Annotated in this window: 100 protein-coding genes and 5 pseudogenes (1 of these 105 cut by a window edge); 41 read left to right on the top strand and 64 right to left on the bottom strand. The window is 63.2% G+C overall.

From position 1 onward, the window contains the following. Positions 1-122 precede the first annotated feature (122 nt). A pseudogene (locus DLM46_RS20455) lies at positions 123-1252 on the bottom strand (IS3 family transposase); the annotation flags it as partial. On the opposite strand from DLM46_RS20455, the gene DLM46_RS20450 reads away from it, so the two are divergent. After that, the gene (locus DLM46_RS20450) at positions 1234-1518 is read left to right on the top strand and encodes a recombinase family protein (RefSeq protein ID WP_244306304.1); all 285 of its coding nucleotides are present in this window, start codon (positions 1234-1236) and stop codon (positions 1516-1518) included. The pseudogene DLM46_RS20455 and the gene DLM46_RS20450 sit on opposite strands and share 19 nt — an antisense overlap. A gap of 88 nt (positions 1519-1606) precedes the next feature. Here the strand turns inward: DLM46_RS20450 and DLM46_RS20445 are convergent. Further along, positions 1607-2167 (bottom strand): annotated as a pseudogene (locus DLM46_RS20445) (tyrosine-type recombinase/integrase); the annotation flags it as partial. A 391-nt stretch (positions 2168-2558) separates the two neighbouring features. Between DLM46_RS20445 and DLM46_RS20440 the strand changes: the two are divergent. After that, a complete protein-coding gene (locus DLM46_RS20440; protein WP_115103137.1) occupies positions 2559-2987 on the top strand; it encodes a hypothetical protein in 429 nt (142 codons plus the stop codon). Between the two features lie 96 nt (positions 2988-3083). On the opposite strand, the pseudogene DLM46_RS20435 reads toward DLM46_RS20440, so the two are convergent. The 22 genes and pseudogenes from DLM46_RS20435 to DLM46_RS20330 form a co-directional block, all read right to left on the bottom strand. Continuing rightward, positions 3084-3874: pseudogene (locus DLM46_RS20435) on the bottom strand (DNA adenine methylase). A 15-nt stretch (positions 3875-3889) separates the two neighbouring features. Continuing rightward, positions 3890-4939, bottom strand: coding sequence for a relaxase/mobilization nuclease domain-containing protein (locus DLM46_RS20430; RefSeq protein ID WP_115103135.1), 1050 nt, complete (start codon positions 4937-4939; stop codon positions 3890-3892). Between the two features lie 18 nt (positions 4940-4957). Next, positions 4958-5709, bottom strand: a protein-coding gene (locus DLM46_RS20425) for an IS5 family transposase (RefSeq protein ID WP_115103133.1) whose coding sequence is annotated in 2 segments (ribosomal slippage) — positions 4958-5388 and positions 5388-5709 — 753 coding nt in all. Because the reading frame shifts where the segments join, the coding sequence is not laid out codon by codon here. Positions 5710-5765: 56 nt separating this feature from the next. Next, positions 5766-6287 carry a plasmid stabilization protein gene (locus tag DLM46_RS20420; RefSeq protein ID WP_115103131.1) on the bottom strand — a complete coding sequence of 174 codons (522 nt, stop codon included), beginning with the start codon at positions 6285-6287 and terminating at the stop codon, positions 5766-5768. 10 nt (positions 6288-6297) lie between these two features. After that, positions 6298-7857 carry an LPD7 domain-containing protein gene (locus tag DLM46_RS20415; protein WP_115103129.1) on the bottom strand — a complete coding sequence of 520 codons (1560 nt, stop codon included), beginning with the start codon at positions 7855-7857 and terminating at the stop codon, positions 6298-6300. A gap of 45 nt (positions 7858-7902) precedes the next feature. Continuing rightward, positions 7903-9840, bottom strand: coding sequence for a PriCT-2 domain-containing protein (locus DLM46_RS20410; RefSeq protein ID WP_115103126.1), 1938 nt, complete (start codon positions 9838-9840; stop codon positions 7903-7905). Then, on the bottom strand, positions 9837-11618 hold the full coding sequence (locus DLM46_RS20405; protein ID WP_115103123.1) for a type IV secretory system conjugative DNA transfer family protein: 1782 nt from the start codon (positions 11616-11618) through the stop codon (positions 9837-9839). Before DLM46_RS20405 ends, DLM46_RS20410 begins: the two co-directional genes overlap by 4 nt. Then, on the bottom strand, positions 11615-12016 hold the full coding sequence (locus DLM46_RS20400; protein ID WP_115103121.1) for a hypothetical protein: 402 nt from the start codon (positions 12014-12016) through the stop codon (positions 11615-11617). Before DLM46_RS20400 ends, DLM46_RS20405 begins: the two co-directional genes overlap by 4 nt. A gap of 13 nt (positions 12017-12029) precedes the next feature. After that, the gene (gene virB11 / locus DLM46_RS20395; RefSeq protein ID WP_115103119.1) at positions 12030-13157 is read right to left on the bottom strand and encodes a P-type DNA transfer ATPase VirB11; all 1128 of its coding nucleotides are present in this window, start codon (positions 13155-13157) and stop codon (positions 12030-12032) included. Continuing rightward, complete coding sequence (gene virB10, locus DLM46_RS20390; protein WP_115103117.1) at positions 13154-14368, bottom strand: type IV secretion system protein VirB10; 1215 nt, start codon at positions 14366-14368, stop codon at positions 13154-13156. The genes virB11 and virB10 overlap by 4 nt, the downstream gene beginning before the upstream one ends. After that, on the bottom strand, positions 14361-15179 hold the full coding sequence (locus tag DLM46_RS20385) for a TrbG/VirB9 family P-type conjugative transfer protein (RefSeq protein ID WP_115103181.1): 819 nt from the start codon (positions 15177-15179) through the stop codon (positions 14361-14363). Before DLM46_RS20385 ends, virB10 begins: the two co-directional genes overlap by 8 nt. A 14-nt stretch (positions 15180-15193) precedes the next feature. Beyond that, entirely contained in the window at positions 15194-15931 is a 738-nt protein-coding gene (locus DLM46_RS20380) for a VirB8 family type IV secretion system protein (protein WP_115103115.1), read from the bottom strand. A 177-nt stretch (positions 15932-16108) separates the two neighbouring features. Beyond that, positions 16109-16816: a P-type DNA transfer protein VirB5 gene (gene virB5, locus DLM46_RS20375; protein WP_115103113.1), complete on the bottom strand. Its 708-nt coding sequence runs from the start codon at positions 16814-16816 to the stop codon at positions 16109-16111. After that, positions 16813-17997, bottom strand: a complete 1185-nt coding sequence (locus tag DLM46_RS20370; protein ID WP_115103111.1) for a TrbL/VirB6 family protein — start codon at positions 17995-17997, stop codon at positions 16813-16815. Before DLM46_RS20370 ends, virB5 begins: the two co-directional genes overlap by 4 nt. After that, positions 17994-20465 carry a VirB4 family type IV secretion/conjugal transfer ATPase gene (locus DLM46_RS20365; RefSeq protein WP_115103109.1) on the bottom strand — a complete coding sequence of 824 codons (2472 nt, stop codon included), beginning with the start codon at positions 20463-20465 and terminating at the stop codon, positions 17994-17996. Before DLM46_RS20365 ends, DLM46_RS20370 begins: the two co-directional genes overlap by 4 nt. Position 20466: 1 nt before the next feature. Beyond that, complete coding sequence (locus DLM46_RS20360; protein WP_115103105.1) at positions 20467-20787, bottom strand: VirB3 family type IV secretion system protein; 321 nt, start codon at positions 20785-20787, stop codon at positions 20467-20469. A 13-nt stretch (positions 20788-20800) separates the two neighbouring features. Continuing rightward, positions 20801-21142, bottom strand: coding sequence for a TrbC/VirB2 family protein (locus DLM46_RS20355; protein WP_115103103.1), 342 nt, complete (start codon positions 21140-21142; stop codon positions 20801-20803). Positions 21143-21177: 35 nt separating this feature from the next. After that, positions 21178-21837, bottom strand: coding sequence for a lytic transglycosylase domain-containing protein (locus tag DLM46_RS20350; protein ID WP_115103101.1), 660 nt, complete (start codon positions 21835-21837; stop codon positions 21178-21180). Next, the gene (locus tag DLM46_RS20345) at positions 21834-22421 is read right to left on the bottom strand and encodes a hypothetical protein (RefSeq protein WP_115103099.1); all 588 of its coding nucleotides are present in this window, start codon (positions 22419-22421) and stop codon (positions 21834-21836) included. The genes DLM46_RS20350 and DLM46_RS20345 overlap by 4 nt, the downstream gene beginning before the upstream one ends. Next, positions 22414-23262: a ParA family protein gene (locus DLM46_RS20340; protein WP_115103097.1), complete on the bottom strand. Its 849-nt coding sequence runs from the start codon at positions 23260-23262 to the stop codon at positions 22414-22416. The genes DLM46_RS20345 and DLM46_RS20340 overlap by 8 nt, the downstream gene beginning before the upstream one ends. Positions 23263-23745: 483 nt before the next feature. Continuing rightward, positions 23746-24048, bottom strand: coding sequence for a hypothetical protein (locus DLM46_RS20335; protein ID WP_115103095.1), 303 nt, complete (start codon positions 24046-24048; stop codon positions 23746-23748). Next, positions 24045-24287: a helix-turn-helix transcriptional regulator gene (locus tag DLM46_RS20330; protein WP_115103092.1), complete on the bottom strand. Its 243-nt coding sequence runs from the start codon at positions 24285-24287 to the stop codon at positions 24045-24047. The genes DLM46_RS20335 and DLM46_RS20330 overlap by 4 nt, the downstream gene beginning before the upstream one ends. Positions 24288-24560: 273 nt before the next feature. Here DLM46_RS20330 and DLM46_RS39100 point away from each other — a divergent pair, with 273 nt between their 5' ends. Beyond that, complete coding sequence (locus tag DLM46_RS39100; RefSeq protein ID WP_133300361.1) at positions 24561-24779, top strand: hypothetical protein; 219 nt, start codon at positions 24561-24563, stop codon at positions 24777-24779. Between the two features lie 289 nt (positions 24780-25068). On the opposite strand, the gene DLM46_RS20325 is transcribed toward DLM46_RS39100, so the two are convergent. The 8 genes from DLM46_RS20325 to urtB all read right to left on the bottom strand — a co-directional run bounded on the left by DLM46_RS20325 (position 25069) and on the right by urtB (position 32812). After that, positions 25069-26103 (bottom strand): porin, encoded by a 1035-nt coding sequence (locus DLM46_RS20325; protein WP_115103180.1) that lies wholly within the window; start codon positions 26101-26103, stop codon positions 25069-25071. 81 nt (positions 26104-26184) lie between these two features. After that, positions 26185-26730 (bottom strand): amino acid synthesis family protein, encoded by a 546-nt coding sequence (locus tag DLM46_RS20320; protein WP_115103090.1) that lies wholly within the window; start codon positions 26728-26730, stop codon positions 26185-26187. Further along, a complete protein-coding gene (locus DLM46_RS20315) occupies positions 26727-28142 on the bottom strand; it encodes an amidase family protein (RefSeq protein WP_115103087.1) in 1416 nt (471 codons plus the stop codon). The genes DLM46_RS20320 and DLM46_RS20315 overlap by 4 nt, the downstream gene beginning before the upstream one ends. 54 nt (positions 28143-28196) lie before the next feature. After that, on the bottom strand, positions 28197-29375 hold the full coding sequence (locus DLM46_RS20310) for an ABC transporter substrate-binding protein (RefSeq protein ID WP_115103084.1): 1179 nt from the start codon (positions 29373-29375) through the stop codon (positions 28197-28199). An 18-nt stretch (positions 29376-29393) separates the two neighbouring features. Then, the gene (locus tag DLM46_RS20305) at positions 29394-30137 is read right to left on the bottom strand and encodes an ABC transporter ATP-binding protein (protein WP_115103082.1); all 744 of its coding nucleotides are present in this window, start codon (positions 30135-30137) and stop codon (positions 29394-29396) included. Next, positions 30124-30858, bottom strand: a complete 735-nt coding sequence (locus tag DLM46_RS20300; RefSeq protein WP_115103080.1) for an ABC transporter ATP-binding protein — start codon at positions 30856-30858, stop codon at positions 30124-30126. Before DLM46_RS20300 ends, DLM46_RS20305 begins: the two co-directional genes overlap by 14 nt. Further along, on the bottom strand, positions 30858-31931 hold the full coding sequence (locus tag DLM46_RS20295) for a branched-chain amino acid ABC transporter permease (protein ID WP_115103078.1): 1074 nt from the start codon (positions 31929-31931) through the stop codon (positions 30858-30860). Before DLM46_RS20295 ends, DLM46_RS20300 begins: the two co-directional genes overlap by 1 nt. A gap of 5 nt (positions 31932-31936) precedes the next feature. Next, positions 31937-32812 (bottom strand): urea ABC transporter permease subunit UrtB, encoded by an 876-nt coding sequence (urtB, locus tag DLM46_RS20290; RefSeq protein ID WP_115103075.1) that lies wholly within the window; start codon positions 32810-32812, stop codon positions 31937-31939. 165 nt (positions 32813-32977) lie between these two features. On the opposite strand from urtB, the gene DLM46_RS20285 reads away from it, so the two are divergent. From DLM46_RS20285 to DLM46_RS20275, 3 genes are all read left to right on the top strand, one after another. After that, complete coding sequence (locus DLM46_RS20285; RefSeq protein WP_115103073.1) at positions 32978-33337, top strand: helix-turn-helix transcriptional regulator; 360 nt, start codon at positions 32978-32980, stop codon at positions 33335-33337. A gap of 57 nt (positions 33338-33394) precedes the next feature. Continuing rightward, positions 33395-33724 (top strand): helix-turn-helix domain-containing protein, encoded by a 330-nt coding sequence (locus DLM46_RS20280; RefSeq protein ID WP_115103071.1) that lies wholly within the window; start codon positions 33395-33397, stop codon positions 33722-33724. A 342-nt stretch (positions 33725-34066) separates the two neighbouring features. Then, entirely contained in the window at positions 34067-35491 is a 1425-nt protein-coding gene (locus DLM46_RS20275) for an amidase family protein (RefSeq protein WP_115103068.1), read from the top strand. Positions 35492-35548: 57 nt separating this feature from the next. On the opposite strand, the gene DLM46_RS20270 is transcribed toward DLM46_RS20275, so the two are convergent. Then, entirely contained in the window at positions 35549-36385 is an 837-nt protein-coding gene (locus DLM46_RS20270; protein WP_115103066.1) for a FadR/GntR family transcriptional regulator, read from the bottom strand. A 240-nt stretch (positions 36386-36625) separates the two neighbouring features. Here DLM46_RS20270 and DLM46_RS20265 point away from each other — a divergent pair, with 240 nt between their 5' ends. From DLM46_RS20265 to DLM46_RS20215, 11 genes are all read left to right on the top strand, one after another. Beyond that, the gene (locus DLM46_RS20265; RefSeq protein ID WP_115103179.1) at positions 36626-37936 is read left to right on the top strand and encodes an acyl-CoA dehydrogenase family protein; all 1311 of its coding nucleotides are present in this window, start codon (positions 36626-36628) and stop codon (positions 37934-37936) included. Then, on the top strand, positions 37926-38204 hold the full coding sequence (locus DLM46_RS20260) for an acyl carrier protein (RefSeq protein WP_115103064.1): 279 nt from the start codon (positions 37926-37928) through the stop codon (positions 38202-38204). The genes DLM46_RS20265 and DLM46_RS20260 overlap by 11 nt, the downstream gene beginning before the upstream one ends. Further along, positions 38188-39222, top strand: a complete 1035-nt coding sequence (locus tag DLM46_RS20255) for a 3-oxoacyl-[acyl-carrier-protein] synthase III C-terminal domain-containing protein (protein ID WP_115103061.1) — start codon at positions 38188-38190, stop codon at positions 39220-39222. Before DLM46_RS20260 ends, DLM46_RS20255 begins: the two co-directional genes overlap by 17 nt. A 2-nt stretch (positions 39223-39224) precedes the next feature. Beyond that, complete coding sequence (locus tag DLM46_RS20250) at positions 39225-40172, top strand: 3-oxoacyl-[acyl-carrier-protein] synthase III C-terminal domain-containing protein (RefSeq protein WP_115103059.1); 948 nt, start codon at positions 39225-39227, stop codon at positions 40170-40172. Positions 40173-40197: 25 nt separating this feature from the next. Next, on the top strand, positions 40198-41814 hold the full coding sequence (locus DLM46_RS20245; protein WP_115103058.1) for an acyl-CoA ligase (AMP-forming), exosortase A system-associated: 1617 nt from the start codon (positions 40198-40200) through the stop codon (positions 41812-41814). After that, on the top strand, positions 41811-43019 hold the full coding sequence (locus tag DLM46_RS20240; RefSeq protein ID WP_115103057.1) for a pyridoxal-dependent decarboxylase, exosortase A system-associated: 1209 nt from the start codon (positions 41811-41813) through the stop codon (positions 43017-43019). The genes DLM46_RS20245 and DLM46_RS20240 overlap by 4 nt, the downstream gene beginning before the upstream one ends. Before the next feature lie 24 nt (positions 43020-43043). After that, positions 43044-44144, top strand: coding sequence for an acyl-CoA dehydrogenase family protein (locus tag DLM46_RS20235; protein WP_115103056.1), 1101 nt, complete (start codon positions 43044-43046; stop codon positions 44142-44144). A 1-nt stretch (position 44145) separates the two neighbouring features. Then, positions 44146-44754 carry a GNAT family N-acetyltransferase gene (locus DLM46_RS20230; protein WP_115103004.1) on the top strand — a complete coding sequence of 203 codons (609 nt, stop codon included), beginning with the start codon at positions 44146-44148 and terminating at the stop codon, positions 44752-44754. Further along, on the top strand, positions 44751-45812 hold the full coding sequence (locus tag DLM46_RS20225; RefSeq protein WP_115103002.1) for a beta-ketoacyl-[acyl-carrier-protein] synthase family protein: 1062 nt from the start codon (positions 44751-44753) through the stop codon (positions 45810-45812). Before DLM46_RS20230 ends, DLM46_RS20225 begins: the two co-directional genes overlap by 4 nt. After that, positions 45809-46735, top strand: a complete 927-nt coding sequence (locus tag DLM46_RS20220) for a 3-oxoacyl-[acyl-carrier-protein] synthase III C-terminal domain-containing protein (protein WP_115102999.1) — start codon at positions 45809-45811, stop codon at positions 46733-46735. Before DLM46_RS20225 ends, DLM46_RS20220 begins: the two co-directional genes overlap by 4 nt. A gap of 314 nt (positions 46736-47049) precedes the next feature. Beyond that, the gene (locus tag DLM46_RS20215) at positions 47050-47838 is read left to right on the top strand and encodes an autoinducer binding domain-containing protein (RefSeq protein ID WP_115103178.1); all 789 of its coding nucleotides are present in this window, start codon (positions 47050-47052) and stop codon (positions 47836-47838) included. Between the two features lie 169 nt (positions 47839-48007). On the opposite strand, the gene DLM46_RS40405 is transcribed toward DLM46_RS20215, so the two are convergent. Continuing rightward, a complete protein-coding gene (locus DLM46_RS40405) occupies positions 48008-48175 on the bottom strand; it encodes a hypothetical protein (protein WP_244306310.1) in 168 nt (55 codons plus the stop codon). Between DLM46_RS40405 and DLM46_RS20210 the strand changes: the two genes are divergently transcribed. Further along, positions 48119-48754, top strand: a complete 636-nt coding sequence (locus DLM46_RS20210; protein WP_244306308.1) for an acyl-homoserine-lactone synthase — start codon at positions 48119-48121, stop codon at positions 48752-48754. The two genes, DLM46_RS40405 and DLM46_RS20210, sit on opposite strands and share 57 nt — an antisense overlap. Positions 48755-48771: 17 nt before the next feature. On the opposite strand, the gene DLM46_RS20205 is transcribed toward DLM46_RS20210, so the two are convergent. Continuing rightward, positions 48772-49338 (bottom strand): hypothetical protein, encoded by a 567-nt coding sequence (locus DLM46_RS20205; protein ID WP_115103177.1) that lies wholly within the window; start codon positions 49336-49338, stop codon positions 48772-48774. Between the two features lie 617 nt (positions 49339-49955). Between DLM46_RS20205 and DLM46_RS39510 the strand changes: the two genes are divergently transcribed. The 3 genes from DLM46_RS39510 to DLM46_RS20190 all read left to right on the top strand — a co-directional run bounded on the left by DLM46_RS39510 (position 49956) and on the right by DLM46_RS20190 (position 53187). Further along, the gene (locus DLM46_RS39510; RefSeq protein WP_165848021.1) at positions 49956-50408 is read left to right on the top strand and encodes a hypothetical protein; all 453 of its coding nucleotides are present in this window, start codon (positions 49956-49958) and stop codon (positions 50406-50408) included. 228 nt (positions 50409-50636) lie between these two features. Then, positions 50637-52196 (top strand): ABC1 kinase family protein, encoded by a 1560-nt coding sequence (locus DLM46_RS20195; RefSeq protein WP_115102994.1) that lies wholly within the window; start codon positions 50637-50639, stop codon positions 52194-52196. Between the two features lie 112 nt (positions 52197-52308). After that, positions 52309-53187 (top strand): DMT family transporter, encoded by an 879-nt coding sequence (locus tag DLM46_RS20190; RefSeq protein WP_115102992.1) that lies wholly within the window; start codon positions 52309-52311, stop codon positions 53185-53187. Positions 53188-53373: 186 nt separating this feature from the next. Here the strand turns inward: DLM46_RS20190 and DLM46_RS20180 are convergent, their stop codons facing one another. Then, on the bottom strand, positions 53374-54336 hold the full coding sequence (locus DLM46_RS20180) for a L,D-transpeptidase (RefSeq protein ID WP_425274005.1): 963 nt from the start codon (positions 54334-54336) through the stop codon (positions 53374-53376). Positions 54337-54782: 446 nt separating this feature from the next. Here DLM46_RS20180 and nadE point away from each other — a divergent pair, with 446 nt between their 5' ends. Next, positions 54783-55643: an ammonia-dependent NAD(+) synthetase gene (nadE, locus tag DLM46_RS20175; RefSeq protein WP_115103176.1), complete on the top strand. Its 861-nt coding sequence runs from the start codon at positions 54783-54785 to the stop codon at positions 55641-55643. Positions 55644-55711: 68 nt separating this feature from the next. Here the strand turns inward: nadE and DLM46_RS20170 are convergent, their stop codons facing one another. From DLM46_RS20170 to DLM46_RS20160, 4 genes are all read right to left on the bottom strand, one after another. After that, entirely contained in the window at positions 55712-55978 is a 267-nt protein-coding gene (locus DLM46_RS20170) for an RNA-binding protein (protein WP_115102987.1), read from the bottom strand. 5 nt (positions 55979-55983) lie between these two features. Continuing rightward, complete coding sequence (locus DLM46_RS39505; protein WP_165848020.1) at positions 55984-56151, bottom strand: hypothetical protein; 168 nt, start codon at positions 56149-56151, stop codon at positions 55984-55986. 316 nt (positions 56152-56467) lie between these two features. Next, positions 56468-58138, bottom strand: coding sequence for a S10 family peptidase (locus tag DLM46_RS20165; protein ID WP_115102985.1), 1671 nt, complete (start codon positions 58136-58138; stop codon positions 56468-56470). Between the two features lie 85 nt (positions 58139-58223). Beyond that, entirely contained in the window at positions 58224-59780 is a 1557-nt protein-coding gene (locus DLM46_RS20160) for a S53 family peptidase (protein WP_115102983.1), read from the bottom strand. 308 nt (positions 59781-60088) lie between these two features. On the opposite strand from DLM46_RS20160, the gene DLM46_RS20155 reads away from it, so the two are divergent. After that, positions 60089-60598 (top strand): DUF1993 domain-containing protein, encoded by a 510-nt coding sequence (locus tag DLM46_RS20155; RefSeq protein ID WP_115102980.1) that lies wholly within the window; start codon positions 60089-60091, stop codon positions 60596-60598. A 71-nt stretch (positions 60599-60669) separates the two neighbouring features. Here the strand turns inward: DLM46_RS20155 and DLM46_RS20150 are convergent, their stop codons facing one another. Then, entirely contained in the window at positions 60670-60990 is a 321-nt protein-coding gene (locus DLM46_RS20150; RefSeq protein WP_115102978.1) for a YnfA family protein, read from the bottom strand. Between the two features lie 156 nt (positions 60991-61146). Between DLM46_RS20150 and DLM46_RS20145 the strand changes: the two genes are divergently transcribed. Continuing rightward, positions 61147-61320 carry a DUF1289 domain-containing protein gene (locus tag DLM46_RS20145; protein ID WP_115102975.1) on the top strand — a complete coding sequence of 58 codons (174 nt, stop codon included), beginning with the start codon at positions 61147-61149 and terminating at the stop codon, positions 61318-61320. A gap of 13 nt (positions 61321-61333) precedes the next feature. Here DLM46_RS20145 and DLM46_RS20140 read toward each other — a convergent pair whose 3' ends face one another. Then, the gene (locus tag DLM46_RS20140) at positions 61334-61963 is read right to left on the bottom strand and encodes a LysE family translocator (RefSeq protein WP_115102973.1); all 630 of its coding nucleotides are present in this window, start codon (positions 61961-61963) and stop codon (positions 61334-61336) included. A 155-nt stretch (positions 61964-62118) separates the two neighbouring features. Between DLM46_RS20140 and DLM46_RS20135 the strand changes: the two genes are divergently transcribed. Together DLM46_RS20135 and DLM46_RS20130 are read left to right on the top strand one after the other, a co-directional pair. Further along, positions 62119-62586 carry an Lrp/AsnC family transcriptional regulator gene (locus DLM46_RS20135; protein ID WP_115102970.1) on the top strand — a complete coding sequence of 156 codons (468 nt, stop codon included), beginning with the start codon at positions 62119-62121 and terminating at the stop codon, positions 62584-62586. 95 nt (positions 62587-62681) lie between these two features. Next, entirely contained in the window at positions 62682-62915 is a 234-nt protein-coding gene (locus tag DLM46_RS20130; RefSeq protein ID WP_115102967.1) for a hypothetical protein, read from the top strand. A gap of 276 nt (positions 62916-63191) precedes the next feature. On the opposite strand, the gene dhaK is transcribed toward DLM46_RS20130, so the two are convergent. The 10 genes from dhaK to DLM46_RS39095 all read right to left on the bottom strand — a co-directional run bounded on the left by dhaK (position 63192) and on the right by DLM46_RS39095 (position 71959). Beyond that, positions 63192-64181: a dihydroxyacetone kinase subunit DhaK gene (gene dhaK, locus DLM46_RS20125; RefSeq protein ID WP_115103175.1), complete on the bottom strand. Its 990-nt coding sequence runs from the start codon at positions 64179-64181 to the stop codon at positions 63192-63194. 14 nt (positions 64182-64195) lie between these two features. Further along, a complete protein-coding gene (gene dhaL / locus DLM46_RS20120; protein WP_115102965.1) occupies positions 64196-64828 on the bottom strand; it encodes a dihydroxyacetone kinase subunit DhaL in 633 nt (210 codons plus the stop codon). Further along, complete coding sequence (locus tag DLM46_RS20115) at positions 64825-65871, bottom strand: ABC transporter ATP-binding protein (protein WP_115102963.1); 1047 nt, start codon at positions 65869-65871, stop codon at positions 64825-64827. Before DLM46_RS20115 ends, dhaL begins: the two co-directional genes overlap by 4 nt. Then, a complete protein-coding gene (locus DLM46_RS20110; RefSeq protein WP_115102961.1) occupies positions 65864-66967 on the bottom strand; it encodes an ABC transporter ATP-binding protein in 1104 nt (367 codons plus the stop codon). The genes DLM46_RS20115 and DLM46_RS20110 overlap by 8 nt, the downstream gene beginning before the upstream one ends. Before the next feature lie 4 nt (positions 66968-66971). After that, a complete protein-coding gene (locus tag DLM46_RS20105; protein WP_115102958.1) occupies positions 66972-67166 on the bottom strand; it encodes a hypothetical protein in 195 nt (64 codons plus the stop codon). Further along, the gene (locus tag DLM46_RS20100; protein ID WP_115102956.1) at positions 67163-68116 is read right to left on the bottom strand and encodes a carbohydrate ABC transporter permease; all 954 of its coding nucleotides are present in this window, start codon (positions 68114-68116) and stop codon (positions 67163-67165) included. The genes DLM46_RS20105 and DLM46_RS20100 overlap by 4 nt, the downstream gene beginning before the upstream one ends. After that, positions 68113-69069 carry a carbohydrate ABC transporter permease gene (locus tag DLM46_RS20095; RefSeq protein ID WP_115102954.1) on the bottom strand — a complete coding sequence of 319 codons (957 nt, stop codon included), beginning with the start codon at positions 69067-69069 and terminating at the stop codon, positions 68113-68115. Before DLM46_RS20095 ends, DLM46_RS20100 begins: the two co-directional genes overlap by 4 nt. A 76-nt stretch (positions 69070-69145) precedes the next feature. Continuing rightward, the gene (locus tag DLM46_RS20090) at positions 69146-70477 is read right to left on the bottom strand and encodes an ABC transporter substrate-binding protein (RefSeq protein WP_115102952.1); all 1332 of its coding nucleotides are present in this window, start codon (positions 70475-70477) and stop codon (positions 69146-69148) included. A gap of 114 nt (positions 70478-70591) precedes the next feature. Further along, on the bottom strand, positions 70592-71611 hold the full coding sequence (locus DLM46_RS20085; RefSeq protein ID WP_208866306.1) for a LacI family DNA-binding transcriptional regulator: 1020 nt from the start codon (positions 71609-71611) through the stop codon (positions 70592-70594). Between the two features lie 168 nt (positions 71612-71779). Then, positions 71780-71959, bottom strand: a complete 180-nt coding sequence (locus tag DLM46_RS39095) for a hypothetical protein (RefSeq protein WP_133300360.1) — start codon at positions 71957-71959, stop codon at positions 71780-71782. Between the two features lie 722 nt (positions 71960-72681). On the opposite strand from DLM46_RS39095, the gene DLM46_RS20075 reads away from it, so the two are divergent. Continuing rightward, entirely contained in the window at positions 72682-73377 is a 696-nt protein-coding gene (locus DLM46_RS20075; RefSeq protein WP_115102945.1) for a glycine zipper 2TM domain-containing protein, read from the top strand. A 326-nt stretch (positions 73378-73703) separates the two neighbouring features. Then, positions 73704-73979, top strand: coding sequence for a hypothetical protein (locus tag DLM46_RS20065; protein ID WP_115102940.1), 276 nt, complete (start codon positions 73704-73706; stop codon positions 73977-73979). Positions 73980-74135: 156 nt separating this feature from the next. Here the strand turns inward: DLM46_RS20065 and DLM46_RS20060 are convergent, their stop codons facing one another. Further along, positions 74136-75347, bottom strand: a complete 1212-nt coding sequence (locus DLM46_RS20060) for an MFS transporter (RefSeq protein WP_115102937.1) — start codon at positions 75345-75347, stop codon at positions 74136-74138. A 200-nt stretch (positions 75348-75547) separates the two neighbouring features. Here DLM46_RS20060 and DLM46_RS20055 point away from each other — a divergent pair, with 200 nt between their 5' ends. The 3 genes and pseudogenes from DLM46_RS20055 to DLM46_RS20045 all read left to right on the top strand — a co-directional run bounded on the left by DLM46_RS20055 (position 75548) and on the right by DLM46_RS20045 (position 78591). Then, a complete protein-coding gene (locus tag DLM46_RS20055; RefSeq protein WP_115102935.1) occupies positions 75548-77554 on the top strand; it encodes a bifunctional DedA family/phosphatase PAP2 family protein in 2007 nt (668 codons plus the stop codon). Between the two features lie 9 nt (positions 77555-77563). Beyond that, positions 77564-77797 (top strand): annotated as a pseudogene (locus DLM46_RS20050) (TIGR03118 family protein); the annotation flags it as partial. Between the two features lie 191 nt (positions 77798-77988). Then, on the top strand, positions 77989-78591 hold the full coding sequence (locus DLM46_RS20045) for a phosphatase PAP2 family protein (protein ID WP_115102934.1): 603 nt from the start codon (positions 77989-77991) through the stop codon (positions 78589-78591). 78 nt (positions 78592-78669) lie between these two features. On the opposite strand, the gene DLM46_RS20040 is transcribed toward DLM46_RS20045, so the two are convergent. The 3 genes from DLM46_RS20040 to DLM46_RS20030 are packed head-to-tail and all read right to left on the bottom strand — an operon-like array spanning position 78670 to position 81374. Then, complete coding sequence (locus DLM46_RS20040; protein ID WP_115102932.1) at positions 78670-79383, bottom strand: dienelactone hydrolase family protein; 714 nt, start codon at positions 79381-79383, stop codon at positions 78670-78672. A 50-nt stretch (positions 79384-79433) separates the two neighbouring features. Further along, the gene (locus DLM46_RS20035) at positions 79434-80366 is read right to left on the bottom strand and encodes a quaternary amine ABC transporter ATP-binding protein (RefSeq protein WP_115102929.1); all 933 of its coding nucleotides are present in this window, start codon (positions 80364-80366) and stop codon (positions 79434-79436) included. Positions 80367-80378: 12 nt separating this feature from the next. After that, complete coding sequence (locus DLM46_RS20030) at positions 80379-81374, bottom strand: ABC transporter permease (protein ID WP_115102927.1); 996 nt, start codon at positions 81372-81374, stop codon at positions 80379-80381. 33 nt (positions 81375-81407) lie between these two features. Here DLM46_RS20030 and DLM46_RS20025 point away from each other — a divergent pair. The 5 genes and pseudogenes from DLM46_RS20025 to DLM46_RS20000 all read left to right on the top strand — a co-directional run. Then, positions 81408-81824, top strand: a pseudogene (locus DLM46_RS20025) (porin); the annotation flags it as partial. Between the two features lie 186 nt (positions 81825-82010). Then, complete coding sequence (locus DLM46_RS20020) at positions 82011-82247, top strand: hypothetical protein (RefSeq protein WP_133300359.1); 237 nt, start codon at positions 82011-82013, stop codon at positions 82245-82247. Positions 82248-82714: 467 nt separating this feature from the next. Further along, the gene (locus tag DLM46_RS20010) at positions 82715-84229 is read left to right on the top strand and encodes an efflux transporter outer membrane subunit (RefSeq protein WP_115102920.1); all 1515 of its coding nucleotides are present in this window, start codon (positions 82715-82717) and stop codon (positions 84227-84229) included. 113 nt (positions 84230-84342) lie between these two features. After that, positions 84343-85494 carry an efflux RND transporter periplasmic adaptor subunit gene (locus DLM46_RS20005; RefSeq protein ID WP_115103174.1) on the top strand — a complete coding sequence of 384 codons (1152 nt, stop codon included), beginning with the start codon at positions 84343-84345 and terminating at the stop codon, positions 85492-85494. 12 nt (positions 85495-85506) lie between these two features. Further along, on the top strand, positions 85507-88560 hold the full coding sequence (locus DLM46_RS20000) for an efflux RND transporter permease subunit (protein ID WP_115102917.1): 3054 nt from the start codon (positions 85507-85509) through the stop codon (positions 88558-88560). Between the two features lie 15 nt (positions 88561-88575). Here the strand turns inward: DLM46_RS20000 and DLM46_RS19995 are convergent, their stop codons facing one another. Then, positions 88576-88782 carry a hypothetical protein gene (locus DLM46_RS19995; RefSeq protein ID WP_115102915.1) on the bottom strand — a complete coding sequence of 69 codons (207 nt, stop codon included), beginning with the start codon at positions 88780-88782 and terminating at the stop codon, positions 88576-88578. A gap of 482 nt (positions 88783-89264) precedes the next feature. Here DLM46_RS19995 and DLM46_RS19985 point away from each other — a divergent pair, with 482 nt between their 5' ends. Continuing rightward, positions 89265-89792, top strand: coding sequence for a hypothetical protein (locus DLM46_RS19985; protein ID WP_115102913.1), 528 nt, complete (start codon positions 89265-89267; stop codon positions 89790-89792). Between the two features lie 99 nt (positions 89793-89891). Here DLM46_RS19985 and DLM46_RS19980 read toward each other — a convergent pair whose 3' ends face one another. Continuing rightward, positions 89892-90092, bottom strand: a complete 201-nt coding sequence (locus DLM46_RS19980; RefSeq protein ID WP_115102910.1) for a DUF2905 domain-containing protein — start codon at positions 90090-90092, stop codon at positions 89892-89894. A 360-nt stretch (positions 90093-90452) separates the two neighbouring features. Here DLM46_RS19980 and DLM46_RS19970 point away from each other — a divergent pair, with 360 nt between their 5' ends. Then, on the top strand, positions 90453-90836 hold the full coding sequence (locus DLM46_RS19970) for a TraR/DksA family transcriptional regulator (protein ID WP_115102908.1): 384 nt from the start codon (positions 90453-90455) through the stop codon (positions 90834-90836). 226 nt (positions 90837-91062) lie between these two features. On the opposite strand, the gene DLM46_RS19965 is transcribed toward DLM46_RS19970, so the two are convergent. The 3 genes from DLM46_RS19965 to DLM46_RS40955 are packed head-to-tail and all read right to left on the bottom strand — an operon-like array spanning position 91063 to position 91799. Continuing rightward, positions 91063-91365, bottom strand: coding sequence for a type II toxin-antitoxin system RelE/ParE family toxin (locus DLM46_RS19965; protein ID WP_115102905.1), 303 nt, complete (start codon positions 91363-91365; stop codon positions 91063-91065). Beyond that, entirely contained in the window at positions 91362-91619 is a 258-nt protein-coding gene (locus DLM46_RS19960) for a type II toxin-antitoxin system ParD family antitoxin (protein ID WP_115103173.1), read from the bottom strand. The genes DLM46_RS19965 and DLM46_RS19960 overlap by 4 nt, the downstream gene beginning before the upstream one ends. 45 nt (positions 91620-91664) lie before the next feature. Beyond that, on the bottom strand, positions 91665-91799 hold the full coding sequence (locus tag DLM46_RS40955) for a hypothetical protein (protein WP_279635208.1): 135 nt from the start codon (positions 91797-91799) through the stop codon (positions 91665-91667). Positions 91800-91997: 198 nt separating this feature from the next. On the opposite strand from DLM46_RS40955, the gene DLM46_RS19950 reads away from it, so the two are divergent. Together DLM46_RS19950 and DLM46_RS19945 are read left to right on the top strand one after the other, a co-directional pair. After that, the gene (locus DLM46_RS19950) at positions 91998-92300 is read left to right on the top strand and encodes an ArsR/SmtB family transcription factor (RefSeq protein ID WP_115102901.1); all 303 of its coding nucleotides are present in this window, start codon (positions 91998-92000) and stop codon (positions 92298-92300) included. A gap of 86 nt (positions 92301-92386) precedes the next feature. Next, positions 92387-93448 (top strand): alkene reductase, encoded by a 1062-nt coding sequence (locus DLM46_RS19945; protein ID WP_115102898.1) that lies wholly within the window; start codon positions 92387-92389, stop codon positions 93446-93448. Between the two features lie 161 nt (positions 93449-93609). Here DLM46_RS19945 and DLM46_RS19940 read toward each other — a convergent pair whose 3' ends face one another. Continuing rightward, positions 93610-94137, bottom strand: a complete 528-nt coding sequence (locus DLM46_RS19940) for a GNAT family N-acetyltransferase (protein ID WP_115102896.1) — start codon at positions 94135-94137, stop codon at positions 93610-93612. Positions 94138-94296: 159 nt separating this feature from the next. Here DLM46_RS19940 and DLM46_RS19935 point away from each other — a divergent pair, with 159 nt between their 5' ends. Further along, positions 94297-94965, top strand: a complete 669-nt coding sequence (locus DLM46_RS19935) for a VTT domain-containing protein (RefSeq protein WP_115102893.1) — start codon at positions 94297-94299, stop codon at positions 94963-94965. Positions 94966-95024: 59 nt separating this feature from the next. Here the strand turns inward: DLM46_RS19935 and DLM46_RS19930 are convergent, their stop codons facing one another. Then, complete coding sequence (locus DLM46_RS19930; protein WP_115102891.1) at positions 95025-95243, bottom strand: hypothetical protein; 219 nt, start codon at positions 95241-95243, stop codon at positions 95025-95027. Positions 95244-95691: 448 nt separating this feature from the next. Next, on the bottom strand, positions 95692-95773 hold the 3' portion of the coding sequence (locus DLM46_RS19925; protein ID WP_115102889.1) for a hypothetical protein. The gene runs 170 nt beyond the window's last position; 82 of the gene's 252 nt are visible here — the last part of the coding sequence; the start codon falls outside the window, past its right edge; the stop codon is at positions 95692-95694.

Here is a 95773-nt window from a genome sequence, read left to right as displayed (position 1 = left end):
GCGCAAGAGCGATGGCGAACCGGGCGCGAAGACGCTGTGGATCGGCATGCAGCGAGTCATGGATGCTGTGATCACCATCCAGATCTTGCGCGACGGCTACGACACTTCTGTATAACGAGATGGAATAAACCTTCGCAGGCTGCATTATCGGGCGAGCATCCTTTGCGTGACATCGAGCGAACTAGCTTGGCATCGCGCATCCGTGAGATCCATCCCGGCCATCGATAGTGCGCACCGCGATCAGAGTGGACCACAGGCCGATCATCGCTGTTGGCCACCGTTTCGATGGCCGCATCCAGCATAGTATTCACGAGTTCGGCGTCCGGCCGCGTGCCGATTGACCAGCTCACAACGAGCCCATCGAAGCAGTCGATCAACGGTGACAGATAGACCTTGCCGGCCGGGATTTGGAACTCGGTAAAGTCGGTGAGCCACTTTTCATTCGGGGCTGCTGCACGGAAGTCACGATTGATGAGGTTCTCCGGAGCAGGACCTATTTTTCCTCGATAGGAGCCGTAGCGACGTCGCCTAGTTGTGGCGGCGGCCAGACCTTCCTGCTTCATCAAACGTCGCACCACCTTCTCCGAGAGGAAGACCTCCAGCCTGCCCAATGCCGCGTGGATTCGACGATAGCCGTAGCAACGATGATTGAGTTCAAGGATGTCAGCGATGACGCGACGCGCGTCAACATGCTTGTCAGCGACGAGCAGACGTGCACGGTGATAAAAGTAGGAGCTGCGAGCAAGCCCCAATACGGCTAACAGGTCAGGCAACGCGTAGGTCTGTTTCAGGGCGTCAACCAGCATCGTCTTCTCCCGGTTGCTCAGGATTCGCAGGTCGACGCCCAGGCTTTTTTTAACAGTTCATTTGCCTTCTTCAGGATATCGTGTTCGACTTGCAATTGGCGGATGTCGCGTCGAAGCGATTCGACCTGCTGCTCCAGTTCCGCCCGCTCGTGGGCCGGTGCTGGATTCTTATGGCGTTTCATGGATGCCGGAACCTCACGACCGAGTAGCTTGTTTTTCCAGTTGTATAGCGTCGGCCTGCTCACGCCTCTTTTCTGGGCAACTATGCGCGCGCTTTGCTCTCTTGCGCAAAGTTCGATGACTGCCGCCTGCCTTACCCCCTGGGATTTCGGAACGCCGCCAGCTGCTCTGCCGACAATGCGTTTCCCGATTCCGGGGCGCAGTTCTTCGATCCAAGCTGCAAGCGTCCCGCGACTCGGATATTCCAATGCCCTCAAGGTTCGAGAACACCAAGCGCCAATATGCGCTGCGCCAACGGGCGGTCGCCCTGGGGTGGTCCGAGGACCGCATTATTGTGATCGATAGCGACCTGGGCCAGTCCGGCGCGTCATCGGCGGACCGCGAAGGATTCCAGCGTCTGGTTGCCGAAGTGGGCATGGGTCACGCCGGCATCGTGCTCGGCCTGAAGGTGTCGCGCCTGGCGCGCAACTCCACCGACTGGCATCGGCTGTTCGAGATCTGCGCAATCACCGACACATTGATCCTTGACTAATGTCGAGCAGTCCGTAATGTGGAGTACGAGCCCCGGGGCACTGCGGCAAAGGGGAGCCCGGGTAGTCAGACTCCCCATTACCTCGGCACTACAACGAAGCGAGCCACTCGATGACGGAGACATCGTGACGCCATGAGTCTGGCGGTGTGAGCGAGCTTGCAAGCGGCTGCGCCCGGGCAATGGCCTGGCGTTTCATTTCCAGATCGGCGCTCGCATAGCGGTTTGTGGTGTTGACGCTGGCGTGACCGGGCCAGTGACTTATGGTTACCAGATCCACCCCGGATTTGAGCAACAACATCGCCGTGCTATGCCTGGCGCAGTACGGGTGAAGGCGCTTGCTGGCCAGGGGCGGGCATTTGATCACTGCCGCCCGGAAGTAGTTCGACAGGATGTAGCCAATACCAAACCGCGTGAGCTGCTGCCCTCGCTGGTTGCAGAAGAGCGGCGTATTCGAGCGACCGTCCAGCTGCGTTTCCATGACGAACTGCTTCAACACCTGTGCCGTCTGAGGCCAAAGCGGACAGACTCTCCTCTTGCGTCCCTTGCCAAACAGGGTTACCTGGGATGGTGGATCGATCTGCAGGTCACAGGCGTTTAGGTCGACGATTTCCTGGGCCCGTGCGCCGGTATTAAACAGCACACCGAGTAACGCGTAGTCACGACGGCCCTAGCAGGTGCTTTGATCGATACATTCGAGGACGGCACGGATCTCGTCCTCCTCGAGGTAGTCGACGGTTTCTCAAGTGCTCGCCCTAGCTTGTTCGACCTAGCTTGTTCGACCTCACCATACTTTCGCCAGCCGATCGCAAAAACGAACTCACGGAAAACGCCGGTCAGAAACGGAGAACGACAACCAGGTTAAGAACACACGATCAATCAGTCGACACGGATCCGTCGTCCCCGACCTGTGTCGAGCTAATGCTACGTTGCATTCGTCAGTCAAACGTCTATATTTGGCAGATGAAACTTCGCTCCTGCCTCAGCCTCATGACCTGACAAGAGTGGTTTGACGTCGCACTCCATGCCCAAAGGAGCGGATCATGGGTTGGCTAAAACTTGCGCTGATCGCAGCGGCTGTAATCGCCATAGCAAAGTGTATCCAGCTGTTCAACCGGCATTGCCGACGCCGCTTCGGCCATTCGTTCTTCTCGCTGCGAAGCTTCTGGATCACGGCCATCGCAATTAACCTGATCTGGTGGGGCCTTTACTTCTGGGCTAACGCAACGCTCCACCACACGCCCCTGTCCGACGGACTCATTCTCGTTTCCCTTGGCCTCGCTGCAACAGCATGGCTGCTCTACGAGAACATTCGCGATACAGATCTGCTTTACGGCATTGGAGGGTCGACCCTTCAGTTTGCACTGTTCTTTCCGTTGGCCGTCGCCAGCTTTCCCCTGCTTACAGTCGCGATGGTGGTCATGGTCATCGCATCATACAAGGCGGGACCTGCGTGGTTCGTCGATTCCTGAGAGCGAGCAACGCATATTACCGTTTCGTTACGACTCAAGACACCGCACCGGTCCGGGTTTGCACCAGCATCTATCACGCTCGCGACCACTCCAAAATCAGAACAGTCCCACGGGGTCTTTCGCCCTGTCCCAGCTGTAGATAATGAGTTCGCTGCGCGGTGCGGCATTGCCCGCACCGCCAACGATGTACTGGATATCGACGCATTCCGTATCGAACTGCACGAGCAGCGCCCTCATCGCCGGATGGTTATTGAGCGTCAGGATGGCGCGCCCATGCGACCCGCCCAGCATTCCGGCCATGCGCTCATACTGATCATATTCAAACGGCAAGCCGTAGCCTTCTGTTTCCCAGTAAGGGGGTCGAGGTAGAAGAAAGTGTGGGGCCGATCGTAGCGAGAGACGCAGTCGTGCCAGTCCAGCTTTTCGATATATGCCCCCGACAGCCTGAGATGGGCCGCCGACAACGTCTCCTCACTTCGCAGAAGATTCAGCCCCGGTGGAGAGGTCGTCGCCGTGCCGAACGTCCGCCCTTCAACGCGGCCGCCGAAGCAGTTCTGCTGCAGATAGTAGAAACGTGCCGCACGCTGGATGTCGGTGAGCGTGTGCACTGGTGTATCGCTCAGCCACCTGAGCAACTCGCGACTAGTCAAGGCCCACTTGAATTGCCTCACGAACTCCTCGAGATGATGCTGCACCACGCGGTAAAGATTCACAAGGTCATCGTTCACGTCGTTCAGCACCTCGACTTCAGCCGGTAGGCGCATGAAAAACAGCGCCGCCGCTCCGGCAAACACCTCAACGTAGCAGCGGTGAGGTGGAAATCGCGGAATAAGCACGTCCGCGAGCCGTCGCTTGCCGCCTATCCATGGAATGATCGGCATCGCCATTGACATCTCCTCTGCTCAGCGCTCCATCCAGACATCCGGATCGTCGGGAAACAGTGCCCGCTGGGTCTCACTGCGCTCTGCGTCACGTAATCCGCGCTCGCGCGATGAGGTGCGACGACGCGCTCCTTCATTGCGGTCGGTGCGACCCGTGCCAGGCCGATCGCGCTGAACGGGCATCGTCTGCACGAAGTCCGTGACCAGTGCTGCCAGGCTCCGATCATCGGCGCTCTGCGAGCCGGCCATCGCGTGAACCACGCCTTGCCATGCTTCGAGCGACCCAGCGTGGGCGTCCCACAAGGCTCGACGGGCCAGTTCATCCAGCTCCGATCTCCAGTAATGCGCTGTTTCTCCTCGCGCCGTCATATGCACGACGGCCTGTTTCGGATAGCGGCGCGTCTCACCCCTGGCTAGTCGGCGCGTCGCATTGGCTTCGACACCGTGCCCGCGCAACTGCCATGCAAACTGCTCGCGCCAGCGCTGCAGATCCTGCTTTCGCGGATTGAGCCGCTTTCCGTCCGGTCCGCGTGCCTGGACCGTCAGATGCACGTGCGGATGCGCCTCGTCATCATGCGCGGCAAAGACGTACCGCCTGCCGTCGCCGAATTCCTCCGCCGCAAACGCGCGCGCGGCGTTGCGCACCGCCTGCCGGTCCGTGCCCGGCGGCATCGAGAGCAGCACGTTGAACACTTCCCGCCTGCGGCTTTCTTCCGGGATACCCCAGCTGCCAAGGTGCCACGCATCCGTCAGATCGTGCAGTGCCTCGCGGCCGAGCATGGTCATCCCCTCCTGATCCTCGAGTTCGACCTTCCCGTTACGCGAGATGTACCGCAAATGACGCCGCACCGCGCCCATGCCCTGCGCGCCCGACGCCTTGTTCGTGATCTTGACCATCACCTCCGGGGTACGTTGGAGCGTGCGGGCCAACTGCTCGCGCATGCATTGTATGTCGCGTCGGAGCTCGCCGCGTGACATGCGCGGCGCACGCACGTGCCGTAACGGATCGTGAAAAAGCCTGTCTCCCCAGTTCAGCAGCATCTGGTCGACGTATGTCTTCGGGAACGACATGCTAGGTCGTGTTAACAATCAAAGCTTTGGCGCAAATGCGCAAGCGAGTTGCGCGAAGGCCATGAAGTTGCGGGCGAGTTTGTCATAGCGAGTAGCGAGGCGTCGAAAATGTTTGATGCGACTGAAGAAGCGTTCGATAAGGTTGCGGCATCGATAGGGCTCGGGATCGAAATCGCGCGGATTGCGTCGATTGGCGCGTGGCGGAATCACGGCCTGGGCACCAGAAGCTTCAATCTGCTGGACGAACGTGTTGCTGTCGTAGCCCTTGTCAGCGATGACGGCTTGAGCCGGGAGATCGGCAATCAGTTCCGGGGCGCAGTTGATGTCGGCGACCTGGCCGGCACTCAATATGACGCGAAGCGGATTGCCCAGTGCGTCGACTGCGACATGCAGTTTCGTGCTCAATCCTCCCCGCGACCGCCCAAGTGCCTGCGGCCCCGCTTTTTTTGGGCGCCGGCTGAATGTTGGTGCGCCCGCACGATGGTCGAATCGATGAACAATTGCTGCAAATCGGCTTCGCCTGCCAAGGCATGGGCCACGCGTTCCCATACGCCCTTTCTGCTCCAGCGGGAAAAGCGCATGTACGTGCGTTCCCACCGACCGAATTCGCTGGGCAGGTCGCGCCATGGTGCGCCAGTACGAGCGATCCATAGCACCGCTTCGACAAACAGCCGATTGTCTGCCGCCGTGCGTCCCGGATCGCTTGCCTTGCCTGGCAACAGATGCTCGATCTTGGTCCATTGCGCGTCGCTCATCAGCCAGCGAACCATCCTGATCTCCCATAAAAATCAGGATGTAAACACAATTCACTGATTGTTAACAGCCCCTAGCGGCTCCAGCGATCGAGGTTGGCGCGCAGCACCTGCATAACTGTGCGCAGATGCGTATCAATCACGGCACGCGTCTCCTCGAGCACGCACTCCGCCTCGCGCGCACCACCGCTTGCCTGCAACCGTCCGAGCCACGTCACGATCGTGGCCAGATGCTGGTTCGAGTCTGCAAGCAGTCGCATCTCGCGCTCGCCCAGTTGCGGTTCATGCACGAGCTGCGCGCGGATCACCGCAACTATCCAGCGATTGACATTCATTCCACCAGTCAATGCATGCCGTCTGGCCACTTCGAGTTCCACCTGGGTGAGACGGATTTCGATGCGTTCACGATGCCCGTCGACCGGAAGGCGGTGATGTTCGGGCCCAGGCACCCCGTCTGGCGACTCGTCCCGGCTCAGCACATAGTGGACCAGTTGCCGGACCCCATCGGCCGCCGTTACACCGTGAAGGGCACACCATGCCTCCCAGCGTGATTTCGCTCGCCCGAGATCCACACACAGTCGCGCACGCGAGGCCATGTCTGAGCTCCTACAGGGACGGAGGCGCGGGTTCGGACGGTCCACGTTCGACCTCCCGGGTCGGGACGCGCTCCGGAGCCGCGCGCGTGCGGCGGTTGCGCGTGGAGGGCGCATCAGGATCGAACACACGCGGTCGTGGAACCGTGACACCCTCTGCCTCGAACGCGGTCATCAGCCGTTGCACACGCTGCTGCACGCGCGCAATGGATCGCTCGCTGAAACCCTGCTGCCGCATCGCGGCGGTCAACACCGCCATCTGCACGGCACGCTCCCCGGGCGACATGATGGAAGGCTCACGCCCGCGTGCGGTCTGCGCCTGCTCCGGCGTTTCCGGCGCCGCGGTTTCACTCCTTCCGGCGTCGTCCTTCCTGCCGCGAGACTCGGGACCCGACTGCGTCCGCTCCTGCCCCACGACATCGACCTGCCAGGTATTGCGATAGACCTCCTTTTCCTCTTCGCCGATCACATTTCCCGTCGCGTCGAGAACCGGGACCGTCACTGTCACGAGACGCCGGCCGAGGTTTTCGAGCATGACCTGCTGTCCGGCGAGCGCGCCGGAGTCCGCCACGGCCCGTTCCAGGTCCACCCCCCAGACGACATGGTCCGCGCCACCAGTATCGCGATAGACGACATAATACGAGTCGCTGCGCGCAGGATTGTGCTGATAGGACGCACCGCCGTGCTCGACCAGTTCTCCCATATAGCGCTGCCGCTCCTGACCTTCGGACTCGGCAACGCGTGGTCCCGTTTCGGAGGCTGGAGCGGTTCGGGGCGGCTCCGCGGGCGCTGGTGGAGCCGGCACAAGAGCCTCTGGCTGCCGGGGAGCATCGCGCCTCGCTGGTTGCGCCACCTGTGATTCCGTAGGGCCAGGCGCGGCCTCGGGAGCGTTCGGTAGATTCGCAGGAACCTGCGCCGCCGCGGTCGTTTCCATCACGCCGATGCGGTTCGTCATCCGGTCACGACGGCCTTCGGCCAGACGGACGAAGTCGACTGCCTTCGGCTCGTATCCGCTCACCTCGATGCCGAGCAGCGTTGCCTGAACCCACACTTCGCGCCGGAACTGCTCGTGACCCGAGACGCGGATACGCCCCCACACCTTCGCACGGACCATGTCCACCATCGACTCGACGACATCGGGGCGGTTATGCTCCGTCACGAGGTACGGACCGATATCCTCAAACGCGAGCTGATGCGGCGCATCTTTCAGGAAATACTGGTTACCGGCCCGCAGGTAGCGCTTGCGCACCGTCTCCGGCGGACTGCCAAGCGGCGCCCAGCGCGTCGAGGATGCATCGTTGGTGCCACGGGGCGCCGCCTGAGACGCAGGTTGCTGTGCAGCGGCCCGTGATGGTGCATCCGCCTGGATGGCCTGATCGCGCAGACTCGTGCGCGCCGCATCGAACTCACGGTGCCGGCGTGCGGCCAGTGCATCGGCCGCCGTCTGGTCGAAGCGCTGCGCGCCTGCGGTGCCCCCCTGTGGATCCCGCAGCGGAGGTGGGTCCGGCTCGATCACGTTGATGACCGGTTCGTCCGCAGGCGGGCCGGAAGAAGTTGCGGTTTCATCCATCATGGATCTCCCTCTGATCACTGCACTGGCGGGCAGAGCGTCGCATGCTCAGCGTTGCGACCCCGGTCCCTGTCCCTGTCCCTGTCCCTGCTCCTGCTCCTGCTCGCGGCCGGCGCGCTCCTTCGACTGCGCGAGTGCCGCCGCCCGTGCTTCCCTCACCCGGGTCCACGATGTCGTCTGCAACTGGTCGAGCGTCGCGTCGAGCTCGCTGCCGAAGCCCACCTCACGGGCCGATTTCTTCAGCGAGGCAACCGTGCGCTCGAGCAGGTCGCGCGCACGGTCCCACGGATACACCCTCGCCCGTGCGCCTTCGTAGCCGACCTGCACCTCTGCGCCATTGAGCCGCTGGTTCTCGTCCATCCACCGCAGGCGGTCCGAGACGAACTCCATGTTCGACTTCGCATGGAATACAACGCTACGCGTGGACACCTCCTGGATCAGGTAGTGCTCGGTGTTGAACACCTCGCCGCGGTACGGGCCACCGTTTTCGCGGGGCGTCGCCATGCGGATCTGCGCGCCGAAGCGGTGTTGCGCGAGTGCCTTGATCTCGCCCGGTACCTCATCGAGTCCGTACAGTGGTTCGCCCACCTGCCGGCGCGCCGGCGCTTCCACGCTGCGCTCGGGTGTGGGAGCAGGCTTCGGCGCATCGACTTCCCGCCGGTCCGGGTCCGGCGGCTGCGACTGTGCCTGCCCGGCTGCCGGCGCCGGGCTTTCCTGCGGTGTTGGCTCCGGCGCGTCCTGATGGCCGGACTGACGACGCGAAGTACGGCGCCGACCCGAAACCACCCCATCACCCACGCGATTCTCTTTCACATTGCCCATTGCATGGTCCTCCTTCAATGCATGGTCTTCCTTAAGTGCGTCGTCCGATCCCTGTGCAACCACGGCCCGTCCGTCGGCTTCTTCACCAGCTACATCCCGTTGCGGTGCTCCGTACAGCGACTCCCGTAAAAGCTCACCAACGACACCGATCCCGGACAGCACCGCCATGTCATCGAAGTCAGTCGGCACGTCGCCGGCAATCCGTGCCTGCGGCGCGAAGCGCGGCTCGGCCAGCAGCGAGGACGTGCCGAGCGCGGCCTGCTTCGCATGCTCATACCCGGCACCAAGATCGGCGAGCACCAGCATCTCCGCTTCCGGGTACCGGCCCCGCCACATGGCCGCCGCCGGCCGCAGGTTGCCGCTCGACAGTGCGGCGACGCTGAACCAGCCGGTCGCCTGCCATGCTGCCAGCGCTGTTGCCACGCCTTCGGCGATCAGGATGGGCGTCACGACGCCATCACGGAACCGGTCTGGTTCCACCACCCAGTAGCCGCCCGACTTCGCGCCGCCCGCCAAGGCAGACTTGCGCCCTTCGGCATCGATCAGTTCCAGCGTCGAGAGGGTGTCGCCGATGCGAACCGGCACCACCAGCACGCGCCCCGTGAGCGGCTCCCCGGCACTGCGCGGCGCGTATCCGAGCAGCGCATGCAGTTCTTCGGCCTCCAGCTCGCGCAGTGTCGGGACTGGCCGGACCTGCTTGCGTTCGAGATACGGGTGCCCGGGACCGACTGGCCGGGCCCACTTCCAGATCGCCAGCGCCTCCCGCGCGACCGCAGCCTGCCGCGCGCGCACGCGAGCCTCAACCTGGGCATCGTGCCGCACCTTATCGACGGACGGACGGACTGCCAGCATGCGCGACCTGTCTGCCGGATCCATTGCCGCGCGCGAGGCCCGCACATCGAAACCGTGCTGCTGTGCGAGCCAGAACAGGGACGCGAGTGTCTTGCCGCCCGACTCGCCGGCCGAGCGCCAGGTCACTCGCGCAGCACGCTCGCTGTAGTTGTGGGCGGTGCGGCTCCACTCGTCCCAGATGTCGAAGCCGGCCTCGCCGAATCCCTGCTTGAGCGCGAAAGCCATATCGACCCACGTCGCGTAGTCCTCGGCAGGGATCATGGCCAGCGCCGCACGGGCACGTTCTTCTTCGCTCAGATACCGCGTATTCATCGGCGTTCTCCATGGAGCGGCACGACGTTCAAGCCGTCAGCCGTGCGCGATGCAGCTCGCCCACGTTGCGTACGCGTTGCACCGGAGGCGCGCCTGGCCTTGCGCCCCGGCGCGCCTTCCGCGGGGCGCAATTCCGCGACGTCGAGATCAGACGGCGACAGCCGGCGCGCTGCCACGGCAACACGCGCAGCTGGCACACCCAGCAGCATGAAATGTCGCTCGACGTAGGCGGCCGCCTCTTCGTCGCTCACGTCGTTGAGATGCCGTGGCAGATCGCGTGGATCCCAGGCCTGCAGCACTTCCAGATACTCCGGGGGAATGTGCATCACGCCTGCCTCATCCACGTCGTCCGGTTGCACATCCCTCACCCGCCGCTCGACCTGGGCGATGAAACGCACGATATCCATGGCCGGAATCGCGGGCGCAGCCGCCAGGCGTGACGTGAAAACGGGATCACGCCAGTAGCAGATCCGCTCCGCCAGGATCGGCTTCGTGTTTTCGAGCAGGATGATTTCCTTCTCGCGCTCGAGCTCCTTCAGCTCCTGCGGCAGCAGCAGCGGCCGGCGCTGCTCGGAGAAACTCTCGCTTGACCCACCGCGGCCGCCGAAGATCGCGTTCGACCGGCTCACACTGCGCGAGCGGTCCGTGAAGGTACCGAGCATTTCCGAGTATTCGTTCGCATCCTTCTGCTCACGCGGCGCGTAGATGATCTGCATCGCGTGATTGGTGACGAACGTCCTGGCATCCGCCCGGCCGTAGACCGACTCGAGCTGCGACACTGACTGCACGATCGAGAGCAGCCTCAGGTTGTATCCCGCCATATAGGCGACGGCGCGGGCGATGATGTGGATCTTGCCGACCGACGTGAATTCGTCCATCAGCAGCAGGCACTGGTACTTCAGCTCCGGGTTGTCCTGCGGCAGTTCCTTCGTGTTCAGGTTCACAACCTGCGAGAACACCAGATTCACCAGCAGCGCAGCCTCCGTCAGATGGTCCGGCGTAACGCCGATATAGACCGACATGCGGCGCGTGCGAACGTTACGTGGGTCGAAGTCGCTGGCACTCGTCGCAGCGTCGACAATCGGATTGGCCCAGATCGTGAGCGGCGCATTGAAGGTCGCGAGGATGCTCGCGAGTACCTTGTCGTCATTCGCGAGAAAGCGGTTGAGCGCGTCAACGCACGCGCCACTGAGTAGCCGCCGGTTCTGCAGCAGCGCCTGCTGCAGGTATGCCTTGACCGGCATGCCGTTGCCCGATGACTGCCGCAGTACCTCACCCATCGTCACCGGGTAGTCGGGCACATCGGTGTTGCCGGCGCGGCGCGCATCGCGCCACTCACACAGGAGCAGCACGATACCGAGGAAGAGGTTGCGTGCCTGGTCCTTCCAGAAGTCGTCGTGACCGCCGACCGGATATAGCGCGTAGCCGATCGCCAGGATGTCGCCAACGCGGAATACGCCGTCCGAGATCGCCGACAGCGGGTTATACCGGTGCGTACGGCCGTCCTCGGCAAACGGGTTGAAAAGGTACACGTCGTGCCCGTGTGCACGACGGAAGCCCGCGGTAAGGTTGAAGTTCTCCTGCTTGATGTCGAGCACAATCACCGAATCCGGGTAGCTGAGCAGGTTAGGCACCACGATGCCCACGCCCTTGCCCGAGCGTGCCGGCGCCGCGAGCAGCACAAACTGCTGCCCGGTGAACCGCAGATAGCGGCCACGCCAGACGCCCACGACCAGCGGCGGGCCGCTGTACGCGCCTGAAGTCGCCATCGTGCTCATAGCAGTCCTGCCCGGCGGATATCCGCCTCGTTTGCGAACCGCGCGCTGCCGTAGAGGCGCCGGCGCCCGGATTGTTCCAGAAGCGTGTAAACGCCGAGCGCGGGTGCGCCGAATGCCAGGAGCACCCCGAACAGCGCGGTGCCGGCGAGCCGCCGCCCCTGCTTCGGCAGGCGTCCGTCGTACCAGGCCATCGCCGCATCCGGCCAAGCATGAAGCCCGGCATGAAGCGGGTTGACGTGCTGGCTCGCGACGAAGAAAAACGAAGCCAGCCAGAGGGCAACCGTCAGTCCCGCTGCCGCTGCGGCCATGACCGCAAGGGTGAGCAGCGCGAGCATCGCGTGGTACCGGATCCCCCTGCTGGTTGACCCTCCCGTTCCAGTTGCCTTTCCGATGTCCATGGCCTGGCCCCCTTCACCGGAAATCCGCGTGATGGCGGCGCTGCGGATCGAACCAGACCTCCGTCATCGACCAGCGCCGGCCAGTCTGCACGCCAGATTCATCGAACAGCGCGATTGCCTCCATGTGCGCCACCACGTCGATCGTCATGAAGAGCAGCCGACGCAGCGCCGCGTCGTCCCATGTGGCGGCTTCGGGATGTTCCTTCGCCATCAGCGCGAACCGCTCGATGGCGACCGATGCGCTCGACGCGTGATAGCTCGTGATCGAACCGGAGTGCCCGGTCGTCAGCAGCTTCAGGAAGTCGTACGCTTCGCTGCCCCGCAGTTCGGCGAGCAGCACACGGTCAGGGCGCATGCGCATCGAGCTTGCGATCAGATCCGCAGGCGTCACCTGCGCCTGACCGTGACCACCCTTGCTGTAGATCAGGTGGACGCAGTTCTCGATGTGATGGATGAAGAGCTCGCGCACATCCTCAATCGTCACGATGCGTTCGGTGGCCGGGATGTACCGGCACAGCGTCTTCATGAAGCTCGTCTTGCCCGAACCCGTGCTGCCCACGATCACGAGGTTCAGCCGGCCGCGCACCGCCAGCTCGAAGAACGCCGGGAAATCGCGCGCTTCGAGGCACCGGGCCAGATCACGATCCAGGGGGCGCAGTGCCGGCATCGCCTCCTCAAGTCCAGCCGGGCGGTGCCACACAGTCTGCGCGAACAGGCCCTCACTTTCGTAGGCGTCGAGTGTCTTCTCGCGCGACGACGGACGGCGGATCGTCACCGACACGGTACGCGGGGGCGCCACCGGCGGGATCACGATCTGCACGCGCGCATCACCGGGCAGCAGCGCGGAGAGGACCGGATGCAGCACCGAGACCTCCTGGTTCGTGAGCGTGGCGATCGCCACCGCGAACGACATCAGGCGCTCGAAGTCGAGGTCCGCACAGTCGTGTGCCTGCCATCCGAGATGGGTTTCGGTCAGCACGCGCTGCGGCCGGTTGATCACCAGCTCCGTGAGAGCCGGGTCTTCGAGCAGCCCCGCGAGCGGGCGCATCAGCTCACGCACCGAAGCATCCTCTGCCAGCCTCGGCGGCAGGCCGTCGGCCAGTACCGGCGCTTCGCTCAGGATATGGGCCGACGCGTTCATCGCGTGCCCCCCGGCTCCAGCGCATAGACCGGGCTGAAATCCAGATCCCGTGCGACGATAATCGTGAACTCGGCCCCCTGGTTCTGCGTCAAGGTAGGCGGAATGTTGATCGTGCTGTCGAGCACGCGCGAGGCCATGTCATTGCCCTGCTGCTGCGTGTTCTCGAATACGACCGAGCCGTTGCTGTTGCCGCCACGCGTCGCGAGATAACCGATCGCATCCTGCGTCATGCCGAGCAGCATGGCCGCGCCGATACGCTCGCCCCAGTGGTTGTTCACGTACCCGCTCACGCCGATGCGCCCCAGCGCGTCCGCTGCGGGAGAATCGATCTCGACCGTCACACCCTCGGGTGTCCTGATGCGTGCCGACAGGATGAACACCCGCTTCTGCCCGGGCGCCAGGTTCGCGCGGTATTCGCTGTTGATCTGCGAGCCGCGCTCGATCAGCACGACATGACCATCATCCGAATAGACGTTCTTCGTCACCGTGCAGGTCGAGATGCCCGCCTGGGTCGAATCAAATGCCGTATCGCCGGCACAGTCGATCTTGGCGCCTTCTGCGAGAATCAGGCTGCGGTTGCCGAGAAAGCCCGCGCGCACTTTGGGCGTCACCGTCGGCGTCAGTGCCTGCGCAAGCGGACTGCTTCCCTGAGACTGGCTGCCGGATACAACAGTCGCTCCCGGCGAAACGCCTGGCGCTGATGCCGCCGGGTATGCCCCTATGTCGGCAGGGCCATTGCTTGCGCCCGTACTGCCGGTGGCGAGCAGCGGTGCGTCGTAATAGCTGCGAGCTGGCGCGGTGTGCACGGAGGCTTGCCGCCTCGACCCGGCAACGGCAGTCGACGCAACAACGGGTGCCCCCGCCGGGCCGCTTGTGGCGGCAGCAGCCGATGCGGGTGCGTTCCCGTCGCCGAACACGCGGCCCTGGGACGGCTGATCCTGCACGGCATCCCGCCTGGCCTTCTCCGCCGCATCGTGCCGTGCGAGAAACCCGTGGATCGTCCAGACTGCTCCGCCGATCACGACGGCCACGACCAGCAGCGGCGCGATCCACCAGGCGCGGGCGCGGCCACCCTGCTGTCCGAGCTCCGGCATGCCGCGATCGACCGGATGGTTCGGGAGGTCACCGTTTATGGTATCGCTGACCTTTGCTGGATCACTGTCGGGCACAACCCCGGGCGCAATCACATTGCGTGGCGTTTCCTCATTCATGACCGTCGCTCCGCAGGACACGCTTCACACCGCCGACCGTCGTGCCATCCGCAGGTGGCACCCCGTCCACATCGAACGCGTCGTTCCACAGACCGACCACCTCGTCACCCAGACGCAACACGAAACGCCGGGCAACCTCATGTACGACGATCACGTCGTCTTCCATGTGCCGGTCAACCACGCTTTCGCTGCTGTCGTCGGCGACCCGGAAGATCGCCGGGATGCGGCGGTTATTCGGAATGCGGATGTAGGTGAAGCGACCGTCGTCCCATGCCGCCGTCGGCGCGATATCCTCCGAGTGCGGCATCACCTGCATCGAGTAAGCGGTGTTGCGCACCACCGGCGGCTTGTCGAGACGCTCGTGCACAAGAGCGGCATCGTCTTCGGCCTTTGTCTTCCTGGCCTGCGCATCCGGATAGACGAACGTGATGCGGTACATCTCGTCGTCGTTACCGAAACGGGCCCTGAGCGGTAGCACGACCAGATCGAAGCTGTAGCTATGCCGGTCCGTGCGGATTTCGAGGTTCGTGTCGTGCGCAGCGAGTTGCGGCTTGAGGTAGACATCGTGGTCGCCACGGTTTGCGACCACCTGCCATCCGTCCCGGTCGCCCGGGGCCACGACGAGGATGTGCTCGGTCGGATCAAGCGCTATGTGCGTGGCGAAGCCGCGCTGCGCGATGACCCGCACCACCTCATCCTGCCGGTACACCACCTGCCGCACACGTGAGTCGCCAGACCAGCCTGGCACGTCGTAGGCGTGGGCACCGGGGAAGCCAGCACCTAGCATTGCCGCCAGCGCGATGGTTCTCATCAACATGGTCGCTCTCATCGCGCACCTCCCGGGAGCGGCGAAGATGCCGGTGCCGACGCCGCCGTAGGGGTGTATTCGGGATCGCGGCTGTACGCCGTCACCCTGAAGCCGAAGGGATTCTCGATGGCCGTGCGCTCACGCGTGAAGATGGACGGCCGGTAAATGAAGGCAAGCGTGATGACGAAGCGCTGCGGCGGCTCCGCGTTATCGATGCCATTCTTCCATGTCGTGCGCTCGATATGCACGACAGCACGGCCCGGCTCGTCCGGTACCAGCGTCGTCGAGAGGATGCGGATGTGCCGCTGCGTGTTCGCCCCGAGCTGCCGGTCCAGTGCGTCGGGGCCGCTGTAGATCGCCCGGTAGCCCCGCGCGACACGGTCGTCGCTCATGTCGAGCACGCGGTCGTAGTCCATCTGCAGCAAGCCCCAGTCGTAGCGCTCACGCGAGCGCACGTACACTTCCACCCAGTGCTTGTCCTCGATATCGCGCATGTGCATCTGCTTCGCGTCGAGCACGTCGATCACCTGTGCTTCACCGGTCAGACGGTCGACCTCGATCGGCAGCGGTACCACCCGGTAGAACGGGACCATCACGGCCAGTGCGACCGCACACAGGATCGCGACCACCACGGAGCCCAAGGCCACGTGCCATGCCCGACGCTCAGAGCGCTCCTGCAGGTGCGTGACCGACACCTCAAAATCGAGTGCCCGCCGATAATCACGTGATTCACGGGAGTCACACTCACTGCTCATGGCCGCCTCCATCGGACGGGGGGACTGGTGGCACGCCGTTCACCGGAACACGGTGCGAGCCATCTGGCAGAACAGGTTTGGGTGGACTGTCCGAACAACCATTAATCAGTATGACTAATTGAATGACAATGACGACCACAACAGAACGGATCATCTCAGTCTCCTCGGTTGCCGAACTCAGTTGCCAAAACTCGCTGGCACCATCTGGTCCTGAAGCCGTGTGGTATTGCCGGCGCGCTTGAGAACAAGTTCCTGCTGCTGCTCGGCAATCAGCCGGTCTTCGGAATCGGCCAGCATCCTGAAAAGCTGCAGCTTCGTCATTTCATTGCCGACCACCGTGCTCTCAGTCTGGATGCGTGCCTGCAGTTCCCCGATGCCTTTCTGGTCCTGCGTCACATCGATCTGCTGCATCAGGCCCTGGATCTGGTCGAGTTCCTGGAGCTCCGTCTGATACGCCTGCGTGCCGAAGGCCTTGTCCTGGAACGGCTTGTTCAGCGCGCGCTGGCAGACCTGCTGGTCGATGCCGCTCTGGTCCTCACAGTTGTAGATTTCGCTCGCCGAGCGCAGCGTCTGCGCGCTGCCCGTCAGACCCGCATATCCACCGTTCTGGATCGCCGTGTAGACCGACTGCCAGTTCGACGGCAGCGAGTTCGACAGCACCGGATTGCTCATCAGTTCACCGAAGCCGCGCGTGCCACTGAGCGACTGATATAGCTGGAGTTCCTGCTGCACTTCCTGCTTCAGTTGCCCGACGGTCGCGATGGCCTGCACCACGTTCTGCGCGTCGAAGACCGGGATGCCCTGTGCATGGGCCGAGGGCATCGTCAGCACGACCACAGCCGCCGCGACAGGGGCAATACCGATATGGATAGGTAACCTGATCATGACGATGACCCTCCTGAGTTATCCTGGTCGCCAAGGTGCTCGCGCGCGGCGCGCTGATAGGCAGGGATCTGGCCTGAACCGCCGCCCGCGTTCGCGCTACCGGCTTGCCCGCTGCCGTTGGAAATTCGCCCCCCCGGCCGACGCGGGCCGCGTCTGAGACTCACGAGCGAGCCGAGACCTCTCACGGCACCACGCGAGGCAAATCCGGCCACAAACGCACCGAACCCCGACAGCGTGGCGCCTCCGGCGAGTCCCGAGGCGACGGCCGGCAGTTGCCAGCCGATGGTTGCCAGCAGCAGGGACGTGATGAACAGGCCAAATGCCGCACCCCAGGGGGCTATAGCGGTGAGCACTGCCTGACCCGCTGCAGCGAGCGCCGAAGCGTTCGTATCGGGCGAGGAAGTCGTGACGTTGAACGGCGCGAGGTCGGCTGAGAACGCCGTGAGTGCCATCCCAAGAAAGGCCGCGATGAGGATCTGCAGCAGCGCATAGTTCGTGACCTTTGCGGTCCACGCCTCGAAGAAACGCGCCGTCGGACCAAAGGCGCCACAGGCAATGAAGGCCGGGCCGAGTCCCAGCACCAGATCGAGCAGCATCCTCGCCATCGTGACCTCGAAGGCCAGAATCATCAGGAAAATAGCTCCGCCCAGTCCCACGATGAACCCGCCGACCAGATCACCGATGCCTGCGACAAAGCCGCTGACACTCAAGCCTTCGTGCGTCGCCTTGTCGAAGTATGCGTCCATCACGATGTCGATCTGCCGGTCGTAGCAGTCGAGGGTCTGGTAAATGGCGGACGCGCTCGTGCCTGTCACGCTGCTGCCACTCACCGTTCCGCAGCCGGGGTTGCCTGCACCGCCATTGGCCGCCGCGGTCTGGATCGTCTGGGCCAAGCCCGTCGTCGCCCCTTCGACTGCCGTGACGACCTGGGACTGATAGATGCCCGCGCCGAGCGCAAAGGCGAGCATGATGGCCACCTTCAGGCCGCGCCACGCAAATGCGGGCACCGACTCATGGGCCTCGCCGCGCACCACGGCGAACCCGTACGTGATGATCCAGATCGTCAGGGCGGTCGTCACCACGGGCATCAGCGCGCTGGAGAGGGCTGAGGACACGCTCGTGACATACGTCGACATGCCGTTTTCGAGCGTGCCGCCGACTGAAGTGAAAAGGCCGCTCATCGTGCACCTCTTCCCGACAGACGCCGGGCCAGCGCGTTCGCGACTGCCCCGATCGCACGACGCTTGGCCAGCCGCTCATGAAACACGGGAAGCCACGCCACGGGATCGTCGCCGACCTCGGCACGGATGCCGTCGAGCAGTTCGACGTTGTCCGTCGTCCCCGACAGGACGTCGAGCACATCACCGAGTCCGGCGAGATCCAGCCTGCCGATGGCCGAACGGTGGCCCTGCTTCATGAGGAACAGGCGGCTGTTCTCGCCGAGAGACCGGACGATGTTGAATTCGGCCTCAGTTAGCTTGAAGCCGTGCACGTAGTCGTCGTAGTCGGCACGCGGGTTCGGCAGGAAGAAGAACGTCGCGGTCTGCTCGACCAGCGCCCGCGCGATGTCGCTACGCAGCACATCGGCCGGGGACTGCGTATCGAAGATACCCAGACCGTTCTGCTTGCGGATCGTCTTCTGCTTGTTCTTTGCGAAATCCGTGAAGACCGGATCGCCCAGCCGCTTCCAGAATTCGGTCATCACATAGACGAAGCGCCGCCCGTCGATCAGGCTCTCCGTCAGCTGCAGCAGATACATCGTGACCGGCGTCGACACCTCCGGATCGTCGAGCAGTTCCGTATCATCGAAGCCGAAGAGATGGTTCTGGCTGAAATCCAGCAAGTCCGACGGGTTGTCCAGCACCCACCCGAGCCGTCCGCCTGCACACCACTTCGTGAGCCGTGCATGCAGGCTGTTCTCGCCCACGGCGGGCAGCAGTTGCCGGACCATCGACAGGCGACGGAGCCGCCGTTCCATGCGCGCGACCTCCCGCACGGCACGCGAAATGTCGAGTTCGTCTTTCGCGGACAGCAGCGTGCCGGTGTCGACCAGACGGCGCACCAGCCGCTCCCAGAAATCCAGCACCGCCTCGTCCGGGTCGAGCTGGAAGGGATTGAGTCCCGTCGGGACACCCCGTCGAAACACCGTGTAGCGGCCCCCCATCGCCCGGATCGCGATCTCAGTGCCCCGGTCCTTGTCGTAGACGACGCCGGTGAGGCCATACTTCATCGCCATCGCAAGCAGGAACAGCTCCAGCACCGTCTTGCCGGCACCCGCCTGCCCGATGATCTGGGTGTTGGCGAGCGCCTTTTCGTCGCCCGAGTCCTTCTTCTCAGGCGTCGCGTGGAAATTCAGATACAGCGGCTGGCCGCTCGGCGTCTTCACGATCGTGATCGCCTCGCCCCACGGATTGCCGTCGCGCTTGCCGGTCGCGAAGTTGTGCAGACTCGCGAGCCCGCAGAAGTTGCGCGAGGTGAGCTTCGCCTCGCGCGGCCGGTAGCGCCAGTTTCCAGGCAGCTGTGCGAACCAGGCCGCGTCCGCTACCAGATCGACCAGCGCCGTCTGGAAGCCCACGTCCGCGAGCTGCGTGCGCGCCTTCGCCACATGCCGCGCGACCTCGTCGGGCCGGTCACCGAGCACGGCAATCGAATAGTGATATTCACCGAAGACGAAATTGCCGTTGATCAGGTCGTCAAGCGCCTGATCCATTGCATTGACCTGCGACACCGCCACATCCTCGCCCGCTATCAGCTGGTTGCGCTGACGCTCGAGCGCCTCTTTCGCCGTGGGACGGTCGAGGATCGTGAAGCTCTGGGTCTCGATATATTCGAAGTCGCCATAGAGCAGACCGTCGAGCATCCCCGGCTCGGTTTCCTCGGGGTAGTCTTTCAGGTCGAGCAACGCCGCATAGCGCGTCGCACCGGGCATGCGGATCTCAACCTTCTCGGTGCGGAAGAAAACCCGCGACGTCGGCAGTGCCTCGGCAATGCGGCCAGACGGGACCGGTACCGGCTCCCACGCGGCGTTGACGAGATAACCCAGGAACTGCAGCGCCGATGAGAAACGCACGGGCCGCTGCGTGTAACGGATCTGCTTCGTGTAGACACCGAGCGGCACCGGGTCCCAGGGCTTCAGGCCAGATTCGACCTGGGCAGCAAGCTCCGCCATCACCTTCAGGGCCTCATGCTGCTCCCGCCGGATATCATCGGGGGTGCGCCGCGCCGCCTGGCTGAAGAGACGCCCCAGGCGCGTGCGATGTGGCCGGTACACGAGCGTCAGGTACAGCTCGTTGGCCATCATCCGGTAGCCGGCAAAGCTTGCGTAGTAGCGCGTCGCGAGCTCCTGGCAGAACGGGTTGCCGTACGGCGTGGCGAAATGGTCGCTCACGCGCCGGCGGATCCGGTGCGACCACAGGCCGACGTGACCACCCGGCAGGCTGCGCACGAGCTGGTTGAATCCTTCGTGACGCACGAGGATGTCACCCGGATCGGCCGCTTCGAAGGCGATGCCGGCGACCTTCCAGACACGCAGGTAGTCCCCTTCCCGCGTGCGGATCACGTAGTCATTTACGTGCGACGAAAACGGCACGAAATCCGCGAGCACAGCCTCGCGTTCGGCAACGTCGATGAGTTGCGGCAGCGCACCCATGTCAGCCCCTCCTCTTGAGACAGAGCGGCATGTAGGCGTGCGCACCCCAGAAGCGGCGGTTGCGCTGGCGAAACACCATGCGAATGCGCAATGCGAACTGCGCCAGACGCTGGTCGTCGTGGCGCGTGACCGAGCGCATCGTGACAAAAATGGGGATGAGGAGCAGCACGATGCCGACGCCCACCGGCGGACTGGCGAGCAGCGCCCAGATCGCGGGAATCAGGATGCTGCCGCCCAACATGAGGAACGGAACCAGCGGCACACCCCAGAGCATCGCGGGGCGCGTGCAGCCCTTGAAGACGGGATCCCTGAGCGGATTCATGTGCGCCTCCGCATCAGCTCGTCGGGATCAGCATCGCCGCGATCACCGTGGCGCAGCCCACGAACAGGCCGCCGATGAACACGTTGGCAATGTCGCCAAAGCGCGCGTGCTGGAACATCATCTTGAAACCCGCCCAGATGATCGAGATCGAGCACACCACCGCGCCTACGCTGAGCAGCGTGGTCTGGATCGTCGTGAGCAGCGTGTTGACCTGCGAGAGTTGCGCGTATGCCGGCGTCACCGTCAGCATCACCATGGGCACAACCGCGAGGTTGCACCACGCATGTCGCGCCGATCCGGGCGTCCGCAACTGCTGCGGAACGCGGCTCCATTTGATATGTAGTCCTGATTTCATGGATTACTCCTGTCACGCACGTTGTCTCTGCTCTTTCAGAACACCACAGCACTTTCCCGCGTCATTTCATCTGTCTGGCCGGCCTTCTGGCCCGTCCTGCCGTCCGTGGGGGACGGGGGGCCAGGCGGACTACGGGATGGGGCGGATCGCACACCTGCCGACGAGGATGGAATGGCGGCTATGGGCGAAACATCGATGGCAATAGCCGGAACCACCTGATCGGGCCGTGCAGCCTGGGCGACGACCCGCTGCACATAGCCCGTACGAAACCCGCTCGAAAAATCCCCGCTCGCGTAGCACGAAAGCCCGGCGCGCAATGCATCCTGCACCTGCGCGTGTGTCCCCGCATGTGCCCCTTTCGCACGCTCGAAACACCCCTGGAGGATCGCTGCGCTGGCGGCAAGATTCCGGCACGGATCGAAGACCGTCTCCGGTGTCAGGCCGAAATGGCTCCAGTTCGACCGGTTCACCTGTGCGAGACCCGCGCTGTAATTCCACCCTGCGGCATCCAGCGCACGTGCTGTCGCGACAGCTTCACCAAGGTTCACTGGTTGCCGCTGGAGGCGGCCGTGCACCACCCCGATCGCGTACGGGTTGAAACCCGACTCGACCCGCACGACTGCTGCCGTCGTGGCGGGCGCCACGGCAGGCGCGCACTGCTGTGCCAGGGTCAGGAATGCGGCGAGCGGAATCATTCGCCACCTCCCTGACCGCCCGAGCTTTCGTACTCGCGCTCCAGAAACAGGCGGGCCGACTGTGTCGGGTTATACGGGATCGTCGTACTGCCAACCCCGTAGAATTCCGTGATCGTGCGATCCGTACCTCTCGCGTCCCACCACACCCGCGTGTACAGCGAGCCGTCAATCTCGACGTCGATTGCACCGCGCGCATTGCACAGCAGTTCGCCCTGCTCAGGGCCGCCCCAGTACAGCAGATCCTCGCGGCAGTGTCCCGCGCTCGCAAGGACGTTCACGGCCGATGTCCCCTGCGAGCCGCCTGCTCCGAAGTCGCACGTCGGGAAAGGATCGCCGTGGCGCAGGGCTGCCCACAGTCTCTCGATGGGCGGCACGCACTCGCCATACTGTTCAGGCCCGCCGGGATTGGAGAGGCACAGGATCAGCTGGCAGTCCCAGTCGTCGGCACGGGCAATACCGGGCGCCATGATCGATGTGCCGAGGAAGGCGGCGAGAACGATCAACCAGCGGCGCAGCGCCCGCAGCGGAGCACGGCCGACGGCAATGTCGACGGAAGTGGTAGTAACAGTGGCAGGGTCATGCATCACAAACCTCCGCATGCCGGAGGGAGGGCACGGTGCCGTCTTGGATCGCTTCGAGGCGGTGCGTGATCACATCGAGACAGGTGGCCCCCGCACGGAGGGCTTCAGGCATGTCTGCATCCCGTGCGGCAGGCTCGCTGTCCGCCGGCGTGAAAGGTTCCATACGACAGACGGACGTCAGGTGGGGCAGCCAGACGTATCCCCGGGGAGACGCCGGATCCGCGATCAACCATTCACGCAGCGTCGTCTCCATCACCTTCGTCCACGCCTGTTCCATTGCCGCAGGGACGGCCACGACCGGCAGAATTCCGGTGAAGCGGAGTACCGGATTCAGTCGAGCCCGGATGTTGCGGATACCGTACGTTCCATTGATGACCGCCGAGGCGCAGGTGACGCATTCGGGTGACACCGCAACGGGGCTTAGCACCGCGTCCACGAGCGCCTCTGCACAGACGGCGCGCAGGTCGGGCAACGCGGGAGCGTCGACCAGGCACACATCGAACCAAGGCGCCACCGCAGACAGCAGGTGACGAAGGTTCGCGTAATAGCGCGTGCGGGCGGGATCGTCGCGCGACATCAGACCGTCGATGGCGTTCGCGCTGAGCACGTGCACGCAGCCGCCAGATGCAGATCGGGCGCTCTCCTGCGACGCCGGCGCACGGTTGCCGGACACGATCGCTTCGTACCGGTAGCGGGCAAGCAGGTGTGCGCAGCGCGGCGGCTCGGCCAGGTCCAGTACCAGCACCCGCCAGTAGCAGGTGCACTGCAGGTGGCGGGCCAGCAGACAGGTCAGCGTCGTCCTGCCCGAACTGCCCTTCGTCGAAACGATCAGAAGCGATTTCATGGTTCATCGTCCTCAGCCGCACCCGCTGTCGATGAACCTGCGAAGAAAAAAGAACCCGCGGCGCCAGGGAGGCTGACCGCGGGCTCAACGGGGATCATTGCATCAGCACCAGAATGCAAAAAGCCTGCAGATGCAGGCTTTTTGCGAATGCGTCACGGCACACCACTTCGTCGCACAGACATCGAAACTACGGGGCCGCTAACGCGTACTCGGTCGTGCGTGGCACGTTGACCGGATCAGATTGTTGGCTTCAATCTAGGCGAGTGCGTGGCGCAATGCAAGAGCCCTCAGGTGCCCCGCTATCTCTCCCATTACCCATGTATTCCCAGGTGTTCCCACGACGTCCGAAAAAAATTTTCACATCCAGACGTTCATCCCAACGTTCCCTGCTACAGCGGCGTCGCTGACCGACACAAGGCGCCGGCTGCGCACCTGCACGAACCGGATCGGCGATGCGCCACTATCTGTCCCCCTCCCGGGCGATCAGCCGCCTTCACGATTCTGGTTCCCGCCATCCAGGGCCCGTGCGAGAGCCGCCCGTGCAGCGGCAAGTTCCAGCTCAAAGCATTGGGCCGGGCGCCGCGGAATACGCAGCCGACGGCAGACAACCTCCCGACGCGCATGCCAGAGATAGACCATGCGCAACATGTCACGATGCCGGACGTGGAGCGTCTGCCAGGCTCTCGTGATTCGTGCCGCGTCGACCGGATCGTAGGCGCCGCGCGATGCGTTACCCCAGTTCTCCAGCCGCCGGCGCAGGGGTGCAGAAACGAGATCGCGACTCATGGCGCGCCTCCCACGTCATCTTCGCGCACAGGCGCAGGCGCGCGGTAACGCGCGGGATTTTCCAGAAACTGTTCTATGTCAGCCGCGCGCCATCCCACCAGGCGGCCGCCCAGCGCGATCGCAGGCGGGAATGTTCCCGCCTGCATGCGACGGTAAATCGTTGAACGTGACAGCCCCGTTCTCTCTTCGACCTGACGGCGGCGCAGGATCCTCAGCGCCTCGCTATTCGCAATTGACATGATCTTCCCCCGGAACAGACACCGGCCTTGCGTTGCCGGTACATGGGGCATTCAAGCAGCGGTCGGGTCCTGCCGCCAAACCCGTCTTATCGACGGGAAACTCCCGTCGAAAGGGGCCGATTGACATGTGGGCACGGCGAAGCGTAATCGCTATCGCCAACGACGATCATCGCGGTCAATCTCACGAATGCAGAGCGTAGAATGGTCGAAACGGGACGTATGGTAGTAGTCCGGCAGGGGTAGTACCCCTCGCGTCAACCAGGAGAGAAGGTCGTGCTGTCTTCCGATGAATGGCGAAAGCGTGCCGTTGAGGCTGGCGTCGTGCGCTGCCCGGCATGCGACTCGCTGACCGTGACGATGGGAGCTTGTGCTGTAGGCACGTACACCATCTACCAGGAATATTTGTGCGAAGACTGCGGGTACGAATTTCAGGCCATGTTCGGCCTGATCGGGTGCGTGCCAAGAAGCAACAATGAGGACAACGACGCATGAGCCATTGTTCCATCAGCAAGCGACTGAGCCATCGGCCCGGAACCCGGGATACATCTTCTACTGGCATGCAGGCGTAGCGGGCCCGCAAGCCGTTGGAGCGCGCTCGCCCGAGGCAATTCAATCGCACCTCAGCGCAAATCGCCAGCGACGCGGTGCGACGCGCGTCGCTGGAAACCGCAGCTTTATCCGTCGCGTTATGGGGGATTTCGATGCGACGAGCGCCAGTTGTTGTCACCGGCATACGACCTTGCGGCAAGCTGGGGCTTCGAGGCATGCTGTACAGGGTCGGCTAGAACTTCATCCTGATGCCCGCACCCACGCTGTTGCCTGACGACACACTGGTCATCGTGTCATACCGCCACGCGGCGTAGACGTCCGTGCGTTTCGAGAGCGGGTAATCGTAACCGAGCACCACAGTCGACCAGCGGATATCCGTGCCCTGGGCAGGCCGCCGGAGCGTTCCCGCCCAGGACACCAGTATGCTGCCCGTGCCGACCTGGGCGCTCGCCCCCACCTGAACGGTATCGTCGGTAAGGTCATTGTTGTTGGTGACCCGTTCGTACTGGAGATAGAGCTTCACTGCCTGCAGACGATACGCCGCGCCGGCGAGCCACGCCGTCTGTTCCGTGGCGCCATTCAGGAAAAGCGACGCGGTGTGAAGGCTCTGGACTGCGGCCGTCGCAGAGAACGGCCCCGCGAAGTAGAGCACGTTAGCACTGTAGTTCGCCTGCCCGGCGTGGCCTGCAATACCCGCATTGCTGTACAACACACTTCCTGTCAGACCTCCAACCTCCGGAGTCTGGTAGACGATCGAGTCGTCGACCGCCGTATCGCTTTGCACCGACGCAACGCCCATCGCGGATCCCAGAAACGTGTGGACCACCATGGGCGAGAAGACGAACGAGTTGCCGAACGGGTTGAACAGCAGTGTGGAGACGAACAGCAGTGAATCATTACGCCCCAGCGTCAGTTGACCAAACTGCCCGCTCAAGCCGACGAACGCCCTGCGCCCAAAGAATGACTGGCCGTCGTACGCTCCTGACCGTCCACCGTTGATCCGGTAAAAGCTTTCGAGCGTGAAGATCGCCTTCATGCCACCGTCCAGATCCTCGGCGCCCGACATGCCCCAGTACGATGTCGAGAGCCCTCCCGAGCCCATCTGCCAGGTGTTGCCCGCCGCGCCGGGTGTACGCACTACCCCGGCAAATGCATCGGCCAGCCCGTAGAGAGACACTGACGACTGCGCGTGCGCCGCGCCCACTGTGACGCACAACGACAGCGCTGCCAGACCCTTGCTCCATCTTCCCCGCACATCCCTGCACATGTTTTTCTCCTTCATCGCTTGTGAGTGTTCGTCTGTTCGTTTGATGTGCGCCTGCCCGACGGCACGGTTTTTCGCCGCACGTCACCCCGGCCTGACACGCGCGAACGGCCTGCCGCGCTCGGCCAGCGCAATGGCAATCAGTAGTTCGTCCGCCGCCGGCGAGTCAGGTACGCAGAGCGACACCGTGTCGAAGTGGTCGAAGCTCCACATGTCCGCGACGCTGTGCAGGGGAATGTCGATGCAGGCACCAGGGGGGCCGCGCTTCGTGACGGATGGCATGATCGAGGACGCGCCGGGCAGGCAGTCGCGCACCGCCTTGCCAAGTCGTGGATGAAGCAGCGCCGCTCCCCATTCGAGCGGCACGCTTGTGCCCACGAGCGCCGCCTTCCCGTAACCCTGGATATCTTTCCCCGCACAACCGAGCGCAAGCAGCGCCCGTCCGGTGAGCATCTGGCCGAGATCAGCGCCCGTCGCATATAGCGCCTCAAGCTCGCAGGCAACATCCTGGTCGGTCGTCTTCAGCACCACAGCGACCACTACCTGACGGTGCGGTGGGGTCACCGGCGTGCCGAGTTCCGCGCATCGTTCAACGAGATGGACCACGATCCGCGCGATCTGGACGTTCATGGCGCGATCTCCGTGTCGCCCGGGAGCTGCAATTCCGGTCCCGGTGCCGGGAAATCTCCTCTCGCCAGTTCGTACGCACGCGCTGCCCGCAGCACCAGGGCATCGCTGCCCCGACGACCGACAATCTGCAGACCGGTAGGCAGGTCCCTCGCGAGTCCGCACGGCACGGATATCGCGGGCAGGCCAGCCTGGTTACACCACGCTGTCAGAAGCGGGGCATTGCGCAGATGACCGGGCAAGCCGGGAACCGGAGGAGGTCCGCAATGAAACGTCGGCGTGAGCAGCAGGTCGTAACGCTCGAAAAACGTTTCCATCGATGCGCCGAGTGCGTGACGGGCAAGCAGCGCATCGACGAATGTCGCGGTGTCTATCCGTGTCCCTGCATCCGAAAGTGCCGTCAGGTCAGGATCAAGCAGTGTCCTGTCGGCTACCTCCATATGCCGCACGCGCTGCGCGAAGAACACGGACCACTGGACCGAATGTATGCGGCCATTGCCGTAGTAGTCCGCGATCGGCGCGATGTCGGCCTGGATGACCGTCGCGCCGATCGCTTCGAACGTGTCAGCGGCCCTCTGGACGCACTCCGCAATATCCGGCGCCACCGAGACACTGTCCGGAGCGGGGCACCAGGCGATCCGCAAACCCGCGACGCCGTCGTCCAGCGCGGCGGAATAGCCAGACGGACTCCCTACTCGCGGAGGCCCGTCGTTGTTCCCGCAGGTCATCGCATCCAGCATCAACGCTGCATCGCGCACGGTTCGCGTGATCGGGCCGAGCGTGGACAGTGCAGTCCACGACGCCGCACTGCCCGCCGGCACCAGCGCGAACGTAGGCTTGAACCCGACCACGCCGCTCCAGCAGGCCGGAATCCGGATCGACCCGCCCCCATCGGTCGCAAGCGACAGCGGTCCCATCCCCAGCGCAACCGCGACCGCGGACCCGCCGCTGCTGCCCCCAGGCGAGAGACGCGTATCCCACGGATTGCGCGTCACGCCTGTCAACGGACAGTCGGTGACGATCTTGTTGCCGAACTCGGAAGTGGTGGTCTTGCCAAACGGTATGGCGCCCGCGCGCCGCAGACGCGCCACGGCCGGTGCATCGGCGTTCTCGCTGTCTGGCGAAGCGGTCCAGGAGCCTTGCCGTGTCGGAAGACCGGCTACGGCGACGAGATCCTTGACCGATACCGGTACGCCATCAAGCGGACCACACGGCTCGGCCCGCCTCCACCGACGCTCGGCCTCGCCAGCGGCCGACATCGCCCCTTCCTCGTCGAGGCCGCAGAAGGCGTTGACCACCGGATCGAGCTTCGTGACCCGGTCCAGTACCGCACACATGACCTCCACAGGCGAGAGGCTGCGCTGCCAGAAGCCGGCAACCAGTTGACTCGCACTCAGCATGACAATTTCACTCATTTTGTAGTCCTTATTTCTTGGTATAAACTATTTCAAGGCGTGACGAGGACACGTTTATCCTTCACAGACTGGCGTCACTGGGCCGGCGGATTCGAGGATCGAAAAGCTGTTATCGGCGAGTGCCTGGCCGATCCGTGTCTGGCAAAGCACATGGCCTCCGTCGTGGCTCACACCGGTTTTGCCACGCGGCAGCGCAATGGAGACGGCGGGCAACGCGGCCCTCACGCGCCCGGCGTCGACACTTCCCGACGACCGGACGGCTTCGGCGAAGAGACGAATGCCCGCATAGGTGTTCTCGCCATGCGGGAGCACGACGGCATAGCGGCCGAGGCGAGGATCGCGTGCATTGGCGTAACGGGCCATATAGCGCGTGAGGAACGCCTGGTTTTCCGGGTTGTCGATGCTCATGAAGTACGACGACACGCCGATCGTTCCGGTCGATGCACCTGTAGTTGCAATCGACAGGGATTCGTGTGCGATGTCCGTCGCCAGTTGCGGTTTCGTGGCGAACGACCGGTACTGCTTCACGAACGTCACCGGGTCGTCCCCGATGCTGTGCCACACGATCTGCGGGTTGGCACTGGCGACCTGTTGCAGGACGGCCCCGTAGTCGCGCGTGCCGAAGGGCAGCCAGTAGACGTCGAGGAACTTGCCGCCGTGGCGCGCCACCGCCGCCTGCAACTGCGGGATCAGCACCTTCCGGTTGCTGCCGATGTCCGAGACGACTGCGCACACGGAGCGCCCTCCGTCACGCATGAGCCATGCAATGAGCGGCTCGATGCGCTGGCTCGCGGCGAGGCCTGTCGTGAGCAGTTGAGGGTCGCACCGCCCCTCGTCGAAGTTCGGATAGACGATGAGCTTTCGCGCTGCCCTCGCCGCCTGAAGGGCCGCCTCGCGCTCTGATGGCAGCACCATGCCCGTGATCATTGCCACGTCGTCACGTATGAAAAGCTGCCGCGCCCTCTCCAGCGTAACGGCCGTCGACATCTGCGTGTCCTCGACGCTCAGTTGCAGTGGCCGTCCCAGCAGCCCACCCGCCGCATTGATCTCGTCCACCGCCAGCGCGGCGCAGTTACGGTTGGTCTGTCCCACTCTCGTCAGCGGACCGCTGAGTGGAGCGAGCAGGCCGATCTTCAACGGCTCCGCCGCGCGCGCGAACGGAGAGACGGCCGATGCGGCGAGGGAAGCAGCTGCACCAAGCAGCACGGTTCGGGAAAATTCACGTCGGTTCATGCTTTTTCTCACTGGAGATCACTGGATGTTTTCAGGGCGGAAGTCCGGCGCGCTATCGGCGGCCGGAGAAAGATAGCGCGCGAGCGGGTGTTCGCCCCTCCCGCTGTGTCGCGGCTCAACGGCGCCGGCATGCACGAGCCGCCCGTTGCTGAGCACGATGCAGCGGCGTGCGCTCTGAAGGACGAGATCGAGGTTCTGTTCGACCAGGAGCACGGCCAGCTTCGAGCGGCGGCAGAGCTCGGGAATCACCTCGCCGATACGCTCGACCAGATTGGGCTGCACGCCGTCGGAGGGCTCGTCGAGCAGGAGCAGTTTCGGGCGACCGCACAGGGCGCGTGCGATGGCGAGGACCTGCTGCTCACCGCCCGAGAGCGTGCCGCCCTGCTGCGACAGACGCGTCCTGAGCACCGGGAAGTAATCGAATACCTCATCGAGAATGTCGGCGCCACCGGCGGCCTGCGTACCCATCAGCAGGTTCTCGCGCACGGTCAGTTTCGGAAAGATCCAGCGTCCCTGTGGCACCAGACCGATACCCAGGCGCGCGATCTCATGCGTACGCAGGCCGGTCACCGGCTGCCCCAGGAAAGCGACCTGCCCGCTCACACGCGGCAGCAGCCCCATGACCGCCTTCACCAGCGTGGTCTTGCCGGCACCGTTGCAGCCGAGCACACCGACCACCTCATTCGGCTGCACGTCCAGCGTGAGGTTGTGAACCACATCCACGTCGCCGTATCCGGCGCACAGGTTTTCAATGCGCAGCATGTGGCGCCCCCCGCCCCAGATAGATGCGGCGGATCTCCTCGTCATCCGCGATCTCCGCATACGATCCCCGTCGAACCACCTCCCCCCGATGCATCACCCACGTCTCACACTCAAGCGACTGCACGAAGCCCAGGTCGTGTTCGATGGCGAGTACCGCGCACCGCTCCCGTAGCCGGTGGACGAGGCGCACCAGCCGCCGCGCGTCCTTGGCGGACAGACCGGCTGCGGGTTCGTCGAGAAGCAGCAATGCGGGCTGGCACATGATCGCCATGCCGATTTCGAGCCACTGCCGCTCACCATGCGGCAGATGCGAGGCGAGCTCGCCCGCCTGCGCGGCCAGACCCACCTCCTCCAGCACCGCGTCGGGATCAGGCATCGGCGAAGCCCGGTAAGCCGCGACGCCAAGGCCCGCCACCATCAGGTTGTCGCGCACCGTCATCGTGAGGAAGGTGTTGGTCCCCTGAAACTTGCGCACCACGCCGCGCCGGCAGAATGCGTGCATCGGGCGGCCGGTCATCCGCTCACCGTCGAGATACAGTTCGCCGGAACCGGGGGCAATCGCGCCTGAGAGCAGGCCAACGAGCGTGCTCTTGCCCGCGCCGTTCGGGCCAATCACGCACAGCAGGTCGTGTGGCGCGATGGTGATGTCGACACCGGCCACGGCGTTGATTCCACCGTACGCGCGCGACAGGTTGGTGCCCTGCAGAAACTGGCCGTTCATTACCGTTCCTCCCGTGCGTGGCCCGCGCGGTGAACCGGCGGCCTGCCCCATACCGCTCGACCAGCCCGACGCGCAGCCTCCACGAATCCATCAAGGCGCAGGCCGTTCGGCATGAACAGCACGCAGGCGAGAAACAGGCCACCGAGAATCAAGGGCCATCCGTCCGTGCTGTAGCTGGAAACGGTCTGCCTGAACAGCGTGAGAACGACCGCGGCGACGACTGGTCCACCAATTCTTCCCCTGCCGCCGATGGCCACCCAGAGGATGACTTCGGTCGCAAGGAGCGGCGAGAACACGTCCGGTGCCACCACCCCCGAGCAGGCCGCCATCAGCGCGCCAGCGATTGCGGCAATCGCCGCCGAGGCGACGAAGACGAGCAGCAGGTGAAACGACGTGTGATAGCCGCAAGCCTTTGCGCGCCACTCGTTGGTCGCGATCGCATCAAGCACCTTGCCGTAGCGGCCGCGGCACACGAGCCATATCAGGCCGGTCGCGGCAAGCAGTACAACGGCTACCGTGTACCAGGAGGCGCGAGGACCGCTCATGTCGAACGTGTGCCTGCCCACGCTAAATGACAGTCCCGGGATGCCCAGGAGGCCCGTGTCGCCCCCGGTAACCGACTGCCAGCTGACGGCGAGCTGCTGGGCGACGATCAGCACGGCCAGGCTGATGATGGCGAAGAAGTGGAGCCTTACCCCCGCAAAGAGCAGAAAGTATCCAATCACTGCGGCGACAGCCACAGCGCAGAACACACCCGCCGCCAACCCGGTCACGGATGCCTGTCCGAACTGGACGGTCGTGATGGCGAATCCATAGGCACCGAGACCGAGGAACGTCGTGTGCCCGAGCGTGAGCACGCCGGCCCGCCCCCAGAGCAGGTCATAGCTCAACGCGAGGATCCCCATGACCAGTGCATCGCGCACCGTCGACAGCAGCCAGGAGCCGGCGAAGAAAGGCACGACCACCATGACGACCACTGCGAGGCTCCACCCCAGCAGCGGTGGAACATCCCTTGGGCCGATGAGGGGCTGTGAGAACCAGAGCCGCAGACAGCCGGCATGTCTTCCAGACATACGCTTTATCCTTTACCAAGAAGCTGATGGGCAGCGCTGAATCCCGGAATCAGCCCTTGCGGTCTGAACCGGATCACTACAATGGAGAGGACAAGCACCACCGCCGATGCGAGAGAGGGATCGACGCGATAGCTCAGTAACGTCTCGGCAGTACCGATGACTGCGCTGCCCAGGATGCTGCCCGCGATTGATCCGATGCCGCCCAACACGATCACGAAGAACGCCTTGGCGAGATAGGAGACGCCCAGATGCGACTCCACCGACACCATGGGCGCGACGAGCACGCCGGCGAGCGAGGCGAGCGCCGCACCGCCACAGAAGGCAATGCGATTCAGGCGCCGGGTGTCAATGCCAGTGGCCTCGGCCATCGCCGGATGCTGGATCACGGCACGCAACTGGGTACCAAAGCGCGTACGGGCGAACAGCAGCCAGCACCCTGCCGTCACGGTCAGCGCGACGCCGATCACGAAGATCCGGTAGGCCGGATAGCTTCCGCCCGGGACCGGAACCGCCCCGCTGAACGGGGCGTACACGAGCATCGGCTGGGTGCCGAAGATGAGTTCCAGTGCCTTCTGCAGGATCAGGCTGGCCGCATAGGTCGCGAGGAGCGTGTCCAGTGGCCGGTCATAGAGCAGCCGGATGATGAAACGCTCGAGGCACCATCCGAGGACAGCCCCGACAGCGGGCGCCGCCAGCAAGGCGAGCCAGAAAGCCTGCTTCCCACCAACTGCCTGTGCGACGGCTAACGCGTATGCGCCGATCGTGACCCACTCGGCGTGTGCAAGGTTCACGATGTCCATCATGCCGAAAACGATCGCGAGCCCAAGCGCCACCAGCATCAGAATGCTCACGTAACCCAGTATGTTAAGAATCGTGGTCATATAAGTAAGTCCCGGTCTTCATGTCTACGGAGTTTTTGCCCCGCGCGACCAATCGGCAAATGAGCCGCATTTCGGCGCAGCCACTCCTCACGGCCAAGATTTCCTTAGGAAATAGACTAAGGAAATCTTAGTAAAAAAGCCGAGCTATTCCCCGAAACTCCAAGGATGCCGGGTAAGCTCACGACATCCTCCATTTTTGCCAAACGCCTGAAAGAGGCACGGGTACGCTCGGGCCTGACCCAGGAACAGCTCGGCATTAACGCGGGAATCGACGAATTCTCCGCAAGTGCTCGCATCAACCAGTACGAAAGAGGCAAACACCTGCCCCATCTCATGATGGGACAACGTCTGGCGAGAGCACTGCATGTCCCGACGTCTTTCCTCTACGAGGAGGACGATCTGCTCGCAACTCTTCTCGTAACTGCGGCCCGGCTCACGCGGGGAAAGAAGAAGATCCTCCTCGCGAATGCCGAGACGCTGAGACAATCAGCATCCTCCAAGGCTCCAAAACCAAGTAATGTTTAGTCTTCCAACTAAGAATTACTTAGTAAAATTCCTGAGCGAATCCGGGACACTCGCCGGATGTCGCGCGATACACCCACTTCTGATGCCGTCTTCCCTCGACGCCTGAAACAGGCGCGACTGCGCTCGGGCTTGACCCAAGAGCAGCTTGGCATCCAGGCGGGTATCGACGAATTCTCCGCCAGCACTCGCGTCAACCAGTACGAAAAGGGTAAACACACACCTGCCGTGCAGACCAGCCAGCGTCTGGCGCGGGCACTTCTTGTCCCCACCGGCTTCCTCTACGAGGACGACGATCTGTTGGCGAACCTGCTGGCAATCGCCGGCAGGCTCAGCAAGGAAAAGAAGAGAGCCCTCCTCGCCAGCGCAGAGAAACTGGCCCAGGAATAAACTAAGATTTCCTGAGTCTCCGGGCCGACCGCGGACGACGCCATAACTGACGCCCTCGCCGGATCGCAGCATTAGCCTCGATTGACCAACAAGCCGTGCGAACTGCTTCGTACCGCCAAACTACGACGCCCTTCAAACTTGCGTCACGTATCAAGCCGACACTACCGGTCACTGGCAGCAGCCTCGCTTGATCATTTATGATCATAAAATTACGTCCACAGAATTTGGATGTCAACATCACCGAGTCGCTCGTTTACCCTGATTTTTCACTAATTCAAGATCATTTGACATGAGCGAGCCTCACATCTATGGTCTATTTATGATGATTAATTTGGAGACAACATGGGCTATGACATCTGCGATCTGACAGCACAGGAGCTTCATGCGCTTTATAAAACGGGCAGCACCTCCCCCGTGGAGGTCATGCAGGCCGTGCTCCTGCGCGTAGAACAGCTCGATCCCGCCGTGAATGCCTTCTGCCAGATAGCAGCGGATGCACTCGACATGGCCCGTGCGTCCGAGACACGGTGGCACCACAAGCGCCCGCTTGGGCCGCTGGATGGCGTCCCGGTCAGCGTCAAGGACAACGTTGCTGTCGCCGGACTTGCTACACGATATGGCTCGCGCGTGACGGACGAAACGCCATCACTCCACGATAGCCCGTGCGTCGCGAGGCTTCGCGAGTCTGGCGCCATCTGCTTCGCCAAGACCACCCTGCCTGATTTCGCCCACAAGATCGTCACCGATAGTCCACTTACCGGAGTCACACGCAATCCCTGGGATACGGACCGTACCCCAGGTGGCAGCAGCGGCGGAGCCGCCGCAGCGGTCGCGCTTGGCATGGCGCCCGCGGCGATCGGCACCGACGGCGGTGGATCGATCCGGATTCCAGCCGCGTTCACTGGTACGTTTGGTTTCAAGCCGAGCTTCGGACGCGTTCCGCATGCGCCACGCGGGCCGTTCGGGCTGTTGAGCCACGTAGGCCCCATGACACGCTGCGTGGGGGATGCCGCACGCGTCCTGACCGTCATTAGCCGCCCTGACAGCCGCGACTGGTACGCCTTGCCGTTCGACGCCAGCGACTATGAACTTGGTCTTAAGTGCAAGCCAACACCAGGCGGTGTCCGCATAGCGTACAGTCCGTCCCTGGGCCTCGCTGTCACGCCCGAAACCGCCGTCCACGACGCGCTCATGCGTACAGTCGACACCTTCCGCGATCTTGGCGCCAGGGTTCAGCCGGAAGATCCGCCGGGTATCGCTCGCTGTAACGCGATCCACGCCACCATCTGGCCAGCCTGCTGTCGCCAGCTCACCGAAGGCCTTGCTGACGGCGGCGACGCGCTCGATCCGTCGTTACAGGCCTACTCTGAGGCAGGCGCGACAATATCGCGCCAGACGTTGCTTGGCGCACTCATCGAGAGAGGCGAACTTGGCGCCACCGTCAACGCATTCTTCGAACGGTACGACCTTGTTATCTGCCCGGTGTATCCCTGCGTGGCCATGCCGCTTGCGGAACTCCCGGCCGGCAAGGAACTGTTTCCCCACTTCACCGCATGGTGCAACCAGCTCGGGCTTCCTGCAGCAAGTGTTTATGCGGGCAGCACTTCAGACGGTCTACCGATCGGAATACAGATCGTTGGCGGCCGTCACGCCGATGCACTCGTGCTCTGGGCAAGCCACATCCTGGAACTCGCACTCGGACGCGCTCCGCTAGCTGAGCTGGCGCGCTCGCTTTCCTCATCCATTAGTGGCCGCAAAACGCGCTGACACTACACGCCGCACGGATATCCGGGCCGGCGGCTGTCCGCTGAGCCGAACGCCGTATCACGAAGCGCCCTTCCTGCCCGCGTGCAGACCAAGGTCCGAATCCAGTACCAGCTTTTGCCGCAAGGCGGCATGCACCTTGCGAAGCTGCATTTCCGCTTCTTCCATGTGAGCCACCATAAGCCTCTCGACCTCCCCTGCGTCGCGGCGCCTTGCCGCTTCCAGGATCGCGCGATGAGCAGCGACGGTCTGCCGACCAAACGCCTGGTAATCGTCTTGCGTCACGTTGCCCGCGACGATCACGAGGGTGTGCAGCATCTGGTTGATGATCTGACAGGTGCACCGAAGGAACGCGTTCGGATTGGCCCCGGCCAGCACGTCATGAAAACGGATGTCCTCCTGCCGCTGATCGAGGGCACGTTCATGACTCGCGGCAAATGGCTCGCACACCTCCACACTGCGCTCGAGCGCCTCCAGATCTGCGTCCGTCAGATGCTCCACCGCTCCCGCCGCAAGTAGCGGCTCCAGCACGCGCCGCACGGCATAAATATCCTCGAGGCTGATGCTCTCGAAAAACAGGTAGTTCTGCAGCGACTGGAATGCGCGGGCGAGCGGTACTCGTGTAATCGTCGCTCCGCCGTCCGGCCCGGTACTCAGACGCACAAGTCCCTGTACCTCCAGGGCCTTGAGAGCCTCCCGCATGGAACCTCGACTGACGTTGAACATTTCCTGAAGCTCAGCCTCCTTGTTCAGTCGCATGCCGGGGCGCAGCTTTCCATCGGTAATCCAGCTTTTGATGAGCTCGGCCACCTGATCTCCCCGCTTGGTCGTACGCGGCCCCTTGTTGTCTGGCTGAAGCAACGGTTTTTTCTCTGTCGTCTGTTTTCGCGCTGCCATACGTCACACCCGTAGTTGGCCATCATCGTTTGGTCTGGACGTCATTATCGGTCATCTGCTGCCGCGTGACCGCCACGACGTCCCGCGAGCGCCCCCGATACAACATCCTCCCAATGTTCGGAGGTGACGACCCCGCGCCCTGATGCCTACGCTCATTGCCATACGACACGCCAACCTCATCCGTGGGTTCGCGTGATTATCGGTCCTGGGCGCAGATGCGCCCGCCTGGGAGAACACGTCATGACGCGGTATGAACAGACGTCGCAGCAGGCTGACACGATCGACGACATCGGTGCAGCGCTCGCCGAGCGCGGGCTCGATCTCGAACTGCTTGCCAGGCGTATGCGCACCGTCAGTCCCGAATCGGACGCAACCGGTGAGATCGTCGGTCCTCCCTGGCGTGCGGATGACGTAAGCGCCCTGAACATGAACCTCGTGCCCACCCAGTACGGCGGCTGTCCGGCGCTGCAGTCCCTCGTGGCACAGGCAACGTTGATGGCCTGCCTCGGGGAAGCCGACGCAAGCCTCGCGCTGGCGTTGCCGGGCCCGGGGCTTGCCATGCCGCCTGTCGTTGCGCTCGCCTCGGTGCAACAGCAGGCCCGGTTCTTCCAGCGGTTCCAGTCCGGCACGCCGCTCTGGGGCGCCTTCGCCATCACGGAGCCTGACTGCGGTTCCGACGCGACTGCCATGCGTACCAGCGCACGAAAGACCGGCCGCGGCTGGGTCCTGAACGGCACGAAGTGCTTTATCACGAACGGCGCGCGCGCTGGCTGCGTGATCACGTTTGCAACGATCAACCGGCAGATGGGCCGCTACGGGATCCGGGCATTCCTGGTGGATTGCAATACACCGGGATTCACAGTGTCGCGCATCGAACGGATGGCTGGTCTGCGCGCGACCCAACTCGCCGTGCTCTCCTACGCCGACTGCGAGGTCACCGACGATGCGCTGTTTGTCCGCGGCGACGAAAAGCCGCTTGATGACGCCTTCTCGGGTGCGCAGCGGTCCTGGGACTATTTCAGGCCACTGCTTTCCGCCGTCATGGTCGGTACCTGTCGACGAGTGCGCGCGGACCTTGCGGCCTGGCTCGATGCGGGTGGCATACCCGCGGACAGGCATCGCAGCGTGGCGAGCGTGGAAGCGTCCCTGCTCGACATCGACCGCCAGATTGCGGCCGCTTGGCTGCTCTGCCACTGCACGGCCTGGAAAGCAGATCGCGGCGTTGCAACGTCAATGGATTCATCCATGACCAAGGCGTTTGCCTCGCGCGTAGCCGCACGAGTGACGCGCGCTGCGATGGACCTCGCCGGCATCGACGGCATCACAGCTTGTCCGTCACTTGAGCAGGCTTACCGGGACGCCAGGGCATTCGACATCATGGAAGGTACGGGCGATCTGCAGCGACTCATGATTGCGCGGGCAGCGCAGCGATCAACGTCACGTCCGTGGGACATAACGGAACCGCCTTCCGACTTCCCCAGACAGCCTGAGTCATCACCTGACATCGCCAACGCCCACCGATCCGGGCAGGAGACATCCCATGACGCATAACATGCACAGCCCCGGGCGCGATGAAATCGCAGCCACCATCAGGTCATGCCTGCTGTCGGCTATCGGCAGCACCATGGCTGCGGACCTGATCGCGGACGACACGAACCTGTTCGACGTCGGCGTCGACTCAATGAACATGACAGACCTGCTTCTTCAGCTCGAGCAGCGCTTCGGCTTCACACTTGCGCCGGAAGATCTCTCGTCCGACCTCTTTCTACGTTTCGGCAACCTGGTCTCCTTCGTGGAATCCCATGTACGTCGCAACTGACCACGGCCACGGGCAAATCTGCATCGCGACGACAGCGCGGTATGTACCGAAGGCACATGTGCGCCCCGAAGCGCTGGCACAGGAACCAGGGGCCACGCCCACCTCCATGCGCGAAGCCGTCATGCGATCAGTCTATGCCGATACGCTGCGCTGGCGCCGACAGGCGACACCGCCCGTCGCCCCAAATCATCCGTCCCGGCCCGTCCACCCAGCGATGCCGACGCATGTCGCCAGCGAGCCACACCTCAGCCTCTCGGAAATGGCATCCGCCGTAGCCAGCGAAGCTATCCGGCGGTATCCCTCGAAAGAAAACCATGTGCCAGACCAGATCATCGTATGTGGAACCAGTCTTGAGCACGATCTCGCGCTATCGTGCGCGGGTCGCCTGCACAGCGAACTGGGATCGACGGGCGTGCCGTTCGCGATCGGACAGATCCAAGGCGTGTCCTTCTTTCTCGCGCTACAAGTGGCGGCCGACATGATGGCCGGTGACGACCGCATGCACACGACACTGATCGTCGCGGCTGAACGCTGGCTCCCGCCATTTTCCCGTCAGACCGGTTCGCTGACCGTATTGGCTGATGGCGCGGCCGCGATCCTGGTCAGGCGTGAGGCGTGTCCCGGATGGCACTTACGCGGTCTCACGGTATGTACGCCCTCCACCTCCGTGTCCGTCCCGCCGCAGGATATCTATATCGACGAAGCGGTCGTAGTCGAAGTCATTGAGGAGACGTGCGCACGGGCAGGCCTGAAACCCACTGCATTTGACTGGATCGTGCCGCCGCGCATCAACACCACCCTGGCATGCGACGTCACCGCACAGGCCCGACTGCCTGCCTGGCGAATGTGGTACCAGGAACCGGGCGACATCGGATATCTGTGTGCCGCAGACGCGCCGGCGCAACTCCACGTGTTGCTGCAAACGGTTGTGCCAGCGGACGGACAACGCATCCTGCTTTGGTCGGCCGGCTTCCAGGGGCAGGCGGCATGCGCCCTTCTCGAATACCGCGGGAGCTAACGATGTCTGCGCCCGCAACCCGTGCCGTGCTGTCGCTGTCAGGCATCGCATCCAGTCTGCCGACCCGGACGGTGGATGCAAATATCTGGGCCCGTCGCCGCGGAATTCCGGAGGCTCGCGCAAGCGCATTGCTGGCGAATGGTGTGCAGCAGTTCCACGACGCTGCAGCGACATCACCCGTCGCATTCGCGTGCGAAGCGATTTCCGCCCTGCTTGAGGATACCGGCACAGCACCGGCAAGCATCGATGCCCTAATCTACACGCACACCATCCAAAGCAGCGTCCTGGCACCGCCTGCCGGAACTGCGGCGTTCATCCAGTCCCATATGGGACTGGAGCGCGCACTCGCGTTCTCGGTGATGCAGCAGAACTGCGTCTCGCCGATCGCAGCCATCCGCGTGCTGCACGTGCTCACCGTCAAAGGTCGTCCCATCCAGCGGGCGATCGTGGTCTGTGCGGACGTGATGGGCTCGGGCTGCGACCATCTGCGCGCCATCCAGGACGTCGCGCTGCACAGCGACGGCGCATGCGCGCTCCTGCTGGAGCGCGGCGTGGGCCGCAATAGCATCGTGGGGCTGCACCTTTATACAGACGGCCGCTACTTCCGTGGCACCGACGACGACCTGCAGCCCGTGCCGGATGACCGTTACTACTGGTCAGCATTCACGACGATGCGCGCGGCACTGCGACAGGCGGGCATCAAGGGAAATCAGCTCGTCCGTGTCCTGCCTCACCACGTGAACCTTCCTGGCTGGTCACGCCTCATGGCCATGCTATCCGTACCACAGGAGCGTCTTTTCACGGCGAATTTCGGCCGCCTTGGCCACGTGTTCGGCGCCGACCCGTTCATCAACTTCCACACCGCGCCACCCGGGCAACCGGGCTCCTGTTCCCTGCTGTTCTCCAGTGGACTTGCTGGCTGCTTTGGCGCCATGGTAATCCGCCACTGACCCTGAACCTGATCTCTATCCGGCCATGAGAAACCTCCTTGATCTTGTCCAGTCGGCAGCGCGCCGCACACCCGATGCGGAATCGCTCGTCTGCGGCGATGTCCGCCTCACCTACCGCCAACTGCTGCAGCGCAGTCATGCGTTCGGACAGGCCTTGTCTTCCCTCGGCGTGGCTCCAGGCGAACGCGTCGCCATCTTTCTCGACAAGCGAATCGAGACCGTCGTGTCGCTGCTCGGTGCCTGTGCCGCAGGATGCGTTTTCGTTCCGGTGAATCCGCTCCTGAAACCGGACCAGGTGGTCCACGTGCTTCGTGACAGCGGCGCCCGGTGCCTCGTGACCACCGCATTGCGCGCCCGCTCCCTGGCCGCTGCGGGCGTTCCGCCGGTGTCCGATGTAATCCTCGTAGACGAACCAGACCTGGCTCCTTCTGATCAGGCGACCGGCGTCAGGGTTCACCGCTGGCCAGACTCTCTCACCGGCCCCGACGAAGCGCCGATGCCGGCCTCGGCTGCAACGTGCATCGACACCGACCTTGCAGCCCTACTCTATACATCGGGCTCGACGGGACTGCCCAAGGGCGTGATGCTCAGCCACCGGAATCTGCTCGAAGGCGCCTGGAGCGTCGCCGAATATCTGCGGCACGAACCATCTGACCGCGTCCTTGCCGTTCTGCCCCTGAGCTTCGATGCGGGCCTCAGCCAGTTGACCTCGGCGTGGTCGGCAGGCGCGACAGCAGTGCTGCTGAACTATCTCACTGCGCACGATGCTGTCCTCGCGTGCGAGCGGGAACACATCACTGCGATCACCGGTGTACCGCCGTTGTGGATGCAACTCACGGGCGCAACCTGGCCAGACGCGGTGCGCAATAATCTGCGCTACTTCGCCAACACCGGGGGGCGCCTTCCGCTACCTGTACTGCAGAAGTTGAGGGCGCTGTTTCCGCGGGCCAAGCCGTTCCTGATGTACGGGCTGACGGAGGCATTTCGCTCCACATTCCTCGACCCTGCCGAGGTTGACCGTCGGCCCGACTCGATCGGCAAGGCCGTGCCCAATGCGCGCATACTGGTGGCCCATGAAGACGGTACGCCGTGCGCCTCGAACGAAGCAGGCGAGCTCGTGCATGTCGGCGCATGCGTCACGCTCGGCTACTGGAACGACGCTGCGCGCTCCGCGCAACGCTACCGCCCCTCTCCTGAAGCAAAGCCGGGCGGCTCGGCGCGTGATATGGCGGTGTGGTCAGGTGATCTCGTACGGTGCGACGCCGAAGGCTTTCTCTATTTCATCGCCCGCAACGACGCCCAGATCAAGAGTTCCGGCTACCGGATCAGTCCGGAGGAGATCGAGGAAACGGTCCACGCGAGTGGACTTGTCGTTGAAGCCGTCGCGCTGGGCGTCCCGGATGACGCGCTTAGCGAAGCAGTGGCGCTACTCGTCGTCCTGAGCGGTGATTCAGACGTCGAAGAGCTACGCAACTGGTGCACGCAGCGCCTGCCGCGTTACATGGTTCCGCGACATATCATTAGTTATCCCGATATTCCTCGTAACCCCAACGGAAAATTCGACCGGGCGGCACTGCGCAGCGAGGTTGCGTCATCCGGGCTTGCATCGCTCGCGCGCGACTCAGGGGAGAAACCATCATGAGCCTCACCTTCATCAGGCGCCCCCCCGGGCTGCAGTTCGGCGGCATCGACGTGCGCCAGCTGGCCGACCGCGCCGGGCGTACGCCGTTCTTCGCATACGACCATGCAGCGATCGACACCCGCGTGCGGGAACTGCGCAGCCTGCTGCCCTCCGCCATGCACCTTCACTACTCGATCAAGGCGAATCCGATGCCCGCCGTGATCCACTACCTGGCCGAGCGGGTCGACGGATTCGATGTTGCCTCCGCGCAGGAGATGGCGCGGGCGCTCGATGCCGGTACCTCCCCAACGGCAATCGGCTTTGCCGGGCCAGGCAAGTCTCACGACGACCTGCGTCGCGCGGTCGCCAGCGGTGTCAATGTTCACGTCGAGTCGGAAACCCAGTTGCGGCTTGTTACCGCGCTCGGATGGGAGCTGGGCGTGCAGCCCAACGTGGCGATCCGCGTCAATCCGGATTTTCAGGTCGGACACAGCGGCATGCGCATGGGCGGCGGCGCGGCGCCCTTCGGCGTCGATGTCGACCAGGTTCCGGCATTGCTGCGCGAACTCGAAGCGCGGGAAGTCGCGCTCGCCGGCTTCCACGTCTTCTGGGGCTCGCAGTGCCTCCATGTGGCAACTATCATCGAGGCGCAGCGCCAGAGTGCGGACCTCATCCTTCGCCTCGCCAGCGGTCTGCCGCAACCGCCGCGGTTCGTGAATCTCGGCGGCGGCTTTGGCATCCCCTACTTTCCCGGCGAGACACCGCTCGATGTAAAGACGGTCTGCGAAGCGATGCACGACTGGCTGCCACCGCTTTGCGAACGCCTGCCTGGAACGACGCCGATCCTGGAACTTGGGCGTTACCTCGTGGGCGAGGCCGGTATCTATGTGTGCCGTGTCATCGACCGGAAAGTGTCGCGCGGCAGAACATTCGTCATCACGGACGGCGGACTGCATCATCACCTGGCGGCCTCCGGCAACTTCGGCCAGGTCCTGCGCCGGAACTTTCCGGTCGTGATCGGCAACCGTCCAGATGGCGAGCCACGCGAGCGGTGTCACGTAGTCGGGTGCCTCTGCACGCCGCTCGACCGTCTCGCGGACGACGTCGAACTTCCCGATGCACACATCGGGGATTTCGTGGTGGTGCAGCAGTCGGGTGCCTATGGCCGTTCGGCGAGTCCGGTGCATTTCCTCAGCCACCCCGAACCCGTCGAAATGCTCGTGTGAGGCCACAACATCCGGAGAAACGTCATGCCATTCCGTGAATCCGTCGTCGCGGACCTCGCACCGGGATCCTGGGCACTCAACAACGACCAGCAGGGACTGGTTGCGGCCGCAGGCCAGTTTGCGCGTGAGCGCCTGGAGCCACTGCTGGGTGGCGCGCCAGACATCGCCCGGTGGGGCGAGACGGTCCGGCTCGCCGCGACGCTTGACCTCGCGACCATGATCCTGCCGCAACAGATGGGCGGCATGGGTATCAGCCGGCACGACCTTGCACTTGTCGTTGAACAGTTCGCGGCAGGCCCGCTCGAGCGGGGCGCCGAGCTGACACTCAGCAGCGCCGCGCTGATGACGCTTCGCGACTACGATGCACTCGGCCTGCTACCTGATCAGAATATCCAGCATTACCTCGACGGCACAACATCGATCGCACCGGGTATCCCCGACGTCGATGCTTCAGGTTTCTGGGTGTTGCGCCAGCACGCATGCTCGCAGGCAATGATGGTCCGGATGGACGGTGAACGTCCGCAACTCGTGCTCGCCACGCTGCCTGCAAGACGGGGCACTCAGGGTTCCGCCGCCGTTGCCCTGCCGGGCGCACTCTCCATCGAGCGATACACCACAGCGTCAACAGGCGATATGCCACTTCTGGTTGTGCCCGGGGGCGCGATCCCGGAAGGCAATCCGGTACGCCAGTGGCTTGTCGACGCAGCAACCTACCTCGCTGCGCTGCTCTCGGGCGCCGTCCAGCACGGCGTGAACTTCGCCCTTGCCTACAGCGCCGCCCGGCAGACGTTTCGAAAGCCGATCGCCGCCCATCAGCTCGTCGCTGTGCGGCTTGCCGACATGCTCATATCGGCCCACACCATCCACCTTTTTCTCCGGTCCATCGCACTACAGGATGCGCAGGCGCAGATCGAACCCGTACGGTTGATGGCCCGCCACATTGCCACCGAAGCGATGGACGTTGCGCGGGAGCTTGTGCAGCTTTGCGGCGGCCATGGCTACGTGCGGGGGCTGCCGCCAGCGGCTCGCTTCCAGACGGTGCACTGGTTTGCGATACTGTTGATGAAACTCGAAGCTGGACTATGCGCGCTCACTGCGCCCGGCGCTCACCAGCAGGCGAGTTGACGTGAGCAGCCAGGGCCCGGCGGTAGAACCCGCACACCACACTGACGGATCCCACCGGACAGGCGGAGAATCCGGTTCATGCTGGCTTCGTGAGCCCGACTGTAACGATGTCAATGACATCGCTGCCTGGCTCGCCGAGCCGGACATCATCCGGTGGTTCGATTTCGGACAGGGTCGCCAGACACTTCCCGTGCTCGCCGTGCAGCTCATGATGCAAAGCGGTCGACATCGCCTCCGCGTTTTCGGACCCACGGGCCACAAGCTCGCCAGCGGACTTGTGGCCGTCAGTGATCTGACGCATGCTTTTGGCACCGGTTCGTTCTGGGTACTGCGCGACAGCCGGCGCCCGGCATGCACGGACATGACGCTTCTCGCCTCCACGGAAATCCTCCGCGAGGCGTTCGAAACCGGCCGGCTGCACAGCATCACTGCGTGGGCTGTGGACAGCAACGTACGCTCCCGGCGTCTGCTCGACCGGATCGGCTTTCGCCTCATCGGGCTGCAGCGCGATTGCCACGTCATGCATGGATCGCGGTTTGGGCGCGTCCTCTATGATCTGCTGCCCGCCGATCTCTCCAACAGCTCCGGTTCAGCCGGGGATCGCGCATGAACCTACCCGTCATCACCGCAGTGACGGCCTGGGTGCCAGACGCCATACCGCTGTCCCAATGGACGGCGATTGAGTCGGCACTGCGCACGACCGGGCATTCCGGCTGGGATGCGTGGGTGAAGTCATGGCATCCCGACTACGGGCACTGGCTCGAGGCGTGGCCAGGTGGGGAAACCGGTGGCTCGCCGCCTGTGCATCCCGATCTTCCACCACCCGACCTGGCCTGCGCGGTACCAGTCGAAACCGGTACAGATCTATCAGGACTCGCCGCAAAAGTGGCAAACGCGATCTGCGCCACACGCCCGCCGGATGCGCGCCCGATCGATGTCATCGTCTTCTGTCACAGCAGCCTCGATGAGCACGTTTCGACCACGATTGCCGGACGGCTTTGTGCAGAAGTCGGCACACCATGCTTTCCTTTTTCGCTCTCCCAGCAGCATGGTGCGTCGCCATTCACTGCATTGCGGCTTGCATCCGATCTGCTCATCGCTGAACCGGACGTCCACACGATACTGATCGTCGCAGCGGAGAAGTGGTGTCCGCCGTTTTCCAGAATATGCGGACCTGACATCGTGCACGGCGATGCCGCCGGTGCGCTGCTCGTTGAAAGAACCGACAACGGAACAGGTGGCATGCAGCTGCTCGATGTGGCAGCCCGGCACGTTGCCGTTGACATCTGTCGCCATGCAACCGGAATCCCCAACGCCCGGACATTCACCTCGCTATCGATGATCGACTCTCTCCTCGCGCGACACGGCCTTCGTCCGGACGACATTGACGAGGTGGTTGGGCACCCTGGCATCCCGTCGCTCAGCGGTGCAGTATGGAGATTCCTCGGCAGGCCAGACGCCGTGGTACAGCATCAGGTTTGCGTTCATCTTGGCGCAGCCGAATCCATCGTACGACTTGCACAGGCGCTCAGCGGCGCCGCCTGTCGTCGGCCCCATCGCGTGCTGCTGTGGGGCTACGGGTTCGGCGGTTTTATCGGCACTGCGCTGCTGGAGACGCGCGGCGCACCCTTCCTCTATCGGCAGAACGATGTCCGGTCCGTCTCATGATCCCCGATCTCGGTATACCGCACATCGCCTTCCATCTTCCCCAACACATCGACGACGTCCGGAGCTGGGGAAAGCGAACCCAGCAGAACATCGCCACCGTGCTAAACCTGGAGCGGGCCGGGATGCGTTACTACCGCAGTGCGAATGGGCAGACCGCAATCGGACTCGCGGCCAGCGCAATCCAGCGTCTCCTGCTTGCCTCGGGTATCGCGCCGCGTGAAGTCGACTGCCTCGTCTACGTGCATACGCTCCAGGGCAGCGTTGCGCCACCGCCGCAGTCGTTACCCGGCGTGCTCTGTGACCGCTTCGGCTTCACCAACGCAGAAGCTTTCTCGTTCGCCCAGCAGCACTGCGCATCCGCCCTCGCCGCACTGCGCGTGATTCGCGCGCTGTTTATCGCCCGGCCCCACATGAAACGGGTCCTGCTTGCCGGCGCCGACGTCATGCCGTTGACATCGGAAAGGTTAATGCAAGCCGAAGGGATTCTGGGTGACGGTGCGTTTGCAGCATTCATCGAGCGCGACGCCCCCGTAAACCGCCTGCTCGCGGTCACCACGCATGCCAGCGGCCTGGGCTGGCGCGGGGTACTGGCAAATGAGGAATCACGCCTGGCAGCACAGAACTTCTTGACGGCGCGTAGCCTGATCAGGCAGACAGTCCAGCAGGCACGGTTCACACTGGATGACATCCAGCGTATCCTGCCCCACCATCTGGATCTGCCTGCGTGGCACCGCCTGCTCGATTCGCTTCAGGTTCCGCAGGACCGGCTGTTCTCGGAAAATTTTGCCCGTATTGGCCACGTCACCGTCAGCGACGCGTTCATCAATCTTGCCCAATGTCATGGACTGGTGCCGGGCAGACCGCTCCTGCTCTTTGCACGAGGCGTCGGAGGGTTTTCAGCAGCAGCCTTGCTGGTCCGTTAGCCTGCCGACCCAGCCCCCGCCTCGTCCGCTTTCCCAGCCGCGCAGTGGGTATGTTTCAATCCCTTACATGAATGATCGGGCGGCAATCTGCAGACTATAGTAAATGTTTGAATGCATTCGAGTCGGTGCATAGTCCGCGTCCAGTTGGCCACTACCGGTGCCGCCGCGTATGGCAATCGTATGCGGGCCTCTGGCTGGCCCCTCACTCCCGGAAACGGTTGTCGCATGAACCCGCACCGTCGTTGCGCGCGGGCCGCGTTCTCGTGTGGCACCTGGCGTTCCATACCCTGTGGGGCAGCGCTACGGTAGCGAACATGAAACATGTCTCCCGACGCCGTTCAAACGAGGGCCAGCACAGGTCGTCACCGATATCCGATCGCCTGCAACCTGGCGCGCCGACACCGGTCATGCGTCTTGCATGTGCCACGGATATTCCTTCCCTCGTCGAGTCTTTCGGCCATGCGGCAGGGAAACTCGGCTTCCCGCATTACGTGATCAGCCGCGTTACGCGAAGCCGTTCGACCTGCGCTTGGCGAACAGCGCTCGAGATGATCGGCGCACACTATCCGCAGGCTTGGGTGCGGCACTACCAGCACCGGGACTACGCGTCCACCGACCCCGTTCATCGGGCTGCGTTCCTCCAGTCGGCTCCCTACCGGTGGCACGACATCATCGGCTTGAGCAAAGCCGAGCGTCGTCTACTCGACGAAGCAAGAGAGGCCGGACTACCTGCGGGACTCAGTATCCCTCTTCACCAGTCCGATGGCAGTATCCTGCTGTTCAACCTGTCTGGCTCTCTGCATTCCGTCAACGATGCAATCAACTCTCGCCTGGCATACCTGATCAGCGCGCAGTTTCACTTCGAACTGCATCGCCTCGCGCTGATGCCTTCAAGAAGAGGGGCACACCTCCTTACATCCCGTCAGCTCGAATGCCTGACCTGGGTCGCCCGGGGGAAAACCTCGAGCGAGATAGGCGAGATTCTCGGACGCTCTCACTATACCGTTGACTACCACATCAAGGAAGCGATGGAGGCTCTCAACATCCGCAGCCGGACGGCCGCTGCCGTCCACGCGACCGTCCAGGGCATCATAAAACCCTGAATCCGTTTTTCCTGCCGTTCTATCGCACGTCCTGGCCGTCGCCGTACAGGCGACCTGGGTCAGTGCGCGCTCGCGCGTGCTGACTGACACCCTCCCAAAGCTCTGAGTTTCTGGGCCACAGCCACGCTGATAGCGTCGCCTCAACGGCTGATACCAGGAGGCGCCCATGTCATACATCGTTGCCGGCAGGCTTGATGACCTGCCATTGGATATCCATCACCATCTCGGAACCTTTCGTCACAAGGTCTTTGTCCAGCGCCTGCACTGGGAAATACCCGGCGTGTCTCACGATGCCGCAAGCGAGTGGGACGAATTCGACGGAGGCAGTACCGTCCATCTGGTTGCTCTGTCCGCAGACGACGAGGTGTGCGGATGTGCGCGGCTTATGCCCACCACACGACCGTATCTGCTCCGCGACATCTTTCCGGAACTTGCAGGCCCCGGTTCCCTGCCGTCATCACCTTCGATATGGGAGATGTCGCGATTCGCAGGATCTGGGCTACCGGACCATCGAACGGGCTCAACGTCGGGTATGTCATTGTTCCCTTACGCGATGGCGCTCGCCCTCTCATTCGGCGCGACTCGCGTGATTGGCGTGGTCTCGCGTTCCGTTGCACGTCTGTACCGACGCTTCGGACTCGATCTGCGGAATATGGGCGTTGGCACGGCGCCGGTCCCCACCGATATCGTTGCGTGCTCAATCGATCTGGGTCCTGCGACGTTCCACAAACTCCGGTGTGATCCCCTCATGCTGCTGGACTCGGTCACGCGCTTCGGGCAGCTCCCGCGCCCGGAAGCTGGCGTGCCGGATCACGCGCATCCCCCTGAAGCGGGCGCGCGTTCCGAACACGCGTACGACGAAGCGCCTCCCGCAGTTAGCGACAACGGAACGACGCGCGCGCAAACGACAGTCTAGACGACCGGCCTCTTGCATCAGCGCGCGCCTGCAGGTCGGCCATGGTGCCGGTTGTCAGCCGCCTTCACCCAATCCGGCCTGATCGCCGATGCATAGGCCTGACCGCTGCGCGAAGCCTCTCCATTCTGCTGCGAACTCAAACCCAGGCGCTCATCGATCGCGTGCGCGACGGTCGCAGACTTCGGAGGATGATCGGGATCGCAGTCCGCCCAGAAGGTACACATCGCATCGAACAGAATGGAGAGTATCGACGTCATGTAGGGCAGTTTCACGACGATGCCCTCCTCTGGCCGGTCGGTAGAAGACTTGTCCCAATGCTCCTGGAACCCGTTCACGGGCATCATGATCCGCAGGGAATCGAGCTCACGCTGCAGGCGATCTTCAAATGAGTAGTGAACGGTCGCCGAATGCGCTAGCGCCTTGCGCAGCTCGCAGAGCTGCCGATCCTTCATCTCCATGCATCGGGTCAACCGACGGACTTCGGCTTCGGCCCGCTGCAAACGCTGACCGGGCGTAGCGTTTGCAGATAGCATCAGCGGGGCGCTCTCCATGCCAGTGACCATCCATGCATTGAGTTCTTTCATGATGTTCCCTGCCTCAAATGCGCATGCTTGTATCCTTCCGGCTGCCCCCTTCCCGCTGTCCAGCACGAACGGGAAGGCACCTGGAATTTCCGCCACAGGTCAGTCGCGACTGTTAATCACGGCGGAATCATCGGACTTCACCCACGTATCTTTTTTCGGTTTTCTCAGACGAAATATCAACTGCGAAAAAAGGCAGGGTGTGCCATACCGGAATCAGCATGGATATGCAGCAGGCGTACCGACAGTTTTGGTAACCACCGGTCGCCGGATCGACGGGGCCACCATCAGGCAGCGTGCATTGTCCTGCCACTAAGCCGCGAACATGCAGAACCCGCTGCCGTAAGGCCGGCATAGTTCGCGGAAGATTGTTGCGAAGAAGACTTCTCCATGGCTCGCAGGCCAAAGCGATCCACAAAGACCACCGAAGCGCGGCCACGCACTGGGGCACGGCGCAATGCATCTCCACGCCCGGCACCTGATCCAGTATCGCGCCTTCGTCGCGCAGCGCTCGGTAGCAGCCGCCAGCGCGTGCTGTTTCGCGCGCACGCTGGAGTGTTCGGAGGGCACGCCTCGAATGCCCTTGCCGGTGCTGAACCAATGCTTGCAGCACGTGGAGCTTGACCGAGAGCAGCGGTCGGACGGGCACGGTAGCCAATGCCGACTCCAGCAGATCGGTCGCCCGATCGAGTCGATGCTGCTGCAATGCAAGCTGGATTCGGCCCAGCCACGGCGCGCTGAGCATCTCCGTAACGGGAATCCATGCCGGGTCGGGCGGCGGCGTGGTTCGACATGTGTGGCAACAGCGCTTCGATGCGCGCCGGTTCGCCGCGTCGCGCCGCGATGTAGAGGCGCTCCCGCGTGATCATCTCGCGGCCGCCCGACCATTGGCTCTGAAAGCTCAGACGTTCAAGCGTGTCGAGCGTGTCCTGGGACTGGACAATGTGCCCGCGCGCGATCGACACCATCAACAGTGCAATGAATTCCGCTACCGCGGCGAGCGTGATGTCCTGTTCGAATTGCGCCGCGAGGCTTTCCGCTGTGTCCAATTCCTCCAAAAAGCCTGCGCGTAGGTTTCAGCGTAGGTTTCGCAACGGAAGGCCGTCAACCAAGGGGCTGACGTTGTTCTGCGAGCATTGGTTGAGAGCCGGGATCCGGCACGCTTGGGTTTCGCCACGGTTGGAGTAGGCCGGCGTATTGTATTACGCGTGGCGCGGGGATGCTCCTGCCAGCGCGCATCCCTGCTAATCTGAACGCCCTGGCCGCGCGTCGACGCCGCGCGACCGCCAATCGAACCGCCAATGCCGCCACTGCTTCGCCGCTTACTGCTGTTGTTCCATGCGCTGCGTTACGGCGCGCGCCTGATCTGGCTTGCCGCCCCACCCGATCACAAACTGCACTGGATGATCGAACTGGTCAGCCGCGTGCATGCCTCCGGGCGCGGACGCGCAGGCCTGCATGGCCTGCTGCCGGCGCTCGGGCCACTGGCGAGCGGCTTCGCGCAGACGCTGGCCGAACGTCCGGAACTGGCGAGCAGCACCTTGCACGAGGCCATCGACGCGATCGATCACCTCGAAGCCCCGCTTCCACCGGAAGAGTCGAAGGAGGCTCTGACGCGCGCATTCGGCCGGCCGCTCACCACGATCTTCACGGCGGTCGATCTGGTGCCGGTGCGCGGCGGCTTTGCCGAACAAACTCATTTTGCGCGGCTCGCCGTGCCGATCAACGGCTGTCGCGAAGTGGCCATCAAACTGGTGCGCGCCGACCAGTTGCAACAGATCGGCGACGAACTCGCGCTGTTGCGCTGGGTCGCGCGCTGGGTGGAAAAGCTCTCCGGCACCGCACGCCGGCTGCAACTGCGCGCGCTGGCCCAGGCATTTACCGACGACATCCTGCGCCGTTTCGACCTGCGCGCCGAGGCCGCCAATCTGAGCCAGACCGGCCACCATTTCGACCGCGACTCACGCATCGCCGTGCCGATCGTGATCTGGGACCTGTGCACCAATCAAACGCTGACCATGCAGCGTATCAGCACCTTGCCGGCCAGCGATCTGCCCGGCCTGCATGCGCACCACGTCAAACTTGCGCCGCTCGCCGCGCATATCGTCGAGGTGGTGACCGAACAGGCGTTCGAGCATGGCTTCTTTCACGCGACCCTCGACGCACGCCGGGTACGCGTGAGCGTCGAACCGGACACGCTGGGGCGCCTCGTGCTCGCCGAATTTTCGATCATGTCGAGTCTATCGATCGGGGAGCGCGAGTTTTTCGTGCATGGCGCGACCGCTCTGTTCAACCAGGACTACGGCCGGCTTGCCGAACTACATCGCGATGCCGGACACGTGCCGCACGACACGCGCGCCGAGATGCTCGAAGCGGAACTGCGCACCCGCGCCGAGGCGCATTTTGCGGCCGCTCCCGAAGACCGCTCGGCGGGCTCGCTGTTTCATCATCTGCTGCATGCGGTGCAACCGTTCGACGGCGCCGTATCCGGGCGTCTCGCCACCGCGCAGCGTTCGTTCCAGCAGGCGGAAATGCTGGCGCGTGCGCTGCATCCGGGGGTCGATACGTGGAACATCACGCGCGGTGTGCTGGCCGGAATCGCGCGGCGCGACCTCGATCATCGTGGCTGGATCAAGCGCATTTCGCGCGAGCTGCCGCATCTCGCGCAGATACTGCCGCGCGTGCCGCAACTCGCCGTTCGATACCTGCAACAGGAGCATGATCGCGCCCGTACCCCGCGGCAGAATGCGCAACTGATCGAGGATATCGGCCGCGAATATCGGCGCACGCGCGTGTTGTTGTGGGCATGCGCGCTGTGCGGCGGAATGCTCGGCGCAGGCACCGTGCTGCTGATGTGGTGACCCGCGGCGACGACTGATGTGAGCTGACACGGGCGATTGCAGCTTCGAACAAGACGCGCCCTGCACGCCCCGGCAAGATGGCGGGCTTTCACCTTCCCACCATCGACGCTCGATGCTCGCTACCTTGACCGCCGCCGTCTTCGTCGTGTTGTGGTCGACCGGATTCGTGGTCGCCCGGGCGATCACACCCTATGCCGATCCCAATCTGTTTCTGCTCGCGCGCTTTGGCGGCACCGCGCTGCTGTTCACGCTGGCCGCGTTGCTCGCCCGCACCGCGTGGCCGACCGGCCGCAATCTCGGCAGGCATCTGGTGGCGGGCGCGCTGCTGCAAGGCGTGTATCTCGGCGCCGGCTACTGGGCGGTCGCGCAGGGCCTGAGCGCCGGTGTGATGGCCTTGCTCGGAGCGCTACAACCGCTGGCGACGGCAGCCGTCGCGGCGCCGCTGTTCGGCGAACGGCTCTCGCGGCGCGGCTGGACGGGGATGGCGCTCGGCCTCGCGGGGGTAGCGCTGGTCCTCGAACCGAAACTGGCCGCAGTCACGCCGCCGACGCCGGCACCGCATGGCAATGCGCCGCCGTGGCTGGTGGTGCTCGTCTCGATCCTCGCGGTCGGCGCAATTACCGCGGGCACGCTGTTTCAGAAGACCTCGCTCGCGAAGGCCGACATTCGCACCGCAAGCGCGGTGCAGAATCTCGGCGCGGCGCTCGTCGCCGCGATTTTCGCGCTGGCGCTCGGCGAGCATCGCTGGATTGCTTCGCCGACACTGTGGATCTCGCTGGCGTGGGGCATCGTGATGCTGTCGGGCATCAGCGTCACCTTGCTGGTGTGGATGGTGAGGCGCGGCGATGCCGCGCGCGCCACCGCGCTGGTGTTTCTGGCGCCGCCGCTCGCGGCCCTCGAGGGTTATCTCGGCTTCGGCGAAACCCTGTTGCCGGTGCAGATTGCCGGTTTTGCGGTGGCGTTGGTGGGCGTGCTGCTGGCACGCTCGTGAGCGGTTGAATGCCGTGCGGGCGTTTCGCCGTTTCGCCGTTTCGCCGTTTCGCCGTTTCGCCGTTTCGCCGTTTCGCCGTTTCGCCGTTTCGCCGTTTCGCCGTTTCGCCGTTTCGCCGTTTCGCCGCTTTGTCACTTTGCCGTTTCACAAGATCGGCACGTTCGGTGCTGGTGCGATACCCGTGAGTCAGTCAGCCGTGTCCGCACCGGCCGGCACTTTGGCTCGAGCCTGGGTGCCCGGCGCCGGCGCCCATGCAGGCCGGCTCCTGCGCCCCGAATCCACCACGACGATGTAACGTCCCGCCCACGGCGTCATCTGGCGATCGCTCTTCAACACCCACAGCGACTTGCCCGAAGCGACCAGGGCCATATATTCGGCGTCGAGAATGCCGTAGTGATCAAGGAACACATTGAGCGACGCCGGAATGCGCACGCAGCCCTTCGAATGACGAATGCCGAGCAGCGGCTCGAGCCGGTCGGGATCGGTCGCGTGCATCTGGAAACGCATCTGCGACATGCCGCCCTTGCCCCAGCCGCGTTCGCCTTGCGCCCAGCCGAGATCGAAGATCCGCATGTCGCGCTTGCCATAGCCGCGGATGCGGTTCTCGTTCATCGTGCCTTCCGAGCGGAAGTCCATGTTGGCGGGGGTATGTTCGAACACGCCGAGCGGCGTGATGAAGTGATCGTATTCGCCGGGCTGGCCAGTTGCGACAGGCGAGGCGCCGATCATCTGCCAGGTATCGGACGGCGCGGCGCGAAAGTAGACGAACAGCGCCTGCACGTTGACGTTGCGATCGGTCAGCACCACAAACTCGCCCGACAGATTGCCCAGAAGTTCCTCACTGAGCGCCGTTTGCAGACGGTCGGCGTAGGCGCGCTGCTCTTTAGCGGGCACTTTCAGCCGCCGGGTTACCTCGTGTGCGAATACGCCCCGAAACAGCAACGCGCGACGCGGGTCGACCACACCGGCCGCGTCCGGCGCGACCATGTCTGACACGTCGACCATGGCCGCCGGACGGCTCGTCGGCGGCGGGGCTGCGATCGCGAAACTGCCCGACAAGATGCAGAAGACGGCGCTCACGGCGCGCGTCAGGCAGCGTGTCAAATGAGCTGCGCGCGACCACTGCGACGCCAGAGGCGAACACGGCATACGAACCGCTTCGCGCCGACGATCTACCGACGCGGAAATCATACGGTCCGGAACAGGCTGGCCAGGCCGATTAGGGTAGTTCATCGCGTATTTGAGCGAACCTGCTTATACCTGCTTATTATTGACTGCTCGCCGAATGACTGCTCGCCGGCTCATGCGGCGCCCGGATCAGCGACGATATTACTAAGCACATTTCGATCTGTCGATAAAGAATTGGCCAATTTACCAATATCGCCGTAATATCTGGTTATATTTTTAAATTTACAAACCGATTTAAATCCGCCAGCACAGCGCATTTAAAGCCAATATGCGCAATAAATCCGATACTGATGCGTCACAGCGGGCCGACTGAACCGGCTCGCTTGTGAGTCCGCCGCTTGCGCACTTCGCGTGCAAGCGCTCGTCGTTTGACTTTGGCACAACCACGCATGGAGGAAGCAGAAATCATGGCGCAACAGGACTCAACCGCACGCCAGCCGCGCATCGTCGCGGAAATGCAGGTGGGCGCCAAGTTCGACGCCGCAGAGGAAATCGAACGCCGCGTCGCCTTTCTGGCGAACTACCTGCGTAGCAACGGCCTGAAAACTTACGTGCTCGGGATTAGCGGCGGTGTCGACTCCACGACAGCCGGTCGGCTCGCGCAACTCGCGGTCGAACGGCTGCGCGCCGAACGTTACGACGCCCGCTTCGTCGCGGTACGCCTGCCCTACGGCATTCAAAAGGACGAGGCCGACGCGCAGCAGGCATTGCAGTTCATTCGAGCGGACGAAAATCTCACCATCGACATTAAGCCAGCCGCCGATGCAATACTCGCCGCGCTGCACGCAAGCGACGTGCCATTCGCCGACGACTCGCAGCAGGATTTCGTGCACGGCAACATCAAGGCGCGGCAGCGGATGATTGCGCAATACGCGGTGGCGGGCACACGGGCCGGTGTAGTGATCGGCACCGATCATGCGGCCGAATCGGTAATGGGCTTTTTCACGAAGTTCGGCGACGGCGGCGCCGACGTACTGCCGCTCGCCGGTCTGAACAAGCGTCGCGTGCGCGCGCTGGCCAGCGCGCTGGGCGCTGCCGAAACACTGGCGCACAAAGTGCCGACCGCCGACCTCGAAATGTTGCGTCCGCAACGGCCCGACGAAGACGTGTACGGCATCCCGTACAACGATATCGATGACTTTCTGGAAGGCAAGCCGGTCAGCGATGCCGCGCGCGAGACGATTTTGCGTTTCTATGACGTGACGCAGCACAAGCGAGCATTGCCGTACACGCCGTTCGATTGGCCGGCGCAGGCAAGCGGGGAATAAAAGAAGGAAGGTGACAAACCGGATGCGCGTTCACGCGCACCTGATTCGAACGGGACGGCTGTGGTTATTCAGCGCGCGCCAGGTGGCTCGTCGCTGAACAGATCGGCGCTCGCTTCGAGCGCCAGACCGCCCAAATGCTTGCCGTGAATCTGCCGGGCGATCACCTCGCCCACATAGGGCACTTGCGCGCCCAGTTCGACGGTGGCGTACGCGCCGGGTTTGCCGGCATCCACCACTTCGACGTTTTTCGCGTAATGGCCAAGCTCGCGCTTAAGAAATTCGCGCACTTCCTGCTCGCTGCACGATTCCGCGATGTTGCGCACGATCAGGTTCATGCCGGCTACCCTCGGCTCGTGCGACGGTCCGTACCGCGGCCGGCGGTATGCACGGGCACCGGTCGCAGCGCGCCACGCTGCCTGGCCTGAGCGGCGGCAAGCTGACGGATAAATGCTGCTCCCGCGGCACCTGATGTGACCAGCGCGACCAACGACAGATAGAAGGCCGTCATTTAAATCTCTCCTTCGAATTTCGTCCTGTTTCAGGATAGCCACAATCGACAGCAAAAGCGATGCGACACGTTGTCATGAAAACGGCTTAAAACATCCGTTAATGGACTGTACCCGAATAAGCGCGGGCAAAATCCAAAATACCAATGCTTATTCAGCGGTGCAGGCCCGGCACCGCGCCCGCGCATACCGCTGAGCTCGCTTTAGCGGTATGCGCCGGTCGCAGCGGCGCGGTCTGGCCGTGGCGCATGCACTGGGCAAGACCGCGCCCGCCCGCCGGAAACAGTGGCGCCATCGCCGCGCGCCGCTCACCGGCAGTCAGGAGGGTTGCGCCTGCTTCGCCACGCGAGCCTGCAAAGCGCGGATGCGGCCTAGCGCCTGGGTATTGGACACGGTCGCGTCATACATTTTCGCGAGGTCTGCTTTGAGCGCGGTGCGCGACCCGCCGTCGAGATAGACCATGTGCCCCGACGGATAAAAGCGCGCCGACAGGTTTTGCCGGATCTGCTGACTCAGAAGCGGCATCTGCTGCAGGTCGATCACGGTCTGATAGAACGGCGTGACGAAGTCGAAAAAACCGTTCGCCGACAGCACTTTCAGATCGGGATTGAGCGCCATCACTGCGGCGAGGTCCCCGGCGGTGTACAGAATCACGTTGCCTTTATCGTCGAGCCCCTTCTGCGCGCCCGTCGGGTCGATGTGGCCGAAGTCCCAATACTGGAACGCCTGGTCGTTGAGGTCCGTGAACGCCGAATTCGACGTGTATTTCAACTGCTCGTTCAGGTACACGTTCCACATGGTCGTATAGACGCCGGAAACCGCCGTCATGGTCGGATCGTTGCCGCCGGAGTTCGGGTCGATCTTGCCGGCGATGCCGGTGTCGATCGCCGTCACCCGCCCGTCATACGCACCGAGCGCGAGACCTTGCGCCTTCAGCAGCGTGGTCAAAAACAGCGAATTGCCGCGGCTGTCATACGACGCGATATCGAGGCTCCACGCAAGCAAGGTGGTTTTGTCGATGCCGGTGTATTCGCTGAGTTTGTCGACCGTTGCCGAATCGGTAGTCGGGAACTTGCGCAGCGCCGCCAGATAATCGGTGCGCGCGAACTGCGCCACTTCTTCGGCAAACGCGCCGAGATCGGTCGGACGCGGCGCGATGCCGAGTTTCTTGTGATACCACGCGTCCGCGGCGGCGGTGGGCAAGGTGCCGACCGGATTGCCGGACTGCGTGTAATCGAGAATCGACGATTGCAGCGTGATGCCGTTCAGATCGACACCGTCTTCATGCAGCCGGTACGCCAGCACGCAACTGCGCGCCGTCCCGTACGACTCGCCGAACAGATACTTCGGCGAATTCCAGCGGTTGTTCTTTGTCAGAAAGCGCTTGATGAACTGCTTGATCGAGTTCGCGTCCTGGTCGACGCCCCAGAAGTCGCGGTTCTTCTTCGGCGCGATGGCCGCCGAGTAGCCGGTGCCGACCGGGTTGATGAACACGAGATCGCTCTTGTCGAGCAGGCTGTCCGGGTTGTCCTCCATCGAGTACGGTGCGGGCGGCGTAAAGTCCGGCATCGAGGTCTTGATGCGGCGCGGTGCGAACGAGCCGAGCAGCACGAACACCGCGGACGAACCCGGCCCGCCGTTATAGAAAAACGTCAGCGGCCGGGTCTCCTCCTTCTGGTTGTCCTGCGTGAAGGCGACGTAGAACATCCTCGCCTCGGGCTGCGAACTGCTCGGATCGACGATCACGAGGTGACCGGCAGTCGCCGTGTAGTTGATCTTGTGCCCGCCGATCGTGACCGAATGGTGCGTGATCGCGGCGGTTTCAGCGGTTTCGGTGACGGAATCGTCTGGTCCGTTACCGTAGGCGACCGGATCGAAAAATGGCTGGTCGCCGGCGAGATGCGGCGCGCTCGCTGCCGCCGGCGCGGGTGACGCGTGAGAATTGTGTGGCGACTGCGGACTAACGGAAGCTGACTCGGTATTCGTCATGATCGCTCCATGGATTCGTTAACGTCTTGTGTAGTCTGTGTAGTCTGTGTGGTCTTGCGTGTCGTGTAGTTCGTATGTCTTCAGACTATAGTGCCGCTGCCACCTTCTGGCCATTGGGACTGCCGAGTCCCGTGCACGCATCCCAGCCGACCGACGCGGCAAATCTGCCGTTGTTGCCTTGCGTGATGTCCTTGCAGACGCCCGCGGTGTTGTACAGCTTCGGGTTGATGAACCCGGCCGGCTGCCCTTTCGCCGCATTGATTCGCGCAATCAGCCCGGCCCACAGCGGCGCGACCGCACTGGTGCCGCCCACCACCGTTTGCGTGCCGTCGATCAACACGCTGTAGCCGGTGACAGGCGAGGCGTCGCCGGACACGTCCGGCACGCCGCGCCCGCCAAGCGGCGTCTTGCTGCCGCCTGTATCCGTCGACGACAAACCTTCTTGCCACACCGGCACCGGAAACGCCTGACTCACGCCACCGCCGCTCGCGCCGCCGCCTGCGCCGTCGTTCCACACCACTTCGGTCGAAATCGACGCGCCCGACGCAGTCACGCGCGTCCCGCCGCACGCCAGCACATAAGGGCTCGACGCCGGAAAGTCGACGTGATCGCCGCCCAGACCGTCGCTCGAACCGCTGTCGCCCGACGCGGCGCACACGGTCACACCAAGCGTCGCCGCGGCCTGCAGCACGCTGTTGAAGGCCTGCAGCGACTGGTTGGTCCAATTCGACTCCGGCCCGCCCCAACTGATCGAGATCACCGAGGGCTTATTGGTTGTGTCGTGCACCGCGCGGCTCACCGCGTCGATGAAACCGGCGTCGCTGTTCTGCGTGAAATACACCGCAATCGTCGCGCCCGGGGCAATCGCGCCGACGATTTCGATGTCGAGCGTGACTTCGCCGTCCGGGCCATTCGGGTCGCCGGTCGGCTGGTTGCCGCCCTGATCGACGCCGACCGACTTCACCGTCGGCGAGTGGACGCCGAGACTCGCGAAATAGGTTTTGAGGTCGGAGTTCACGTAGCCGCCGCCAAGTTCGATGATGCCGACGCACTGCCCGCTGCCGTCGCCTTGCGGAAAATGGTAGAGCGACGCGAGTTGGGGCGGCGTGAAAGAAGCCTGCGGCGCCCGGGCCGGCTGGAACGGCGGCCGGATACGAAAATGCGGCCGCGCCTGCGGCCGGTTGTCGAGCCCCAGCACGGCCTCGACCACGCCGTGCAAATCGTCCGGCACGCTGATCGTGCCGGTGCGGCCGCGGAACTGGCCGGCCGAATGATGCTCGTAGTGCTGCAACTGCACAGCAAACGCGGTCTGGAACTGCGCGATTGTGCCGCTCAGCAGCACCGAGCGCGCCGCCGGGTCCTCGCGCACCACCGTCAGGCCATGCTCGGCCGCAAAGGCTTGCACCTTGGCGATGTCCTCCGGCGCCGCGCCGTAGTCCCTTGCAAACTCCTCGCGCGACAGCGGCTTGACGCTCGGGTCGCCAGACTCGATCTTGCTCATCAACGCATCGAACGATGCCTGCTGCTTACGGCGCAGCATCACGAAGACCTCGATCCGTTCAGTGGGATCGCATTGCCCTACGACTTTCGAACCTTGCTCTACCGTTCGCTCGCTTCCCGGCAGCGGATGCTTGTCGGCCATGATATCGACCCTCCCTCCTGTTAGCGTGACGGCGGCTACCACAAGACAAACCTGGGCATGGTGCACACCGGCACACGCTCCCCGCCTCGAACCGGCGGCGGGTCGCTGTTTCAAGAACTGCGCCAAGCCGTCCGACAAATGCATTCGACCACAGTTCCGACATGCGCGGCAGTTGTCCGAATGGCTAACGCCGTGCCCGGCCAGTGCGCGATGCGCACTGCTCGCGCTATGATGCTGCAGCGGCAATCCAGCCGTTGCATTGCCTCGCGCGCCGTCCGCGCGCACGATCGAAGAGTCAGAGGAGCCCCATGTCCATTACGATGTATCAAGCATCAGTGCCCGTGCTGGTGCGCGGCCTAACCAATCTGCAAGCCATTCTCGGCAAAGCCCAGGCGCACGCTGCGGAAAAACAGATCGACCCATCCGTGTTCACGAATGCCCGGCTCGCTCCGGACATGCTGCCGCTGACGCGCCAGGTCTATATCGCCAGCGACACAGCCAAGGGTTGCGCCGCGCGTCTCGCCGGTGTCGAAGCGCCGAAGTACGAAGACGTCGAACAGACCTTCGACGAACTGCATGCCCGCCTACAAAAGACGATTGATTATCTGAAGGAATTCAATGCGGAGCAGATCGACGGCGCGGAACAGCGGAGCATCACGCTGAAAATGCGCACCGGCCCGATCGAGTTTACGGGGTTGTCGTATCTGCTGGGCTTCGTGCTGCCGAACTTTTATTTTCACGTCACGACGGCTTACGACATCCTGCGTCACAACGGCGTTGAACTCGGCAAGCTCGACTACCTGGGCGGCATCAAGTAAGAAGCGGCTTGCGCGCCGTTGCGTGCGACGCTGCATGAGAGCTGTATGAGAGCTGCATCGCATGCACGCTGTCAGACGCGCGGCTGGAACGCGATGATCGCCATGCCGGCCAGCGTGAACGCGACGCCGGCCGCATCCCATAGCGTGGGGCGCACTTTGTCGACGCACCATAACCAGACAATCGCCACTGCCACGTACACACCGCCGTACGCCGCGTAGATGCGGCCCGCGGCGGTGCCGTGCAGCGTCAGTAACCACGCGAACAATGCGAGACTGAGCGCGCCGGGCACCAGCAGCCATGCGGAGCCGCCCTCCTTCAGCCAGCGCCACGGCAAATAGCAACCGACGATTTCGGCAACGGCGGTCACGGCGTACAGCAGAAAAGTTTTCATCAAGAGAAAAGGAAGCAAGTGATTGTGTGGCCGCGAGCATAGGCGGTTGCCTATGCGCTTGCGCATCCATCTATCGGCTTTATTAACACAATCACTTTGCGCGTGGGCATGGTCCATGCAACAGTCGCCCTCACCATTGCCCATTCACCGACTCTCATGAGCATCGAATCACCCTGTATCGACATCTGCAAGTTCGACGGCAAGACCGGATTCTGCGTCGGCTGCCTGCGCACCCGCGACGAATGCAAAAGCTGGAAGAAGATGAAAGACAAGCATCGCCGCGAAATCATCGGGGATCGCTCGCGGCGCGAGCACAAGCTGAACAGGTGAGCCGCGCGCCGCCTCAATCCAGCGAAAGGCGCAGCGCGAAGCCGATCAGCGTCGCGGAGAAAGTCCAGCGCTGCAGCGTTTGCGCGAGCGGATGGGCACGCATCCAGCCGGCGATGCGCGCGGCGCCGATCGCATACATGATGTCGAAGCATGCGCCGATGGCGAGCAGCACCAGACCCAGTTCGATCATCTGCCATGCCACCGGCCCGGCCTCTGGCCGTACGAACTGCGGCAACAGCACCGAGCAGAACAGCAGCGCTTTCGGGTTCAGCAGATTGGTCAGCAAACCCTTGACGAAGGCGGCACGCAAAGGCCGCGATTCGGCGCTCGCCGCGCCGCCTTCGGACAACGCGAACACCGGCGAGCGAAAGATCTGGATGCCGACCCACGCGAGATAAACCGCGCCGCCGTAGCGCACCACTTCGTACAGCCACGGCGCGCTGCGCAACAGGGCGGCCACACCGCATGCCGAGAGCGTGACGTGCGCCGCGCGCGCCAGTCCGAGGCCGCCGGCCGCAGCGAAGCCGCTGCGCACGCCGCGCCCAATACTGGTTTGCAGAACCAGCGCCATATCCGGTCCGGGCACCGCATAGACCACGAACAGTGCCGCCGTATAGACGATCAGAAGATGTGCAGAAATCATGGGAGCCTCGCGTTTTCAAGGGCTCTATGTTGCTATCGTCGACGGAGGGTTTGCTGGCGAATTGCCGGGTAGGATGCGTAATTTTTGGCAGAATGCGCTAATATTTCGCACTTAAATCATGCTTCCCGCTAACCGAACACAAACGAAGATCAGCGATGGCCACCGACCTCGATAAAACAGACCGCGCCATCCTCGCCGCGCTGCAAAACGACGGCCGCATGTCGAATGCGCGGCTAGCCGAAACGGTCGGCCTGAGCGAGACGCCGTGTGCGCGCCGCCTCAAGCGTCTGGAGAGCGACGGCTATATCGATCAGTACCGCGCGATGCTCTCGCGCACCGCGCTCGGCCTCGGAGTGGTGGCGTTCGTCTATGTGCGCTTTGCCGTGCACGATCGCGCCGTCGCCACCCGCTTCGAGCGCGAAGTGCAGGCAATTCCGCGGATTCTGGCGTGCCACAACGTATCGGGCAGCGCCGACTACATCCTGCAGGTTGTCGCGCGCGATCTCGACGATTACGGCACCTTCATGCGCGACGAAATGCGCAGTCTGCCGGGCGTGACCTCGGTGGAGTCGGCGTTGTCGTTGCGGGAAGTGAAGGCCAACGGCGGCTTGCCGCTGTCCTGAACGCCGGCGTGGCATAGTCCCCTCTTCGATACGGCGCGAGCCGGCCAGACGAAACCGAACGAAACCAGACGAAACCAAACGAATACGGAGTTTTCATGGATCACGAACAGGCGCGAGCCGAAGAAACAGCGGCAATGGAGCGCGTCTTGACCGCCACCAAACGGGTGCAGACGGCCTTCGCTTCGCTGCAATCGCAATTTCCGCCCGCCGGCAGCGGCCAGCCTTCGCAATTCGCGCTGCAAACCTTCGACGCCGCGCTGCAGGAACTCGAAGACGCCCAAGCAGCATTTGACGGCCTGCTCGGCGATCTGCTTGACGGTAACCGTTGAGTGGCGTAACGGGTCGCTTCGCTGCATAGCCGCTGCGCCGCGCGCGAGCAGTTCGCGCTTCAGGTATCCAGCGAGGCGGCCCCGCGTTATTTGGAGGCGAGCGCCGAACTTGACCGTTAGTTGCGTCTCAATGGAGTAAAGTCAAAACCACCGCGCCTTCGCCGGCTAACCGCGAAGCGAAGGTATTCCCTACCAAACTGCCGTCAACGCCTGTCGAACGGCAGGACAACGCTTGCCAGCGGCGTCACCGCGGACGCACCGATGCGCTGCCTGCCCCTACATTCCCCAGCGCAGTCCGGGCGTATGCACCGCGCTATCCCAGTGACGCTTCATCTCGTCGTCGAGCACACACAGCGTGATCGACGCGCCCGCCATCTCGAGCGACGTCGTCAATGCGCCAACCTGCGCGCGGCCGATCCTCAGACCGCGCTGCTCCAGCCACAGACGCGTGGCGTTGAACAGCAGATAGAGCTCGCCAAGCGGCGTCCCGCCTAGCCCATTGACGAGCACCAGCAACTCCGCATCAGCCGCCGGCTTCAGGTCCTCAGTGATCGCCGTGAGCAATTCGCCCGCGATCGCGTCGGCCGGCGCGAACTTGGCGCGCCGCCGGCCGGGCTCGCCATGAATGCCGACGCCCACTTCGATTTCGTCGTCGCCGATCTTGAACGTCAGCGTGCCGGCCGCCGGCACCGTGCAACTGGTAAACGCCACGCCCATCGACGCGGTGCGCTTGTTGATCCGGTCGCCGAAGGCTTTGCATTGTTCGAGATTCGCGCCGCTCTCGGCCATGCTGCCCACCAGCTTTTCGACGATCACCGCGCCCGCGACGCCCCGGCGGCCAGTCGTGTAGCTCGAGTTTTCCACGGCCACGTCGTCGTTGATCAGCACCATCGCGTTCGGCACCTCGGACATCTCCGACGCCATCTCGAAGTTCATCAGGTCTCCGGAGTAGTTCTTCACGATGAACAGCACGCCCGCGCCGGCATCGACGGCCCTCGCGGCGGACATCATCTGGTCCGGCGTCGGCGACGTGAAGATCTGCCCGGGACAGGCGGCATCGAGCATCCCATAACCGACAAAGCCCGAATGCAGCGGCTCGTGTCCCGAGCCGCCGCCTGAAATCAGCGCAACCTTGCCGCGCTTCAGGTCCTTGCGGCGCACGAACACGGGTTCATTGTGGAGCACCACCAGGTCGCTGTGCGCAGCGGCGAATCCCGCCAGACTCTCAGCGAGAAAATCGTCCACATGGTTGATGAATTTTTTCACGGTCTCTCGCTCCTTCACTTGTTGTGTTGCGCCAGCCGCGCGCATACCGCCGCAATCATGATCTGACTGGAACGTGCGCCGGGGTCGATATGTCCGCGGGAGCGTTCGCCGAGAAACGACGCACGCCCCTTGGTCGCCAGCATGTCGCGGGTAGCGAGCATGCTGTCCTCGGCTACCCGCGGCAGCACCTCGCGCACTTCGCGAGCGCTCGCGCCTTGTGCGGCGAGTTCGCCGAAGCGCTTCGCGACCGGAATCAGCACGTCCATCATTGTCTTACTGCCGACGCCGGTCTTGCCGCGCAGTCCCACCGCCTCGACGCCCGCCGAAAAAACATGCGCGAAACCGGCCACATCCGGCGCATTTCCCGCGGACGCTTTCGCCATGCCGCTCAGCAACGAAAAAAACAAAGGTCCCGACGATCCGCCGACTGTCGACAGCACCTTGGACGCCGCGAGTTCGAGCGCGGGCCCGAATGCTTCGGCTTCGATATCCGCTTTCACGGCAAGCAGCGCTTCCATGCCTCGCAGCAGATTGAAGATGTGATCGCCGTCGCCGATCTGCTGGTCGAGCGACGCGATCTCGTCGGTATGCTCCTTCAGCGACGCAAAGGCGGCGTCGATGCACGCCATGACCGTTTTGCCGTTCATGTCGGGATCCTCCTGCCGTCGGCACGGAAATAGAGAAGGCTGCGCGCCGGCAGTGAAACCCCGACCGACTGCCCCGGCGAGAAGTTGCGCTCGGCAACCGTCGTCGCCACCACAGCGGTACCGGCCCGATCGAGAATCAGCAGATGGCGCAGCGGCGAATATTCGAGCACTTTCAGATTCAACGCGTCCTGTGCGCCCGCCACGTTGCGTTGATCGCGTGCGTCGGCGTCGTGCAGCACGATGTCCTCGGGGCGGATCGCGACCGTTGCCGTGCCCGCCGGCATGTGCGCCGCATCGAACAGCGCGGGCGGCAGCAGGTTGATCGGCGGGGAGCCGAGCCGCTGCGCGGCGCTCAGCGAAACCGGATTGCCATACACTTCGCGCGGTGTGCCGAGTTGCACGAGATGCCCATGTTCGAGAATGCCGATGCGATCGGCGAGCGTGGTCGCCTCGACCTGATCGTGCGTGACATAGACGATCGTTGCGCCAATCGTGCGATGCAGGCGCTTGAGTTCGATGCGCAACTCCTCACGCAGCTTCGCATCGAGCGACGACAGCGGTTCGTCCATCAGAAACGCCTTGGGTTGCCGCACGAGCGCGCGCCCTATCGCCACCCGCTGCATTTCGCCGCCTGACAGATGAGTGGCCATGTTGTCGAGCTTCGATTCCATGTGCAACATCTCGGCGACCGCGTGAACTCGCGCGCGCACCTCCGCTTCGCTCGTGCGTCTTTTCGGCGAACGCAACGGAAACGCCAGGTTGCCGAACACGGTCAGATGCGGATACAGCGAGTACTGCTGGAAGATGAACGCGACATCGCGCTCCGATGGATGCACACCCGTCGCGATGCCGCCGTCAATCAGGACATCGCCGGCATCCGGCCGTTCGAGTCCGGCGATCAGGCGCAGCGTGGTTGTCTTACCCGCGCCGCTCGGACCAAGCAGCACGACGAACTCGCCGTCCTTCACATCGATCGAAAGATCGTCGACAGCGCGGATGTCGCCAAAGCGTTTCGACACATTGCGCAACTGGATTTCAGCCATGAAGGTCTCCGTGGGCAGGAATCGTGTATGAGGCGCCCGGCAACAGGCGGCCTGTTTGCGCGTCGTAAAGCAGCGTGCGTTCCTTGCGAAACGACAGGCCGACTGGCGACCCGGCAGGCAAGCCGTCGTCCTTGGCCGCCCGCACGCGCACAACGCCCAGCGCTGTTTCGATCACCAGCACCTGATGCGAGCCGAGATATTCATCGGCGATAACCTTGCCGCGCAGCGGGCCGTGTTCATCGATGACGACATGCTCCGGGCGGATGCCCAGCAGCACGCGGGCAGTGCCCTGCTCGCAGCGCGGCACCGGCACCGGTGCGCCATGCAGGCGCACCTCTTCGTGACCCACATCGACACCGCTGTCGACCGGCAGGAAATTCATCGGCGGACTGCCGATAAAATTGCCGACGAACACCGTCGCCGGAAAGTGGTAAATCTCGTGCGGCGCTCCCGCTTGCAGCACTTCGCCTTTGTTCATCACAACGATGTCGTCGGCCATCGCCATCGCTTCGCTCTGATCGTGCGTCACGTAGACAGTCGTCGCGGCCAGCGCGTTATGCAGCTTGCGCAATTCGAGACACATCAGCTCGCGGAAGTCCGCATCGAGCGTGCCGAGTGGTTCGTCCATCAGAAACGCCTTCGGTTGACGCACGATCGCGCGCCCGAGCGCCACGCGCTGCCGGTCGCCACCGGACAGGCCGCCGGTCTTGCGATCGAGAATGCTCTCGATGCGCAACATGTGCGCCGCCGCATCGACCCGGGCCGCGATCTCCTTGCGCGATACGTGCTCGTTTTTCAGTGGAAACGCAATGTTGTTGCGCACCGTCATGTGCGGATACAGCGCGAACATCTGAAAGACGAACGCGATATCGCGCTGACGCGCGCGCAACGCGGTGACGTCTTCACCGTCGATCAGGATTTGCCCGGACGTCGGCAGTTCGAGCCCGGCGATCATCCGCAACGTGGTGGTCTTTCCGCAACCCGACGGGCCGAGCAGCACGACAAAACGCCCGGCGCCGATCGTCAGACTGGTGTCGCGCACCGCGACGAAGTCGTCGAAACGTTTATGGAGGTTGGCGAGAACGATCGTGGACATGGCGTCAATCCGGGAAATGGCTGGTGACGACGAACGCGAGCGCGCCGACCAAAACGACCGGAAACGACCAGGTGAACAACACCAGCGAAAACGGCTGCACCAGCATCGCCATGCCGAGACCGATCAGCGCGGTCGATGCGGCTTCGCTGTAGCCACGGCGCAGAATATGCCTACGCGGCAACACGGCATCTCGTTTCATTTGCGTACCGCTCCGAAGGTGATGCCGCGCAACAGATGCTTGCGCAACACGACAGTGAAGATGAGTATCGGCAGCACGAACAGCGTCGTCGCCGCTGCAACGGCAGGCCAATCCTGGCCGCCCTCGCCGATGATGAACGGGATGAACGGCGGCATGGTTTGCGCGTCGCCGCTTGTCAGCAGCGACGCGAACGCATACTCGTTCCAGGCGAAGATCAGGCAGAAAATCGCAGTCGCCGCGATGCCGGTGACTGCTTGCGGCAGCACCACTTTGACGAAGGCCTGCAAGCGCGTATAGCCGTCGACCAACGCCGCCTCTTCGTATTCACGCGGAATCTCGTCCATGAAGCCCTTCAGCAGCCACACCGCCAGCGACACGTTCACCGCTGTATACAGCACGATCATGCCGACATAGCTGTCGCTCAAACCCAGCGCGCGGTACATCAGGTAGATCGGAATTGCGACCGCGATCGGCGGCATCATGCGCGTCGACAGGATGAAGAACAGCAGGTCGTCGGCGAGCGGCACCTTGAAACGCGAGAACGCGTAAGCGGCGAGCGTACCGAGAAACACCGCGAGAAAGGTCGAGCCGAAACCGATCACGAGCGAGTTCACGAAACGCGGCAAAACCTTCGACGCTCCCGCGATCACCATGTTGCGCTTGCGCACGTCGCGCTCATACCAGGTTCGCGCCGGCGGCAGACTGGCGATGAACTCCGGCGTCTGCCGCGAGCGGATCGTGAACAGATTCACATAGCCTTCCATCGACGGTTGAAACAGCACGACGGGCGGATAGGCGATTGCATCTTCCTGCGTCTTGAAGCTCGTCATGAAGATCCAGACCATCGGCAAGGTCGCGAGCAATGCGTACGTGATGACGGCCGCCGCGGCGAACCGCTTGCCGCGCGCCGACGACGCCACCACCGAATGTTGCGTAGTAGTCGGTCTCATCGCTGTTTCACCCGGTTGAGCGCCTTGACGTAGATGTTCGCCGCGCCGAACACCGTCACGAACAGAATGATGGCGAGCGCCGACGAATAGCCGGTTTGCCACTTCTCGAACGCGGCGCGCTTGAGCGTGATCGACACGGTCTCCGTGACCGAACCCGGTCCGCCGGAGGTCAGCAGATTCACCATGTCGAACATCTTGAAGTTCTCGATGCCGCGAAACAGCACGGCGAGCATCAGAAACGGCAAGGTCATCGGCAGCGTGATCGACCAGAACTGGCGCCACGGCGTGGCGCGATCCACTTCAGCCGCTTCGTAGATGTAGTCGGGAATCGAACGCAGACCCGCGAGGCAGATCAGCATCACGTAAGGCGTCCACATCCACGTATCGACCATCACGATGGTCCATGGCGCGAGCGACACGTCGCCGATCATCTGGAACGAGCCGGGCGCAATGCCGGTCAGGAAGCCGACGATGTCGTTGAAAAGACCCGTCTGCGGCTGCAGCAGAAAGGTCCAGAAGTTGCCGACGACTGCCGGCGACAGCATCATCGGCAGCAGGATCAGCGTGGTCCAGAAACTATGGCCGCGAAACTGCCGGTTGATCAGCAGCGCGAGGCCGAAGCCCAGCAGAACCTCCAGTCCGACCGACCAGAGCACGAAACGCGCCGTGACCTGCATTGCGTACCAGATGTCTTCGTCGGTAAGAATGTCGACGTAGTTGTCGATACCGACAAAGCGCGCCGGCACGCTCGGCATATTCGACTTGAAGTTCGTAAACGACAGACGCAGCGCCCAGATCAGCGGAAAGATGTTGATCGCGAGCAGCAACAGGAGCGTGGGAAGAATGAACAGCCACGCTATCGTTCTGTCCGATAAGCCGGCGAGGCGCGTGCGCACGCGCGCCGATGCGCCGGATTCGAGACCGGTCGACGCAAAAGGCTTGTTTGCCAACATGCCTGACTCCTTTAAGCGGACCGGCGTCAATGTGCAAATGCACGTGCAGACGCCGCCGGTCCAGTCCGGATACACGCTAGTTCTTGCCTTCGGCCTTGAAGACCTTGTTCCAGTCTTTGACCAGCAGATCGAGCGCTTCCTTGGCCGTGCCCTTGTCGGCCACCACGTAGTCGTGGATGCGCTTTTGCATGTCGAGCAGCAGTTCGGCATAGGCGGGCTCGGCCCAGAAGTCTTTCACGATCGCCATCGACTTCAGGAAAGCCGGTGCAAAGGGCGCGCTCTTCGGAAAGTCCGGCGCGTCGACCACGGACTTCGCCGCCGAATAGCCGCCCAGCTGCCACCATTTCTTCTGAACGTCCGGCTGCGCGAACCATTTGATGTACTCGAGCGCGTCGTCCTTATGTTCCGAGTACGAGACGACCGAGATGCCCTGCCCGCCCAGCTGCGTGTACTGCTTCGACTCACGCGGATTGACGAAAAAGCCGATCTTGTCGCCACCCACATTCGGGTCTTTGTAGAGCCCGGGGAAGAACGCGAACCAGTTCATCTGCATCGCCACCTGGCCGGACTTGAACGCATCCAGTCCTTCCTGCATGTACGCGTTGGTCATGCCCGGCGCCGTGCAGCACTTGTAGAGCGCCTTGTAAAACTCCAGCCCCTTGACCGCGCCCAGCGAATTGACGAAGCCGTCCAGGTGATAGGGTTTCTTGGGGTCTTCATATTCGAAACCGAAGTTGTAGAGCGCATTGGTGACGCCCATCGTGATGCCTTCGGAGCCGCGCTCGGTGAAGATATAGGCGCCGTACACCGTCTTGCCGTCAATCTTGCGGCCCTGGAAGAACTCGGCGGTTTGTTTGAGTTCGTCCAACGTGGTGGGCGGTTCGAGCTCTCGTTTATATTTCTGCTTGAACTCCGCGCGCAACTCGGGGCGTGCGAACCAGTCCTTGCGATAGGTCCAGCCGACCGCATCGGCCATGGCCGGCAACGCCCAGTAGTTCGGCGTATTCTTCGGCCACTCCGAATAACCGACCACGGTCGCCGGCACGAAGTCGTTCATCGATATCTTGTTCTTCGCGAAGAAATCGTTGAGCTTCACGTAGTGCCCGTTCACCGCCGCGCCGCCAATCCACTGGCTGTCGCCGATGATCAGGTCGCACAGTTTGCCGTGCGAATTGAGCTCGTTAATGAAGCGATCCGCGTAACTGGTCCACGGCACGAACTCGAACTTCATCGTGATGCCGGTCTTGCCTGTGAAATCCTTCGACAGTTCGACGAGTGCGTTGGCCGGGTCCCACGCCGCCCAACACAAGGTCAATTGCTTGCCCTGTGCCTGTGCGCCCGTCGCCATGCCGAATCCCAACGAGACGATGGCCGCCGCCATTACCCTTGCTGACGTAAGACGTAACATTTGTCTTCTCCTTGCCTTTCCCGGGTCTCCAACCTGATATGGAACAGCGCCCATGCGCCGGGCACCGCGTTTCGGCTCCTGCGGATTCAGACCGCAATCCGCGTGTCGCGAGCTTCAGGCATGCGCATTCTCACGAAGATAAATTCGGGTTTCCGGCGTTGGGATGGCGAGCGCGCCACGCACGTCGTTAAGAAAATTGATGGCGGCGAGACCGGCCCAGTGAACGATGCCTCGCACGTCCTGATCGAGAATCACATCGATCGCGCGCTCGGATAACTGGCTGCGCGTTTCCGCGGTACATTCATGGCCGATCAGAACGAGACGGGACTTGTCGCCCGATTCCTGCAACGCCGACGCAATCCCGGAAATGCCGCCCCCGGTTACATAGACGCCGACCAGATCCGGATGACGCGCCAGCAGCCCCTGCGCGGCGAGACCTGCGCCGTCGTCGTCTTCGGCAAAGTCGGGTTCGGCGATCCAGCGCAGGTTGCGGAAATCCTCTTCCAGCACCTGCGAGAAGCCGATGCGCCGCTCAAGTTGATCGTGCAGGCGTGACGACGCGGACAGCACCGCCACCGTGCCGAGGCGGGAACCGAGAAAACGGCCCATCAACAAACCGGCCGTACGCCCGGCGATCCGGTTATCAACGCCGACGTACGCGGCGCGGTGGCTCGCGGGCAGATCGGAGAACACCGTGACGACCGGCACATTCACCGCGCTCATATCCTCGATCAGACGTTCGACCCAGGGATAGTCAAGCGGCACGAGCACGAGCGCGTCGTAATCGGCCACCTGTTCGGAGAATGCAGCGGTATCGCGCTGGCTCGAAAAATCGCAGCGATAGAACGACGGGATGATCCGGTGTTCGCGAAAGAAACTGGCGGACAGCGCGATGTTGCGCTCGACGTGATCGAGAAAGCGCGAGTTGATCTGGGGAAGCACGAACGCGACGCGAAACGAGGTGAGCTTCGACGGACGGCCGCGGCTCGCGCGTTCGTCGCGCAGCGTCGCGAGCGCGAGGTGAACGCGCTCGGCTGTTGCCGGACGCACGGCCTGATCGTCGCGCAACACACGATCGACCGTGGCCACGCTAACGCCCGCACGGCGCGCAATCATCATACGTGTAGCCGGCATGTGTCTCCTCCGGTGCCGAGCCAGAGTCATTTTGTTTAATCAAGGTAGCTTTTTCTACGTGAAATGCAAGTTTTTTTACTTCCGTAAATCCATCATTTCTGATGACATTGTGCGTTGCACACAACGAACGCGCCACGAAGGCAGCAGCACGCTTTCCGCAGGCCGACCTCAGCCGAACGGAAACCCGAGGAAATCTGAAATGAGCTGCGCCGGCGCGCGAATCACATCGCCGGATACGAACAGAAGTGGAATGCGTCTTTTCAATTCGCGTCGATAGACGGACAGCATTCCAGATTGATTAGGAATACGACGTGGGAAGAGGATTTCGACGCGCCCGTCGATGATCAACGCAAGCAGTCCGATGACCGTCTGAGTCGGCCCGGCGAGTTTCTGCTCGCTGTACTTCGGTCGCTAGAACGCGATCAACGCGTCAACCAGGCGACGATGTGCGGACTACCGCGGCGGCGCGAACGCGTTTCCCGAGACGTTAGGCGCACGAGGATCGGGGTTCATATTCAGGCTCGTGCCATTCGCTCTCATGTTGCTCATGGACGGGCCCGATTCCGTACCGCCCCGAGCGCCGATCGCAGTCGCGCCACGCACCGTCGCCGCGCCCGCACTCGGGCCTGTTACGCCGGTTCCCAAACCCGTTCCTGTTCCCGCACCATTGGCGCCGTTCAACGGCGCGCCGCCCATATCAGCGGACGTAGCGCCGCCTGACTGAGCGTAAGCCGCCCCTGACAAACCAATAAGCAAAGCCGAAGCCAACATACCGTGTGTGACGATCTTCATCACTCACTCCGTAAGACCACCGGATTTTTCGCCGGAAACACGCGCAGCAGAGTCATGAGTTTGTGCATATCACGCGCACGAATGCAGCCGGTCAATGAGTAAGACGGCGGGCCGCCCGCTTTGTTCACGCATCGAATCGCGTGTCAAACGCGCCGCGTCGCCGGATTGCTTTCAGGCGTGTCAGCAGTCGTACAAATGCTTACAAAGCAGCGCGCCGGGCGCGTACACCGCCTTCACTGCTGCGGCGTTATTGCAGACACCTACCAGCGGAGTCCACAATGAACACGAACCTCACCCCCAGCAGCGCGCAGCGCAGTCGCATTCACCCTCTCGTCGCCGGTGCGGCGGTGGCCGTCATCCTCGCCAGCGCCACCGGTATCGCAGCGATGACCGGCCTTCTGCCGACCTCGCGCGCCGTCCCGGCGCCCGCGACGCCGGTCGCGGCGGTCGCTGCACCGGTTGCGAGCGCTCCGCTGGCCACGACTCAAACGAACACGCAGCCGAACACCGTGCAACACACGGCTCAGGAAGCCGCTCCCGCCCGGCCGCGCGTGCACCACACGCACAGCACGGCGGCGGCGGACGCTCCGCGGTACTCGAACAATGAGGGCTACCAGACGCCGTCGGCGAGGCCGGTCGCAGACCCGTACGCGGGTGAAGTCGTCGCGATCAACACAGTCCAGTCGCCCGAGCCGACCACCGGCCTCGGCGCGGTAGGCGGCGCGGTCGCCGGCGGACTGATCGGCAATCAGATCGGCGGTGGACGCGGCAAAATTCTGGCGACCATTGCAGGGGCTGTCGGTGGCGGCGTGGCCGGTAACGGCATCGAACATGCCGTGCGCAAGCAGACGACCTATCAGGTCCAGGTGCGCATGCAGGACGGCAGCTACCGGAACTTCGACTATCAGACCCAACCGGCCGTGCAGGTTGGCGAGCGCGTCCACGTGTCCGGCGACACGTTGACGGCTTCGTGAGCGGCTCACTGAAAAGCTCGCTGAGCGGCTCACCGAACGACTCGCTGGGCGGCTCACCGAACGACTCGCTGAGCGGCTCGCCGAACCGCTCGCTGAGCGGCCCGCTCAACGGCTCAATAGGCAGCTCGCGGAGCAGTTCGACAAGCGGCTTCAGGAGCGCGTTCGCGAGCTGGCTTCACCCGGCTTGATAGGCGGCGGGGCACGTGTTACCAGTAGTTACACAAGTGACAATCGTGGCGTACATGCCAGGCTCGAGCCGCCCTACAATCCAGCTCGCCAGTCACCGCCCGGCGCCCGCCTGGAGCTAACCGGTCAGGAGAAATACGATGAAACGTCCCACTCTTTTACTCGCAGCCGGCCTCTGCGCTGCATTTGCTTCCAGCGCCGCGATGGCTCACGTGGACGTCGGCGTATACCTTGGGGCGCCCGCACCTGTGTATGTGGAGCAGCCTCCCGTCATCTATCAGGCGCCGCCCGTAGTCTATGCGCCGGCACCCGCCTACTATGGTTATGGATACGAGTACCGCGACGGCCGCCGCTGGCACGACAACGGCTGGCACCGCGGCTGGCATCATCGTCATCATGAAGATGACGATGATTGATCCGGGCTCCCCGCACTGACGCTGGGCACAACACGATCCAACGCAATTCACCGGCGCGCGACGCAATAACCTTGCACAGCGCGCGTTCGTGCGTTCCGCTTCGATCTTGCCAATGCCCGGCAAAAACCGGTATGGCCTGAGTCGTAGCGAAACGGCCTAGCGCGCGAAACCTCGCTGCCACTTCGCACCAGCAGCCAACGCGCACAGCGTCAGCACGCAAAACGCCGCGCCTGCATAGAAAGTCGCCATGGCGCCGAAGCGGTCCCACAGCCCGCCCGCGACGACGCTCGCCACGAGTGTCGCCAGCCCGCTCATCAGGTTGAAAAAACCGAATGCAGTGCCTTTCAGATCGGGCGGCGCGGTGTGCGCCACCATCGTGGCGAGCAGCCCCTGCGTGAGTCCCATGTGCAATCCCCACAGCGCGACACCGAGTATCACCACCGGCCAGTAATTGCCGTGCGCAAGCACGATATCCGACGCAATCAGCACCACGAGGCCGACGGCCAGTAGTCTGGTGTGGCTCATCGAATCGGCGAGTTTTCCGAACGGATACGCCGATACCGAATACACGAGATTCATCGCCACCATCACGAGCGGCACCAGCGCCACCGGCACGCCCGCCTGCATCGCGCGCAGCACGAGGAAGGCCTCGCTGAATCGCGCGAGCGTGAAGACCGCGCCGATGAACACCACCCACCAGTACGAGCGGCTCAGCTTCCTCAGATTGTCGAGCTTCAGCGGATTGACGCGTTTCGCGTCAGCATGACGCGCGGGTTCCTTGATGCCGAACACCAGCAGCGCGACGGCGATCAAGCCGGGAATCACGGCCACCCAGAACACGAGACGAAAATTGTCCGCCCACAGCAGCATCAGTGCGACGGCCAGCAACGGACCGAGAAACGCGCCCACCGTGTCGAGCGATTGCCGTAACCCGTATGCCGCGCCGCGCAGATGCGGCGGCGTGATATCGGCGACCAGCGCATCGCGCGGCGCGCCTCTCACCCCTTTGCCGATCCGGTCGGCGACGCGCGCAGCCAGAACGATCCCAGCCGTCGGCGCGAGTGCGAACAGCGGCTTGCTCAACGCGCCCATGCCGTAGCCGATCACCGCGAGCCATTTCCGGTTGCCCAGATAGTCGCTGAGCGCGCCGGAGAAAATCTTGACGATCGGCGAGGCCGCTTCCGCGACGCCTTCTATCAGGCCGACCATCACGGCGCTCGCACCGAGACTCGTCACGAGGAACATCGGCAGCAGGCTGTGAATGATCTCCGACGAGATGTCCATGAACAGGCTGACGAAGCCCAGCATCCAGATGCCGCGGGGAATCTGGCTGAGTGCGCCGGTGCGCGGCGTGGAATGGGTACGCATCTTTTCTCGACTCTGGGATATCGGGTTCAACGGCCGCATGGTCGCCCGCCGCTGTAAAACCAGCATGAAGCGATGCCAATGATAGGGCAATGATGCAGGGTTCATTGCCTGGCACGAGCCGATAGCGCCATCCGGTCGTGCGCGTATCCGATCGCGCGCGTTATTATCAACCGTTACGTCAGAACGGTTCATAGCACTCGATGGAGCATGCGTACGTCCACCTGTTGCATCTGCTGGCCGGTCACCCGGCGTGGACGCTCACGGTCGTTTTCCTCGCGGCCTTCCTTGAAGCCATTGCCGTCATCGGCACCTTCATCCCCGGCAGCACCGCCATGTTCCTGGCCGGCGCACTGGCCGGCACCGGTTCGCTGAGCCTTGGCTGGGTGTTGGTCTGGGCGATAGCCGGCGCGGTCGCCGGGGACGGCATCAGCTTCTGGATCGGCAGCCGTTACAAGGACAGGATCGCCCAGATATGGCCTTTCCGTAAGCATCCGCCGGTGCTCGACGCAGGACGCCGCTTCTTCGAAAAACATGGCGCGAAGAGCGTGGTGTTTGCCCGTTTCGTCGGACCGTTGCGGGCGATCGTGCCTGTGGTGGCGGGCATGCTCGGCATGACGCCGGTGCGCTTCTACGCGATGAACGTCCTCTCGGCCCTGCTCTGGGCGCCCGCCCATATCCTGCCGGGCGTGGTGTTCGGCGCATCGGTGCTGCTGGCGGGCGCGGTGTCGTTCCGCCTCGTCGTCATCATCGCGCTGCTGGTCGGCATCGTCTGGCTGAGCTTTCGAGCCGCGCGCTTTCTGCTCTCGCACGCCAATGCGTGGTCGAGCGCGGCCGGCCGCCAACTGGCGAACTGGGCCAGCCGGCACCCGGGCCGAATCGGCCGGCTCGCGCAGAGAATGCTGGATCCCGAGCAGCCGGATGCCGGCAGCATTGTGGCGGCTTCGTTCATCGTGCTGGTTTCCGGCGCCCTCTTCTTCGGCGTTGTCGAAGACGTCATCAGCGGCGATCCGCTGGTGCGCATCGATCTATCCGTCTATCACTTCCTGCAATCGGTCCGCACGCCCTGGGGCGATACGGTCCTCGCGGGTCTCGCGACGCTAGGCAGCGTCGTCACGCTGGCTGCACTCGTCGTCACGGTTGCGCTGTGGATGACGTGGGAACGGCGCTGGCGCACCATCGGCTACTGGCTGGCCGCAGTGGTGTTTTCACAGTTGCTGATCTTCGCTTTGCAGTTCGTGATGCATCGTGCTCCGCCGGCTTCGCTCGCCTCCAATGCCTACGTGTTTCCAAGCAATCACGTCGCCGCTACGGTGATCGTCTATGGCTTTCTGGCATTCCTGCTGGCGCGAAGGGTCGGCATGCTGGAGGGTTTGGCCGTCGCAACCGCGAGTGCCGTCGTCGTGGTGGTCGTCGCGCTCGCGGGACTTTATTTCGGCCGGTTCTGGGTGACGGACGCGCTCGGCGGCGCCGCGCTGGCGTACGCCTGGGTGGCGATCGTTGCGTTGACAGCCATCTGGCGGCACCCGGAAGCGCCGCCGTCACGCCGGTTCATGCCTGTGGTGATTCTGCTGGTCCTGCTCGTGACCGTGGGTGTGCAGCTTGGCGTCAATCCTCCTGCCGCGCCGCCGGACAGTACGCGGCCGCAGCCGCCCGTACTGATCACGCAATCGCAGTGGACCGTTGCTCTCTGGAAGCGCCTGCCATGCTATCGCTCGGATATGGGCGGCGATCGCAAGGAGCCGCTCACGCTGCAATGGGTGTCGAACCTCGATGCGATAAGAGGACGCCTGCGCGCTCAGGGATGGGTCGAAGGTACGGACTTTTCGGCGCGCAGCCTGCTTTCTCTCGCCTCGCCCAACGTCGCCGCCGTGTCGCTTCCGGTGTTGCCGAAGCTGAACAACGGCGTGCCCTCGTCGCTGGTCTTCACGCGTCCAGGCGGCACCCGCGACGAACGCGACGTACTGCGCTTCTGGCCAAGCGGCTACGCCGTGGAAAACGGCGCGTCGTTCACTCCGCTCTGGGTCGGCGCTGTGGCACACGAGCGCCTGTCCCGTCCGTCCTGGCCAATCAATATCCTGCGAGCCGACAAGGACGCGACCTCACTCGATACGCGCGGCGCCTCGAACACAGACTTCGGCGCCGATGTCGTGGCAAGGGTGAGTTGTCACGGCGTGCCGGTATCGCTATTGGCGTCGCCTGAGGGATGAGCGGATTTCGCGCGGTTAATCGGCAACTTCGGCGACGGCACGATCAACGCTTTCGATCCCGCGACCGGCCTGTCTCTTGGCGCAATCAAGCTGTCGAATGGAAACACGTTCGTGCAGGGGGGACACTGGGGAATCGCTTTCGGCAACGGGCTCGACAATCAGCCGATGAACACGTTGTTCTTCGCCGCGGGGTCCAACCAGGAGGTGGACGGTGTCTATGGACGCATCGACCTGGAAATGTGAGGGCCACCGCCCGATCGTGGCGGCCTAAGCATTTCATAAGGTTCGTTTGCTAGGATCGCCCTACGAGAGTGTGGCGTGTTGCGGTTAGCGGCCCGGCGCCCTGGTGTGCCGTAGTGTCGCCGGGCCCGTGCTGGTGTGCGCGTCGGCACGCGGTCCATCATTCACAACACGTCCCTCGACAAACTTACTGCATGAATACACTCGAAGCGTTCAATCAAGCGCTCTTTCTGATGATCAACGCCACGACGTCGACGGCGGCGTGGCAAATCGAGGTAGCGCGGTTGCTCGCCGACTACGTCATCTATCTCGTCCCGCTGATGCTGGTCGCCATCTGGCTAGCTGGCGACGAGCATCAGCGCGGCACGGCAGTCCGCGCATGTTGCGTCACGCTGCTTGCACTCGGCGTCAATCAGCTCATCGGCCTTGCCTGGCAACACCCCCGCCCGGACGTAATCGGGCTTGGCCATACGTTCTTGCAGCATGCCTCAGACTCGTCGTTCCCAAGCGACCACGGCACCGTATTCGCAAGCATCGCGTTGACCTTGTGGTCAGGCGGCCTGCGACGGTACGGCATGCTCACGCTGCTATCCGGCGCTGCAGTCGCGTGGGCGCGCGTGTTTGTCGGCGTCCATTTCCCGTTCGACATGGTGGGCGCCGTCGCCATCGCGTGCCTCGCGTTCCTGCTTGTCGCGCCGCTTTGGCGGCTTGGCGGAGCCATGGTGACGCGCGGCTTGATCGTGTTGTACCGCACGCTGTTCGCGTGGCCGATCAATCGCGGCTGGCTATCTTCGTGAACGGCGTTGGTGGGCGGCCGCGAGGCATGTACACGAGGACCACTGTCCGGGTTCGTACCACCGGCGCCCTTCAACGCGTTACGGCCGCGGCCACAGCGAGCGGCCGAGGAAGGTCAGCGTCCGGTCCCATGCCAACTGCGCCCAGACCGGATCGAACTGGGTGCCAGCGATACGGTGCGGTCCGACAGCCGTCTCGTTGGCGAACGCATGATGCGCGAGGTAACGGTGAAACTCCACGTCGACATTCGCCTCGCTCAGTCTGGCTTCCAGTGCGTCGACCGTTTCAGCCTGAAAGAACGCGTCTTGCGTGGCCCAGTGACCCAGCACCGGCACCTTGATTTTTGCTGCATCGATGTACTCGAGCGGCGGGAAGCCGTACCAGACGACGCCGGCCGATAGCTCGGGGACATTGCATAGCGCCAGCAGCGTGAGCGCGCCGCCCATGCAAAATCCCATCACGGCGACCCGCTCCGAATGCTGCTTCAGGTATTGCGCAGCGCCGCGAATATCCTGGCTGGCGGCGGCGCCGAAATCGAGCCCGCTCATCAGATGGTGTGCTTCTTCCTCTTCCACCGTCGATTTTCCGCGGTAAAGATCGGGGACCAGCGCCAGATAGCCGGACTGCGCGAGCCGGTCGGCCACGCCGCGAATCTGGTCGTTCAAACCCCACCACTCCTGAATCACGACGATGGCGGGCGCACCCTCGAGTTTCTGCGGCTTCGCCAGATAACCCTGAACATCCTGTCCGTCAGGGCGGCGAAAGGTGATCATGGATCCCGGTGTCTGTTTCATGAGAAGCTCCTCGACTGGACGAAACCCGTAGCATAGCGCCAGTGGCGCGTCTATGCCGACGCACGGCATCGTCCATCGACTGGCGCATCAGGCGGCATCTCTCGCCGGTCGGCACAGTAGCGCAAACTGCGCGCGCCGCTCAGGTTCCGCTCAGGTTCCGCACACGATCGCTCCGCACGCCGCTCGACAAAGCGCCTCACGTAGTCGTCCGCCGGACGCGCGAGAATGTCGGCCGGCGTGCCCTCCTGCACCAGCGCGCCGTCGCGCAGGATCGCGATGCGGTTGCCGATCCGCAATGCCTCGTCGAGATCGTGCGTAATGAACACGATGGTCTTGTTCAGCGTGCTCTGCAATTGCAGTAGCTGGTCCTGCATTTCCGTGCGAATCAGCGGATCGAGTGCGGAGAACGCCTCGTCCATCAGCAGCACGTCGGTATCCGCGGCAAGCGCACGGGCGAGGCCCACGCGTTGCCGCATGCCGCCGGACAATTCGTCCGGATACTGTTCGCCGTACCCGTTCAAGCCCACCTTGCCGAGCCACACGCGTGCCTTCTCATTGGCTTGCGCTTTGCTTTCGCCGCGCACACGCAGCGCGTAAGCCGTATTGTCGAGTACGGTCTGATGCGGCAGCAGCCCGAAGTTCTGAAACACCATGCTGACCTTGTAGCGGCGCAACTCGCGCAGGCCTGGCGCACTGAGCTTGATGACATCCGAGCCGTCGATCACGATCTCGCCGGCGGTCGGTTCGATCAGGCGGTTGAAATGCCGCACCAGCGTCGACTTGCCCGAGCCCGACAGTCCCATGATGACGAAGATTTCTCCCGCGCCGATATTCAGGCTCACGTCGTTCAAACCGACGTTGCAACCGGTCTGCGTCAGTATTTCAGCTTTGCCCTTTCCACCTCTGAGCAGATCGAGCGCGCGCGCATGACCGGTCTGCGGACCGAAAAGCTTGTACACGTGTTGGACTTCTATCGCTGCCATGTCGCCCTCCTGTTACTTCGCAGTGCGGGTTTCGAGCGCACCTTCGCCGGCGTGCGTCCCGCTCGCATCCGCGCTGCTTGCAGGATTCGCGTCGCTCACGCTGCCCAGGCGATAAGGAATGCGCGAAGCCGCCCTTGCTTTCCTGCGTTGCGAGAGAAGACGCCGTGCGCGGCGATCCTGACCGTAGCCCTGGCTGATCCGGTCGATCACGATGGCCAGTATCACGATGGCAATGCCCGCCTGCATGCCCTTGCCCACATCGAGCGTCTGAATGCCGGCGAGCACATCCTCGCCGAGCCCACGCGAGCCGATCATCGACGCGATCACCACCATCGACAGCGCCATCATCGTGGTCTGGTTGATACCGGCCATGATGCTGGGCCGCGCCAGCGGCAACTGCACGTTCACCAGCAATTGCCAGCGCGTCGTGCCGAACGCGCGAGCAGCCTCGACCACCTCGCCGTCCACATGACGGATGCCGAGATCGGTCAGGCGAATCAGCGGCGGCAGCGCATAAATGATCGTCGCGAGGATCGCAGGCACCTTGCCGAGACCGAACAGCATCAGCACCGGAATCAGATAGACGAAGCTCGGCAGCGTCTGCATGACATCGAGCGTCGGCAGCAACATGCGCCGCAGCCATGCGCTGCGCGACGTGAGAATGCCGAGCGGCACGCCGAGCGAAACCGACAGCACCGTTGCCACGACCATCAATGCAAGGGTCTGCATCAGCTTTTCCCACAGGCCGAAGCAGCCGATCGCGTAGAGCAGCAGGACAAAGAAGCCGGCAATGCCCAGCCGGCGCGTCGCGTTCCATGCGATCGCGCCGACCGCCAGCAGAATCAGCCACGGCGGCGCGGCGCGCAACGCGCCTTCCAGCGGCACCAGAACGTAGCGCAATAGCGCGATGCTGAACTGATGGAAGCCGTCGCCGTAGCGGACAACGAACGACTGCATGGCATCGTTCACCCAGTTGGCAATCGAAAGATGCAGAAAAAACGAATCCATGATCGACCTCTCCACTGCACGTGGACAGCAGACACCGTCGGCTTCGCCTACACGAATTCGAATTACAGGAATCCGACCGGCAATGGCTATATCGGCGTCCCGCTCGCGGCAACCGGCGTCACGCTGAATACGCTGAAGTATCAGGACTTCGAAGTGAACGGCAAGGATCAGATCTCCCCGGCGTTCTTTGTCGGCGCGCAGTACGTGTACACGATGGAGACCTATGACGCTTCAACCGGCAGCGTCAAGCCGAAGATCCACTCTGTCGGCTTGATGGCGGACTACAACCTGTCCAAACGAACGGACGTCTACGTGCAGGGCGAGTATCAGAAGGTCACCGGCAGTTCGACCCACTCGATTCTCGACGCTGCGTTCATTCCGGGCACGCAGGAGCCTTCGTCGACGGCGAATCAGATGGTTGCGCGCATCGCGTTGCGCCATAAGTTCTAGGGCGGCATTGCGGTCATCACGGGCGCCACGCGCGCGTCATTGCGACCGGTCATAGCGGCCCACCGGCGCATCTGCAAGAAACGCAGAAATCGCCTTTTGGCGCAAAGGCCATGTACGGTCCCCATTAACGTTCCGCGTGCGATTAACTAAAATGAATTCATGGCCGTGTCCTGATCAGGAGGCGCCATGAGTGAATTTGCTAGCGTCGTCATGAAGTTCCTGGGATCGGCGGCGGTTCATGTCCAGTCATATGGATCTGTCGACGATCTCCTCGCCATCCTCTGTGGGCTGGCTGGTCTCGCGTTTCTGGTCGTGATTCTGCTCATGCATGACGGAGTGGAAAACGCCCGGAGATGGACATCGGGCTGGCACATCGACCGGCATCATCTGCATGTTGGCTGGCCGGGTCATCGCAAGCATTGACGCTGCATTGTCGCGCTGACAACCCGCGCAGCGCGCCAATCGCGTGCGTCGATCACGCTGTCGATATGAGGCGGGCTGAACGGCCGGCTAACGCCTGCCTGGGCCCGCCGCAGCCTGCCGCGCAAAAAATACAGCCTGCAGAATCTGACCTTCCCCACGTTGGCACGGCTCCTCGCGATGCGAAGCGAGTCGTTCGTCACGTCCGACCCGGGCGCACCAGGGTTTTCCTCGACGCGGCCTGGTCAAACGCCGCTGCCCGCGACCCATCAAAACGACATCGCCAGTCGACCGAACCGTGACTACGTGATCTCGCGCGTGAGCGCAGCAATCGACCGTGCTAGGCTACGCGCAGAGATCGACCGGCGCGATGAACCCGGCGCCGGGAAAAACATCGAAAGTTCACGTTGCCTGAATATCCGCGTGCGCTCCTTCGTTTAGGCTAAACGCAGGCGACATAAGGTGGATCGATGATCGACGCTAACCCGCGTTTTGTCTGGCGGCCTCAGTACGCCACGCGCTGCGCCGCGCTTTGCGGCTGCGCTGCATTGGCCGGCTGCATGGTGGGTCCGGACTATCGCACGCCCCCAGCGCCCGCCACCGACACCTACACCGCCACCCCTTTGCCCGAGCAGACGGCCTCCGCGCCGGGCGCCGCCGGTTTGCCGCAGCACTTTGCGCCGGGCCAGGACATTCCCGCCGGCTGGTGGGCGCTCTTTCATTGCGAACCGCTCGATACGCTGATCCGCGAGGCTTTCTCCAACAGCCCGAACGTCGCCGCGGCGCAGGCCGCATTGCGGCAGGCCCGCGAAAACTTCCTGGCGCAAGCCGGCGGCACGCTTCTACCGGGCGTCGATGCGCAACTTGGCGCCACGCGCGAAAAATTGAACGGAATCACGTTCGGCCAGCCTGGACTCACCAAGGAATTCAATCTTTACAACGCGTCGGTGAACGTGTCGTACAAGCTCGACGTATTCGGCGGAACGCGGCGCGAACTCGAAGCGCTGCACGCGCAAGTCGACTACCAGAGCTACCAGTTGCAGGCTGCCTATCTCGCGATGTCGGCCAACATCGTGACGGCAGCGGTCAAGGAAGCGTCGCTGCGCGCCCAGATCGACGCCACCGAGCGCATCGCCTCCGAGGAGGATGAGCAGCTCGGGGTGCTCGGCAAGCAGTTCGAACTGGGCGGCGTCGGCCGCACGGCGGTGCTCGCGCAGCAGACGCTGCTCGCGCAAACCCGCGCAACGCTGCCGCCCCTGCGGCAACAGCTCGATCAGGTACGCCACCAGCTTGCCGTACTCGCCGGCAAACTGCCCAGCGACGCCACGCTGCCCGAATTCAGGCTCGACATGTTTTCGTTGCCCGCGACGCTGCCGGTGAGCCTGCCGTCGGCCCTGGTGCGGCAGCGGCCCGACATCCTCGCCGCCGACGCCGTGCTGCATCAGGCCAGCGCGCAAATCGGCGTGGCCACCGCCGCGCTGTACCCGCAGATCACGCTGTCCGCCAGCTACGGCGCCGAGGCGCTGACACCCGCGCAGGTATTCAGAGCCGGCAGCACGATCTGGAGCTTCGGCGGCACCCTGCTGCAACCGCTCTTCCACGGTGGCCAGCTGAGTGCGCAGAAGCGCGCGGCCGAAGCGGCGTACGAGCAGGCCGACGCGCAATACCGCGAAACGGTGCTGCTCGCGTTCCAGAACGTGGCCGACTCGCTGCGCGCGCTCGATCACGACGCCTCCGGCCTGAAAGCGCAGACCGACGCGTGGCGCGCCGCCAGCGACTCACTCGATCTCACGCGCGGACAGTATCGGGTCGGCGGCGTGAGCTACCTGTCGCTCCTCGACGCCCAACGCCAGTACCAGCAAACGGTGGTGAGCCTCGCGCAGGCGCAGGCGTCGCGCTATGCCGACACCGCAGCGCTGTTTCAGGCGCTCGGCGGCGGCTGGTGGAACGCCTCAGCCGCACCCACCACGCCCACCACGCAATAACACGACCCGACAGGAGACTCGCCGCACCGCGCCTGGCAACACTCGCCTGGCAACACGCTCTGTCAGGACCATAAGCTTTGGCGCCTCGCCCGATGCCGAAGAAGGACATAACGATGACTGAAAAACCAGGGATGACCAGGCGGATGACGATCATGCTGATCTGTGTCGGCCTGCTGCTGGCGGCGCTCGTCGGCTTCAACCAGTTCAGGACACACATGTTCGCGAAGTTCATGGCAGGCAATGCCGCGCCGCCCGCCACCGTCTCGGCGGTCATCGCCCGCTATCAGTCGTGGCAACCGCAGCTTGCCGCGGTCGGCAGCCTGCGCGCCGTGCGCGGTGTCGACGTGACCACCGAAGTCGCCGGCCTCGTGCGCGAGGTCGCGTTCAGCTCGGGGCAGGAGGCGAAGGCCGGACAAGTCCTTATCCGACTCAACGCCGACAGCGACGTGGCGCAGCTTCAGTCGCTGCAGGCAGCGGCAGAACTCGCGCAGACCGTCTACCAGCGCGACAAGGCGCAGTACGACATCAAGGCCATCGCCAAGGCGCAGCTCGACGCGGATGCTGCCGACCTGAAGGGCAAGAAAGCGCAGGTCGCGCAACAGGCGGCGCTCGTCGAAAAGAAGATCATTCGCGCGCCGTTTGCGGGGCGCCTCGGCATCACCACGGTCAATCCGGGGCAGTACATCAATCCAGGCGATGCGATCGTGACGCTGCAAGCCATCGACCCGATCTACGCCGACTTCTACCTGCCGCAGCAGCAACTCGGTCAGCTCGCGATCGGCCAGACCGTGGTGGTCGACACCAGCGCTTTCAACGGGCAAACGTTCACCGGCAAGGTCCAGTCGCTCAATCCGAAAATCGACAGCGCGACGCGCAACGTGCAGATCGAAGCGAGCGTGGACAACCACGAGCGCAAGCTGCTGCCGGGCATGTACGCGAACGTCAAGATCGACGCCGGGCTCGCGCAACGCTACCTGACCCTGCCGCAAACAGCCATCACCTACAACCCATACGGCGCGACCGTGTTCATTGTCAAACCGGGCACGCAACCGAACGCGCAGGGCAAGACGCTGCCCGTCGCACAGCAGGTGTTCGTCACCCCGGGGCCGACGCGCGGCGATCAGGTAGCGATCCTGAAGGGCGTCACCGAAGGCACACAGGTTGTGACGAGCGGGCAACTCAAGCTCAAGAACGGCGTGCCGCTCGTGATCGACAATCGCGTGCAGCCTGCGGACAATCCCAACCCGACGCCTCAGGAACAATAGAGAGGCCGCGCGATGAAATTCACCGATCTCTTCATCCAGCGGCCCGTGCTCGCTTCCGTGGTCAGCCTGCTGATCCTCGTGCTCGGGCTGCGCTCGCTCGCCGCCCTGAAGGTCAGCCAGTATCCGCAGACCGAAAACGCGGTCGTGACGATCAGCACCGCCTACTACGGCGCGAACGCCGATACCGTCGCCGGCTTTATCACGCAGCCGCTCGAGGCGGCGATCGCCCAGGCGCAAGGCATCGACTACCTGTCCTCGACGAGCAGCACCGGCGTGTCGACCATTACCGCAACGTTGCGCCTGAACTATGACGCGAACCGTGCACTGACTGAAATCAACACGCAGATCCAGTCGGTGCGCAACCAGTTACCGCCGCAAGCGCAGCAGCCGGTGTTGAAGGTACAGGTCGGGCAAACCACCGACGCGATGTACATGGGTTTCTACAGCGACGTGCTGCCGAGCAACAACGTCACCGATTATCTGCTGCGCGTGGTCAAGCCCAAACTCGACTCGGTCGAAGGCGTGCAGACGGCGGAAATTCTCGGCGGCCGGCAGTTCGCGTTGCGCGCGTGGCTCGATTCGACGCGCCTCGCCGCGCACGGCGTAACGGCAGCCGACGTCTATACGGCGCTCGGCAACAACAACTACCTCGCGACGCTCGGCACGACCAAAGGACAAATGGTCAGCGTCGACCTGAACGCGGGCACCGACCTGCATACCGTCGACGACTTCAGGCAACTCGTCGTCAAGCAGAAGAACGGCGCGATCGTGCGCCTCGAGGACATCGCGAACGTCGTGCTCGGCGCCGACAGCTACGACTTCAACGTCGCCTTCAGCGGCAAGCGGTCAGTGTTCATCGGCATCAAGGTCGCGCCGGACGCGAATATCCTCGACGTGGCCAAGCGCGTGCGCGCCGTTTTTCCATCGCTGCAGAAGCAGTTCCCGGTCGGCATGACGGGGGAGATCGTTTATGACGCAACCGATTTCGTCAACACGGCGATCACCGAAGTCATCAAGACGCTGGTCGAGGCGCTCCTGATCGTCACCGCGGTGATCTTTCTGTTCCTCGGCAGTTTCCGCGCGGTCATCGTGCCGGTTATCGCGATGCCGCTGTCGCTGATCGGCACGTTCTTCGTGATGCAGCTGCTCGGCTATTCGATCAATCTGCTGACGCTGCTGGCGCTCGTGCTGGCGATCGGGCTCGTCGTCGACGACGCGATCATCGTCGTCGAAAACGTCGATCGTCATATGAATCAGGAAGGAAAGACGCCCTTCGATGCCGCCAGGATCGCCGCGCGCGAACTCGGCGGGCCGATCCTCGCGATGACCGTCGTGCTGGTCGCCGTGTATGTGCCGATCGGTTTCCAGGGCGGCCTGACGGGCGCCCTCTTCACCGAGTTCGCGTTCTCGCTCGCGGGTGCGGTAACGGTGTCCGGCGTGATCGCGCTGACGTTGTCGCCGATGATGTGCTCGCGCTTTTTTCGCGTGGACCAGGAGTCCGGACGCTTCGCGCGCTTCGTCGACCGCCAGTTCGAACGCGTGCATCGAGGCTACGGCCGGCTGTTGCATGCGACGCTCGACACCTGGCCGGTGTTCACCGTGATGGGCGCCCTGCTGCTCGGCGGTGCGGTCTACCTGTTCATGACGTCGAAATCGGAACTCGCGCCGCAGGAAGATCAGGGCATCGTGCTGTCGCAGATCCAGGGCCCCCCGAATGCGACGATCCAGCAGATGCAGATGTATGCGGATCAGGTCTTCGATATCTCCAAACGGCTTCCCGAATATGCGCAGATGTTCCAGCTCACCGGCGCGCCCACCCTCAATCAGGGGATCGGCGGCGTGCTGTTCAAGACATGGGACAAGCGCAGCAAGGGCGCGACGCAGTTGCAGCAGGAACTGCAGCAGAAATGGAATGAGATCGCCGGTGCACGCGTCGCGGCGTTCCAGTTTCCGCCGCTGCCGGGTTCGCAAGGGCTGCCGGTGCAGTTCGTCATCAGCACCACCGAGCCTTTCGAGAATCTCAACGAGGTATCGCAGGCGGTCCTGCAAAAAGCGCGGGCGAGCGGGATGTTCTTCTTCGTCGACAGCGATCTCAAGCTCGACAAGCCGGAGGCCAGGCTCGTGGTCGACCGCGACAAGGTGGCCTCGCTCGGGCTCTCGCAGAGCGATGTCGGGCAGGCGCTCGGCTCGGCGCTCGGAGGCGGTTACGTGAACTACTTTTCGATTGCAGGACGGTCGTACAAAGTGATTCCGCAGGTGTTGCAGACCGACCGGCTGAATCCTTCGCAGGTCCTCGATTACTACCTGCGCACGCCGGACGGCAGTGTCATTCCCGCTTCGACGATTGCTCATATCGAGCACAACGTCGTGCCGGAGTCCATCAACCACTTCCAGCAACTCAACTCCGCGACGATCTCGGGCGTGATCGTGCCGGGCGTGTCGCAAGGCGAGGTGCTCGATTTCCTGCGCAAGGCGACCGCCCAGGTTGCGCCCGCGGGATATGCGGCGGATTACTCGGGCCTGTCACGGCAGTTCGTGCAGGAATCCGGCGGCTTCGTCATCACGCTGATGTTCGCGACGATCATCGTGTTTCTCGCGCTGGCCGCGCAATTCGAAAGTTTCCGCGACCCGATCGTGATCCTGATTTCGGTACCGATGGCGCTCTTCGGCGCGCTGATCTTCATCAACGTCGGCTTGACGACGCTCAACATCTATACGCAGGTCGGGCTCGTCACGCTGATGGGGCTCGTCAGCAAGCACGGAATCCTGATCGTGCAGTTCGCCAACGAGTTGCAGCGTGCCGGCCGATCGAAGCGCGAAGCGCTGGAGGAAGCAGCGGGCGTGCGGCTGCGCCCGATTCTGATGACGACGGGCTCGATGGTGCTCGGCGTGGTGCCGCTCGTGATCGCCTCGGGGGCAGGCGCCGCGGGCCGCAACGCGATGGGGCTCGTCATCTTCACGGGGCTGTCGATCGGCACCCTCTTTACCTTGTTCGTGGTGCCGGCCATGTATATGTTCCTCGCCGCGGATCACCATCACGAAGCCAGGGCGCCGACAGCGGGCTAGCGCGTGGGGCGACGTTCACGTCGCGCGGCAGCAAACCGCCGCATCGCCTGAAAACGGCACGCCGGTTTTTCCAGGTGAGCGTTCGGAAAGCTGAGAGACCGGTGTCACATCCGTCGCCGCAACGGTCACGCCGGAGACATAATCCGCCTCGCCGGAAGCCAGCGACCGGGGCCCGCATGAATGCTGCTGCGACAGCATCGCACCATCGCTATCGGTATTCATTCCGCCGTCCTGGATCGATGTGATTAACAGGCGCTCGAAGATAGAAAAATGATCTGGCCTGAACGTCGAGCCATCACCTCGCGCCCAAGGCGCTGCGATATTGCCAGTAGGAGACAGCAGTCATGACCCTATCCAGCTTCTTGAGGCATCTGCCGAACAGCGGATCGCCAGCCTGCCGCTGCCCTGCTCGGTTTGGCCTCCCGACGGCCAGCGCATCGGGGCGATGCGGCCGCGGCTGTCGTTCATCATCCGCGACGTGCGTGTGCTCCTGCACCTGACGTAGGGAGCAGTCTTCAAACGGCATGTGCTCCGCTGAGCCGATTCGCAGGTCGACCTGGCCACGCTCAATCGCCTGCGCGCATGTGCAGTGACAGCGCCGCGCCGGTCGGCTGGTGATCCGGGGCGCCGCCGCACGTTTTTGCAGATTTTTCTAAAATGACTAGCGAGAGCGGTGAAAATCTGCCGCGCTCAAGGAGGTCATCATGGAACTTCACATGCATTCGCACCACTTTGCGCGCCGCATGCCGGACTGGCGCGCAGCGGTGATCGGCGGCTGCGTCGCAGGCGCCGTGTTCCTCGTGCTCGAGATCCTCGCGATGTGGGCGATCGGGCAGAGCCCATGGGGGCCGCCAAGGATGATCGCGGCGATCGTCCTTGGCCGCGATGCGCTGGCACAGCCTGCGACATTCGCCGCCGGCGTCATGCTGGCGGCGCTGATCGTCCACTTCGTGCTAGCGATCGTTTTCGCCATCATTCTCGCGGTGATCATGGCGCCGTTCAGCCTCGATTCGAGCGTCGGAATGGCCTCGCTCGCCGGCGGGCTGTTCGGCGTGGCGGTGTACCTGGTCAATTTCTACGGCATGACCGCGTTTTTCCCATGGTTCGCGGAGGCCCGCGGGTGGGTGAGCTTCATCTGCCATATCGTGTTCGGGCTGGTCGCGGCCGATATGTATCTGCGCCTCGAGAGGAAGGAGGCAGAGGCCGGTGGAACGGGCGCGGCGACGGGCTGATGCCCTCCCGCGAGTTAGTCGGCTAGTTAAAACGGCCGCGGATCGCTAGCGTCAATTCGCGCGGCTGCGGCCGTTTCCTTGTGAACGAGCGTCTCGGGCTCATCGCCTGAACAGCCAGATCAGGATCGACAATACGATCGAAATAACGATGCACGTAACGATCGGAAAATGGAAACTGAACCCCGGCCGTACGATGCTGACGTCGCCGGGCAGACGCCCGAGCGGGAGCCGCGACAGCCATCGCCAGCCGAGACCTGCGGCGACGAGGAGTATTCCGCTGATTATAAGAACGCGTTGCATGGCGATGTATTACTCCGTCAACTCGTAGGCAGCGCTTCGCCCGTCTGCCCCGGATTTGCGCGGCACGCCACGCGCCACGAGTTCGTTGATGTCACGCGGCGCAGTATCCGGCTAGCATTTCGTCATCGATGCCCATTTGCTGCTGGTGAGCTTCCCTTCGAAGCAGTAAGCCCGGTAGAGGATGAACTGTCCCGAACCATCCGATCATTTGCAATACCTATACTTAACGTATCACCGTCAAACATGATCTGACTCAAATGGCGGGTGCGTTAAACACTTAATGGGGCGCGTGCCATCTGACGATAGGCTTTCGCGATGTCACCGTTGTGCGGAGCGTTACAGAACACATCGAGCCTGTCCATGATCACCCTCACCTCTTCCGAACTCGCGCTGTTACAGCAAAGGCTCTGCGAGCGCCGTCGCGAGTTGCTGGCGGCGCTACACGGCGAATACGGAGATGTCGCCGGAGCCCGGCCACCCGAAGCGCTGGGCCCCGAGTCGCATCCCGACGAGACCGCATCGCGCAAGGCGGGCGACGAGTTGCGCGCTGCGCTCGCGCGGCACGACTTCGACGAACTGCAGCAGATCGACGCCGCGCTGGCACGCATCGCCGCCGGCCTCTACGGCGCTTGCGTCGGGTGCGGGGACCTGATCGGCTATGAGCGGCTTGCCGCCGCGCCCTACACGGCCCGCTGCGTTTCATGCCAAACCGCGTTTGAACAACACCGCTACATCCGCCAATAAGATGCTCAACAGATACAAAACGGTTTCCTGGCGCGATAGACGGACAGTGAAGTGTTGACAATCGACAAAGCCCCGCCTTTGCGCAGAACGCCACTGCCCCGGATGTGAAGCGCCTCGCTCGCTGCCATTTCGGTCCGTAGATCAACCAGAGCGCCGCGCTCCCGCTCAAAGGCGAAACTACACCGGCACTAGCAGTGCTGATCGTCGTCGGGTGGCTTACGCGAATTCAGGGAAAAAGGATCGCGGCGTAGTTGCGCGCGCTGTGCAGGACGTGAATAACGTCGATGCGCTCGGGAGGCTCGCCAACGACACGGTAGAAAATCTGGTGGCCACCATAAACCCGGTGATGCACGCCACGATCTTCGTAGCGCGGTACGATCGGGAATGCAAGGAAAATGTCGGCAAGCCGCGTGCACTTCTCGCGCAACTCGCGCACGAAACCCAGCGCACGACGGGGGTTGTCGCGGGCCATGTAATCGCCGATCGCCTCTAGGTCGGCTTCAGCGTCAGGAAGAATCTGGACAATCATTGCCTGGTGCTCGCCATCGCACGATACTTTGCTTCAAGCCTGTCGAACACATCTCCGGCCGGCTTGCCCCGTCCTGCCTCCGAATCGACGATGCCGCGATCGATGACCGCATCCAGTGCGGCGAGTTGCATTTCGCGATCCTGAATGAGCTTCACGCCTTCGCGCAGCACCTCGCTCTCCGAGCCGTAGCGACCCGACTTAACCAACTTCGCGACGTAGTCTTCAAGCTGTTCCCCGAGATCCGCGTTGATCATGGCCATACCCCGGAACGTTCATGCGCGCATACCCCCCAAAAAATATTATAGGTCGATGCGGCGCAGCCGGTCTGCGCGCCGACGCGCCGGATTGTCCGGGATGATCTGACTGCGCACGGGCAGGTCGAACAGGTGGCGGAGCGCGGCGAAATGCTGCTCGACGGTCGGTGCCGATTGCATCTGCGTCTGCCCCTTGATCCCCGTGGCGATTTCCGGGACGCACAGACCTTTTTGTGCGTCGACACCTATCGACCCCACGGACTGTAATGGCTTCAAGCATATCGTTAAAATCCGATATATGATTCGTCTCGTAGCGATGCAGATGCGTGAGCCGACCGGCGCCACATCTGTTTGTTGTTCATGATTTGAGCCACCCAGATGACGCTCGACATCGACGCGATTCACAAAGCGCTTGCCAACCCCGTGCGCCGGGAGATTCTCGGCTGGCTGCGGGAGCCGTACGCGCATTTCGGCGACCAGGAACTGCCGCTCGATCACGGTGTGTGCGCCGGCAAGATCGACGCGCACTGCGGCCTGTCGCAGTCGACCGTGTCGGCGCACCTTGCCGCCTTGCAGCGCGCGGGCCTCGTCACGTCGAAGCGAGTCGGTCAATGGGTGTTTTTCAAACGCAATGAGCCCGTCATTCAGGCGTTTCTCGAGCACATGAACGCCGAACTCTGAGTGGCCCATCCGCGTCGCCGCGCTTCTTTCATCACGCTGTTTTTTTAAGCCTCGGGCCGTGCGCCCGCCAGGAAAGGTGAACTCTTATGCCGACTCTTTTTGACCCGCTCCAGATTGGCGACATCACGTTGCCGAACCGCATCATCATGGCGCCGCTCACGCGTCAACGCGCCGGCGAAATCCGCGTGCCGAACGAGCTGATGGCGACGTACTACGCCGAACGCGCCACGGCCGGGCTAATCATCAGCGAAGCGACGTCGGTGACGCCGCAAGGCGTGGGCTATGCCGAAACGCCGGGCATCTGGTCGCAGGAACAGGTCGAAGGCTGGAAAATCGTCACGAACGCCGTGCACGCCGCCGGCGGCAAGATTTTCCTGCAACTGTGGCACGTCGGCCGTATTTCAGACCCGCTGTTCCTGAACGGCGAACTGCCGGTCGCGCCCAGTGCGATCCCCGCTCAAGGCCACGTTAGCCTCGTGCGACCGGAGCGCGCTTATGTGACGCCGCGCGCGCTGGAACTCGATGAAATCGCCGGCGTGGTCGACGCGTTCCGCAAGGGCGCTGAAAACGCGAAACAGGCCGGTTTCGACGGCGTCGAAATCCACGGCGCGAACGGTTATCTGCTCGACCAGTTCCTGCAGGACAGCACCAACAAGCGCACCGACGCCTACGGCGGTCCGATCGAAAACCGCGCCCGCCTGCTGCTCGAAATCACCGACGCGTGTATCGACGTTTGGGGTGCCAACCGTGTCGGCGTGCACCTCGCACCGCGCCGCGACGCGCATACGATGGGCGATTCCGATCCGGCCGGCACCTTCGGCTACGTGGCGCGTGAGCTCGGCAAGCGCAAGATCGCGTTCATCGCCGCACGCGAAGCGCTCGGCGAAGACCGTCTCGGCCCGCAACTGAAGAAGGCGTTCGGCGGCCCGTACATCGCCAACGAAAAGTTCACCAAGGAAACCGCGCAGCAAGTGCTCGACGCCGGTGAAGCGGACGCGGTGGCGTGGGGTCAACTGTTCATCGCGAATCCGGATCTGGTGCGCCGCTTTGCAACGAATGCGCCGTTGAACAAGCCGAATCCGGCAACGTACTATGCGCGCGGCGAGACCGGCTACATCGATTATCCGACGCTGGAAACGGTGGAGTAAGCCGCGGAGCCGGCGCAGGCATAGGCTGCTGCATTAAAACGGCTGGTTAGCGGAAGTAGGCTGCAGAAAACGCGCGGCGGGTGTAGGCGGAGTGAAATCCGGTTACACCCGCCGCATTTTTTATGCGCCACCCGATGCGAACTCCGCGCGCACCGCCCGCTTCATGCGAGATCGCGTCGCATGAACACGCGTTTCGATTCGTCGAGTCCGCGGGCAATATGCGCGTCGCGCCGCGCGATCAACGCCGCGTCGAGTTCAGCTTCTTCGATATCGCGAAAGCCGAGCCGCCGATAATACGGCGCGTTCCACGGCACCTCGCGAAAGGTCGACAACGTGAGTTGCATCACCTGTTGAGCGCGCGCGAGTTGCGCAACCTGCTCGACCAGCGCCGCACCGATGCGCTGCCCGGCATACGCCGTGAGTACATCGAGTTCCTGGACGTAGAACCTGGTCGGCTGCGGCTCGAACATCACGAACCCAACGCACGTTTCGCCGGCGGCCACGGCGACGACGATCTGCTGCGCGTCGATCTTGCGGTTGACGAGGGTCATCTCCATCGGCGGCGCATCGGCGATACCGGCCATGCCGACGCTGGCAAAGCGCAGACCGGCCTCGTATTCGATGCTCCGGATGGACTCGGCATCGTGCAGCGCGGCAAAACGGAAGGTGACGGTGCGAGCTTGTTGCATGGGCGTTTCGTGAGTGATTCGTGAGCGATTCATGAGCTTTCGGGGGCGTTTTTCTGGAGCGACGGGCCTCGATATTGACATCATCACGTTGAAATAAACAGGTGCATGGGCCGTGGCGGGACTACACTCCTGAACACCTGAATTCCCGTTCGACCCAAGATGGATCTGATGCATCTGCTGCAGGTCGCCCTGCACTTCGACCAGCACCTGAGCAGCCTGATCGTGCAATACGGCACCGCCGTCTACGCGATGCTGTTTCTCGTCGTGTTCGTCGAGATCGGCTTCCTGCCGCTGTTCTTCCTGCCGGGCGACCCGCTGATTTTCATTTGCGGCGGTCTCGCCGCCACCGGCGCGCTGAATGTCTGGATCGTGATTCCGGTGTTGTTTGCCGCGACCGTGGCCGGCAGCATCGTCGATTACGGGTTCGGCCGCGCGATCGGCGAAAAAGTCTATACCGCCGACTATCGCTGGCTCGACAAACATGCGCTACATAAAGCGCATGCCTTCTACGAAGCGCGCGGCGGCCTGACTTTCCTGCTGTCGCCGTTCATCGCGGTGGTGCGCACGTTCGCGCCGTTCGTCGCCGGTGTCTCGCGCATGACGTTCGCCCGTTTCGTGTCGTTCGTCACGGCCGGCGCGGCGCTGTGGATCGTGTCGCTGGTGGCGGCAGGTTACCTGTTCGGCAACGTGCCGCTGGTGCGTGACCATATGAGTTCGATCGTGCTGCTGGGCGTGGGGCTCGGTGTCGGATCGTTGCTGGCGAGCGCAGCGTGGCGTTTCGTCAATCGCCGGCTGCGCGCCGACTTAAAGTCACGGAGATCGCCATGACGCGATGTGCGTGGCCATGACGATTTCCGTTCCCGGTGCCGAAAATCGTAGCGCGCGGTTTAAACGCCGTGTTCGTCGCACCACTGGATCGCCCAGTGCCGCGCCGCCTCGAACGCGTCAGCATCGGACGGGTAGTCCCCAAGGTCACCTGAGTACTTCACTTCGACGACCTCGCCACCTACGGTGGAGCGCCGGTAAATCTTTGCGCGACCGTAGTAGCGACCGCCTTCATCAAGCGGCGACGCGTCGATGTGGAACTCCTTGTAGTCGAATTGCATGACCACCTCCAGAAGGGCGCTCTATTCGTCGTCGCGTTGAACTAGTTGCAAGTTCCCGCTGGCGTCCCGGCCGAGACTCACGAGCTTGTTCCTGTAGTCACAGGCTGGGCAGAGGAAAAAGAATCCTTGATCATCGACTTCCGGTGCGACCTGATCGAAGTCGTACCGCGCATCGCAGTTTCGGCAGGTCCACATGTCGGCCCCCGGCGGTTTCCTGAAGGAATCCTAGCATGACGGCCAGCAGGCAGTGCACCCGGAGACACACCGTGAAACTACTACAAAAACATGGGCTGGCATCTGCGAATTGCAGGCCCCTCCACCCGGCGTAACCTTGCGCGCAATCCATTGTGGGGCGTTATCGCGGCTGCGTACTACGAAGGCCTGCAGCACCACGCCTCGCTTGCGTTTGACATGGCAAAGCCAACCGACGCGAGAGCACCGGAAACGATCAACCGCCTTTGACAATCATGTCGACGCGCCGCTTGCCTTCGACATACCCAGCCTCGCGGGCCTCTTCTTCACTGTGAAAC

The sequence above is a fragment of the Paraburkholderia lacunae genome, assembly GCF_003353175.1.
GTDB lineage: Bacteria > Pseudomonadota > Gammaproteobacteria > Burkholderiales > Burkholderiaceae > Paraburkholderia > Paraburkholderia lacunae.
Note: the sequence above shows the minus strand (reverse complement) of the source record. Positions and strands in the feature narration are given on the sequence as shown.

Excerpts from the sequence above, each read along its gene's own strand:
- DLM46_RS20450 (WP_244306304.1), top strand. The coding sequence starts at position 1,234 with ATGCCCTCAAGGTTCGAGAACACCAAGCGCCAATATGCGCTGCGCCAA.
- DLM46_RS20440 (WP_115103137.1), top strand. The coding sequence starts at position 2,559 with ATGGGTTGGCTAAAACTTGCGCTGATCGCAGCGGCTGTAATCGCCATA.
- DLM46_RS20430 (WP_115103135.1), bottom strand. The coding sequence starts at position 4,939 with ATGTCGTTCCCGAAGACATACGTCGACCAGATGCTGCTGAACTGGGGA.
- DLM46_RS20420 (WP_115103131.1), bottom strand. The coding sequence starts at position 6,287 with ATGGCCTCGCGTGCGCGACTGTGTGTGGATCTCGGGCGAGCGAAATCA.
- DLM46_RS20415 (WP_115103129.1), bottom strand. The coding sequence starts at position 7,857 with ATGATGGATGAAACCGCAACTTCTTCCGGCCCGCCTGCGGACGAACCG.
- DLM46_RS20410 (WP_115103126.1), bottom strand. The coding sequence starts at position 9,840 with ATGAATACGCGGTATCTGAGCGAAGAAGAACGTGCCCGTGCGGCGCTG.
- DLM46_RS20405 (WP_115103123.1), bottom strand. The coding sequence starts at position 11,618 with ATGAGCACGATGGCGACTTCAGGCGCGTACAGCGGCCCGCCGCTGGTC.
- DLM46_RS20400 (WP_115103121.1), bottom strand. The coding sequence starts at position 12,016 with ATGGACATCGGAAAGGCAACTGGAACGGGAGGGTCAACCAGCAGGGGG.
- virB11 (WP_115103119.1), bottom strand. The coding sequence starts at position 13,157 with ATGAACGCGTCGGCCCATATCCTGAGCGAAGCGCCGGTACTGGCCGAC.
- virB10 (WP_115103117.1), bottom strand. The coding sequence starts at position 14,368 with ATGAATGAGGAAACGCCACGCAATGTGATTGCGCCCGGGGTTGTGCCC.
- DLM46_RS20385 (WP_115103181.1), bottom strand. The coding sequence starts at position 15,179 with ATGAGAACCATCGCGCTGGCGGCAATGCTAGGTGCTGGCTTCCCCGGT.
- DLM46_RS20380 (WP_115103115.1), bottom strand. The coding sequence starts at position 15,931 with ATGAGCAGTGAGTGTGACTCCCGTGAATCACGTGATTATCGGCGGGCA.
- virB5 (WP_115103113.1), bottom strand. The coding sequence starts at position 16,816 with ATGATCAGGTTACCTATCCATATCGGTATTGCCCCTGTCGCGGCGGCT.
- DLM46_RS20370 (WP_115103111.1), bottom strand. The coding sequence starts at position 17,997 with ATGAGCGGCCTTTTCACTTCAGTCGGCGGCACGCTCGAAAACGGCATG.
- DLM46_RS20365 (WP_115103109.1), bottom strand. The coding sequence starts at position 20,465 with ATGGGTGCGCTGCCGCAACTCATCGACGTTGCCGAACGCGAGGCTGTG.
- DLM46_RS20360 (WP_115103105.1), bottom strand. The coding sequence starts at position 20,787 with ATGAATCCGCTCAGGGATCCCGTCTTCAAGGGCTGCACGCGCCCCGCG.
- DLM46_RS20355 (WP_115103103.1), bottom strand. The coding sequence starts at position 21,142 with ATGAAATCAGGACTACATATCAAATGGAGCCGCGTTCCGCAGCAGTTG.
- DLM46_RS20350 (WP_115103101.1), bottom strand. The coding sequence starts at position 21,837 with ATGATTCCGCTCGCCGCATTCCTGACCCTGGCACAGCAGTGCGCGCCT.
- DLM46_RS20345 (WP_115103099.1), bottom strand. The coding sequence starts at position 22,421 with ATGCATGACCCTGCCACTGTTACTACCACTTCCGTCGACATTGCCGTC.
- DLM46_RS20340 (WP_115103097.1), bottom strand. The coding sequence starts at position 23,262 with ATGAAATCGCTTCTGATCGTTTCGACGAAGGGCAGTTCGGGCAGGACG.
- DLM46_RS20335 (WP_115103095.1), bottom strand. The coding sequence starts at position 24,048 with ATGAGTCGCGATCTCGTTTCTGCACCCCTGCGCCGGCGGCTGGAGAAC.
- DLM46_RS20330 (WP_115103092.1), bottom strand. The coding sequence starts at position 24,287 with ATGTCAATTGCGAATAGCGAGGCGCTGAGGATCCTGCGCCGCCGTCAG.
- DLM46_RS20325 (WP_115103180.1), bottom strand. The coding sequence starts at position 26,103 with ATGTGCAGGGATGTGCGGGGAAGATGGAGCAAGGGTCTGGCAGCGCTG.
- DLM46_RS20320 (WP_115103090.1), bottom strand. The coding sequence starts at position 26,730 with ATGAACGTCCAGATCGCGCGGATCGTGGTCCATCTCGTTGAACGATGC.
- DLM46_RS20315 (WP_115103087.1), bottom strand. The coding sequence starts at position 28,142 with ATGAGTGAAATTGTCATGCTGAGTGCGAGTCAACTGGTTGCCGGCTTC.
- DLM46_RS20310 (WP_115103084.1), bottom strand. The coding sequence starts at position 29,375 with ATGAACCGACGTGAATTTTCCCGAACCGTGCTGCTTGGTGCAGCTGCT.
- DLM46_RS20305 (WP_115103082.1), bottom strand. The coding sequence starts at position 30,137 with ATGCTGCGCATTGAAAACCTGTGCGCCGGATACGGCGACGTGGATGTG.
- DLM46_RS20300 (WP_115103080.1), bottom strand. The coding sequence starts at position 30,858 with ATGAACGGCCAGTTTCTGCAGGGCACCAACCTGTCGCGCGCGTACGGT.
- DLM46_RS20295 (WP_115103078.1), bottom strand. The coding sequence starts at position 31,931 with ATGTCTGGAAGACATGCCGGCTGTCTGCGGCTCTGGTTCTCACAGCCC.
- urtB (WP_115103075.1), bottom strand. The coding sequence starts at position 32,812 with ATGACCACGATTCTTAACATACTGGGTTACGTGAGCATTCTGATGCTG.
- DLM46_RS20285 (WP_115103073.1), top strand. The coding sequence starts at position 32,978 with ATGCCGGGTAAGCTCACGACATCCTCCATTTTTGCCAAACGCCTGAAA.
- DLM46_RS20280 (WP_115103071.1), top strand. The coding sequence starts at position 33,395 with ATGTCGCGCGATACACCCACTTCTGATGCCGTCTTCCCTCGACGCCTG.
- DLM46_RS20275 (WP_115103068.1), top strand. The coding sequence starts at position 34,067 with ATGGGCTATGACATCTGCGATCTGACAGCACAGGAGCTTCATGCGCTT.
- DLM46_RS20270 (WP_115103066.1), bottom strand. The coding sequence starts at position 36,385 with ATGGCAGCGCGAAAACAGACGACAGAGAAAAAACCGTTGCTTCAGCCA.
- DLM46_RS20265 (WP_115103179.1), top strand. The coding sequence starts at position 36,626 with ATGACGCGGTATGAACAGACGTCGCAGCAGGCTGACACGATCGACGAC.
- DLM46_RS20260 (WP_115103064.1), top strand. The coding sequence starts at position 37,926 with ATGACGCATAACATGCACAGCCCCGGGCGCGATGAAATCGCAGCCACC.
- DLM46_RS20255 (WP_115103061.1), top strand. The coding sequence starts at position 38,188 with ATGTACGTCGCAACTGACCACGGCCACGGGCAAATCTGCATCGCGACG.
- DLM46_RS20250 (WP_115103059.1), top strand. The coding sequence starts at position 39,225 with ATGTCTGCGCCCGCAACCCGTGCCGTGCTGTCGCTGTCAGGCATCGCA.
- DLM46_RS20245 (WP_115103058.1), top strand. The coding sequence starts at position 40,198 with ATGAGAAACCTCCTTGATCTTGTCCAGTCGGCAGCGCGCCGCACACCC.
- DLM46_RS20240 (WP_115103057.1), top strand. The coding sequence starts at position 41,811 with ATGAGCCTCACCTTCATCAGGCGCCCCCCCGGGCTGCAGTTCGGCGGC.
- DLM46_RS20235 (WP_115103056.1), top strand. The coding sequence starts at position 43,044 with ATGCCATTCCGTGAATCCGTCGTCGCGGACCTCGCACCGGGATCCTGG.
- DLM46_RS20225 (WP_115103002.1), top strand. The coding sequence starts at position 44,751 with ATGAACCTACCCGTCATCACCGCAGTGACGGCCTGGGTGCCAGACGCC.
- DLM46_RS20220 (WP_115102999.1), top strand. The coding sequence starts at position 45,809 with ATGATCCCCGATCTCGGTATACCGCACATCGCCTTCCATCTTCCCCAA.
- DLM46_RS20215 (WP_115103178.1), top strand. The coding sequence starts at position 47,050 with ATGAAACATGTCTCCCGACGCCGTTCAAACGAGGGCCAGCACAGGTCG.
- DLM46_RS40405 (WP_244306310.1), bottom strand. The coding sequence starts at position 48,175 with ATGGACGGTACTGCCTCCGTCGAATTCGTCCCACTCGCTTGCGGCATC.
- DLM46_RS20205 (WP_115103177.1), bottom strand. The coding sequence starts at position 49,338 with ATGAAAGAACTCAATGCATGGATGGTCACTGGCATGGAGAGCGCCCCG.
- DLM46_RS20195 (WP_115102994.1), top strand. The coding sequence starts at position 50,637 with ATGCCGCCACTGCTTCGCCGCTTACTGCTGTTGTTCCATGCGCTGCGT.
- DLM46_RS20190 (WP_115102992.1), top strand. The coding sequence starts at position 52,309 with ATGCTCGCTACCTTGACCGCCGCCGTCTTCGTCGTGTTGTGGTCGACC.
- DLM46_RS20180 (WP_425274005.1), bottom strand. The coding sequence starts at position 54,336 with ATGCCGTGTTCGCCTCTGGCGTCGCAGTGGTCGCGCGCAGCTCATTTG.
- nadE (WP_115103176.1), top strand. The coding sequence starts at position 54,783 with ATGGCGCAACAGGACTCAACCGCACGCCAGCCGCGCATCGTCGCGGAA.
- DLM46_RS20170 (WP_115102987.1), bottom strand. The coding sequence starts at position 55,978 with ATGAACCTGATCGTGCGCAACATCGCGGAATCGTGCAGCGAGCAGGAA.
- DLM46_RS39505 (WP_165848020.1), bottom strand. The coding sequence starts at position 56,151 with ATGACGGCCTTCTATCTGTCGTTGGTCGCGCTGGTCACATCAGGTGCC.
- DLM46_RS20165 (WP_115102985.1), bottom strand. The coding sequence starts at position 58,138 with ATGACGAATACCGAGTCAGCTTCCGTTAGTCCGCAGTCGCCACACAAT.
- DLM46_RS20160 (WP_115102983.1), bottom strand. The coding sequence starts at position 59,780 with ATGGCCGACAAGCATCCGCTGCCGGGAAGCGAGCGAACGGTAGAGCAA.
- DLM46_RS20155 (WP_115102980.1), top strand. The coding sequence starts at position 60,089 with ATGTCCATTACGATGTATCAAGCATCAGTGCCCGTGCTGGTGCGCGGC.
- DLM46_RS20150 (WP_115102978.1), bottom strand. The coding sequence starts at position 60,990 with ATGAAAACTTTTCTGCTGTACGCCGTGACCGCCGTTGCCGAAATCGTC.
- DLM46_RS20145 (WP_115102975.1), top strand. The coding sequence starts at position 61,147 with ATGAGCATCGAATCACCCTGTATCGACATCTGCAAGTTCGACGGCAAG.
- DLM46_RS20140 (WP_115102973.1), bottom strand. The coding sequence starts at position 61,963 with ATGATTTCTGCACATCTTCTGATCGTCTATACGGCGGCACTGTTCGTG.
- DLM46_RS20135 (WP_115102970.1), top strand. The coding sequence starts at position 62,119 with ATGGCCACCGACCTCGATAAAACAGACCGCGCCATCCTCGCCGCGCTG.
- DLM46_RS20130 (WP_115102967.1), top strand. The coding sequence starts at position 62,682 with ATGGATCACGAACAGGCGCGAGCCGAAGAAACAGCGGCAATGGAGCGC.
- dhaL (WP_115102965.1), bottom strand. The coding sequence starts at position 64,828 with ATGAACGGCAAAACGGTCATGGCGTGCATCGACGCCGCCTTTGCGTCG.
- DLM46_RS20115 (WP_115102963.1), bottom strand. The coding sequence starts at position 65,871 with ATGGCTGAAATCCAGTTGCGCAATGTGTCGAAACGCTTTGGCGACATC.
- DLM46_RS20110 (WP_115102961.1), bottom strand. The coding sequence starts at position 66,967 with ATGTCCACGATCGTTCTCGCCAACCTCCATAAACGTTTCGACGACTTC.
- DLM46_RS20105 (WP_115102958.1), bottom strand. The coding sequence starts at position 67,166 with ATGAAACGAGATGCCGTGTTGCCGCGTAGGCATATTCTGCGCCGTGGC.
- DLM46_RS20100 (WP_115102956.1), bottom strand. The coding sequence starts at position 68,116 with ATGAGACCGACTACTACGCAACATTCGGTGGTGGCGTCGTCGGCGCGC.
- DLM46_RS20095 (WP_115102954.1), bottom strand. The coding sequence starts at position 69,069 with ATGTTGGCAAACAAGCCTTTTGCGTCGACCGGTCTCGAATCCGGCGCA.
- DLM46_RS20090 (WP_115102952.1), bottom strand. The coding sequence starts at position 70,477 with ATGTTACGTCTTACGTCAGCAAGGGTAATGGCGGCGGCCATCGTCTCG.
- DLM46_RS20085 (WP_208866306.1), bottom strand. The coding sequence starts at position 71,611 with ATGCCGGCTACACGTATGATGATTGCGCGCCGTGCGGGCGTTAGCGTG.
- DLM46_RS20075 (WP_115102945.1), top strand. The coding sequence starts at position 72,682 with ATGAACACGAACCTCACCCCCAGCAGCGCGCAGCGCAGTCGCATTCAC.
- DLM46_RS20065 (WP_115102940.1), top strand. The coding sequence starts at position 73,704 with ATGAAACGTCCCACTCTTTTACTCGCAGCCGGCCTCTGCGCTGCATTT.
- DLM46_RS20060 (WP_115102937.1), bottom strand. The coding sequence starts at position 75,347 with ATGCGTACCCATTCCACGCCGCGCACCGGCGCACTCAGCCAGATTCCC.
- DLM46_RS20055 (WP_115102935.1), top strand. The coding sequence starts at position 75,548 with ATGGAGCATGCGTACGTCCACCTGTTGCATCTGCTGGCCGGTCACCCG.
- DLM46_RS20045 (WP_115102934.1), top strand. The coding sequence starts at position 77,989 with ATGAATACACTCGAAGCGTTCAATCAAGCGCTCTTTCTGATGATCAAC.
- DLM46_RS20040 (WP_115102932.1), bottom strand. The coding sequence starts at position 79,383 with ATGAAACAGACACCGGGATCCATGATCACCTTTCGCCGCCCTGACGGA.
- DLM46_RS20035 (WP_115102929.1), bottom strand. The coding sequence starts at position 80,366 with ATGGCAGCGATAGAAGTCCAACACGTGTACAAGCTTTTCGGTCCGCAG.
- DLM46_RS20030 (WP_115102927.1), bottom strand. The coding sequence starts at position 81,374 with ATGGATTCGTTTTTTCTGCATCTTTCGATTGCCAACTGGGTGAACGAT.
- DLM46_RS20020 (WP_133300359.1), top strand. The coding sequence starts at position 82,011 with ATGAGTGAATTTGCTAGCGTCGTCATGAAGTTCCTGGGATCGGCGGCG.
- DLM46_RS20010 (WP_115102920.1), top strand. The coding sequence starts at position 82,715 with ATGATCGACGCTAACCCGCGTTTTGTCTGGCGGCCTCAGTACGCCACG.
- DLM46_RS20005 (WP_115103174.1), top strand. The coding sequence starts at position 84,343 with ATGACTGAAAAACCAGGGATGACCAGGCGGATGACGATCATGCTGATC.
- DLM46_RS20000 (WP_115102917.1), top strand. The coding sequence starts at position 85,507 with ATGAAATTCACCGATCTCTTCATCCAGCGGCCCGTGCTCGCTTCCGTG.
- DLM46_RS19995 (WP_115102915.1), bottom strand. The coding sequence starts at position 88,782 with ATGAATACCGATAGCGATGGTGCGATGCTGTCGCAGCAGCATTCATGC.
- DLM46_RS19985 (WP_115102913.1), top strand. The coding sequence starts at position 89,265 with ATGGAACTTCACATGCATTCGCACCACTTTGCGCGCCGCATGCCGGAC.
- DLM46_RS19980 (WP_115102910.1), bottom strand. The coding sequence starts at position 90,092 with ATGCAACGCGTTCTTATAATCAGCGGAATACTCCTCGTCGCCGCAGGT.
- DLM46_RS19970 (WP_115102908.1), top strand. The coding sequence starts at position 90,453 with ATGATCACCCTCACCTCTTCCGAACTCGCGCTGTTACAGCAAAGGCTC.
- DLM46_RS19965 (WP_115102905.1), bottom strand. The coding sequence starts at position 91,365 with ATGATTGTCCAGATTCTTCCTGACGCTGAAGCCGACCTAGAGGCGATC.
- DLM46_RS19960 (WP_115103173.1), bottom strand. The coding sequence starts at position 91,619 with ATGATCAACGCGGATCTCGGGGAACAGCTTGAAGACTACGTCGCGAAG.
- DLM46_RS40955 (WP_279635208.1), bottom strand. The coding sequence starts at position 91,799 with ATGCAATCGGCACCGACCGTCGAGCAGCATTTCGCCGCGCTCCGCCAC.
- DLM46_RS19950 (WP_115102901.1), top strand. The coding sequence starts at position 91,998 with ATGACGCTCGACATCGACGCGATTCACAAAGCGCTTGCCAACCCCGTG.
- DLM46_RS19945 (WP_115102898.1), top strand. The coding sequence starts at position 92,387 with ATGCCGACTCTTTTTGACCCGCTCCAGATTGGCGACATCACGTTGCCG.
- DLM46_RS19940 (WP_115102896.1), bottom strand. The coding sequence starts at position 94,137 with ATGCAACAAGCTCGCACCGTCACCTTCCGTTTTGCCGCGCTGCACGAT.
- DLM46_RS19935 (WP_115102893.1), top strand. The coding sequence starts at position 94,297 with ATGGATCTGATGCATCTGCTGCAGGTCGCCCTGCACTTCGACCAGCAC.
- DLM46_RS19930 (WP_115102891.1), bottom strand. The coding sequence starts at position 95,243 with ATGCAATTCGACTACAAGGAGTTCCACATCGACGCGTCGCCGCTTGAT.